Raw genomic sequence first — 114450 nt, forward strand, 5'->3', positions numbered from 1 at the left:
CGACATCGCGGAACGGCAGCCCGAGCCGGCGCACCACGTACGCGTCGAGCCCTTCGCCGTGCAGGACCTTGGGGATGTCGTAGATCGACGGCGCGTCCACGGCCGCCACGACGGCCTCGGTGTCGACGTCGCACATGAGGCCGATCTTGCGCTTCAACGCATCCGGAATCTCCCGGTCCGCCCGACACACGATCGCGTCGGGCTGGATGCCGATGTTGCGGAGCGCGGCGACGGAGTGCTGCGTGGGCTTGGTCTTGAGCTCACCGGACGGGGCGAGGTAGGGCACCAGCGAGACGTGCAGGAAGAACACGTTGTCGCGGCCGACGTCGTGCCGAACCTGCCGCGCCGCCTCCAGGAACGGCAGCGACTCGATGTCGCCGACGGTCCCGCCGACCTCGGTGATCACGACATCCGGCACGACCCCGTCGGCGCCGGGCTCGGCCATCGCCCGAATCCGCCGCTTGATCTCGTCGGTGATGTGGGGGATGACCTGGACGGTGTCCCCGAGGTACTCCCCACGCCGCTCCTTGGCGATGACCTCGGAGTACACCTGCCCGGTGGTGACGTTGGCATCCCCGGAAAGATCCCGAGCCAGGAACCGCTCGTAGTGCCCGATGTCGAGATCGGTCTCCGCGCCGTCGTCGGTGACGAACACCTCGCCGTGCTGGAACGGGTTCATCGTGCCCGGGTCGACGTTGAGGTACGGGTCCAGCTTCTGCATGGTCACCCGCAGACCACGGGCGGTCAGTAGCTGACCGAGACTGGAGGCGGTGAGTCCCTTGCCCAGGGAGGAGGCCACGCCCCCGGTGACGAAAACGTGCTTGGTCGTACGTGCCTGAAGCACCAACGAGGCTCCCCGTGGTCTGAAGTTCCGCAGGGCAACCGGCCCTGTCCACGGGCCCTAACGCTAACACGCCACCGGTCACCCAGCGCGCTGGTGGTCGGGTGTCACGTCACTCAGATGGCCTAGCCCCCAGTCGATCAACCGATGCCGGTCACACCGACCAACCACCAACCACGCTCCGCTCGACACCGGGACCGTCGGCGACACCGCTTCGCTGCCGTGAACCCGGCCGACGCCCGCCGGCAGTCCGGCCGGCAGTCCGGTCCGGCCGACAGCGGGATCATCGGCACCGGCGAGCGGCGGTTCGCACGGCAAGCGGCGGTTCGGTGGTCGTCCGTGGTCAGGCCGGGCCATCCGTACCGAGGTATCCGTGGTTGGGGCCATCCGTGGTCAAGCCGAGGCGGGTGCGCCGTGGTGGCGTCCGTTTGTTTACGGCAACGAACGCCAGCCCCAGGAAGTGCCAGTTCCGAGCCGGATTAACGAAATCGAGTGAATCCGCGGAACCAGGTAAACCTTCCACAACCCCAACGTTCAGACAAACACCCGAGGAGACAAACACCCAAGCCCTCACCCCACGATACCCGGCACAGCCCCCTCCGCATTGCCCGCCACGCCATACCGCCCGGACTTCCCCTCCAACTGCTCCCGCAACGCCAACACCGCCACCACCTGCCCAGCAGCGGCACCAACGTGGTCCACGGTCGACAACACCGAAGTAGCCGCCGTATCCGCCCGCACCACCCCGACCGCCCCGGTCCCGTCGGCCGACCCCTCACCACCCGCCAGCACAGCCCCCGCCCCCGACCGGTCCAACTGCGTGGCGAACCGCGCGACCATGGCCGCACGGTCGCCGGCCGAATCCCCGTCCACAGCCCCACCGGTCAGCACGACAGCCAACTGCGCAGGCTGCAAAGGCGCCTGGGAACGAATGAACCCAGCGGAAGTCAACCCCGTCAGCGCCGCCGCCGTCTCGTCCGCCGAAGCCTGCGCCTGGTTGTTCTCCTTGTTCAACAACAGCAGCGCACCCAACAACCCACCGGCACGCGTGCCGGGATCGGCCCCGGTGGGCAACTGCGTCCCGGCGGGCTGCAACCGCGCCACCAGACCACGCAACTGATCAGCCTTGCGCGGATCGGCGAAAGAATCCGTCAACTGCAATTCACCGGTGACCGTGGCGCCCGAGGCCGCCAGAAGCGAGACCAGAGCATCACGGTCATTCGGCCGCGCATCGGCCGTCGTCACCAGAACCACGGTCCGCTCGGCCAACAATCCCCGCACCGCCAACGGACCCACGGAAGTCGCGAACCGGTCCGCCTCCGCCAGTTTCGCGTGCAACCCGTTCTGCCCGGTCTGCAATTCCGCGACTTTCGTGCCCAGCGCCGACTTGTCGTCCGTCAACCCGGACAGCAGCCGGCCGCTGATCGCCGTCGAACCGAGCACCACGCCCACGGCCAACGCCAGGAACACGGCGGTGATCGAGACGATGTGGTAGCGCATCGAGATCATGAGAAGAACCCCTTGAGCCAGTCGACGACGGACCGGAACGCGTCCACCGCCACATCGACGTACACCTGTCCAACCCCGGACACCGCCAGCGCCGCCACCATCGCCACCACGGCCGCGAGCACCAACAGCGAGATCGCCCCGAACGACACCCTGCTGCGGTGCAGGGTGGCGACCGCCTCGCCGTCCACCAGCTTGCTGCCCAGTTTCAGCCGGGTCAGGAAGGTGGACGGGTTGGAGCCCGAGTGGCCCCGGTCCAGGAACTCGCGCAGGCCCGCCTGCAGGCCCACCGTCACGACCAGGGACGCGCCGTGCGCCTCGGCGAGCAGCAGGGCCAGGTCCTCCGCGTTGCCGGTCGCCGGGAACGTCACCGCGCCGATGCCCAGGTCCTGGATGCGTTCCAGGCCGGGCGCGTGGCCGTCGGTCTGGGCAGGCACCACGACCTCCGAGCCGGCTTTCAGCGTCGCGGTGCCGATGCCGTCCGGGTCGCCGACGATGATGTCCGGCCGGTACTTGGCGTCGTGCAGGGTGTCCGCTCCCGCGTCGACGCCGATCAGCACCGGCCGGTACTCGCGGATGTACTTGCGGAGCCTGCGCAGTTCCTCGGCGTGCCGGGGGCCGCCCGCGACGATCAGCACCTGTCGGTCGCGGATCGGGACGTACACCTCGGGCACGCCGACCCCGTCGAGGAGCAGCGCGCGTTCCCGGCGCAGGAACTCGATGGTGTTCGCGGAGAACGCTTCCAGTTGCGCCGCCATGCCCGCCTTGGCCTCGATCATCGCGTCGGCGATCGACTCGACGCTCTGCTCGACGCCCCGCGCGACCTCCCGGTCGCCGACGAACACCGCGCCTTCGTGCAGCCGCAGCCTGGCGCCGTCCTTCACCTCGCGCAGCACGCCCGTGCCGACGCCGTCGACGAGCGGCACGCCCGCCTCGATCAGCAGTTCGGGGCCGAGGTTGGGGAAGCGCCCCGAGATGGACGGCGACGCGTTGACCACGCCCACCACCTCGGCGCTGACCAGCGCTTCGGCGGTGCGGCGGTCGATGTCGACGTGGTCCAGGACGGCGATGTCACCGGGGCTGAGCCGCCTCAGCAGGTCGCTCGTGCGGCGGTCGACCCGCGCGACGCCGGTGACGCCGGGCAGTTCGCGGTTCGTGCGGCTGAGCAACCCGGAGAGCTTCATGAGCCGATGGTGACTCACCCGGCCGCCGGTTCGTGGCTAACACGCCGAGCGGATCCGGGCAGGTCAACCAGGTCAGCGCTCCACAGTGGACGGATTACCCCCGGTCGGGGGACGTTCTTCGCCCGTGCGATCGACTGCTCCGGGCACGGGCGAGTCGGTTGCCCCGGGCACGGGCACGTCGGTTGCCCTGGGCACGGGCAGGTCGGTTGCTTCGGGCACGGCCAACTCGGCCGTCGGGATCGGGATGCCGAACGGCGGGGTGTCGTCGTCGCCGTCCACCCGGTACACCGCCACCCCGGTCGGCTTCGGCGCGCGGCGCGGCCAGTCCTGTGCCAGCACCGCACCGACCAGGAGCACCAGGCACGCGCCGGCCAGCGACCACAGGCCCGCCCCGACGACGGTGGCGAACCCGTAGGGCACGGTCTCGGGGTTCACGAACAGGTTCCTGATCGTCGTGTGGACGGACCAGGCGGTGCCCCCCAGCAGGCCGGTGGCGATCACGGCCGTGAACCGGCCCACCGCGGCGAGCGGCGCCGGCCGGAACAGCAGCACGGCCGCGACCAGGGCCAGCGCGCTCGCCGTCACCAGCGGGTAGCCCCATTGCGGGCCGTCCATGACGTCCTCGGTGGTGGGCTGGTTGTAGAACACGATCCGCCACGCCGTGAGCGTGAAGCCGCCGACGCCGCGCGGGGGCGGGGCGTCGACCCGGTACAGCTCCAGCAGCGCGCCGCCGAACCCCAGCAGCGCGCCGGCGGACAGCGTGCCGGCCGCGATCATCCGTCGGTTCACGGTCCGACCTTCCCCTCGGCTCCGGCGTCGGGTGGCAGCGGGATGCCGAACGGCGGCGTGTCGTCGTCGTTGCCCTCGACCTGGTACACGACCGGTCCGGCGGGCCGGGGCGCGCGTGGCGGCCAGTCCTGCACCGCGAGGGCGCCGCCCACGGCGAGCGCGCAGGCCAGGCCGAGCAGCGGCAGCGCGAGGCCGAACGTCGTGATGATGACCAACCCGCCGCGGTCCTGCTCTGCCAGGTAGATGGCGAGCACGAACTGCCAGACCGCCCAGGCGCCGCCGAGCAGCAGCATCGCGCCGCCGGCCGCCACGAGTCGGCCCCACATCCGGCCGACCCGCGCCGCGCCGAGCACCAGCAGCAGGGCCGCCACCACCATCGGCAGCCCGAACAGGGCGTCCCGGCCGAAGTCGCCTCCGTCGCTGGTCACCTGCCACCCGGTCTGCGCGACCGCCATCCGTTGGCTGTCCGGGAACTCCCAGGACTGCTCGTACAGCGGCAGGAACGTGCCGACCAGCGCCAGCGGCGCGGCGAGGAGCAGCGCGACGACCCCGGCGACACGTCGGGTCACCGCGTCCTCACCTCGGGACCGGCGGGCGGCTCCGGGTGGTCGTCCGGCAGCACGGCCACCTGGATGCCCAGCGGAGGCGTGTCCAGGTCGGCGTCCTTGTCGTCCAGGCGGTGCACGACCACCCCCTCGGGCCGGGGAGGCGGAGGTTCGGCGTGCAGGAACACCGTGCCCACGACGGCGACGGCCACGGCGGCGACCAGCAGCCACAGCCCCGCGCCGTACTCGCGGTCGATGGAGGCGCGCCCGTCGCGGGTGAAGAGCTCCAGCGACGCCTGGACCGTCATGAACGTCGCCCACACCGACCCGACGAGCACCCCGGTGGCGGCGATCGCCGTGCGGCGGGACGCCTGCCGCTGGTGCGCCGGCAGGAACACCAGCGCCGCCGCGATCAGCAGCACCACGGCCGCGACCACGATCGGCACGCCCACCTGCGGGGTCGCGCGGAACTCGCCCAGCTCGACGGGCTCGACGACGGTGGTCCAGCTCGTGGTGGTGAACCCGAACCGGACCTGGCCCTGCCCGGTGCCGACCCAGCTCAACGGCAGGAACGTCGCCGCGATCGCCGCCACCGCCGCCGCGACCGCCAGGACGACACCCGCCGTCCGTCGGCTCACCTCTTCTTCTTCCGCCGCACCACCGGCGCGCTGTCCTTGTCCGCCTTGGCCGCCGCCAACAGCTCCTCGGCGTGCGCGCGGCCGGTGTCCGTGGAGTCCATACCCGCCAGCATCCTCGCCAGTTCGACCACGCGCTGCGATTCGTCCAGCACCCGCACACCGCTGCGGGTCAGCACCCCGTCGGCGGTCTTGTCCACCACGAGGTGCCGGTCGGCGAACGCGGCGACCTGCGGCAGGTGCGTGACCACGATGACCTGGTGGCTGCGCGCGAGCCGGGCCAGCCGCCGGCCGACCTCGACCGCCGCCCGCCCGCCGACACCGGCGTCGACCTCGTCGAACACCAGCGTGGGCACCGGGTCGGAGTGCGACAGCACGACCTCCAGCGCCAGCATCACGCGGGACAGCTCGCCGCCGGACGCGCCCTTGTGCACGGGCAGCGCGGGCGCGCCGGGGTGCGCGACCAGCCGCAGCTCCACCTCGTCCACGCCGGACGCGCCCGCGTGCAGCACCCGCCCGCCGACCTCCAGCGCCTGCGGGTCGCCGGCTTCGGCGAGCCGGGGCCGGACCGCGACCTCCACGGTGGCGTGCGGCATGGCCAGGCCGGTCAGCTCCTCGGACACCGCCTTGCCCAGCTCCTCGGCGGCCGTGCCGCGTTCGGCGGTGACCTGCTCGGCGTACCCGGCGAGCTGCCCGGCCAGCTCGTCCCGGCGCGCGGCCAGCGCGGCCAGCGCCTCGTCGGACGTGTCCAGGCCGGCCAGCCGGGACGACGCGTCGGCCGCCCACGCGATCACGCCGTCCACGTCGGCGGCGTACTTGCGGGTCAGCGCCTTCAGCTCGGCCTGGCGGGCGAGCACCTGCTCCAGCCGCGCCGGGTCCGCGTCCAGGTGCTCCAGGTAGGTCGCGATCTCCGCGCCCACGTCGGCCAGCAGCGTCTCCGCCTCCACCAGCCGGGGCTCCAGGTCGCGCAGCTTCGGGTCCTCGGACGTGGCCAGCCGCCGGCGGGCCTCGCCGATCAGGCCGAGCGCGCCGGGGTTGTCCGGGTCGCCGTCGGGCGAGCCGCTGACCGCGTACTGCGCGCCGGACGCGGTCTCCCGGAGCTGGTCGGCGTCGGCCAGCCGGCGGGCCTCGTCGTGCAGCTCGACGTCCTCGCCGGACTTCGGGTCGACGTCGGTGATCTCGGCCAGGCCGTGCCGCAGCAGCTCGGCTTCGCGGGCCAGCTCGCGGGCCCGCTCGGTGCGCTCGGTCAACTCGGTGGCGACCCGCAGCCACTCGTCGCGGATCTTCCGGTACTTGCGCAGCGGCGCGCCCACGTCGTCGCCCGCGAACCGGTCCAGCACCGCGCGCTGCTCGGTGGGCCTCAGCAGCCGTAGCTGGTCGTTCTGCCCGTGCACCGCGAGGAGCTGCTCGGCCAGCTCGGACAGCACGCCCACCGGCACGGAACGGCCGCCCAGGTGGGCGCGGGACCGGCCGTCGGACCCGACCGTGCGGATGGCGATGACGCTGCCGTCCTCGTCCGCCTCGCCGCCGACCTCCTCGGCGACCTTCGCGGCCGGGCTGCCGGGTGGCGCCTGGAACCGCCCTTCGACCACCGCCTTGTCCGCGCCGTTGCGCACGCGGGACGCCTCGGCCCGGCCGCCACCCAGCAGGTGGAGGCCCGTGACGACCATCGTCTTGCCGGCGCCGGTCTCCCCCGTCACGACGGTGAAGCCCTCGGCGAGTTCAAGGGTGGCCTCGTCGATCACACCGAGGCCCTGGATGCGCATCTCGGCCAGCACAGCGCGCACACTACTGGGCGACGACCGCGGGAGGTGAGTTCGGGTGGGAGTGTCGGGCGAACAAATGTTCTAACCGGCCGACGGACCCCGCCACCCCTGGACCGGCAGCGAGAACTTCTCCACCAGCCGATCGGTGAACGGACCCTCCCGCAACCGCACCAGCCGCAGCGGCGTCGAACCGCCCACGACCTCCACCCGCGCGCCCGCCGGCAGCTCCACCATCCGCCTGCCGTCCGCGCACAGCACCGCCGGGTGCCCGCCCGGGTCGACCTCCAGCGCCACCACGGACGCGGGCGACACCACCAGCGGGCGGGCGAACAACGCGTGCGCGTTCGACGGCACCACCAGCAGCGCCTGCACGTCCGGCCACACCACCGGCCCGCCGGCGGAGAACGCGTACGCCGTGGACCCGGTCGGGGTCGCCACCAGCACGCCGTCGCAGCCGAACGCCGACACCGGCCGGCCGTCGACCTCCACCACCACGTCCAGGATGCGTTCCCGCGAACTCTTCTCGACGCTGGCCTCGTTCAGCGCCCAGGTGCTCTCCAACACCTCGCCGTCCACGGACGCGGTGATGTCCACCGTCATCCGCTCCTCGACCTCGTAGCTGCGGGCGATGACCCGGTTGATGGCCTCGGACAGCTTGTCCGAGTCGGCCTCGGCCAGGAAACCGACCCGGCCCAGGTTCACGCCCAGCACCGGGACGCCCGCCGCGCGGGCCAGCTCCGCCGCGCGCAGCAGCGTCCCGTCGCCGCCGAGCACGAACACCAGCTCGGTGCCCTCGGCGGCGTTGTCGTCGGCGGTCACGACCTGCGCGTAACACGACGGGTCGAGGTCCGGCGCCTCGTCCTTCAGCACCCGCAGCCGCACACCCGCCGCGGCGAAGCGCCGCGCCACCTCCTGGGCGACGCGCACGTTGCTGCGCCGCCCGGTGTGGACGACGAGCAGGATCTCCCTTGTCACATCGTCCCCGGTCACTGGGGTCCTTCCGCTACGGCGGCGCGCACGAGCGCGGCGGCGGTGTCCGCGGCCAGGGGCTCGCCCCGGCGCAGCCAGGCGAAGAACTCGACGTTGCCCGACGGTCCGGGCAGGGGGCTGGCGGTGACGCCGTGCAGCCGCAGGCCGATCCCGGCGGCGGCGGCCACGACGTCCAGCACGGCTTCGGCGCGCAGCCCGGGATCCCGGACGACACCGCCGGAACCCAAACGCTCCTTGCCGACTTCGAACTGCGGCTTCACCATCGGCAGCAGATCGCCCTCCTCGTCGAGGCACGCGGCGAGTGCGGGGAGCACCAGCCTCAACGAGATGAACGAGAGATCGGCCACTACCAGTTCAACCGGACCGCCGATGTCCTCCGGCGTCAACGACCGCACGTTCGTCTTGTCCTTGACCACGACCCGGTCGTCGGTGCGCAGCCGCCAGTCCAGCAGACCCCGCCCGACATCGGCCGCGACCACCTGACGTGCGCCGTTGCGCAGCAGCACGTCGGTGAAACCACCGGTGGACGCGCCCGCGTCCAGGCAGCGCCTGCCGTCGACCTTGACCGCGGGGAACTTCTCCAGCGCGCCGACCAGCTTGTGCGCGCCGCGCGACGCCCAGTTCGGGTCGTCGGTGTCGCGCACCACCAGCGCGGTGTCCAGCTCGACGGCGGTGGCGGGTTTCGTCGCGACCGTGCCGCGGATCGTCACCCGGCCTTCGGCGACAAGCTGGCTGGCGTGCTCCCGGGACCGGGCCAGCCCGCGCCGGACCAGTTCGGCGTCCAGCCGAGCCCTGCGTGGCACCGCGTCACACCTTGTCGATGCTCGACAGCGCGACGGTCAGCGCCGTGTGCGCGTCGTCGTACCGGGCGACGTGCTCGGCGACGTCGAGCTGCTCCAGCCCGTCGAGCCCGGCCAGCGCATCGTCGATCCCGGCCACCGGATCACGCGGCGGGCCGGGGAGGGGAACCTCGAAGCTCACGGTTTCACGGTAGCCGATCGAGCACCGACAGGTCCTCCGCGATGTAGGTGGGCCGCCGGTCCGCCGGCAGTTCGTCGACTTCGGCCCGGGTCGACACCCCGGTGAGCACGAGCAGCGAGTCCATGCCCGCGTTCACCGCGCCCAGGACGTCGGTGTCCAGCCGGTCCCCGACGACCAGCGGGCGCTGCGCGCCCAAGGACTTCGCGGCCTGCTCCAGCAACGGGGTGGCGGGTTTCCCGGCGACCAGCGGCTCGGCCCCGGTGGCGGTCCGGAGAGCGGCGACCAGCGCGCCGTTGCCGGGCAGCAGACCACGTTCGGTCGGCAGGGTCGCGTCGACGTTGCACGCCACCCACCGCGCACCCGCCCGGATCGCGACGGCGGCCTCGGCCAGCTCGCGCCAGCCCAGGTCCTGGGACAGCCCCTGGACCACCGCCGCGACGCCCGCGGCCCGGGTGACGGGCGTGAACCCGCGCAGCCGCACTTCCTCGGCCAGGGCATCGGTGCCCAGCACCAGGACTTCCGCCTGCTGCGGCACCAGGTCGAGCAGCATCGCGGCAGCCGCCTGGGCGCTCGTGCTCACCTCGTCCAGCGCGGCGCGGAAACCGAGTTCGGTGAGGTGGTCCGCGACGTCCCGCGGCGACCGCGTGGCGTTGTTCGTGACGAACCGGATGCCGGTGCCGTGCCCACGGGCGGAGGCGACCGCCTCCACCGCGCCGGGCACGGCCTCCCGGCCCCGGTACACCGTGCCGTCGAGGTCCAACAGCAGCGCGTCGTAACGGTCCAGCAGCACAGGCCCTCGCTCAGGTCACTCCTGCGGGCTCAGGTCGAACGCCCGCTCGGCGGCATCAGTCTCGTTGTCGTCATCGGCCTGGGCGGCGTTCAGGAACCACTTGACGGCCTCGTCGGTGCGCCCGGCGGCGGCCAGGTTGTCGGCGTAGGCGTAGAACAGCCGGGCACTCCACGGATCGCGCCGCTTGGCGTCGAGATCGGTCCCCTGCAACGCGACGACCGCCGCGTCGAACTGCCCCATGTCCCGCCGAGCGCCGGCCGCGACGATCCGCAACTCGACCGCCTCATCAGGCTCCAGCCGCAACGCTTGAGCCTCGCGGGCCAGCTCGATCGCCCGCTCCGGCCGCCCCAACGCGCGCTCGCAGTCCGCCATGACCGCGACATGCCCCGCACCGTGCGACATCCGCCGAGCCGCCCGCAGCTCCGACAGCGCCTCCGCCCACTCACCGGCGTGGTAGGCGGCCAGTCCGGCGGCCTCCCGCACCACACCGACCCGGGCCGCCTTCGTCCGGGCGTAGCGGGCGTGCTCCAGGGCCAGCTCGGGCTCGGCGTCGATCAGCATGCCGGCGGCGGCCAGGTGTCGGCCGACGATCTCGGCCAGCCCCTTCGGCAGGCCACGCAGCTCCTGCTTCACCTCGGCGTCGAGGATCGAGAGGTCCGCTTCCTCGGGCAGTTCGGGCGCCCGAGCCCGGGTGAACTCGCCCTCGTCCCGCCGGGCTTCGGCCACCGGAGCGTCCGCGACGTCTCCACCTTCGTCTTCGGCTTTGTCTTCGTCTTCGGCCTTGTCTTCATCTTCGGCCTTGTCGGAATCGCCCTCAACGCCACCGGCAACCTCGCCCTCGGCCGCCGCAGGCTCGACTTCAGAGGCAGTCACGGCAACTTCAGGTTCAGCCACGGCAACTTCAGGGGCCGCGGCGATCTCGACACCGACGGCCTCCGGCGTCACCGACTCGACGACGCCACCCGAACCGGTGCTCTCCTCAACCGACTCCTCGACCGACACCGGGTCGCTCTCGACAGCCCGCCCCTGGAACCGAGCAGCCCGATCACGAGACCGCGCATCACGCCGATCATCACGCTTGTCGTCACGCTTGTCGTCACGCCGGTCATCGCGACGCGGGTAACCACCACGGTCATCCCGAGCCTTGAACTCCCGCCGCTCGCCACTACGCCCTTCACGGGGCTTGAACTCCCGCCGCTCACCGCCACGATCGTCGCGCGGCTTGAACTCACGGCGCTCACCGCTGCGACCTTCGCGAGACTGGTAACCCCCGCGATCATCCCGAGCCCTGAAGTCACGGCGCTCGCCACCACGGTCGTCACGGGGCCGGTACTCACGACGTTCGCCACCACGGTCATCACGGGGGCGGTACTCACGGCGCTCGCCGGCACGGTCATCGCGGCGGTCATCGCGCGGCCGGAACTCACGGCGCTCTCCACGATGATCGTCACGGGGGCGGAAGTCACGGCGTTCACCGCCACGATCGTCACGGGGCCGGTACTCACGGCGCTCCCCGCCACGGTCATCACGGGGCCGGAAGTCACGGCGCTCGCCGCCGCGATCGTCGCGAGGCTTGTACTCGCGGCGTCCACCGCTGCGGTCGTCACGGGGCTTGAATTCGCGACGGTCGCCGCCACGGTCATCGCGGGGGCGGTACTCGCGGCGTTCGCCGCCACGGTCGTCGCGGGGCTTGTACTCACGGCGTTCGCCGCTGCGGCCTTCGCGGGGCTGGTAGCCACCACGGTCGTCGCGCGGGCGGAATTCGCGGCGTTCGCCGCTGCGCGAGCCGGTACCGCGATCGTCGCGGTTGTAGCCGCCACGATCGTCACGGGACTGGCTGCCGCCGCGGTCATCGCGCCGTTGGTACCCACCACGGTCGTCACGGGGCTGGTAGCCGCCGCGGTCATCGCGGCGCTGGTACCCACCACGGTCATCGCGCCGTTGGTAGCCACCACGATCATCGCGGCGCTGGTAACCGCCGCGGTCGTCACGGCGCTGGTAACCGCCGCGGTCGTCACGGCGCTGGTAGCCGCCGCGGTCATCGCGCGGCTTGTCGTAGCGGGGACGGTCCGCGCGGCTGTCGTCCTTGCGGTAGCCGCCGCGGTCGTCGCGGCTGCTGCTGCGGTCGTCACGGCCACGGTCATCACGGCCGCGGTCGGTCGCCGGCCGGTCGTCCCTGCGCGGATAGCCGCCGCGGTCGTCCCGGCCGCCACTGCCTTGCTTGCGGACTCCATCGGCGCGGCCACCGTCGGATCGGCGCGGTCGGTCTCCCTGGCCACGCTGACGGTCGCCCGGGCGGTCTCCGAACCTCGACACCTGTACTCCTCCTACTGTGGACACGCACGCCGAAAGGGCCTGTGATTTGAGCACATCTCGATGTGCCCCCACCACAAGCCCTTTCAGGGAAAGAATGTTCGGCGGCGTCCTACTCTCCCACACCCTCACGAGTGCAGTACCATCGGCGCTGGAAGGCTTAACTACCGGGTTCGGAATGGGACCGGGTGTTCCCCCTCCGCCATGACCACCGAAACACTATGAAATTACCAACCACAGACACCCCGCGCCCCCGAAAGGTCGCCTGGTGTGCCCGGTTGGTTCTTTCAGAACCGCACAGTGGATGCGTAGCATTTTCGTGACAAGTCCTCGGCCTATTAGTACCGGTCAACTCCAGCCGTTACCGACCTTCCATCTCCGGCCTATCAACCCAATAGTCTCTTGGGGGCCTTACCCCACGAATGGGTGGGATACCTCATCTAGGAACAGGCTTCCCGCTTAGATGCTTTCAGCGGTTATCCCTTCCGAACGTAGCCAACCAGCAATGCCCTTGGCAGGACAACTGGCACACCAGAGGTCCGTCCGTCCCGGTCCTCTCGTACTAGGGACAGCCTTCCGCAAGTATCCTACGCGCGCGGCGGATAGGGACCGAACTGTCTCACGACGTTCTAAACCCAGCTCGCGTACCGCTTTAATGGGCGAACAGCCCAACCCTTGGGACCTACTCCAGCCCCAGGATGCGACGAGCCGACATCGAGGTGCCAAACCATGCCGTCGATATGGACTCTTGGGCAAGATCAGCCTGTTATCCCCGGGGTACCTTTTATCCGTTGAGCGACCACGCTTCCACAAGCCATGGCCGGATCACTAGTTCCGACTTTCGTCCCTGCTCGACCCGTCGGTCTCACAGTCAAGCCCCCTTGTGCACTTGCACTCGACACCTGATTGCCAACCAGGCTGAGGGAACCTTTGAGCGCCTCCGTTACCCTTTGGGAGGCAACCGCCCCAGTTAAACTACCCACCAGGCACTGTCCCTGATCCGGATCACGGACCGAGGTTAGACATCCAGTACGACCAGAGTGGTATTTCAACGACGACTCCACAACCACTGGCGTGGCCGCTTCACAGTCTCCCACCTATCCTACACAAGCCGAACCGAACACCAATACCAAGCTATAGTAAAGGTCCCGGGGTCTTTCCGTCCTGCCGCGCGTAACGAGCATCTTTACTCGTAATGCAATTTCGCCGGGCCTGTGGTTGAGACAGTCGAGAAGTCGTTACGCCATTCGTGCAGGTCGGAACTTACCCGACAAGGAATTTCGCTACCTTAGGATGGTTATAGTTACCACCGCCGTTTACTGGCGCTTAAGTTCTCAGCCTCGCCCCGAAGGACTAACCGGTCCCCTTAACGTTCCAGCACCGGGCAGGCGTCAGTCCGTATACATCGTCTTGCGACTTCGCACGGACCTGTGTTTTTAGTAAACAGTCGCTTCTCGCTGGTCTCTGCGGCCGAAAAATCCTAGCCCGCATGGGGCTTCAAATCCCTCGGCCCCCCTTCTCCCGAAGTTACGGGGGCATTTTGCCGAGTTCCTTAACCACAGTTCGCCCGATCGCCTCGGTATTCTCTACCTGACCACCTGTGTCGGTTTGGGGTACGGGCCGCATGAACACTCACTAGAGGCTTTTCTCGACAGCATGGGATCACCCTACTTCGCCTCAATCGGCTATGCATCACGTCTCAGCCTTCATGCAACACGGATTTGCCTATGCTGCGGCCTACACGCTTACACCAGTACTACCACTCACTGGCGGAGCTACCCTCCTGCGTCACCCCATCGCTTGACTACTACAAGTTCAGGTCCCGCGCTCCACAACCACAGTCGTCCGAAGACTTCCATGGCGCTTCGGGCGGTTAGTATCACAAGGTTCGCCATGGGCGCGTTCACACGGGTACGGGAATATCAACCCGTTGTCCATCGACTACGCCTGTCGGCCTCGCCTTAGGTCCCGACTTACCCTGGGCGGATTAGCCTGGCCCAGGAACCCTTGGTCATCCGGCGGCAGAGTTTCTCACTCTGCTTTCGCTACTCATGCCTGCATTCTCACTCGTCCAGCCTCCACACCTGGATCACTCCGGCGCTTCCATGGCTGAACGACGCTCCCCTACCCATCCCGACATAATCGGAATGACACGGCTTCGGCGGTGTGCTTGAGCCCCGCTACATTGTCGGCGCAGGACCACTTGACCAGTGAGCTATTACGCACTCTTTAAAGGGTGGCTGCTTCTAAGCCAACCTCCTGGTTGTCTGGGCGACCCCACATCCTTTCCCACTTAGCACACACTTAGGGGCCTTAGCCGGCGTTCTGGGCTGTTTCCCTCTCGACTACGAAGCTTATCCCCCGCAGTCTCACTGCCGCGCTCTCACGTACCGGCATTCGGAGTTTGGTTGATTTCGGTAAGCTTGTGGGCCCCCTAGACCATCCAGTGCTCTACCTCCGGCACGAAACACACGACGCTGCACCTAAATGCATTTCGGGGAGAACCAGCTATCACGGAGTTTGATTGGCCTTTCACCCCTAACCACAGCTCATCCCCCAGGTTTTCAACCCTGGTGGGTTCGGGCCTCCACGCAGTCTTACCCACGCTTCACCCTGGCCATGGCTAGATCACTCCGCTTCGGGTCTAGACCACGCGACTATGAACGCCCTATTCGGACTCGCTTTCGCTACGGCTACCCCACACGGGTTAACCTCGCCACGCAGCACTAACTCGCAGGCTCATTCTTCAAAAGGCACGCCGTCACCCCGAAAGGCTCCGACGGATTGTAGGCACACGGTTTCAGGTACTATTTCACTCCCCTCCCGGGGTACTTTTCACCTTTCCCTCACGGTACTAGTCCGCTATCGGTCACCAGGGAGTATTCAGGCTTAGCGGGTGGTCCCGCCAGATTCACAGCGAATTTCACGAGTACGCTGCTACTTGGGAACACCGTCAGGAGACACCGGGTTTTCACGTACGGGACTCTCACCCTCTACGGCCGCGCTTTCCAGACACGTTCCGCTAACCACAGTGCTTTATAACTCCTCGACCGTCCGGCAGAACGATCAGACAGGTCCCACGACCCCGCACACGCAACCCCTGCCGGGTATCACACGAATACGGTTTAGCCTCTTCCGCTTTCGCTCGCCACTACTCACGGAATCACGGTTGTTTTCTCTTCCTGCGGGTACTGAGATGTTTCACTTCCCCGCGTTCCCTCCACACACCCTATGTGTTCAGGCGTGGGTGACCCCACATGACTGGGGCCGGGTTTCCCCATTCGGAAATCCTTGGATCTCAGCTCGGTTGACAACTCCCCAAGGCTTATCGCAGTCTCCTACGTCCTTCATCGGCTCCTGGTGCCAAGGCATCCACCGTGTGCCCTTAATAACTTGCCACAAAGATGCTCGCATCCACTGTGCAGTTCTCAAAGAACAACCAGACACCATCCCACCCTGCCAACGCCTACCCCACCGAAGTGAAGCGGTACGACGACCGGGACAGCCTGTCGTTTCCTCGCTGAAAGGACACTCACGTGTTCCCTCAGGACCCAACAGCGTACCGAACACCGGACCAAGCCCCCACACGACCCTTCCACACCCCCGAAGGAGCAGTACTAACTCGTATGGCAACAAGACCGAATGCATTAGCCAGCATCCACATCATTGAGCAACCACCGGTCGATCATTCGCCGACCGCGTGGCCCTCCACCGCAATCCGAAGACCACGATGAGAGATGCTCCTTAGAAAGGAGGTGATCCAGCCGCACCTTCCGGTACGGCTACCTTGTTACGACTTCGTCCCAATCGCCAGTCCCACCTTCGACCGCTCCCCCCCTTACGGGTTGGGCCACGGGCTTCGGGTGTTACCGACTTTCGTGACGTGACGGGCGGTGTGTACAAGGCCCGGGAACGTATTCACCGCAGCGTTGCTGATCTGCGATTACTAGCGACTCCGACTTCACGGGGTCGAGTTGCAGACCCCGATCCGAACTGAGACCGGCTTTGTGGGATTCGCTCCACCTCACGGCTTAGCAGCCCTCTGTACCGGCCATTGTAGCATGTGTGAAGCCCTGGACATAAGGGGCATGATGACTTGACGTCATCCCCACCTTCCTCCGAGTTGACCCCGGCAGTCTCCCATGAGTCCCCACCATAACGTGCTGGCAACATGGAACGAGGGTTGCGCTCGTTGCGGGACTTAACCCAACATCTCACGACACGAGCTGACGACAGCCATGCACCACCTGTACACCAGTCCGAAGAGGCCCATATCTCTATGGGTTTCCGGTGCATGTCAAGCCCAGGTAAGGTTCTTCGCGTTGCATCGAATTAATCCACATGCTCCGCCGCTTGTGCGGGCCCCCGTCAATTCCTTTGAGTTTTAGCCTTGCGGCCGTACTCCCCAGGCGGGGTGCTTAATGCGTTAGCTGCGGCACGGAGGACGTGGAAGCCCCCCACACCTAGCACCCACCGTTTACGGCGTGGACTACCAGGGTATCTAATCCTGTTCGCTCCCCACGCTTTCGCTCCTCAGCGTCAGTATCGGCCCAGAGACCCGCCTTCGCCACCGGTGTTCCTCCTGATATCTGCGCATTTCACCGCTACACCAGGAATTCCAGTCTCCCCTGCCGAACTCAAGTCTGCCCGTATCGACCGCAGGCTCCACGTTAAGCGTGAAGTTTTCACGGCCGACGCAACAAACCGCCTACGAGCTCTTTACGCCCAATAATTCCGGACAACGCTCGCACCCTACGTATTACCGCGGCTGCTGGCACGTAGTTAGCCGGTGCTTCTTCTGTAGGTACCGTCACTCACGCTTCGTCCCTACTGAAAGAGGTTTACAACCCGAAGGCCGTCATCCCCCACGCGGCGTCGCTGCATCAGGCTTCCGCCCATTGTGCAATATTCCCCACTGCTGCCTCCCGTAGGAGTCTGGGCCGTGTCTCAGTCCCAGTGTGGCCGGTCACCCTCTCAGGCCGGCTACCCGTCGTCGCCTTGGTAGGCCATCACCCCACCAACAAGCTGATAGGCCGCGGGTCCATCCCATACCGCCGGAACTTTCCACCCACCACCATGCGGTGACAGGTCGTATCCGGTATTAGACCTAGTTTCCCAGGCTTATCCCAGAGTACAGGGCAGGTTACCCACGTGTTACTCACCCGTTCGCCGCTCGTGTACCCCGAAGGGCCTTACCGCTCGACTTGCATGTGTTAAGCACGCCGCCAGCGTTCGTCCTGAGCCAGGATCAAACTCTCCAATAAGGAATATGTTTGATCGCTCGGACAACACTGACAACACGAACCGGAATAAGGTCCATGCATATTGCCAGTTGTCCAGTCAATCTCAAAGGAAACCTCTTGACGAGGTTCATAAATTTACTGGCTATTCGGCACGCTGTTGAGTTCTCAAAGAACACGCGCTCATCGTCACGCACCGTTCGCACGGCTTGATCAGAGGCTTGTGCATCCAGAAAGCTTGTAGTGAAACTTGACGCCCTGGTCGCAACGGCTACCTAGCAGCCTCGACTGGGTCTTCCCGTTTCGCGGTCACCCACTCTACCACACTGCGTGGGAGCTTGGTTCGTGACCTGCCGCGCTCCGTTCCGGCTTCACCGGCCCGTTCCGCGCTGACAGAGAGAAAGTTACACGCAGCCGACGCGGAGGTCAAATCGGGGGCGCGGCATGGCCACACGGGCTGAAACCGCAGGTCAGCAGCCCGTGCAGCACTCGCCACCACGCTATCCGACCCGGTCTGCGGACAACAGTGTGACCGCGATCACAGGTGGATCCGCACGCCGGCCGTGTTCCGCTTGCCGCGGCGCACCACCAGCCAAGACCCGTGCAGCAGGTCCTCCTTGGCGGGCACCCACTCCTCGTCGGAGACCTTCTGGTTGTTCACGTACGCGCCGCCCTCCTTCACGGTGCGCCGCGCGGCGCCCTTGCTGTCCGCCAGCCCGGAGGTCACCAGCAGGTCGACGATGGTCGGCGCGTCCGCCAGCCGCGCCTCGCCGGTCGGCGCTTCGGCCATCGCGGCCTCCAGCGTCGACAGGTCCAGCTCGCGCAGCTCGCCCCGGCCGAACAGCGCCTGGCTCGCCGCCATCACCTGCCGGGTCTCGCGCTCGCCGTGTACGAGGTCGGTGAACTCCTGGGCCAGCTTCTTCTGCGCGGACCGCAGGTGCGGCGCCTCCGCCGTCTGCCGTTCCAGCTCGGCGATCTCCTCTTGCGACAGGAACGTGAACAGCCGCAGGTACCGGAGCACGTCGGCGTCGCCCACGTTCACGAAGTACTGGTACCAGGCGTACGGCGAGGTCATCAGCGGGTCGAGCCACACGTTGCCGCCGCCGGTGGACTTGCCGAACTTGCGCCCCTCGGCGTCGGTGACCAGCGGCGCGGTCAGGGCGTGCACGGGCTTCCCGTCGACCTTGCGGACCAGGTCGACGCCGCCGATGATGTTGCCCCACTGGTCGGAGCCGCCCACCTGGAGCCGCGTGCCGTACTTCCGGTTGAGCTGGAGGTAGTCGTGCGACTGGAGCAGCAGGTAGCTGAACTCCGTGTACGACATGCCGTCGCCTTCGAGGCGCCGCTTCACGGTCTCGCGCGCGAGCATCACGTTCACGGAGAAGTGCTTGCCGACGTCCCGGAGGAACTCCAGCACGGACACGTTGCCCGTCCAGTCCAGGTTGTTGACCACGATCGCCCCGGTGGGGCTGTCGTCGAACTCCACGAAGCGCTCTAGCTGACCGCGGATGCGGCCGGCCCACTCGGCGACGGTGTCCAGCGAGTTCAGCGAGCGCTCGGCGGTGTCGCGCGGGTCGCCGATCATGCCGGTCGCGCCGCCCGCGAGGACGATCGGCCGGTGCCCGGCGCGCTGGAAGCGGCGCAGCATGAGCAGCGGGACGAGGTTGCCGGCGTGCAGGCTGGGCGCGGTCGGGTCGAACCCGGCATAGAGGGTGAGCGGGCCCGCGTCGAGATCCTTCCGCAGGGCGTCGAGGTCGGTGGACTGCGCGATCAGGCCGCGCCAGGACAGCTCGTCGAGGATGTGCTCACTCACGGGGAGCCATTCTCCCCTACCTGGTCAAAGCGGTTTGAGCTGGTGTGGTCGAGGGGTAGCCGGGGCGTGCTCCGGTGACGGGGGGCTACCTAGCTTGAGAGGACTCGGCCGATGACGTACCCCGATCGAGATCGACGTCCCGCTGACCGGCCTACCGAGGCGTTACCCCCGACGCGCGAGCCGCTGCGGGAACCGGTGCGTGAGCCTGTTCGCGAGCCGGTGCGTGAGGAGGTCGTGGAGCGCGGGGACGGTCGTGTCCGCGCGGTGCGCGTGGTGTGTGCGGTGATCGACCTGATCTGCTGGTTGTTCGCCATCGTGTTGGCCGTGCACATCTTCCTGGTGATCGCGGGGGCCAACCCGGCGAACGGGTTCGCGCAGTTGATCACGTCGTGGTCGGCCGGGGTGTCGCTGGGGTTGCGAGACCTGTTCACGCCGGCGAACGACGGGCTGCGGACGTTGCTGAACGACGGGCTCGCGGCGGTGTTGTGGCTGGTGCTGGGCGCGGTGCTGACGAACGTGATCACGCGGGTCGCGCTGCCGGCCGGCGAACGGCGGCTCTGGTACCGCCGGACCGTGCGGTAGCGCTACCGAGGGTCACCGGGAGATTCACTCGGGTGAGCAAAATTCGCCCCGGTGGCCAATTGTCGTGCGGGCGTTCGGCCGCCAGGTTTGCCTGGTGGCCAGCGACTTGCAGAAGCGGAAGAGCGCCATCGTCTTCACCGCGATGGACGCCAACGACGACGGGTACCTGGAGCGGGCGGACTTCGAGGCCCTCACCGACCGGTGGGTGGCGATCCGGGGCGACAGCGGTGAAGAGCGGCTGCGCTCGCTGATGATGGGGTGGTGGGAGACGCTGCGAGCGGCTTCGGACGGAGACGAGGACCACAAGGTCACGTTCGAGGAGCTGCTGTCGGTGGTGGACAACCTCGGCACCATGCTGGACCTGGTGGTGGCTACGGCGGAGTCCATGTTCGAGGCGGTGGACGAGGATGGCGACGGCGAGATCTCCGCGGAGGAGTATAGCTGGATGATCCGTGCCTGGACCGGGGTGGAGACGTCCACGGATGCCGCCTTCGCCCGGTTGGACCTCAATGGGGACGGGCACATCTCCAAGGGGGAGTTCGCCCGGCACTGGGTCGAGTTCTGGGCCGGGGATGACGCGGAGGCGCCTGGCAGCTACGTGTTCGGTGAGGTTTGAGCGGGGACGTCACGCGGCCTGGCTCCGCGAGTTCGCGTGGCGTGGCGCGTGTTGCGTTCCGGCAGGCCCTGGCGGCTCCGGGGCTTGTCAGCTTGCGCGGGTGCGGCGGGTTCCTCGGCGGTAGGTGCTGACGGCCGGTGAGTCGATCCAGAAGCGCCACGGCACGTCCACCGCTACTGCCACGCCTACGCGGGGGCCGGTGCGGATGTCGGTTGCCGGGTCGCCGGCCAGCAGGCGCACTTCGGCGTGCTCGGCGGTGAGGTCGATGCCGTTGTGCGCCCGGTCCAGGCCCAGGACGCCGGTGAGGCGGGCCGGGCCCTTGGCCAGTTCCGCCCGGCTGCGGGCGGACGGGCGGCGCATCTGGGCCAGGTCTTCGCCGGTCAACACCTCGCCGGCGCGGAGCAGCACCGCGCCGGGCACGCCGTCGGTCAGCGACACCACGTTGGCGCAGAAGTGCATGCCGTACACGAAGTACACGTACAGCCTGCCCGCCGGGCCGAACATCACGTCGTTGCGCGGTGTGCGGCCCCGGTAGCAGTGGGACGCCGGGTCGTCGCCGCCCCGGTACGCCTCCACCTCCACGATCCGCACGCCCACCACGCCGTCCGGTGTGGTGCTCTCGATGGTCGAGCCGAGCAGGAGCCGGGCGGCGTCCACGGGGTCGACCGCCAGCTCCTGCTCGGTGAGCTGCCTACGCACGACGGGCCAGGCGGGCCTTGTCGCGCAAGCGCTTGAGCTGCTCGGCCACCCGGTCGGGTGCGGTGCCGCCGTGTGCGTCGCGGGACGCGATCGATCCTTCCACGGTCAACACGCTACGCACCTCGGGGGTGAGGTGCGGTGAGATGGTGGCGAACTCCTCGTCGGTCAGCTCGTCCAGGCCGGCGCCCCGTGCTTCGGCCACCCGCACGCACTCGCCCGCCGCCTCGTGCGCCACGCGGAACGGCACGCCCTGGCGGACCAGCCACTCCGCGATGTCGGTGGCCAGCGTGAAACCCGCCGGCGCGACCTCGGCCATGCGGGCGGTGTCGAAGCGCATGGTGGCGATCATCCCGGCCAGGGCGGGCAGCAGCAGTTCCAGTTGTTCCACGGAGTCGAACAGCGGCTCCTTGTCCTCCTGGAGGTCCCGGTTGTACGCCAGCGGCTGGGCCTTGAGCGTGGCCAGCAGGCCGGTCAGGTTGCCGATCAGCCGGCCGGACTTGCCGCGGGTCAGTTCGGCGACGTCCGGGTTCTTCTTCTGCGGCATGATCGAGCTGCCGGTGGCCCACGCGTCGTCCAGCACGGCGAAGTGGAACTCGGCGGTGGTCCAGAGGATCACTTCTTCGGCGATCCGGGACAGGTTGACGCCGATCATCGCCAGCACGAACGCGATCTCCGCCGCGAAGTCACGCGAGGCCGTGCCGTCGATGGAGTTCTCCACCGGGGCGTCGAAGCCGAGTTCCACGGCCACCGCCGCCGGGTCCAGCCCGAGTGACGAGCCCGCCAGGGCGCCCGAGCCGTACGGGGAGACGGCGGCCCGCTTGTCCCAGTCACGCAGGCGCGCGATGTCCCGCAGCAGCGCCTGGCCGTGTGCCAGGAGGTGGTGTCCGAGCAGCACGGGCTGCGCGGACTGGAGGTGCGTGCGGCCGGGCATGACGGCCGTGGGGTGTGCTTCGGCCTGGCCGGCGAGGGCGTCCACGACGTCCAGCACGCCTTCGGACACGCGGTGGGCGGCGTCGCGCAGCCACATCCGGAACAGGGTGGCGACCTGGTCGTTGCGGGACCGGCCGGCGCGCAGCTTGCCGCCCAGTTCGGGGCCGGCGCGTTCGATGAGGCCGCGTTCCAGGGCGGTGTGGACGTCCTCGTCGGCGAGGGTGGGGGTGAACGCCCCGGAGGCCACGTCGGCCTCCAGGGCGTCCAGCGCCGTGAGCATCCGGTCCAGTTCGTCCTGCGTGAGCAGGCCCGCGCGGTGCAGCACGCGGGCGTGTGCGCGGGAGCCCCTGATGTCGTAGGGGGCGAGTCGCCAGTCGAAGTGCGTGGACGCCGACAGCAGTGCCATCGCGTCCGCCGGACCGCTGGCGAACCGCCCGCCCCAGAGTGCACTCACCTGCCCAGGTCCCGCTTCGCCGCGATCTTGCTCGGCAGGCCCCACAACTGCACGAAGCCCTTGGCCAGCGTCTGGTCGAACGTGTCGCCCTCGTCGTAGGTGGCGAGGTTGAAGTCGTAGAGCGACTCGTCGCTGCGCCGGCCCGTGACGACCGCCCGACCGCCGTGCAGGACGAGCCGGATCTCGCCGGTCACGTGCTGCTGGGTGTTCTCGATGAAGCTGTCCAGGGCGTACTTCAGCGGCGAGAACCACAGGCCGTCGTACACCAGCTCGCCCCAGCGCTGCTCGACCTGCCGCTTGAACCGGGCCAGGTCGCGTTCCAGGGTGACGTTCTCCAGCTCCTGGTGCGCGGTGATCAGCGCGATCGCGCCCGGCGCCTCGTAGATCTCGCGGGACTTGATGCCGACCAGCCGGTCCTCGACGATGTCCAGCCGGCCCACGCCCTGCGCGCCCGCCCGGCGGTTCAGCTCCTGGATGGCCTGGAGCACGGTCACCGTCTCGCCGTCGATGGCGACCGGCACGCCCTTGTCGAAGGTGATGACCAGCTCGTCCGCGTCACGTGGTTCGGCCGGGTTCTGGGTGTAGGAGTAGACGTCCTCGATGGGCGCGTTCCAGATGTCCTCCAGGAACCCGGTCTCCACCGCGCGGCCCCACACGTTCTGGTCCACCGAGTACGGCGACTTCTTGCTCACGTCGATCGGCAGGTGCCGGTCCTCGGCCCACGCGATGGCCTTCTCGCGGGTCCACGCGTAGTCGCGGACCGGTGCGATCACCTTCAGGTCGGGCGCGAGCGCGCCGATGCCGACCTCGAAGCGGACCTGGTCGTTGCCCTTGCCGGTGCAGCCGTGGGCGACGGTCGTCGCGCCGTGGTACTTGGCGGCCTCGGCCAGGTGCTTGACGATCACCGGCCGGGACAGCGCGGACACCAGCGGGTAGCGCTCCATGTAGAGGGCGTTGGCCTGGAGCGCCGGCAGGCAGTACTGGTCGGCGAACTCGTCGCGCGCGTCGGCGACGACGGCTTCGACCGCGCCGCAGTCGAGCGCCCGCTTGCGGATGGTGTCCAGGTCCTCGCCGCCCTGCCCGAGGTCGACGGCCACGGCCACGACCTCCGCGCCGGTCTCCTCGGCGATCCAGCCGATGGCCACCGACGTGTCCAGCCCACCGGAGTACGCGAGAACTACCCGCTCACTCATGACTTTCTCCTTGCTGTGCTTGGTCCTGACCTGCGGCGAGCGCGCTCACGCGCGCCGCCAGATCCGCTCCGGTGAGCGGTTCCCTCGCCACGGCGAGGATGGTGTCGTCGCCGGCGATGGTGCCGACGATGTCGTTGAGCGCGGCCCGGTCCAGGGCGCTGGCCAGGAACTGCGCCGCGCCGGGCGGGGTGCGCAGGACGGCCAGGTTGCCCGACGAGTCGACCGAGACGAGCAGTTCGCCGAGGACGCGGACCAGCCGGGACGTGCCGCCCTGCACGCCGCGCACGGGGCTGCCGTCCTCGGGGATGACGTAGACCGGCGCGCCGCCGTCGGCTCCGCGCAGCTTCACCGCGCCGAGTTCGTCCAGGTCGCGGGACAGGGTGGCCTGGGTGACCTCGATGCCCTCGACGGCCAGCGTCTTCGCGAGTTCCGACTGGCTGCGGATGGCGCGCTGGCTGACCAGTTCGACGATGCGGGCCTGCCGCGCGGTGCGGGTCACGGGGCGGCCCCGCGAGGGGTGCGCGAGTTCTCCAGCAGCCAGACGAGGAGCGCCTTCTGGGCGTGCAGGCGGTTCTCCGCCTCGTCCCACACGGCGCTGTCCGGGCCGTCGAGCACCTCGTCGGTGATCTCCCAGCCCCGGTGCGCGGGCAGGCAGTGCAGCACGGTGGTCTTGACGCCGGTCGCGGCGACCAGCCCGGCGTTGACCTGGTAGGGCCGGAACGGGCCGACGCGGTCGCGGCCGTCGTTCTCCTGGCCCATGGACGTCCAGGTGTCGGTGACCAGCACGTCCGACCCGTCGACGGCCTGGCGCGGGTCGGTGACGACGTCGACGGAGCCGCCGGTCTCGACGGCGCGCTTGCGGGCGTCGTCCAGCACCCACTGGGCGGGCCGGAAGTGCGCGGGCGCGGCGATCCGGACGTGCATGCCGGCGGTCGCGCCGCCGAGCAGCAGCGAGTTGGCCATGTTGTTCGCGCCGTCGCCGAGGTAGGTCACGGTCAGGCCGGCGAGCCTGCCGTGGACGCGGCGGATGGTCTGCAGGTCCGCCAGCACCTGGCACGGGTGGAACTCGTCGGTCAGCGCGTTGATCACCGGGACGCGGGACACCGAGGCCATGGCCTCGATGCGCTTCTGCGCGAAGGTCCGCCAGACCACCGCGTCCACGTACCCGGAGAGGATGCGGGCGGTGTCCTCGATGGTCTCCTCGCGGCCGAGCTGCATCGAGCGGCCGTCGATGATCACCGGGTTGCCGCCGAGCTGCGCGATGCCGACCTCGAACGACAGCCGGGTGCGGGTCGAGTTCTTCTCGAAGATCACCGCGACGGACTTGGGGCCCGCCAACGGCTTCGCGCTCAGCCGGTCGGCCTTGAAGGTGTCCGCCAGGTCGAGCACGGCGGCCTGCTCGGCCGGGCTCAGGTCGTCGTCGCGCAGGAAGTGCCGGACCATCAGGACTCCTCGGCGGGCGGGAGGAACGACGGCAGGTCGGCCACCAGGCGCTGGGCGTCGGCCTCGGCCAGCACCAGCGGCGGGGCCAGCCGCAGCACGTCGGGCTGGATGGGGTTGATCAGATAGCCGGCCTGCTGCGCGGCTGCCGCGGCCTTCGCCGAGACCGCCTCGCGCAGCGTGATCCCGAGCAGCAGGCCGGCGCCCCGCACACCGGAGATGAGCGGGTGGCCCAGCGCCTCGACCCCGGCCGCGATCTCCTTGCCCACCGCGGCGGTGTGCTCCAGCAGGCCGTCCGCGGCGATGGTGTCCAGCACGGCCAGCGCCGCCGCGCAGCACACCGGGTTGCCGCCGAACGTGGTGCCGTGGTGGCCGGGCTCGAACAGGTCCTTGGCCGCGCCGAACGCGAGGCACGCGCCCAGCGGCAGGCCGCCGCCCAGGCCCTTGGCGAGCGTGATCACGTCCGGCAGCACGCCGAACCGCTGGAACGCGAACCACGTGCCGACCCGGCCGACGCCGGTCTGCACCTCGTCCAGCACCAGCAGCGCGCCGTGCCGCGCGGTGATCTCGCGGGCGGCCTGGAGGTAGCCCTCCGGCGGCACCACGACGCCCTGCTCGCCCTGGATGGGCTCCACGACGAACGCGGCCGTGTCGTCGTCGACCGCCGCCTCCAGCGCGGCCACGTCGCCGAACGGGACGTGCGTCACGCCGGGCACCAGCGGCTCGAACGGCGTGCGCTTGCCGGGCTGGCCGGTCAGCGCCAGCGCGCCCATGGTGCGGCCGTGGAAACCGCCCTCGGTGGCGACGACCTTGGTGCGGCCGGTGCGGCGGCTGAGCTTGAACGCGGCCTCGTTGGCCTCCGCGCCGGAGTTGCAGAACAGCACGCGGCCGTCGCCGTCCACACCGGACAGGTCCAGCAGGCGTTCGGCGAGCTTGAGCGCGGGCTCGTTGATGTACAGGTTGGAGGTGTGGGTGATCCTGCCGATCTGCTCGGTGACCGCCGCGACGACCGCCGGGTGGGCGTGGCCCAGCGCGTTGACCGCGATGCCGGCCAGCAGGTCCAGGTAGCGGTTGCCCTCGGTGTCCCAGACGTAGGCGCCCTCGCCGCGTGCCAGGGTCAGGCCGGGGGTGCCGTAGTTGTCCATCATCGCGGCTTGCCACCGCTGCTGGTCGCTCATCCCTGTTCCCCCATCCGACTACCGGCTTCACCGGTCGTCACCATCGTCCCGACACCTTCGGAGGTGAAGACCTCCAGCAGCACCGAGTGCGCGAGCCGACCGTCGATCACGTGTGCTTCGGGCACTCCGCCGCGCACCGCGCGCAGGCAGGCCTCCATCTTCGGTACCATGCCGCTGTCCAGGCGCGGCAACAGCTCCTCCAGCCGGTCGGCGTGCACCTGGTGCAGCAGCGAGCCCTTGTCCGGCCAGTCCGCGTACAGGCCCTCCACGTCGGTGAGGACCACGAGCTTCTCCGCCTTGAGCGCCACCGCGACCGCGCCGGCGGCCGTGTCGGCGTTGACGTTGTGCACGACGCCGTCCGCGTCCGGCGCGACCGTGGACACGACCGGGATGCGGCCCGCCTTCACGATGTCCAGCACTGCCTCCGGGTTCACGCCCACGATGTCGCCGACCAGGCCGATGTCGACCGGCTCGCCGTCCACGATGGCCGGCCGCCGGACGGCGGTGAGCAGGTGCGCGTCCTCGCCGGACAGCCCGACCGCGAACGGGCCGTGCTCGTTGATCAGGCCGACCAGTTCCCGCTGGACCTGGCCGACCAGCACCATGCGGACCACGTCCATCGCCTCGGGCGTGGTGACCCGCAGGCCGCCCCGGAACTCGCTCTCGATGCCGAGCTTCGCCAGCATGGCCCCGATCTGCGGGCCGCCGCCGTGCACCACCACCGGGTGCAGGCCGGCGAGCTTGAGGAACACCATGTCCTGCGCGAACGCCCGCTTCAGCCGGTCGTCCACCATGGCGTTGCCGCCGTACTTGACGACCACGGTCGCGCCCCGGAAGCGCTGCAGCCAGGGCAGCGCCTCGATCAGGACCTCGGCCTTCTGCTGGGCGGTCATGAGCTGTAGGCGCTGTTCTCTTCGACGTAGCCGTGCGAGAGGTCGGTGGTGAGCACGGTCGCCTCGCCGTCGCCCAGGTTCAGGTCGATCACTATCTCGACGTCCCGGCCGGACAGGTCGGCCTCGGCGCGGTCGGCGGCCTGGTGGCCGTCCGCGAACAGCGTGACGCCGTTGATGGCGATGCCCAGTTTGTGCTGGTCCACGGTGGCCTGGGCACGGCCGACGGCCATCGCGACGCGGCCCCAGTTGGGGTCCGAGCCGAACAGGGCGGTCTTGACCAGGTTGTCCTCGGCGACGGTCTTCGCGACCGTGACCGCGTCCGCTTCGGACAGCGCGCCGTTGACCGTGATGCTGATCTCCTTGGTCACGCCCTCCGCGTCGCCCTGGAGCTGTTTGACCAGGTCCGCGGCCACGGCGGTGAGCACGCCCGCGAAGTCCTCGGGGCTCGGCGCGACGCCGGACGCGCCGGAGGCCAGCACGAGGACGGTGTCGTTGGTGGACGTGCCGCCGTCCACGTCCAGCCGGTCGTAGGTCTTGGCGGTGGTGGCGCGCAGGGCCGCGTCGAGCGCGTCGCCGTCGACCACCGCGTCGGTGGTGATGACGCTGAGCATGGTGGCCATGTTCGGGGCCAGCATCCCGGCGCCCTTGACGAACCCGCCGACCGACCAGCCGTCCGGGTGCCGCGCCCAGGACTGCTTGGGACGGGTGTCGGTGGTCATCACGGCGGTGGCGGCGTGGAGGCCGGCCTCGTCGGAGCTGTCGAGTTCCTTCGCCGCGACCTCGACGCCCGCGGTGAGGCTGGCCATCGGCAGGCGTTCGCCGATCAGGCCGGTGGAGCAGACGGCGATCTCGATCGCGCCGACGTGGAGCACCTCGGCCACCTTCTCGGCGGTGGCGTGGGTGTCCTGGAAGCCCTCGGGGCCGGTGCACGCGTTCGCGCCGCCGGAGTTGAGGACGACCGCCTTGAGCCTGCGCTCGCGGAGGACCTGCTGCGACCACAGGACGGGCGCGGCCTTCACCTGGTTGGTGGTGAACACGCCGGCGGCGGCCTGGCCCGGACCCTCGTTGACGACCAGCGCCAGGTCCAGCGCGCCGGACTCCTTGATGCCGGCGGCGACGCCCGCGGCCCGGAAGCCCTTCGGTCCGGTGACGCCGCGGTCGCGGGACGGTGCGGTTCCTGGGGTGGTCACGGGGCGACTCCAACGGTGGACAGGCCGGTGGTCTCCGGCAGGCCGAGTGCGAGGTTCATGCACTGCACCGCGGCGCCCGCGGTGCCCTTCGCCAGGTTGTCCACCGCCGCGACGACCACCAGCCGGTTCAGGTCGGCGTCGACGGTGACCTGGAGCTGCACCGCGTTCGAGCCCAGCACCGCGCCCGTGGTCGGCCAGTGGCCTTCCGGCAGCAGGTGCACGAACGGCTCGTCGGCGTACGCCTTCTCGTAGACCGCGCGGACGTCGTCGGCGGTCCGGTCGGGCCTGAGGGTGGCCGAGCAGGTGGCGAGGATGCCGCGCGGCAGCGGCGCGAGGACCGGCGTGAACGAGACCTTGATGTGCTCGCCGGCGACCGCGGACAGGTTCTGGGTGATCTCGGGGGTGTGCCGGTGCGCGCCGCCGACGCCGTACGCGCTGAGCGAGCCCATCACCTCCGAGCCGAGCAGGTTGGGCTTGAGCGACCTGCCCGCGCCCGAGGCGCCGGACACGGCGACCACCGTGACCTCGGGCTCCACCAGGCCTATGGCGGGGGCGAGCGCGAGGGAGGACACGGTCGGGTAGCAGCCGGGGACGGCGACCCGCTTGGCGGTCCGGAGGGGCTCGCGCAGACCGGGGAGTTCCGGCAGGCCGTAGGGCCAACTGCCCGCGTGCGTGCCGCCGTACCAGCGGTCCCAGGCCCCGGCGTCGGTGAGCCGGTGGTCCGCGCCGCAGTCGATGACGAGGGTGTCCGGGCCGAGTTCCGCGGCGATCACGGCGGAGTGGCCGTGCGGCAGGGCGAGGAAGACGACGTCGTGGCCGGCGAGGGTGTCGGCCGTGGTCTCGGCGAGGGTCCGGTCGGCGAGCGGCAGCAGGTGCGGCTGGTGGGCGAGCAGCGGCGTGCCCGCGTTGCCGCCCGCCGTGAGCGCGCCGATCTCCACGTCCGGGTGGCCCAGCAGGAGCCGCAGCAACTCGCCACCGGCGTAGCCACTCGCACCCGCGACCGCGATCCGCACCGTCATGCGGATAAGTATGCACGCTGATGCAAACTCACTCAAATAGCTTTATCGGATGGGTGACGGCACGGCGGTCGTGATGATCTCCGGGCAGGCCTCGGCCAATGGACTGCGATCCCAGTCGCCGAACTGCTCCGCCACCCGCAGGTGCGCTTCGGACAGGAACGCTGCCAGAGCGGACCCGTTCAGGAACCGCAGGGTGCTCCAACTCACCTCGGGACGGGACCAACCGGGGCTCGTGTAGGTCTGGGTGAACCGCACCAGGTCGCCGTCGACCTCCTTCACGTCGTGCTCGACCCGGACCTGCGCACCGGAGGCGTCGGTGACCTCGACGGCGTTCCCGGGCGTCCACCGCTCCCAGGCGCGGGCCGCCGGGTTGCGGGTCTCGAACGCGAAGCGGCCGTCGTCGGTGAGCGCGGCGCGGATGGCGCGCAGCGCGCTGCGCAGTTCGTCGTCGGTCACGAACACCTGGAACGCGTGCCCGGTCATGACGATCAAGTCGAACTCCCGGCGCCAGGACACCGACGCGAGGTCGCCGTGCACCCAGTCGACATCGGAGCGCCGACGCGCCTGCGCCAACATCCCGGCGGCCGGGTCGAGACCGCACAGCCGTCCGGTGTGGCCGGCGGCGCGGGCGAGGCGCAGCAGCTCGCCGGTGCCGCAGCCGACGTCCAGCACGGAGTCGGCGGACATGACCAGCGGCAGGTAGTAGGCGAAGTCGGCGCGGCCCGCGCAGAGGTCGTCGTACAGGGCGGCCAGGCGGGCGTCGGCGAAGAGGTGGTCGACCATCTCGCGAGCCTGGCAAACCGGGGTGTCCGGCGGCGACCGGTATTAGCTTGGCCGGTATGAGGGCAGTGGTCTTCGACTGGCGGGGCACGCCGGTGCTCGCGCCCACGTTCCGGGGCTGGGTCGCCGAGGCGCTGAAGCGAGTGGGGCGCGACACGTCCACCGCCGGCGACATCGTGGCGCTGCTGGCCGAAAACCGCTTGGACGTGCCCGGCGTCGACGCGGACGCCGCGCTGCACCGCGAGACGTGCTACCGGATGTTCGCCGACGCCGGACTGGACGCCGAGCTGGCCGACTCGCTCTACGCGGTGGAGTCCGACCCGGCGTTCAACCCGTTCGCCACGGACGCCGCGAGAACTCTGGCGACGTTGCGCGACAACGGGATTCGCATCGGGGTGTTGAGTGACATCCACTTCGACATCCGGCCGGCGTTCGACGGCCTGCCGGTGGACTCGTTCGTGCTCTCCTTCGAGCACGGCGTCGTGAAGCCGGACCTCACGATCTTCCGCATCGCGCTGGCCGAACTGGGCACGTCGCCCGAGGAGACGCTGATGGTGGGTGACCGCGCCACCCACGACGGGGCCGGTGTGGACGTGGGCATGCCGACCCTGCTCGTGCCGCCGCTGGCGGACGTCGCCGACACCCGCCTCCACCTCGTCACCAACCTAATGGATACGACGTCGGCTAACCGTTAGGTACGGACGAGGACCGCACGACCCGGCCTCGTTGTCCCCCGACGGCTGGACGCTGGACCAGCACTTCCTGGACCGCCTGCCGGTCTAACCGCCGAAGCGGTCCAGGGCGCGGATCTTGTTCGTCACGTCCAGGGCCGCCACCTTGTACGCCTCGGACAGCGTCGGGTAGTTGAAGACCGTGTCCACGAGGTAGTCCACGGTGCCGCCGCACGCCATCACGGCCTGTCCGATGTGGACCAGGTCGGTCGCGCCGGTGCCGAACAGGTGCACGCCCAGCAGCTTGCGGTCCACCGTGGACACCAGGAGCTTGAGCATCCCGTAGGCGTCGCCGATGATCTGGCCGCGCGCCAGCTCCCGGTACCGGGCCAGGCCCACCTCGTACGGCACCGCCGACGAGGTCAGCTCGGCCTCGGTCGCGCCGCAGTACGACACCTCCGGGATCGTGTAGATCCCGATCGGCTGCAACGCCGCCAGCTCGTTCGCCGTCTCGCCGAACGCGTGATACGCCGCCAGCCTGCCCTGGTCCATGGACGTCGCCGCCAGCGCCGGGAAGCCGATCACGTCGCCCACCGCGTAGATGTGCTCCACCGACGTGCGGTAGTGCTCGTCCACGGTCAGCCGGCCGCGCCGGTCGGCGGCCAGGCCGGCGGCGGCCAGGTCCAGCTCGTCGGTGGCGCCCTGCCGTCCGGCCGAGTACATGACGGCGGCGGCCGGGATGCGCTTGCCGCTGGCCAGCGTCGTCACCGTGCCGCTGTCCGACACCGCGACGTCGACCACCTTCTCGCCGAACCGGAACGTCACCGCCAGGTCCCGCAGGTGGAACTTGAGCGACTCCACGATCTCCGGATCGCAGAACTCCAGCATCCGGTCCCGCTGCTCCACCACCGTCACCCGGCTGCCGAGGGCGGCGAACATCGAGGCGTACTCGATGCCGATCACCCCGGCCCCGACCACGACCAGCGAGGACGGGATCTCCTCCAGCGCCAGCACCTCGTCGGAGTCCAGCACCCGCTGCTCGTCGAAGTCGACCTCCGCGGGCCGCGCCGGCCGGGTGCCGGTCGCGATCACGATGCTCTTCGCGCTGACCGTGTGGTGCTCCCCGCGGTGCGCGCCCCGCACCGCGACGGTGTGCGGGTCGACGAACCGCGCCGTGCCGGTGAGCAGGTCGACCTGGTTGCGGTGTAGCTGCGCCCGGACGACCTGGACCTCGCGCCCGATGACGTGCTGCGTCCGGGCGAGCAGGTCCGAGATGGTGATGTCCTTCTTGACCCGGTAGTCCGCGCCGTACAGCTCGCGCTGGCTCATGCCGGTGAGGAACATGACCGCTTCGCGCAACGTCTTCGACGGGATCGTGCCGGTGTTCACGCACACCCCGCCGACCATGTCCGCCTTGTCCACGATCGCGACCCGCTTGCCCAGCTTCGCGCCCGCGATGGCGGCCTTCTGCCCACCGGGGCCGGATCCGATGACGACCAGGTCGTAGTCGAAGTCGCTCATGCCCCGAAGCGTGTCACAAGCGGCCTACGGTGTCCCCGTGGACGGACTCGTGACAGCGGTTCGGCAGGGTTTGGCCGCCGCGGCCGACCCGGCGAAGGCGCCGGAGATGCAGCGGTACATGAAGTCGGAGATGCCGTTCCTGGGCGTGGCCAAACCGGAACGCGCCAAGCTGGCGCGCGCGGTGTTCGCCCGGCACCCGTGCACCTCGCGGGACGAGTGGGTGGCGACCGTGCTGACCCTGTGGCGCGAGGCCGAGTACCGCGAGGAGCGGTACGTGGCGCTGGACCTGACCGGCCGCTACCCGAAGTGGCAGGACCCCACCCTGCTGCCGGTGTACGACGAGTTGGTGGTCACCGGCGCGTGGTGGGACTACGTGGACGACATCGCGTCCCGCCGCATCGGCCCGCTGCTGCGCGCGTACCCGGAGGACGTCGAGCCGGTGATGCGCACGTGGTCGACCGACCCGGACCGCTGGCGGCGGCGGGTGTCGGTGATCTGCCAGCTCGGCGCCAAGACGGCGACCGACCTCGACCTGCTGGCCGACACGGTCGAGGCGAACATCACGGACCCGGACTTCTTCCTGCGCAAGGCCATCGGCTGGGCCCTGCGCCAGCACGCCCGCGTCGACCCCGGCTGGGTCCGCGCGTTCGTCGACGCGCATCCCGGACTGTCCCCGCTGTCGCGGAGCGAGGCGTTGAAGCACCTCTGAGCCCGGCGGGCGGCGCGGGCCCTAGCCGCGGGTGGCGCGGCCGGAGTAGGTGAGCGGGAAGACCGAGTCCTGGCACGCCTCGGGCACGTCGGGTGAGATCTGCACGACCATCTCCACCTCGACCGCACCGGCCGGCGGGATGCTCACCGGCTCCGCCATGGGCACCACGGTCAGCACGCCGGACGGGCAGTCCTGGACCCGGTTGTGCGCCGCGTCCAACGGCTGGCCGGGCACCGCCTGGAGGGTCATCACCACGATGCCGACGCTGTTCGGGTTGGACAGCCGCACCAGTCGCGAGCCCTCGCTGCCGGGGCTCAGCTCGACCGGCGCGCCGGAGATGTCGTTGATCTCGAACGGCTGGAGGTCGGCGACGCCCGCCTCGCCGTTGCTCACGGCGTAGGCCATGGCGGGCAGCTCGGGTTCCGGCCAGGTCAGGTGCATGGCCGCCACCACGGCGGCGCCGACGCCCAGGATGGTCATGGCGACGGCGACTTCCATCCGCGGTCCCAAGCTACGCATGAGGCAACCTCACTACGACTGCGCATCAGGCGGTGGGTTCGCCGCTAGCTCCCCGTCGGACCGGCGACCAGACTCGCCCGGCGGTTCATCGCTTCGCCCCTCGGCCCAGCGGGCCGCGGAACCAATCTTGGAGAACGTTCAACCTCGGCGCAAGAACAACCAGGCCCGGAAAGTCAGGTCCAAAGACCTCTTGACACGTCACGCTGGGTACCTTGAACTGCACGTTCTCACTCTGTCGGCCACCTAGTGGTTCACTCGGCCGGACTAGTTCCGGGCCCGCACCAGTGCGGGCCCGGAACTGTGCGTCAGCCTCTCAGCGCCGCGCCGAACCGGTCGGCGGCCTCGGCCACGGCCGTGTCCCGGGCCGCGGTCGCCTCCTCGACGGTCAGCGTCCGGTCGGGCGCGCGGAACCGCAGCGCGTAGGCCAGCGAACGCTTGCCCTCGCCCACCTGGCCGCCCGCGTAGACGTCGAACAGCCGCAGGTCCTCCAGCAGCTCGCCGCCGCCGGACCGGAGCGCGCGCGTCACCTGCTCGGCGGGCACCTCCGCGTCGACCACCACGGCCACGTCCAGCAGCACCGGCGGGTACGGCGACACGAACGGCGCAGGCCGGTGGTCCTCCAGCGGCAGCGCGTCCAGGTCCAGCTCGAACGCCACGGTCCGCTTCGGCAGGCCCAGCGCTTCCACGACCTTCGGGTGAAGTTCACCCGCGTGGCCCACCGGCCAGTCGCCCACCCGCAGCTCGGCGCACCGGCCGGGGTGCCACGGGGCCGGCGAGGACGCCACCACGGTCAGCTCGACGCCGTACGCCTCGCCGACCAGCCGCGCGGCCTGCACCGCGTCCGCCCAGTCCGCCGGACGTCCCTTGCCCCACCAGCCGGCCTGCTCGCGGTTGCCGGCCAGCACCGCCGCCACGTGCACGGGCTGCTGCGGCAGCGAGGCCACCAATGACGCCACCTGCTCGTCGGACGGCCGGACGCCCACGCCGACCTGCGGCACCGGCACCTGTTCGGCGCGCGGCAGCGTCACCTGCGCCATCGCGTACAGGGCCACGTCCTTCGCCCCACGCGCCAGGTTGCGCTGCAACGTCTCCAGCAGCCCCGGCACCAGCGTGGTCGCCAACGCGTGCTTGTCCGCCTCCAGCGGGTTCAGCACGCTGACCGTCTTACGGCGCACGTCGTCCGCCGACAGCCCGAAGGCGTCGAACACCGCCGGCGAGAGGAACGGGAACGGCTTGACCTCGACGAACCCGTTCTCCGCCAGCGCACGGGACACGGTCCGACGACGCCGCTGCTGCTCGGTCAGCCCCCGCCCGGCGGGTGCGGGCGGCATGGTGGACGGGATCGTGTCGTACCCCTCCAGCCGCAGCACCTCCTCCACCAGGTCGGCGGGCTGGGTCAGGTCCGCGCGCCACGACGGCGGCACGGCGGTGACCATGGTCGCGCCGTCGTCGCCCGTGGTGACCTCCACCAGGCACCCGATCTGGCCGAGCCGCCGCGCCGTCACACCCCGCGCGTACCGCACGCCGGCCACCCGGTCGGGCAGGTCGATCGGCATGGTCACCGGGACGGGCCGCGCGGGCGCGCCCACGTCCGTGCGACCGGGCTGGATGCTCCCCTCGCCGAACATGTGCAGCAGCCGCGCCGCGCGCTCCAGCGCCACCGGGGCCAGCGCCGGGTCCACCGTGCGCTCGAACCGCTTCGCCGCCTCGGACGGCAGCTTGTGCCTCCGCACGGTGCGCGCGATCGACGCCGGATCCCAGTTCGCGGCCTCCAGCAGGATGTCCGTGCTGGCGCCGCGGACCTCGGTGGACGCGCCGCCCATCACGCCGGCCAGCGAGATCACGCCGCTGTCGTCGGCGATCACGATGTCGTCCGGGTCCAGCGCCCGCACCGACTCGTCCAGCGTGGTCAGCTTCTCGCCCGCCGCGGCGCGCCGCACCACCAGACCGCCGCGGACGGCGGACGCGTCGAACGCGTGCAGCGGCTGGCCCAGCTCCAGCATCACGTAGTTGGTCACGTCGACCGGCAGCGAGATCGACCGGATGCCCGCCAGCATCAGCCGCCGGCGCATCCACCACGGCGTGGGCGCGGTCGGGTCGACACCGGTCACCCGGCGCGCCACGAACCGCGGGCACGCCGACGGGTCCTCCACCCGCACGGGCAGCACTTCGCCCTCGCCCTCGGGCACCTCGGCCAGGCCGGGGTCGCCGAACGGCACGTCGAACGCGCAGGCGATCTCCCGCGCCAGACCGCGCACGGAGAACGCGTAGCCCCGGTCCGGGGTGGGCGCGACCTCGATGACCGTGTCGTCGAGGCCGAGCAGCTCCAGCGCGTCGTCGCCGGGCTGCGCGGTGCCGCTGGGCAGCACCAGGATGCCCGCGTGGTCGTCGCCGAGGCCGAGTTCGCGGGCCGAGCAGATCATGCCCTGGCTGACGTGGCCGTACGTCTTGCGCTCGGCGATGGTGAAGTCACCGGGCAGCACCGCGCCGGGCAGCGCCACCACGACGGTGTCGCCCTCGGCGAAGTTCGTCGCGCCGCAGATGACGCCGTTGACCTGGTCGGGGCCGACCTCGACCCGGCAGTACCGGATGGGCTTCTTGAAGCCGGACAGCTCCTCGATCGCCATGACGCGGCCCGCGACCAGCGGTCCGGTGACGGAGCCGAGCCGGTGGACGTCCTCCACCTCCAGGCCGATCCGCACGAACGCCTCGGCGATCCGCTCGGGCGTCGGGAGCTCGGGGAACTCCAGGTGCTCGACCAGCCAGGTAACCGGGATACGCACCGGTCATGCCTCCGTTCCGAATGGCTGGGTGAAGCGGACATCGCCTTCGACCATGTCCCGCATGTCCGGCAGGCCGTTGCGGAACTGGAGGGTGCGCTCCAGGCCCATGCCGAACGCGAACCCGGAGTACACGTCCGGGTCGATGCCGCAGTTGCGCAGGACGTTGGGGTTCACCATGCCGCAGCCGCCCCACTCGACCCAGCCCGCGCCGCCCTTCTTCTCCGGGAACCACACGTCCACCTCGGCGGACGGTTCCGTGAACGGGAAGAAGCTGGGCCGCAGCCGGGTCCGGGAGCCCTCGCCGAACATCGCGCGGGCGAACGCGTCGAGCGTGCCCTTCAGGTGCCCCATGGTCAGGCCCTTGTCCACGGCCAGGCCTTCGACCTGGTGGAACACCGGGGTGTGGGTGGCGTCCAGCTCGTCGGTGCGGAACGTGCGGCCGGGGCACACCACGTACACGGGCAGCTCGCGCGCCAGCAGCGTCCGCGCCTGCACGGGGCTGGTGTGCGTGCGCAGCACGAGGCCCGAGTCCTGCGGCGCCACGTAGAACGTGTCCTGCATGGTGCGCGCGGGGTGGTCCTTGCCGAAGTTCAACGCGTCGAAGTTGAACCACTCGGTCTCCACCTCGGGGCCTTCGGCGACCTCGTAGCCCATGGCCACGAACACGTCGGCGATGCGCTCGGCGAGCGTGGTGATCGGGTGGCGCGCGCCACGCGGGACGCGGTCCCACGGCAGCGTGACGTCGACGGACTCCTCGCGCAGCACGCGCTCGTCGCGCTCGGCCTGGAGCACGCCACGCCGCTCCTCGAACGCGAGCTTGACCGCGTTCTGCGCCTCGTTCACCCGCTTGCCCGCCTCGGCCTTCGCGGCCGGCGGCAGCGCGCCGATCTCGCGGCGGGCCAGCAGGACCGGCGCGCGGTCACCCAGGTGGCCCGGCTTCACGGCGGCCAGCTCGTCGAGGTCGGCCGCCTTCGCGAAGGCCTCCCGCGCCTGCTCCACCGCCGTGTCGAGCGCTTCCGGTGAGAGCGCCGCGACCTGCTTGGGGTCGTACGGGTCGTTGGCTCCGGACATGGTTGGTGGACAGCTCCCGTCACGTGCCGTGGTGATGGCCGCCCCGTCAAGGGCACGGAGCGGCGGCTCGATCCTAGGTGATCGGCCCGCGCAGGGGTCCACCGCGGCCGTGACAGGGCCGTTATCGGTGATCCTCCGTGAGGTCCAGCCCGCCCCGCCGAACGCGCCCCCGCCGCTGCGCCGACTGTTTTCCCTGGTCACGACGCCGGGTGACGGAAATTGTCGGTGGTAGCCGGCACAGTGGTCCCCATGAGCCGCCGGCCCGGCGGGCGAACCGCCGAAAACCGGGTCCGCCGCCCTCCACGCGAGCCTATTATCGACCGTCCCACCTGACCTTGACCCGAGGTGAATTCCACTCCCATGGCACACACCTTCGGTGTCGACCTGCGCGGGATCATCGATCTGCTCAGCCACCACCTCTACAGCAGTCCCCGCGTCTACGCGCGTGAGCTGCTGCAGAACGCGGTGGACGCGATCACCGCCCGCCGCGCGCTCCAGCCGGACGCGCCCGGCGAGGTGGCGATCGAGCCGATCGACTCCACCGCGGGCGGCACCCTGCGCATCACCGACACCGGCATCGGCCTGACCGAGCGGGAGGTCCACGACCTGCTCTCCACGCTCGGCCGCACGTCCAAGCGGGACGAGCTGGGGTTCGCCCGGCAGGGCTTCCTCGGCCAGTTCGGCGTGGGCCTGCTGTCCGCGTTCCTGGTCGCGGAGCGCATCCGGCTCGTGTCGCGGTCCGCGAAGGGCGGCCCGGCCGTGCGGTGGACGGCGGACGCGGCCGGCAACTACGAGGTGGAGGTCCTCGGCGACGACCCGGACGTCCCCGTCGGCACCACCATCGAACTGGTGCCCAACCCCGACTCGGAGCACTGGCTGGAGCGCGACGTGGTGCGCGCGCTGGTGGTCGAGTACGGCGAGCTGCTGCCGGTCCGGGTGGCGGTGGCCGGCGAGGTGGTCACCGGCGAGACCCTGCCGTGGGCGGAGGACGCCCTCGGCTACGGGGCGCGGGTGCTCGGCGTGCAGCCGTTCGACGCGATCCCGGTCGAGGTGCCGACGGTGGGCCTGACGGGCGTCGCGTACGTGCTGCCGCGCGGCGTGCACCCCGGCGCGCGGCAGTCGCACCGCGTGTACCTGAAGCGGATGCTGGTCGGCGACGCCATCGAGGGGCTGCTGCCGGAGTGGGCGTACTTCATCCGGTGCGTGGTCGACTCGTCGGCGCTGCGGCCGACCGCGAGCCGGGAGTCGCTGTACCAGGACGAGACGCTGCTCGCGGTGCGCGAGGAGCTGGGCAGGCAGGTGCGGGACTGGCTGGTGCGGCTGGACGCGACCGACCCGGACCGCACCGCGGCCCTGCTGGACGCGCACCACCTGGGCATCAAGTCGCTGGCCAGGGTGGACGACGAGATGCTGCGGCTGGTGGAGCGGTGGCTGCCGTTCGAGACCACCGACGGCGGGCAGTCGCTGCGCCAGTTCAAGCGCAGGCACGGCGCGATCGCGTACGTGCCGGACGTGGACGAGTTCCGCCAGCTCGCGCCGGTCGCGCACGCGCAGGGCATGGGCCTGCTCAACGCGGGCTACGCCTACGACGTGGAGATCATGGACCGGCTGGTCGCGCTGGACGGCCCCGCGGCGGCCCGGCGGGTCGCGCCGAACGAGGTGCTGGCCGCGCTCGGCGAGCCCGAGCCGGAGGTGGAGCGGGCGCTGCGCGACCGGCTGGCGCTGGCCAAGGACGTGCTGGAGCGGCACGACTGCGAGGCCGTGCCGCGCGACTTCGACCCCGGCTCGCTGCCCGCGCTGCTGGTGACCAACGTGGAGGGCGAGCGCAAGCGGGACGTCGAGCAGGTCGGCGAGCAGGCCGACCCGCTGTGGGCGGAGCTGCTGGGCAGCCTGGTGTCGGCCGAGTCGGACGCCTCGCAGCGGCTGGTGCTCAACTGCCGCAACCCGCTGGTGCGGCGGCTGGCCGGGCTGGACGACTCGGCGCTGGTGGAGCTGACCGTGGAGTCCCTGTACGTGCACGCCCTGTTGCAGGCGCGGCGGCCGATGCGCCCGAAGGACACCGCCGCGCTGAACCGCTCGTTCCTGGAACTGCTGGACCGCGCCGTCGGAGGGCACGCGTGAGCGAGGAGAAGAACGCCGCCGAACAGCAGTTCGTGGAGGCGTACCACCTGCCCGAGGGCATGGCGCGGCACGAGGCGCTGGAGCGCGCGGCGCGGGCCGCCGACGCGGTGGACCACCTGCCGCTGGCGGTGAGCTGCCGGATCGCGCTGCTCCGGTCCGCCTACGACCTGGGCCGCTACGACCTGATGCTGGCGCCGTTCGCCTGGTGCGGCGCGGCGGAGAAGCGCGACCCGACGGCGTTCGACGAGTGGGAGACGCACAGCTTCGACTGGGCGCACAAGTGGATCGTCAGCGGCCTGATCGCCGACCCGCGCTTCTCGCTGGCGCAGGTCGAGTCGGTCCTGGAACAGCTCGCGGCCCGCTACCAGCAGCACGGGTTCTCGCTCCAGCCGGTGCACGGCGCGCGCGCCGACCTCGCCGAGCACATCGGCGACGAGGCGGCCTACCGCGAGCACTTCGCGCGGTACCTGGCGATGGACCGGGGCCCGATGAGCGACTGTGAGGCGTGCGTCATCGAGGAGCAGGCGGGCCACCTGATCCGGCAGGGCAGGCCCGCCGAGGCCGTCGCGCACGCGGAGCACCAACTGGAGAAGGAGACCGGCTGCGCCACCCAGCCGCAGGGCATCCTGACGACGCTGGCGCCCGCGTTCGTGACCCTGGGCGAACTGGACCGGGCGCGGCAGGCCCACACCGTGGCGTACCGGCTGGTCCGCGACGACCGGTACGGCGGCTACCTGGACGACCACCTGGTGTTCTGCGCGACCTCCGGGAACGTGCAGCGGGGCGTCGAGCTGCTGCGCCGGCAGCTTCACCGGGTGCACCACTCCCCCTCGCCGGCGCAGGCCATGCACTTCGCGGCGGGCGGCGCGCTGCTGCTGAGCCGGGTCGACGAGCCGATCGAGTTCGCCGTGCCGCGGGACGGGCAGACCGAGGTGCTGGCCGCGGCCGAGCTGCGGCGGCTGCTGGAGAGCCGGGCGCTGGAGATCGCCGCCCGGTTCGACGAGCGCAACGGCACCGACGCGGTGAGCCGCCGGATCCGGGCGAAGCTGGCGCTGGAGGACACCGCGCACGTGCCGCTGGCCGTGCCGGTCGCCGCCGCGCCGCCGCCCGAGCCGGAGGAGGAGCCGGTGGTGGTGGCCGACCCGGTGGAGCTGGCGCGGGAGCTGGGCGAGGCGTTCGACCGGGGCGACTTCATCACCGGCATCCGGCTGCTGCGGTCGCTGCCCGCCGACCTCGACCCGCTGCTGCCGGAAGGCCTGGCGGCGGTGGTCGCGGCCCGGCGGGCGCTGGTCGGGCGGCAGGCGCGGCCGTTGGACGAGGTGCTGGCCGAGCTGGACATCGCGGTGCTGCGGCTGGCGGCGGCGGGCGAGACCGACCTCGCCAACCGGTACCGCTGCCGGGGCGCCGTGATGCGGGCCGAGAGCACCGGCCCGGTCGTGGCGATGGTGGAGGCGCGCGAGTGCGTCGCCGAGGCCGACCGGTCCGGCGCCCCGTACACGCGGGTGCTGACCAGGCTGCTGCTGGCGGACCTGCTGGCCGACGTGGACGAGTTCGACGAACAGGGTGAGCTGGTCACGTCGGCGCTGGCGCTGGCCGAGGCCGAGGTGCCGGATCTGGTGTCGCGGGCGCGGTGCGACCTGGCGCAGCACCTGGCCACCGTCGGGGAGCTGGACGAGGCGACCGCGCTGATCGCCGAGGTCCTGGCGGCGTCGCCGCCGCCGGCCGTGCGGTTCGACGCGCTGCGGCTGCGGCTGAAGGTCGAGACCGTGCAGGGCTCGTCGGCGGCGGTGGAGACGGCGGCCGAGTTCGTGGCGGGCTTCAGCACGCCGCGCGGCCCGTGGACCGCCGAGACCCATCGGCAGCGGGTGGTGTCCCTGGAGCGGCTCGGGGTGGAGGAGCACCACCTGGAGGAGCTGCGCACGGCGATCGCGGTCGGGCACGACCTGGGCGTGCCCGAGGACGTGGCGAAGGCGTGCCACGCGCTGGCCGGCGGATACCTGAAGTCGGGGCGGCTCGTGGAGGCGGCCGAGGCGCTGGAGGAAGCCGTCCGCGTCATCGAGGGCCAGGACGTGTCCTACGACATCGTGGTGCCGGTGCGGTACCGGCTGGCGCAGGTCTGCTCGCGGCTGGACGAGAACGAGGCCGCCCGGCGGCACCTCGACGTGGCGTTGCCGCTGGTGCCCGAGGACGAGCCGTGGCGGCGGGCGCTGGTGCTCGACGTGCTGGGCGGCGTGCTGCGGCGGCTCGACGAGCCGCTGGACGGGGCGCGCGCCTACGCGGAGGCCGCGCGGTCGTGGCAGGAGGTGCCGGACGCGACCGAGGCGGCCGGGTCGTGGGTCGAAGCGGCGGCGGCACTGCCCAAGGAGGAGCACGCCGAGTGCGTCGCGGCCCTGGCGTCGGCCGAGGAGCTGCTGCCGTCGGTGGAGGACGAGGAACACCGCGCCCACCTCGCGGCCCGGATCGCGGCCATCCGGGCGTTCCTGCACTTCCAGGCGGGTGAGCACGCGGAGGCCCTGGAGCAGAACGGGATCGCCGAGGAACTCGCGGCGCGGCTGGGCGACGTGGACTGGCAGATGTTCCTGGCGCAGCGCGGCGCGCGGTTCCTGCTGGAGTCCGGTGACGCGGTGAACGCGGAGGCCGAGGCGCGACGGGCGGCGGGCATGGTGACCGACACCTCGCCGCCGCAGATCATCGGCGACACGGCGAACGTGTTGGAGGAGTCGCTGCGCGCCCAGGACAAGCCCACGGCCGGCGACCGGGTGCTGCGGGCACTGACCTCACGGCTGGAGGACTGATCCTGGAGGACCGACCCCCGGAGGACTGACCGGAGGCCCACCCGAGAGTGGGCCAGGGCGGTGACGAGGATGCTCCTATAGAAGTCAAGTTGCGATGGCTGGACTTGGTGTGCTGGTCAGGGCGCGGTAGACCTCGCGGGCGATGAAGCGTTTGAGGCAGCGGATGATGTCTTTGCCGGACAGTCCTTGCCTGGTGCGGCGTTGGACGTAGGTGCGGGTGCGTTGGGTCGTGACGCATGCGGACCAGGGCGATGGTGTGCAAGGCGTTGTTGGCGGCCCGGTCGCCGCCGCGGTTGAGCCGGTGGCGGTGGACGCGTCCGGAGGACGCAGGGATCGGGGCGACCCCGGCCAGGTGTGCGAACGCGGCTTCGGGCCGCACCCGTTCCGGGTTGTCCCCGGCGGAGGCGAGCAGTTGGCCGGCGGTCTCCGGGCCGACGCCGAACAGCTCGAGCAAGGCCGGGGCGGCCTGGGTGACCAGCGGTCCGATCTGCGCGTCGAGTTCGGAGATCTCGGTGTCCAGGGGCTTGGTGGCGGCGGGCCAGGCGGCGCAGGGCGGCCCGGGTCGCGGTGGCCGGGTCGGTCAGGTCGTGGTCGGGGCTCAGTCGGGCCAGGGTCGTGATCAGCGCGGCCCGGTCCAGGCCGGTGAACCGCTCGCGCAGCGGCGCGGGCGCGGCGACGAGCAGGCCGCGGATCTGGTTGACAGTCTGGGTGCGGGCCTTGACCGCGCTGCGGCGTGCGATGCGCAGGTCGCGGACGGCTTCGACCACGCCGTCGCGGCTCTTGGGGTGCCGGTGGCGAGTCCGGAGAGCACGGCGGTGGCGGCGGCGTAGGCGTCGATCGTCGGACTTGCCTTTGCTCCACCTGGTCCTGCGGTCGGGGCGGCCGACCTCGACGACGGTGATCCCGGCGGCGGTGAGCATGCGGGCGGGCTCGGCGCCGTAGGCGCCGGTGCCCTCGACTCCGACCGCCGTCACCGGGCCGTGTGAGTGCATCCAGTCCAGCAGCGCTCGGTAGCCGGCGATGATGGCGGGGAATTCCCGGTCGGCCAGGTGCCTGCCGACCGGGTCGACCACGGCGGCGTGGTGGGTGTGGCTGTGGGTGTCGACTCCGCCGGTAACCGGTGGGCCGTCGTGCGTCATGCTGGTCATGTCCGTCCCTTGCAGCGTGTGTTCACCAGGGGCGGCACGCGCCGGTCGGGCGGGTGGACAGGACAGTGACGGGGCCTCCGGCCAGGCTCCTATGAAGTCACAAGCGCCCGTCCGGCCGCGTACGCGGTGACGCAGTCAACGGGCCAACAAATCCCTAACAGGACAGTCGAGACGTCAGTCAGCCGATGGGTCAGACCCACCAACGACGTCACCACACACATCATCACTGTCAGCCGACGATGCCTCGAAGGCTGATCCGCTCACCAGCTACGCCTTCTTCCGCAGGGCGAGCCCTGAACAAGGTTCGCGGTGGCCGCGAGGCCCTTGCTCAGGTCCGCTGCGCCCGCGCGGAGGCGTAGAGGCAGACCGCGGCGGCCGTGGCGAGGTTCAGGCTTTCCGCGCCGCCGTAGATCGGGACCTTGAGGGCGGTGTCCAGGGTCGCCACCACCTCGTCCGGCAGGCCGTGGGCCTCGCTGCCGAAGACCCAGGCGGTGGGGCGTTCGAGGTCGCCTCGCAGGTCGGCGGTGACGAGGTCTTCCTCGGCGTAGCCGTCGGCGGCCACCAGGCGCAGGCCGGCGGCGCGGCAGGCGGCGAACACCTCGTCCGCGTCGCGACAGCGGGAGATCGGCAGGTGGAAGACGCTGCCGGTGGACGACCGCACGCACTTGCCGTTGTGCGGGTCCACCGTGTCGCCGGCGAAGATCACCGCGTCGGCTCCCGCGGCGTCCGCGACGCGGACCACGGTGCCGGCGTTGCCCGGGTCGGCCACCCCGTGCAGCACGGCGACGAGTCGGGCGCCCGTGAGCGAGAGCGGCACGTCGACCAGGTCGCAGACGGCGACGACGCCCTGCGGGGTCACGGTCTCCGACAGGGCGGCGGCGGCCTTGTCGGTGACGCCGCTCACCGGCACGCCCGCGTCGACCGCGTCCCGCACCAGGTCGGGGTTGCGGGTGGCGGCGACGGCCGTGACGAACAGCTCGTGCACCCGGCCTCGGCCGGCGGCGGACCAGGACAGTGCTTCCCGCACCGCCTGCGCGCCCTCGGCCAGGAACTGCCCGGCCCGGTCCCGGCCGGAACGCCTCGTCAGGCGCCGAGCGGCAACGACCCGAGGAGTCCGTTCGGTGAACGGAGCATCCTCGGGTCGTGGTGCGACGCTCAGGCCTTGTCCTCGACCGGCGCGTTCACGTCGGCGGGGAGCGCGGCCTTCGCCAGCTCGACCAGCGCGGTGAAGGCGGTGGGGTCGCTGACGGCCAGCTCGGCCAGGATCTTGCGGTCCACCTCGATCTCGGCGAGGCGCATGCCCTGGATGAAGCGGTTGTACGTCATGCCGTTGGCGCGGACACCGGCGTTGATGCGCTGGATCCACAGCTTCCGGAAGTCGCCCTTGCGCGCCCGGCGGTCGCGGTACGCGTAGTTGAGCGAGTGGAGCACCTGCTCCTTGGCCTTGCGGTACAGCCTCGAACGCTGGCCGCGGTAGCCGCTGGCGAGTTCAAGGGTGGTACGGCGCTTCTTCTGGGCGTTCACTGCCCTTTTGACGCGTGCCACGGGTCCGTCCTGTCGATCTCGTGGGGCTGGTCAAGGCCCCGGTGTTCATGGGGGAGTGAAAGCTCAGAGCCCGAGCAGCTTCTTCAACCGCGGCACGTCGTTCTTCGCGACCTCGGTGGCTCCGGAGAGACGACGGGTCAGCTTGCTGGACTTCTTCTCCAGCAGGTGGCGCTTGCCTGCCTTCTCGCGCATGAGCTTGCCGCTGCCGGTGACCTTCACTCGCTTGGAGGTCCCGCTGTGGCTCTTGTTCTTGGGCATTTCCGTCCTCGTCTCGTGCAGCCACCGGGATGGGGCGGCCATGCTTGCTCCCGGCCCGGGGGCCGGGAGGTCACTCCTCGACAGACCCCGGGTCCGCCGCGCCTTCGGCGCCGTCCTGCTCGTGCTTCACCGGACGGGTCTTCGTGGTCTTGTGCGGCGCCAACACCATGATCATGTTGCGGCCGTCCTGCTTCGGGTTCGACTCGACGAAGCCCAGCTCCGCGACGTCCTCCGCCAGCCTCTGCAGCAGCCGGTAACCCAGTTCCGGCCGGGACTGCTCGCGGCCACGGAACATGATGGTCACCTTGACCTTGTTCCCGTGCGACAGGAAGCGGGCCACGTGACCCTTCTTCGTCAGGTAGTCGTGCGGGTCGATCTTCGGCCGGAGCTTCTGCTCCTTGATGACCGTCAGCTGCTGGTTGCGACGCGACTCGCGGGCCTTCTGCGCGCTCTCGTACTTGAACTTGCCGTAGTCCATGAGCTTGCAGACCGGCGGCCGAGCCTGCGCGGCGACCTCGACGAGGTCGAGATCCGATTCCTGCGCGAGTCGGAGCGCGTCCTCGATGCGAACGATCCCGACCTGCTCGCCGTTAGGCCCGACCAGGCGAACCTCGGGCACGCGGATGCGGTCGTTGATGCGCAGATCGGTGCTGACGGGGGCACCTCGGTTCGAGGGACTTGTCATTCACGTCCTTTGTGACTCGTTGTGCGCCAAAGACAAGAGGCCCCACACCTGCCCGGTGTGAGGCCCGCTTCCGACCGATCGCACAACGAAGGGCGCAGTCCACCCATCGAGGTGACCGGACCCGGCCACCTGACAGCGGTGGAACGCGGGTGGGAGCGGGGCTCCACTTGCCGTCCCCACACGTGTGGGGACTGGTCGCGCGGAGAATACTAGCAGACGGCCTTGTCAACCCCCGAACCGGCGACCCGTTCGGGGAGGTTGCGAGAATGCCTCCCGTGACCGACCTGCCTACGAACAACGTCCGCGACCTGTCCGATGTTCCCAGCATCGAGGTGATCAGCAAAGCGGCCGTCATGCTGCTCTCCGCGGCAGCCGAGCGCCTCGGCCTGGCCGACGAGGACCCGGACACCAGCCCGCGCCGCGACCTCGACGAGGCCCGCCGCCTGATCACCGCGCTGGCCGGCCTGGTCACCGCGTCGGCGGAGTACCTCGGCCCGCACGCGGGGCCGTTGCGGGACGGCTTGCAGTCCGTCCAGCGCGCGTTCCGCGAAGCTTCCGCGGTGCCGGACGAGCCCGGCCAGGGACCGGGCGAGAAGTTCACCGGTCCGGTCTACTGACCCGATCGGGCCCACCCCCGACCGGGGACGGCCACCCTCATGTCGCGTTCCCTCTTGATCGAAGGTGGACCTGCCCGAGCCGACGCGAGCCATCCACAGGCCGTGGCGAGTCATCCACAGGGCCTCGCCACACGCCCCCGACCTGTCGTACCCCTGTGGTTAGGTATGTGCGAGGGGTGCTCCCATTCGGGGGACCTCTTTCGAGTCTTACCTTTCACCCGATGGTGATTGTGATCGCGGGCGGGGCTGCCTAGGCTTCTCGGCGGTTCGCGCGAACTTTCTCTGCCGCCCAGTACCTGTTATCGAGGGAGACCCGTCATGGGAGAGTTCGGCGCGTCCTGGAGACGGTGGGCCGGTGTCGGAGCCGGGTCGGCTCTGGTCGTGGCGCTCGCCGCCGCCCCGGCTTCGGCGCAGCCCGCGATCGTCGGCGCGCACAGCGCCGACGCCGTCACCGGCCGCTACATCGTGGTGTTGAAGGATTCCGGCGAGGTCGACACCGTCGCGAAGAAGGTCGGGGCCCGGGTCGCCCACCGGTACCACGCCACCCTGCGCGGGTTCTCCGCCGCGATGCCCGAGTCGGCCGCGCGTCGGCTCGCCGCCGACCCGGACGTCGCCTACGTGGCGCAGGACCAGGTGGTCCGGATCGCGGGCACGGCGTCGTGGGGCCTGGACCGGGTCGACCAGCGCGACCTGCCGCTCGACAAGACGTACAACTACGCGAAGTCCGGGCAGGGCGTGCACGTCTACGTCCTCGACACCGGCATCCGCACCTCGCACGCCGACTTCGGTGGCCGGGCGTCGTTCGACTTCAACGCGATCGACTCGGACGACACCGACTGCAACGGCCACGGCACGCATGTCGCGGGCACGGTCGGCGGCGCGACGTTCGGCGTGGCCAGGGAAGTGCGGCTGCACGCGGTGAAGGTGTTGTCCTGCAACGGCACCGGCACGGTGTCCGAGGTCGTCGCCGGCGTGGACTGGGTGACCGCCAACCAGGTCCGGCCCGCGGTCGCGAACATGAGCCTGAGCAGCGGTGTCAGCGACCTGATCGACTCGGCCGTGCGGCGGTCGATCGACTCCGGCGTCACCTACGTCCTGGCGGCGGGCAACGGCGGCGAGGACGCGTGCCTCCGCTCCCCCGCCCGTGTTCCCGAGGCGATCACCGTGGCCGCGTCCAACAGCGGCGACGCGCGGGCGTCGTTCTCGAACTTCGGCACGTGCGCCGACCTGTTCGCGCCGGGCGCGGACATCCCGTCCGCCTGGCACACGGGCGACACCGCGTCGATGCGCATGGACGGCACGTCCATGGCGGCGCCGCACGTCGCGGGCGCGGCGGCGCTGCACCTGGCCGCGCGGCCGGGTGACTCGCCGCAGCAGGTCCAGTACGCGCTCACCTACGCCGCCACGCGCGGGCGGATCGCGGCGGCCGGGGCCGGCACGCCGAACCTGCTGCTCTACACCGGGCCGCCCACGAACGCCACGCCGGGCGCGGACCGGCTGACGCGGGGTGAGTCGCTGACCGCCGGGCAGAGCAAGGTGTCGACGGACGGCGCGTACCGGTTGACCTTGCAGAGCGACGGCAACCTGGTGCTGTACACGGCGTACGGCGAGGCGTTGTGGCACACCGTCACGTGGGGCAGCGACGTGACCCGCGCGGTGCTCCAGCCGGACGGGAACTTCGTGCTCTACTCCGACGCGGGCGTGGCCCGGTGGCACACCTGGACCTTCGGCACGGCCGCGGACCGGCTGATCGTGCAGACCGACGCCAACCTGGTGCTCTACGGGCCCGGCGGTCAGGTGTTCTGGCACCGCCGGCAGTGAGCCGGGCTCAGGCCCGGGGCTTCTCGCGCAGGCCGCACACCGCCAACTGCCGGGCCGCCAGTCGCCCGATGACCTCCTCGTCACGGCTGCGCCACGCGTCCGCCGGGTCGGTGTCGAACCGGACGAGTTCCCGCAGCGGCAGGGTGTTCAGGGCTTGCAGCGCGAGCAGGTCGCGCCGGCCGGTGTCGCGCAGTCGTTGCGCGGCACCGGCTTTGCGGGCGTAGCGCAGGCGCAGCGGCAGCCAGGTGACCAGCAGGAACGCCACCGGCACGGTGATCAGGGCGACCATCAGCCACAGCGCCGCGCTCTCGACGGCCTCGACCTGGGTGTTGCCCGCGTCGACCAGCGTGCCGCCCGCGTCCCGGCCCCGGTCCAGGGCCTCCCCCAGCCGGCCGCCCACCAGCGGGACGTCGCGGGCTTTCCCCGCCGCGTCGGTGAACGTGTCGCGCAGGCCGTTGCCCGCCCGCGTCAGCCCGTCACCCGGAGCACGCAACGCGCGCACCGCTTCCTGCGTCGCCAGGGCCACGGTCGCCCAGACCCACACCCACGCCGCCGCCAGCAGGTCGGCCGCCACCTGTCGGCCCAGCCGGCCCGGTCGATCCGCGTACCACTTCATGCCGGAAGCAATACCAGCAATACCGGCGGGACGCCGCGTTCTCGCGGCGCAGTAGGGTCGGAGCAGTGGGGACGACGTTCGGCGATCTGCTGCGTGCCTACCGGCAGCGCGCGAGGCTGACCCAGGAGGAGCTGGCGAACGGTTCCGGGGTCAGCGTCCGTGCCATCAGCGACATGGAGCGCGGCCGGGCCCGGGGTCCGCAGCGGCGCACAGTGGAGGCGTTGGCCGGGGTGCTGGCCGTGTCGCCGGACGAGTTGCGGGCGTTGGCCGCCGCCGCCAAGGAGGGCCGGGCGCGGCGGCAGCCGATCGCCGTGGCGCCGTGCGCGCTGCCGCCGGACGTCGTGGACCTGACCGGCCGGGAGCCGGCGTTGCGGGCGCTCGCCGAGGCCGCGTCCGTCGCCGCGGGCACGTCGGTCGTCGTCGTCCACGGCCCGCCGGGGGCGGGGAAGACGAGCCTGGCCGTGCGGGCGGGCTACCGGTTCGGGCCGCGGTTCGCCGACGGGTGCTTCTTCTTCAACCTCAGGGGGATGGACGCCCGGCCGGCGCACCCGGCCGAGGTGGTGCACCGGATGCTGTTGGCGCTGGGCGTCGAGGACCCGCCGGCCAGCGAGGCCGAGCGGTCGGACCTGTACCGGGAGCGGCTGCGCGGGCGGTCGACGCTGCTCGTGCTGGACAACGCCGCCGACGAGGCGCAGGTGCGCCCGCTGCTGGCCACCGGCGACGGGTCGCTGGTGCTGGTCACGTCCCGGCAGGTGCTGGGCGGGCTGGAGGCCGTGACGCGGCTCGGGCTGGGCGTGCTCGGGCCGGCCGAGTCGGTGGACCTGCTGGGCGCGATCGCCGGCCGGTCGCGGGTGGCGGCCGAGCCGGTGGCGGCGCGGCAGGTGGCGACGCTGTGCGGGCACCTGCCGCTGGCGCTGCGGATCGCGGGCAACCGGCTGGCCGGCCGTCCTCAGTGGACGGTGGCGCACCTGGCCGGGCAGCTCGCGGACGAGCGGCGCAGGCTGTCCGCGCTGACGGCGGGCGACCTCCAGGTGCGGACGGCGTTCGAGATGTCGTACCGGCAGCTCGGCGGCAAGGCCGCGCTGCTGTTCCGGCGGCTGTCGCTCGCGCCCGGCGCGACGTTCACGCCGGACCTGGCGGCAGTGGCGGCGGACGTCGACCGGTTCGCCGCCGAGGACACGCTGGAGGAACTGGTCGACGTGAGTTTGTTGAACACGGCCGAGACGCCCGGCCGGTACGTGTTCCACGACCTGGTCCGGGTGTTCGCCGCGGAACGGCTCGCCGACGAGGAGCCCGACCACGAGGAGTCGCGGCGGCGGGTCGTCGGCCACCTGATCGACACGGCCGTCGAGGCGGCGGGGTTCTTCGGCCCGGACGCGCGGGACACGCCGACGGAGTCCCTGCAAGGGCAGGAGGACGCGGACGCGTGGCTGACCGCCGAGACGGCCAACTGGGTGGGCGCGGTGCGGTGGGCCGCCGCGCACGGGATGCACCGCGAGGTGCTGCGGCTGGCGACCGCCGTGCACTGGTACTCCGACCAGCGCGGGCACGGCGGGACGTGGGCGGAGGTGTTCACGGCGGGCGTCGCGGCGGCGCGGGCGGTGGGCAGCGTGCGCGACGAGGCCGTGCAGCTCAACTTCCTGACCTGGACGCTGTGCGTGCTGCTGCGCAAGCCGGGGGAAGCCCTTGCGCTGCACGGTGAAGCGTGGCGGGCCGCGATCGCGTCGGGTGACCTGAAGGAGCAGGGCTGGGCGATGCACTACCGCGCCGCGTCCGAGCTGCGGTCGGGTGAGCTGGCGTCCGCGAAGGAGAGCGCGGGCCGGGCGCGGGTGTTGTTCCGGCAGGCCGGGTACCTGCTGGGCGAGCAGATCTCGTTGTCCTGCCTGGGTTTGGTGCTGCACGGTCTGCGGCAGTACGAGCAGGCCGTCGACGTGCACCGGCAACTGCTGGCGAACGTCCGCTCCGGGGTGCTGGACCTGGCTCCGGTGATGGCCGTCGAGATGCAGGCGAGCCTGCTGGTGCGGGCCGCCGACAGCCTGGCGGAGCTGGCGCGGTGGCCGGAGGTGCTGGAGGCGGCGACCGAGGCGTTGCGACTCTCGATCGCCGCCACCGCCCCCAGCAGCACCTGTGACGCCCGGCACCTGCGCGGGTTGGCGCTGTGCCGGCTCGGCGACCTGGTCCAGGCGCGTGCCGAGCTGGTCGAAGCGGCCGAGATGCTCATCGAGCACCGCCACCACCGGTTGGGCGCGGTGCTCGACGTGCTGGCCGATGTGCATGACGACCTCGGTGACCCGGTCGCGGCCGGTCAATGCCGTTCGCGGGCCGCCGAGCTGCGGTCAGCCGATCGGTGATGCGTTCCTAGCCATCGCCGTCTGATCCTTCCGTGACTCGCTCGGGGGCCGGCTCCAGTCAACCGCCGCCGTCCGCGCGGTGCCACGCAGAACAACCGGCAGAAGTACCTGAGGATGCCTCACTTTCAGTCGACCACCGCGAGCGCGTCGATCTCGACCAGCAGGCCCTCGGGCAGGCCGACGTAGACCGTGGTGCGCGCGGGGAACGGCTGCTGCGTGACGATCTCGTTGTAGACCTCGTTCATCTCACCGAAGTGCGCGGTGTCGGTGAGGTAGACGCGCAGCATCAGCACGTCGTCCAGCGACGCGCCGCCCGCCGCCAGCACGGCCGCCACGTTGGCCAGCGCCTGCCGGGTCTGCTCGGCCACCGTGCTCCCGACGATGGCGTTGGTGGCGGGGTCGAACGCGACCTGGCCCGCGACCTGCAGCACGTTGCCCTTGCGGACGCCCTGCGAGAACGACGCCACGGGCTTGGGCGCGTTGGAAGTCGTGATCTCGGTCTTGGACATACGTCTGCTCCTGTGGTGATCGGTGTTGGGTTGCCTCGGCTCCGCTGACGCGGCGCGAGGTTGCCGGAAGGACCTGGCCGGTCTAGTCGCGGGGGGACCAGCCGCATTCGACGGAGGCCGTGCGTGCGGTGGCCAGGAGGTCGGGCAGGTGGCCGAGCAGGCCGTCGAAGTCCAGCATCACCTTCGGCACGGACATCGAGACGGCGGCCACCACCTCGCCGCGGGAGCCTCTGATCGGCACCGCGACGCAGTGGATGAAGTCCTCGTGCTCGGCGTTGTCCACGGCGTAGCCGCGGTCCCGCACGCGGTCCAGTTCGGCCAGGTACGCGGCGGGCGTGGTGATGGTGTTCGCGGTCAGCGGCACGTAGTCGATGGTGTCCGCGACCTCGCGGCGGCGGGCTTCGGGCAGGTCGGACAGCAGCACCTTCGCCACGGCCGTGCAGTGCAGCGGGGCGCGGCGGCCGATGCGCGAGTACATCCGCATCGGGTGGGTGCTGTCGTACTTGTCGATGTAGATGACCTCGCCGCCCTCGTAGGACGCCAGGTGGACGGTGTAGCCGAGGCGGGCGTTGAGGTCGCGGAGCGCGGGTTCGGCGGCGCGGCGCACGTCGCGTTCCTCCAGCGCGCGGTTGGCGAGGTCGAACAGCGCGGTGCCCAGGCGGTAGTGGTGCACGCCGTCGCGTCGCACGAACCGGTGCGACTCCAGGGTGCGCAGCAGCCGCAGCGTGGTGGACTTGTGCACCTCGATGACGGCGGACAGCTCGTCCAACGTCTTGGCGCCGGTCGCCAACTCCTCCATCAGGGTCAGCGCCCGGTCCAGGCTCTGGCTCATCCCACTCTCCTCAGGTGCGCGGCGGCCCACGTCGGCGGATCGGCGTCCAGCAGCGGACCGGTCACGTCGGGCGGCAGTGGTTCGCCCACATCTTCGCTGGTGAGCAGGGCGGCGGCGGCCTGGAGGTGCCCCGCGCGCAGTCGGCGTGTCGGCGGCAGGCCCGCCAGGTGCGCGGCGAGGTACCCGGCGGCGAACCCGTCACCGGCCCCGACGGGCTCCACGACGTCGACCTTCAGCGCTTCCTGGTAGGTGAACTCGCCGTCCTCCACCAAGGTCGCGCCCTGCTCGCCCTGCTTCACCACGATGCTCGACGGGCCGGGCAGCAGCGTGCGCAGCTTGGCCGGGTCGCCGGTGCCCCACACGGCTTCGGCCTCGTCCGCGCCGGTCAGCACGATGTCCGCCGCGTCGGCGAGTTCCAGCAGCACGGACGGGTCGCGGTCCGGCCACAGCGCGGGCCGCCAGTTGAGGTCGAACGACACCAGGTGCCGCCGGGGCCGGAACAGCACCTCGCGCAGCAGGTCCAAACAGCGGTCGGACAACGCGGCGGTGATGCCGCTGACGTGCAGCAGCCGCACGCCGTCGAGCGAGAGCCGGTCCAGGGTGTCCGGCCCGAGGGCCGAGGCCGCCGAACCGCGCCGGTAGTACCGGACGGGGCTGCCCGCCGCGTCCGCTTCCTTCACGTAGAGACCGGTGGGCCGGGTCGGGTCCACCCGCACGCCGGACACGTCCACGCCGGCGCCGCGCACGAAGTCGAGCACGGCCCCGCCGAACGCGTCGTCCCCCACCGCGCCCACCCACCGGCTGCGCAGCCCGAGCCGCGCCAGGTGGATGGCCACGTTGGACTCGGCGCCGCCGATGGCCCGCGTCCAGGTGCGCGCCGCGCGCACCGGACCGGGTTCGGCGGGCACCAGCACCACCATGGTCTCGCCCAGGCACACCACGCCGCCCGTTAGGTCGAACCGCATCCGCTCCTCCGAGCCCTTTGATTGACGAGGCGGCAGCCGAATGTTACACAGATCAGCATCACATCGCGCAATAGCCGTTGCGAGCTACGCAACGTGAGGAGCGAGACAGTGGACATCGACCGCGCCGCCGTGGCCGCGATCCGTGCCGAACGCCTTGACTGGCGGTTCAAGGGCCTGCCCGCGAGCACCTTCGGCTCGACGATCGGCGAGGTCGCCGACCGCCGGCTGGACCTGTTCGCCGACGGCTTCGTCGGACCGCTGGTGGTGCTGGACGCCGCCGCGCTGGAGCACAACCTGGCCACCATGTCGGCGTGGTGCGCCGCGCACGGCGTCCTGCTCGCCCCGCACGGCAAGACGACCATGGCACCCCAGTTGTTCACCCGCCAGCTCGACCACGGGGCGTGGGCGATCACCGCCGCGAACGTCAGCCAGCTCCGGGTGTACCGGGCGTTCGGCGTGCGGCGGGTGCTGCTGGCCAACCAGCTCGTGGACCCGGCCGGACTGGCGTGGGTCGCCGCGGAGCTGGCCGCCGATCCGGCGTTCGAGTTCACCTGTTGGGTGGACTCCGTGGCCGGGGTGCACCGCATGTCGGAAGCGCTCGGCTCGCCCGGGCGCCCGGTGGACGTGCTGGTGGAGCTGGGCGCTCCGGGCGGCCGGACCGGGGCCCGCGACCTGGAGACGGCGGTGCAGGTCGCGCGGGCCGCCGCGCAGAGCCCGGCGGTGCGGGTGGTCGGCGTCGCCGGGTACGAGGGCGCGTTGGCGCACGACGCCTCGCCGTCCGCACTGTCCACTGTGGACGAGTACCTGACGGACTTGCGCGAGCTCGCCGTGCGGATCAAGGATCTGTTCGAGGTGGCCGAGCCGATCGTCACGGGCGGCGGCAGCGCGTACTTCGACCAGGTGGCGGCGGCGCTGACCGGGCCGTGGCCGTTCCCGGTGCGGCCGGTGCTGCGCAGCGGCGCGTACGTGACCCACGACGACGGCTTCTACCGGGGCATCTCGCCGCTGGGGCGCGGAGCGGGCGAGCAGCCGTTCCGGTCGGCGCTGCGGGCGTGGGCGCAGGTGACGTCCAAGCCGGAGCCCGGACTGGCGCTGCTGACCATGGGCAAGCGGGACGCGTCGTTCGACGAGGGCCTGCCCGAGCCGCAGGTGGTGCGCGGCCGGGACGGCGTGGCCCGGCCGGTCGACGGTGTCGTGACCGCGCTGAACGACCAGCACACGTTCCTGGAACTGCCCGCCGGCTCGACGGTGGAGGTCGGCGACTGGGTGGGGTTCGGGCTGTCCCACCCCTGCACGGTGTTCGACAAGTGGCAACTGCTCCCGGTGGTCGACGGCACCACCGTCGTCGACCTGGTTCGCACGTACTTCTGAGAAAGGACGGCGGCGTGGACATCGTCTTCAAGGGCGCGCGGGTGGTGGACGGCACGGGCTCGCCCGGCTACCGGGCGGACGTGGGTGTGCGGGACGGCAGGATCGCCGGGATCGGCTCCGTGAGCGGGATGCGGACGGTCGACGCCGACGGGCTGGTGCTCGCGCCCGGCTTCATCGACATGCACTCCCACTCCGACCTCCAGGTGCTGGCGCGGCCGGACCACCTGGCCAAGGTCTCGCAGGGCGTGACGACCGAGGTCATCGGCCAGGACGGGCTGTCCTACGCGCCCGTGGACGACGACGTGCTGGCCGCGCTGCGCGCCCAACTCGCCGGCTGGAACGACGACCCGGCGGGGTTCGACTGGAACTGGCGGTCGGTCGGCGAGTACCTGGACCGGCTCGACCAGGGCATCGCGGTGAACGCCGCCTACCTCGTGCCGCAGGGCACGCTGCGGATGCTGTGCGTCGGCTGGGACGACCGGCCCGCGACCGAGGCGGAGCTGGACCGGATGCGGTCCGTGCTCGCGGAGTCGCTGGCGCAGGGCGCGGTCGGCATGTCGTCGGGCCTGACCTACACGCCGGGCATGTACGCGGGCGTGGACGAGCTGGTCGCGCTGTGCCGGGTGGTCGGCGAACTCGGCGGGTTCTACAGCCCGCACCACCGCAGCTACGGCGCGGGCGCGCTGGAGGCGTACGCCGAGATGGTCGACGTGTCGCGGGAGTCCGGCTGCCCGCTGCACCTGGCGCACGCCACGATGAACTTCGAGGTGAACCGGGGCCGCGCGGGCGAGCTGCTGTCGTTGCTGGACAACGCGATCGCGGCGGGCGCGGACATCACCCTGGACACCTACCCGTACCTGCCGGGCGCGACCTACCTGTCCGCCCTGCTGCCGAGCTGGAGCGGTGAGGGCGGCCCCGACGCGACCTTGGCGCGACTGTCCGATGTGGACACGCGGGAGCGGATCCGGGTCGAGATCGAGGAGACCGGCTCCGACGGGTGCCACGGCGTGCCGATCGACTGGGACGCCATCGAGATCAACGGCGTGCGCAAGGCCGAGCACGCGCACCTCGTCGGGCACAGCGTGGCGGCGTCCGCGCGGACCGCCGGGAAGTCGCCCGCCGACCTGTACTTCGACGTGCTGATCGCCGAACGGCTCGGCACGTCGTGCCTGATGCACGTGGGCCACGAGGAGAACGTCCAGGCGATCATGCGGCACCCGGCGCACACCGGCGGCAGCGACGGGCTGCTGGTCGGCGACCGGCCGCACCCGCGCGCGTGGGGCACGTTCCCCCGCTACCTGGCGCGGTACGTGCGCGACCTGGGCGTCCTGGGCCTGGAGGAGTGCGTCTCCCACCTGACCGGACGAGCCGCCAAACGCTTGCGCCTCACCGATCGCGGTCTGGTGAAGGAGGGCTACGCGGCGGACCTGGTGCTGTTCGACCCGCACGCGGTGGCCGACACCGCGACCTTCGACAACCCCCGGCAGGCCGCCGAGGGCATCCCGTACGTCATCGTGAACGGCGTTCCGGTGATCGACGACGGCAGGCGCACCGACGCCCTGCCCGGCCATTCCCTGCGAAACACCCGGAGCCGCGCGTGATCGACTGGTTGCAGCATTCCACCGGAGGGCTGCTGACGCTCTCCGGCCTCAGCATCGCCCTGCTGCTGGTGCTGATCATCAAGGTGAAGGTGGAGCCGTTCATCGCGCTCCTCGTGGTCGGCCTGCTGGTGGCGCTGGCCGCGGGCCTGCCGGTCGAGAAGCTGGTCGGCTCCGCGCAGAAGGCGTCCGGCTCGCTGCTGGAGGGCGGGTTCGGCGGCATCCTCGGGCACGTGGCCGCGATCATCGGCCTCGGCACGCTGCTCGGCGCCATCCTGGAGGCGTCCGGCGGCGCGGAGGTGCTGACTCGGTCGCTGCTGAAGGCGTTCGGGGAGAAGCGCGCGCCGCTCGCGATGGGCCTGGCGGGCCTGATCTTCGGCGTCCCGGTGTTCTTCGACATCGGCATCTTCGTGCTGGCGCCGCTGGTCTACGTGGCGGCGAAACGCAGCGGGCGGTCGATCGTGCTGTACGCGATGCCGCTGCTGGCCGGTCTGTCCGTGATGCACGCGTTCATGCCACCGCACCCAGGTCCGGTCGCCGCCGCGGGTCTGCTGCACGTGTCGCTGGGCTGGATCATCATCATGGCGCTGGCCGTCGCGATCCCGGCGTGGTTCATCGGCGGCGTGCTGTTCTCGGCGTGGGTCGGCAAGCGGATCGTCGTGCCGGTGCCGGAGGAGATGCTGGCGGCGGCGGAGAAGCTGCGGGCCGACGAGTCGCGCGGCGAGCCGCCGCTGTCGCTGGTGCTCGGGATCATCGCGGTGCCGCTGGCGCTGATCCTGTCCGGGACGTTCGGGAGCATCCTGCTGCCCAAGGGTTCCACGGTGCTCGGCGTGTTCACGTTCCTCGGCACGCCCGCCGTCGCGCTGACCATCGCGGTGCTGCTGGCGTTCTGGCTGCTGGGGTACCGGCGCGGCATGACGCGGGCGCAGGTCGGCGAGCTGTCGGCGGCGTCGCTGCGGCCGGTGGCGATGATCCTGCTCGTCGTCGGCGCGGGCGGGTTCTTCGGCGCGGTGCTGTCGGCGACGGGTGTGGGCAACGTGCTCGCGACCGAGCTGTCCGACCTCGGGCTGCCGGTGATCGCACTGTCCTATGTGATCAGTTGCGGCATGCGGATCGCACAGGGCTCGGCCACCGTGGCGATCGTGACCACGACCGGCATCGTCGCGCCCGTCGTGGCGGAACTCGGCTACTCGCAGCCGCAGCTTGCGCTGGTGGTCATGGCGATCGCGGCCGGCTCGATCATCGCCTCGCACGTCAACGACGGCGGGTTCTGGATCGTGTCGCGGTACTTCGGCCTGTCGGTCAAGGAAACCCTGCAAACGTGGACGGTGCTGGAGACCATCCTCTCCGTCGTGGGGTTCGCGGTCGCAGCGCTGCTCAGTCTCGTGGTGTGACCGCCGCGCGCCAGTGCCCGCCGGACGTGTTCCCGGCGGGCACTGGCTTTTTCGAGGGGTTATTCAGGTGGTCCTCACACACCGGCCTTCTTGCCGTCCGGCTTGGCCGCGAACCACACGCCACCCACGCCCTGGCCCTTGGCCTCACCGCACACCTTGTCGTCGGCGAACAGGTAGAGCGGCCGGCCCGCGACGGTGACCTGCTTCTTGCCGTCCTTGCGCTGCACGGTGCCGACGAGCGCCTTGTCCACGCCCTGCACCTCGAAGGTGTCCGACTCGACCAGCAGCGGCGGCCACTTCACGGCGCAGTCACCGTTGCAGTTGGACGCGGACGGGTCGGCGGTGTCCTTGTCGAAGCGGTACAGCGTCATGCCGTCCTTATCGGTCAACACGGTGCCCAGGTTGCCGACGGACGCGGTGGTCAACGTCAGCCCGGCGGCGGCCTGCGCGGCCTTCTTGCCGTCCGGCGCGGCGACGAACCACGTGCCGCCCACGCCCTGCCCCTTGGCTTCGCCGGGCGCGGCGTCCTGCGCGAAGCGGTACACCGGCCACCCGCCGACCGTGAGCTGCTTGGTGCCGTCCTCGCGCTCCACCGTGCCGACGAGACCCTGGTCCACGCCCTGGGCCTGCACCTCGCCGGCCGGTGCCAAGGCGGGCGGCCACTTCACGGCGCAGTCACCGTCGCAAGTGGACAGCGACGGGTTCGCGGTGTCCTGGTCGAACCGGTACAGCGTCAGGCCTTTGCCGTCGGTGAGCACCGTCCCCAGACCGGTCACGACCGCCGTGGCCAGCACCGGCCCATCCGCCGCGGCGGGGTCGGGGGTTGGCTGTTCCTGTTGCGCCAGCACGATTTCCTGCTGCTGGGCGGTGGGATGGGGCGCTCCAGCCTGCGTCGCCTGGCCGCACGCGCCGAGCAGCGTGACACCGATGAGGGCGGCCCCGAAAACGGCCGCACGAGTGCGGGTCATGGTGAACCTCCTGGGGTGATCGCCGGCATCCGCTGCGGCAACCGACTGCCACCAACACGGACGGTTCGCCGGGAGGGTTCACCGTTCTTCGGATTTTCCCGTCCCGGCCGGCGTCACCCGCGTCGAGCCGCCTGGAAACCTGCCAGGTAGGTGCGCAGGCCGCGTTGGCCGTTGCGCATCATCAGCTCGTGGTTGGCTTTGAGGAACGGGCGGCCGATGAGCGCGAGGGCGCGCAGGAGCGGCTTGCGGACCGTGACGTGCTGGTCGTAGACCAACCGCGAGCCCTCGCCGTCGGGCCGGACGCGCCAACTCGCCGTGCCGTCCAGGTCGCCGACCAGATCGGCCTTGAGCAGCCCGGACTCGGGCTCCTTCGCGTTGTGCCAGGTCTGGAAGACCAGGTCGTAGGGCAGCAGGGACCGGCAGCGCAGCTCGGCGGCGCGCTCGGCGATCTGCCGCGCCTCCCGGACCTCCGGCCACCAGTGCGGGTAGCTGCCCAGGTCGGCCAGCACGTCGAACGTCTCATCCGGTGGCGAGTCGACCTGCCAGACGCTGCGGAAGCGGTACGAGTTCAGCGGCACGGTCGTGAGCGGCATAGTCGAGATGGTCGCCTAGAGCGAACGGCCGCACCAGTGAGCCATTCGGGCGACATGACCAAGCCGCCCGCGGCCCGCGCTGCTCGGACACCGAGGGCTGACCCACACCGTCCGGTCACCCAGGGCGTGCCCACCGCAGCCCGGCCACCCACGACGGGGCCCAGCGCAGCCCGGTCACCCACGATGTGGCCCAGCGCAGCCCGGTCACCCACGATGTGGCCCAGCGCAGCCCGGTCACCCACGATGTGGCCCAGCGCAGCCCGGTCGCACAAGCATGGCCCGCCGAGCCGTCGACTCGGCGGGCCTCGCCTCGGTGCCGGTTCGGGGATCAGCCCGCTACCGCTGCCGCCGTCGTGCCCAGGACCTCGCGGAGGAACTGGCCGGTGTAGCTGTCCTCGTCGTCCGCGACCTCCTCGGGCGTGCCCTCGGCCACCACCATGCCGCCGCCGGACCCGCCCTCCGGGCCCATGTCGACCAGCCAGTCGGACGTCTTGATCACGTCCAGGTTGTGCTCGATCACGATCACCGTGTTGCCCTTGTCCACCAAGCCGTTGATCACGCCCAGCAGCTTGCGGATGTCCTCGAAGTGCAGGCCCGTGGTCGGCTCGTCCAGGATGTAGACCGTCTTGCCGGTCGAGCGCTTCTGCAGTTCGGACGCCAGCTTCACGCGCTGCGCCTCACCGCCGGACAGCGTCGGCGCGGGCTGGCCCAGGCGCACGTAGCCGAGGCCGACGTCCACCAGGGTGCGCAGGTGGCGGTGGATCGCGTTGATCGGCTCGAAGAACGCCGCCGCCTCCTCGATCGGCATGTCCAGCACCTCGGAGATGGTCTTCCCCTTGTAGTGCACCTCCAGCGTCTCCCGGTTGTACCGGGCGCCCTTGCACACCTCGCACGGGACGTAGACGTCCGGCAGGAAGTTCATCTCGATCTTGATGGTCCCGTCGCCCGCGCACGCCTCGCAGCGCCCGCCCTTGACGTTGAACGAGAACCGGCCCGGCTGGTAGCCGCGCACCTTCGCCTCGGTGGTCGCCGCGAACAGCTTGCGGATGTGGTCGAACACACCGGTGTACGTCGCCGGGTTCGACCGGGGGGTGCGGCCGATCGGCGACTGGTCGACCTGCACGAGCTTGTCGACCTGGTCCAGGCCCCGGATGCGGGTGTGGCGGCCGGGCACCTGGCGCGCCCCGTTGAGCTTGTTCGCGAGGACCGTCGCCAGGATGTCGTTGACCAGCGTCGACTTGCCCGAGCCGGACACGCCGGTCACCGAGACCAGGCAGCCCAGCGGGAACGACACGTCGATGCCGCGCAGGTTGTGCTCGCGCGCGCCCACGACCGTGAGCTGGCGCTTCTTGTCGACCTTGCGGCGCGTCGACGGCATCGGGATCTGCTTGCGGCCCGCCAGGTACGCCCCGGTGATCGAGTTCTTGTTCTTCAGCAGCTCCTGGTACGGGCCGCTGTGCACGACCTCGCCGCCGTGCTCGCCCGCGCCCGGACCGATGTCGACCACCCAGTCCGACGTGCGGATGGTGTCCTCGTCGTGCTCCACCACGATCAGCGTGTTGCCCAGGTCGCGCAGCCTGGTCAAGGTCTCGATCAGGCGGTGGTTGTCGCGCTGGTGCAGGCCGATCGACGGCTCGTCCAGCACGTACAGCACGCCCACCAGGCCCGAGCCGATCTGCGTGGCCAGCCGGATGCGCTGCGCCTCGCCGCCCGAGAGCGTGCCGGACGCCCGGTCGAGCGACAGGTAGTTCAGGCCCACGTCCAGCAGGAAGTGCAGCCGGGCCTGGATCTCCTTCAGCACCGCGCCGGCGATCATCGCCTCGCGCTTGGCCAGCTTGAGGCCGTCCAGGAACTCCGAGCACTCCGCCACCGACATGGCGCACACCTCGGCGATGGACTTGTCGCCCTTGCGCCCGTGGTGCAGCGTGACGGCCAGGATCTCCGGCTTGAGGCGCGTGCCCTGGCACACCGGGCACGGCACCTCCCGCATGTAGCCCTCGTACTTCTCCCGCATGTACTCGGACTCGGTCTGCTCCTGCCGGCGCTCCAGGAACGGGATGACGCCCTCGTAGTTCGCGTAGTACGAGCGCTCGCGGCCGTACCGGTTCTTGTACCGGACGTTCACCTGCTCCGGCACGCCGTGCAGGACCGCCTTCTGCGCCTTCGCGGGGAGCTGCCGCCACGGCGTGTCCATGCGGAACCCGATGGTCAGGCCCAGCGCCTCCAGCAGCCGGGTGAAGTACTCGGCGGTCTGGCCGCTGGCCCACGGCGCGATCGCCCCGTCGGCCAGCGACAGCTCGTCGTCCGGCACGACCAGCTCCGGGTCGACCTCCTTGCGCACGCCGATGCCGGTGCAGGTCGGGCACGCGCCGTACGGCGAGTTGAACGAGAACGACCGGGGCTCCAGGTCCTCGATCGCGAGCGGGTGGCCGTTCGGGCAGGCCAGGTTCTCCGAGAAGCCCCGCACGCGGCCGGGGTCGTTCTCCGGCACGTCCACGAACTCCAGCTCGACCAGGCCGTCGGCCAGCCGCAGCGCCGTCTCCACCGAGTCGGTCAGCCGCTGCTTCGCGCTCGCCTTCACGCTCAGCCGGTCGATGACCACCGCGATGTGGTGCTTCTCCTGCTTCTTCAGCTTGGGCACCTCGCCCAGCGCGTAGACGACGCCGTCGACCTTCGCGCGCGAGTAGCCCTGCGACTGGAGCGTGGAGAACAGGTCGACGTACTCGCCCTTGCGGCCCCGGATGACCGGCGCGAGCACCTGGAACTTGGTGCCGGACGCCATCGCCAGCACCTGGTCCACGATCTGCTGCGGGGTCTGCTTGGAGATCGCCTCGCCGCAGGTCGGGCAGTGCGGCTTGCCCGCGCGGGCGTAGAGCAGCCGCAGGTAGTCGTAGACCTCCGTGATGGTGCCCACGGTCGAGCGCGGGTTGCGGCTGGTCGACTTCTGGTCGATGGAGACGGCGGGCGACAGGCCCTCGATGAAGTCGACGTCCGGCTTGTCCATCTGGCCGAGGAACTGCCGCGCGTACGCGGACAGCGACTCGACGTACCGCCGCTGCCCCTCGGCGAAGATCGTGTCGAACGCGAGGCTGGACTTGCCCGAGCCGGACAGCCCGGTGAACACGATGAGGCTGTCCCTCGGCAGGTCGAGGTCCACGCCCCGCAGGTTGTGCTCGCGCGCGCCGCGAACGACAAGGCGGTCAGCCACAACGGTTCCCTTCGGTATTCGGCCATCCCCGAACAGATGTTCGAAAAAGCGTACTGGACCACCACGACAGACCTGTCGGGCAGGGGCGGGCTCCATGCTAAGGGCGACCCCCGACAAAAACGGGCGGGCCCGTCCGCGATCGTGCGCCAACGGCTCTACCGGTCGGTAGCGAACGCCCCTACGCTGGGACGATAGGCCATTCGGCCGTAGATGTCGGGGATGAGGTGCCCATGAGCTTCGCTGATGCCGCCCAGGTCCGGTCCTCCGGAACGAGCGTACCCGCGCCGCGCGAGCAGTCCGCGGCGGTCCAGGACGCCGTCGCCGGTCTAGCCGAGGTGGAACGGGCGACACAGGCGCTGTACGACGTGGTCGCGGGCCTGGACCAGGTCGCGGTGCGTGGACCGAGCCTGCTGCCCGGCTGGAGCCGGGCCCACGTCGTGACCCATCTCGCCCGCAACGCCGACGCCCTGGTCAACCTCCTGACCTGGGCGAAGACCGGCGTCGAACACCAGATGTACCCGAGCCCGGCGGACCGGGACGCGGACATCGCCGAGGGCGCGGGAAGGCTGCCGCAACTGTTGCGGGCCGACCTGGACGCGGCGAGCCAGCGGTTCGCGACGGCCGGGCGCGACCTGCCGCCGACCGCGTGGGAGGCGGAAGTCACGTACCCGCACAGCGGGCCGTTCCTGGCGCACCGCATCCCGTGGCTGAGGCTGCGCGAGGTGTGGGTCCACCTGGTGGACCTGGACTCGGGGGTCGATTTCGACGACATCCCGGCGCACCTGGTGGAGGATTTCGTGGACGAGGCCGTGGGCCGGTTCGCCGACCGCGCGGACGTGCCGGCCGTACGGCTGGACGTGACGCTGCCGGACGGCCGCCACCGCGGCTGGGAGCTGACGGCGGCAGGCGACCCGGTGACCGTCGGCGGCCCGGCGGCGGCCGTGCTCGGCTGGCTGACCGGGCGCCGGAGCGGCGCGCGGCTGGACGGGCCCGTGCCGACGCTGCCCAGGTGGCTCTGAGCGGTGTGCGCGTCGTCGGGCGCCGGGCCGGTGCCTAACGACGCTCGGAGCTGGGAGTTGTGAAGGCCGTCATAACTCGATCGAATGAACTTGTGGCGATCCCTTGAGGTTGCCGTTTCGACTACCGTCGGCGCTCGTGGACGTACTTGAGGACTACACGGGCCACGTCGGGCCCGACGGCCCGGCCACCCGCCGCACGCTGGACGAACTGACCATCACGAAGATCTCGGTGGGCCCGATGGACAACAACGCCTACCTGCTCGTGTGCCGTGCGACGAACGAGGCCCTGCTGATCGACGCGGCAGCCGACCCGTCCCGCCTCTCGGACCTGGTGGGCCACTCCCTGGAACGCCCGCGCCTGAAGACCGTGGTCACGACCCACCGGCATGCCGATCACTGGGGGGCGTTGGGCGCGGTGGCGGGAGCGAACGGCTCCAACACCGTGGCCCACCCGCTGGACGCCTCGGTGCTGCCCATTCCGCCGGATCAGTTGGTCGAGCACGGGGACACCGTGCCGGTGGGCCGGGTGCCGCTGACCGTGATCCACCTGAGGGGCCACACGCCCGGGTCGATCGCGCTGCTGTACCGGGAGCCGGGTGGGCGTGCGCACCTGTTCACGGGCGACTCGTTGTTCCCGGGTGGTCCTGGACGGACGACGAGCCCGGAGGACTTCACGAGTCTGATGGACGACCTGGAGGCCCGGGTCTTCGGCGAACTGCCCGATGACACCTGGTTCTACCCCGGTCACGGGGACGACTCCACGATCGGAGCAGAGCGTCCCAAGCTCGGTGAGTGGCGGGAACGCGGTTGGTGACTCGCAGATCCCGGAAAGCCGTTGCGAGAGGATCCGCGATCTCCTCGACGCCATCTGATCCGGCGCGGGTGACCGACCGCGGTTCACCCGCCCAGCGAACACTGTCGACACGCTCCACGACCCCTTGGGCGTGGTACGGCTCAACATGCCCGTCCGACCATGACAACGACCATGCCGTCGAGCACTGTCGGACTGTTGCTGACACCGCCCGGATCCTCAGGTGGGGGAAGGCCGGACAACGACCGCGGAGGACTGGCCCACCTGGAGGCGTGGCGCTCGCACGGTTGGTGGTCGATCGCCAGGGGCACAGCCGGCCAACCCCGCCGGGTGACGCACCGACGGGGTCGGCTGAGGGGGCCGCCACCGCGGTCAGGTGTCCGACCGCCACAGAGCGGAAACCGGAACGGCCCAGATCCGGTCGCCCAGCGGCAGCACTTGCGATCCGGCGTGGAGCACCAGACCCGTCGTGAACCGGCTTCCCAGCCTGTCCCGCAACATCACCAGGTGCTTGGCATGCCGGGCAGTCGGCGTGCTGGTCAGCTTGATCTCCAAGCCGGCCAGCTCACCAGACCTGCGGTCCTCCACGATGAGATCCACCTCGGCCCCGTCACGGTCGCGGAAGTACGACAGGTCCACGCTCCGCTCGCTCCACGTGGCCTGCTTGAAGACCTCGGTGATCACGAACGTCTCGAACAGCGCACCTGCCGCAGTCCCATCCGCGGTCAGTGAGAACGCCCGCTCGCCGAGACCGCAGAGATCCGCCGCGAGACCAGTGTCCACGACCACGACCTTCGGGCGACGCTTCGCCCTGTTCGTGATGTTGGTCGACCACGCGGGCAGCAAGGTCACCAGGTGGAGGGCCTCCAGCAGGGTCACGTAGTTCGACGCCGTCTCACGGCCGACGTCGGCGTCCCCGGCGACTCCGGCGACGACCAGCTCCTGACCGGTACGAGCGGCCAGGAGGCGCAGCAGCTTCCGCAGCTCGGCCTCCAACCGGACCTCGGCGATCGGGCGAAGCGCCTCCCTCGACACGACGTCGTGCACGTACGCCTCGAACCAGTTCCGGCGCTGACGTCCGGCAAGTCCCTCGGTGACGATCTCGGGGTACCCGCCCTCCAACAGCGTGCTGATCAACTCCGCACGCGGCAACGGCTCGAACCGAGCCGGCCATCGGGCCGGCTCGAACAGCAAGTCCAGGAAGGTTTCCCGCACGCCGAGCCGCTCCCCCATCGACAATGGCCAGAGCAGCAGCCTCCCGGCACGACCCGCCAAGGTCTCCGAGAGGCCCTTGTCGGCCAGGTAGTTGGTCGACCCCGTCAACAGCATCTGACCTCGCGCGCGGTCACGGTCGGCCGCCTGCTTCACCGCGAGCAGAAAACCACGTCCGGCACGCTGGAACTCGTCGACCGCCGCCGGTCGCGGCAAGGCGTCCACGAAACCGACCGGATCGTCCGCCGCACGGGCGAGCACGGCCTCGTCATCGAAGCTGAACCACGCGTGGTCGGGCAGGTCGAGCAACTCGCGCACCAGCGTCGTCTTCCCGGTCTGCCGCGCGCCACCGAGCAGGACCACGCGGAACGAAGCCAGCAGCTCGGTCACCCTCGGAGCTGCGTTGCGCTGTACGAGAGTACTCACAAGTCGATCCTAACCGACAGAACGCGGTTCCCCTAAGCGACAGAACGCGCCAAGCCTGGGCCACACTCTGCCGAACCGCTGCCCAGCAGTGGTACCGCTGACAGCGATCCAAATGACCTGTTCACCGGTGACTCGCTGTTCCCGGGCGGTCCTGGACGGACGACGAGCCCGGAGGACTTCACGAGTCTGATGGACGACCTGGAGGCCCGGGTCTTCGGCGAACTGCCCGATGACACCTGGTTCTACCCCGGTCACGGGGACGACTCCACGATCGGAGCAGAGCGTCCCAAGCTCGGCAAGTGGCGTTCGCGCGGCTGGTGAGCTGAAGGACCTCCCGGACGGGGCCGCCTGACTGTCAGACGGGCCCCGTTTCGCTGTAGGGGAGCTAACCGGGGAATGCGCCGAGGCGCGGTCCGGTGGACGCTTTCCGGACGAACAACTCCTCCGGCCAGAAGGTGTCTCCCAGCGATAGCTGATCGAAAAGCACGCAGACGGCTCCGGGTGTGTCTTCGGAATCCCAGACGGCCGAAACATCCCGGCCGCGTTCGTTCCCGTGCCGACTCAGCCAGTAGATCCTGTCGCCCGGCCTGAGCTGGAAAGCCGATACGATCTCCCGGTTCGACGACATGCGAGTGCTCGGCTGTCCGACCCGCGCGCCGAAATCGTATTCCGCAGCCGGCCGGGGGCATCGCCAGACGATCCGGAACTGCTCGTCGATCGGCAACGCGGGCGGACCCACGTGCACTTCTTCGACCAGGTAGAACGTGACGAGCCGACGCGCCTTGTCCGACATCTCACGCCACGGTGTCGAGAGCGCTTCGGCACCTGCCTCGGCATCCGACTCCAACTCCGCGGCGATGGTGGCCAGCTCGTGGTCGATCGCGGTCTCGGCGCGGAGTTCCTGGATCGACCGGGTCAACGCGTCGGGATCGATCCGAAGACGGCGTTCGACTCTTTTGGCCACGTAGTTGTCACGTGCGTCGATGTTGGTGTGGAGCGGCGGATCGTCGACGGCGGGTTTGCGAGCCCACTGGGCCGCGTCGAAGCAGGCCGCCAGCCACTGTGCCTCGGCCGTGCTCAGGATCGTTTCCGCCACTACGGGTATGCCGGGAAGCATGCCTGGTCGACCGTTGGGGTGGAAGTGCTCAGGGCCGATGTGCTCCGGATGCCAGTCGAGGTCGCTGTGGAGCAGGGTGGCGAATCCCTCACCCCGGCGCTGCCAGAAGATCAGATCCTCGCCGAACACGTTCACATGGTGCTGCACGATGTCCGATGGACCGAAGTCGACGCCCGCCATCTCGCCCAACTGGGCCTGGATGATCCGGTTGCCCCGAATAACGGCTCAGCTAGCGTCTGGCCTCGGCGACGAAGTCCGCAATGGATTCATCGTCCAACTTCCGGTCCGGGCTCATGGTGATCGTCTTGAGCACCTCGCCGTTGCGCCGCGCCGACAGCAGCTCCTTGGTGGCATTGGCCCGATAGAGACCGTCGGTGTCCGGGTCGTGCACAACGCAGAGCACCGGGATGTTGCCATCGGCCCAGGTGCCGCCGTGGTCACCGATCGGCACGGCGTACCCGTCGGCCCTGCGCCACGAACGGCCGCCCTTGACCTGGATCTTGACCAGGTCGCCGGTGACCTCGCCGTCCTCGGTGAACGTGACGTGTTGGTCCTCGCCGAAGTCGTTCTGGCCGTCCACCTCCTGGACTATGTGATTGTGTCGCTCCAGAAGCGTCCGCAGTGCGTTGACCGCCGCACGGCTGGGTCTGCGAGCGTCAGGCACTTTCGGCAACGGAACCTCCGGATCATGGTGCGCGGCGACCGGGCAGATGGTCCGCGACAGGTTGAGGTGCGGTCGGAGGATAGTGGCTCATTGCAGTACGTCGATCCGACGTGTTCATCCGGGCATGGATCCACTAGGAGATGAAGCATCGGTTGCAGACGGGACGCACCTGCCGCCCGCCGCACCTTGGAGGTGGTCGTGATGGCTATGCCTGTGTACCGCGTGATCGATGTGATCCCTGAGCCTATCGGCACTGGTGGTGCACAATTGAACTCGCCACACCCGGTCGAGCGCCATGTCGACCCATTCGGACGTGTCGCGATGTCGACTCCGGTGACTAGTTTCGAGCCAATGGGGAGAACGAAGAGTCGGACCAAGAAGGTAATCTGGCGCTTTTGGGGGTACTTGGTTCTGGCAGCCGCCGTCTACGTGTGGTTCGGCAACGACACCAACATCATTCTCGTCCTGGCGCTCTCCGCATTGTCGCTGCTGTACATGCTGTTCGCCGCGCCCATGTGGTGCATGGCGCCCAACACCACGAACGGAAAGCCGTGCAGCAACAACGCGCACGGGCTGCTGATCGGGTGCTGGATCAGGAAGCACAAGTGGGAGAAGGTGAAGATGGTCGTCAGGCGCCAACGGTGGGCGGAGTTGTGCCGGAGGTCGTGGTCGACCATCGGCGCGCAGGCCGCGACTGTCGGTGCGGTGGGCAGCTTCGCCTCCGCTGTCGCCGCGACCATCACTTTGATCATCAAAGTGTGATCACCTCGACACTGCCTTACCGGCCCTCCTCGGGTCTCATCGGCCTGCGTCGAAACGCATCCGGCCGACTACCCACCGTGCTACGGTCCGGCCATGGGGCGGGTCGACGTACGGCCGGAGAGCATCCACTCGGCGGCGCAGGCGGTCGATGGGGCGGGGCAGGACTGGGGCGAGTCGGTGAGCCGGCTGTCCGCCGAGATGGACGCGGTCGGGTCGCCGTACGGCTCGGACGAACTCGGCGCCGCGCTCGCCGAGATGTACGCGATCATCGGCCCGACGGCGTTGGAGTACTTCAACGAGACCGGGTTCTGCTTGGTCGAGACGGCCGCCGCGATGAACGACATGGCCACCGAGTACACGGTGGTCGAACAGGACAACACCGGGCAGATGCGCCGGGTCCAGGACATCGTCGCGAGCCTCGGCGAGGTGTGAATGGGACTCCAGCTACCACCCGAGTTGATCGAGGCGCTGTCCTGGATCGGGTGCACGTGGCCGGAGGCCGACGAGACCAAGCTGTTCGAGTGCGGTGAGTACTGGGGTGGGTTCGCCCAGCACGCCGCCGAGCACGCGGAAGCGGCGTCCGCCGCCGTGCAGACCATGCTCGCCGAGAACAGCAGCCCGGGGCTCGACGCGTTCCGCGGGTACTGGGAGAAGCTGTCCGGTCAGGACGGGTACCTGGTGGACTGCGGCATCGTGGCCGGTGCGGTCTCGATCGCGTTCTACTCCGCGGGCGGCCTGGTGCTGACGCTGAAGATCCTGGTGATCGCGCAGCTCGTGGCGTTCGCGGTGATCCTGGCCGCCGCCATCGCGGCTGCGTTCTTCACCCTCGGCGCGTCGCTGGCCGCGGCGGCGGAGGCCGCGGTCGTGGTCAACCGGACGATCGTCGCGCTGGTGACGGCCACCATCACCGCGGTGCGCGCGCTGGGCGCGCCGCTGTCCGAGCTGGTGCGCGAGCACCTGGGCAAGGAGATCGACCGGCTCAGCTCGCGGCCCATCCACTCCTCCGAGGACGGCGTCGACGAGTTCGACACCCCCGCGGAACGGGAAGCGGAGCGCCAGGAGTACGAACGCCGCAAGGAGGAGCTGGCCAAGGACCCGGACAACGGCGGGAAGGTCACGGACGCGACCCGGCGGGAAGCGGACGTCGCGCTGGGCCTGGAGAAGATGGGCGCGGTGACGCCGCCGGTCGAGCGCGGCAGTCCGGGCGCGGACTTCAAGGACGGCAACGGCCAGGACTGGGACGTGAAGGGCTTCCACACCCGGCCCGGTCGTGGCGGCTACACCAGGGACGCCGCCGAGAAGTCGATCCTGCGGGAGATCGCGGCCGGTGAGCACGTCGCGCTGGACACGGCGAAACTGTCCGCGGCGGACCGGGAGAACCTGAAGGAACTCGTCGCGTCCCACCCGGAGTGGGCGGGTCAGGTGGTGATCTACTGATGAGCGCGACACCGACGCAGGCGGAGTTCGAGGCGCTGCTGCGCGACCACCACGCCTGGAACGACCACGGCACGGGCCGGCAGCTCGTGCTCACCGGCCGGGCGCTGACCGGGCTGCGACTGGCCGGGCTGCGGCTGGACGGCGCGGTGCTGGACGAGACCGACCTGTCCGGCTGCGACCTCACCGGCACGGACTTCAGCCACGCGGACCTGGTCGGCGCGGACTTCCGCAACGCCCGGCTCACCGACGCCGACCTGTACAAGGCGAACCTGACCGGCGCCGACCTCGCCGGCGCGGACCTCACCGGCGCACGGCTGCTGCGGACGGACCTGACCGACGCCGTGCTCATCCACGCCACCCTCGACCGCGCGGACCTGACCAAGACGTACTTCTGCCGCACCGACCTGCGCGGGGCGAAGCTGCGCGGCGCCCGGTTCGAGCGCACCGGCTTCGACGCCGACCTCGTCACCGGCTGGGACGCGTCGGACGCGACGGGGACGGTCCTGCCGGGCAGCCTCGTCGTAGGTCCGGGCGGACCGGTCGACGCGATCGACGCCCTGCGCGAGGCAGGCGCCCTGGTGCGGCCGTTCACCGGAAAGGCGCAGCCATGACCGACCCCTGGGACGCCTCCAGGAACATCGTGCACCGTATGCAGGACCAGCTCGCGCAGGTGCGCGCCGACACCGGCGCACCACCCTCCGCACCCTCCGAACCCGTTGTGGGGACGGGCGAGGCGCTCGACGGCATGGTCCGCGTGGAAGCCACCCTGGGCCGCGTCAGCTCTCTGCGCGTCGACCCGTCGGCGCTGCGCACCCGGCTGCCAGACCTGGTGGCGGCGATCGTGGAAGCCACCAACACCGCTCTTGACGCCGCCCGGACGGCCACGGCGGAGTCCCTGCCGACCCCGCCGTCACTGGACCAGATGACCCGCACCTTGAACGAGTTGTCCGCCGACTCGCTGCGTGCCGCCGACCGGGCCGCCGAAGGTGTCCGCCAGTCGATGGCGGCTATCCAGCGCATCTCGGAACTGCACCGCAAACGCCAGTGAGGAGACCACGGCCTTCATCAGCCTCGACTCTCCACGCTCGACGCGGAACGCCCTCTCGTCAGCCGGTCCCGGTGCGGGCGACGGCGTCCAAGATGTCGAGGTAGCCGTCACTGGCCCGCCACAGATCGTCGGCGACGGGCGTGAGCTTGCCGGGATGCCAGCGCCGTTCCTCGTAGACGCGCGTGCGACCACGCAGCGCGCGGAGGCTCACCGCCAACTCGTCGGAGAGGCGCTTGCGCAGGTCGTCCGCGCTCGGTGCGGGCGGTCGGACTTGATCACCGCGTCCCTCCGCCAACGCCGTCAAGGTCTCTTCCGCCGTCCCGCTCTCCGCCTCCCACACCAGAGCCGGTCGGTCGATGTGGTGGTTCCAGACGGGACCGTGCGCTGATCGCCACAGCGGCACGATCGGGTTCTTGGCCAGGCGAGTCGCGTTGGCCCAGTGCTCGGCGCCGATCGGCTCGCCGCGCCACGGCACCTCGTCCACCGGGAGGTCGACGGCCAACGCCACGGTGACCTGCTCCAGATCGCGAGTCGGACCGAGGATGTCACCGACTGCCCACAACCGGACGACCCGCAACCGGTAGATCGACACACCGTCCAACTCCGCGCACTTCGCCGCCAAATCCCGCAGGTGCTGCACCGCACGCGTCCACTTCACGGTGCCATCTTCCCTCACCTGCCGGGCACATCGAACGGTGACGCGGACTCGGCGCCGTCGAGCCACACCAGGTGCAACCGACTCACGCCGGTCGCACCCGTGCTGTGCCCGAACACAGCCAATGCGCTCTGCGGATTCTGCGAGCGCAGGCGGAAGTCACCCTCGACGGACTTGACGTCGGTGTGGTCGCCGAAGTCCAGGCCGTAAGCGGCGACCTCGGCGTCCTCCCGTTCGCCGTACTCCTCCACGATGGCGAACAGCCGTGGCGCGTCATCTCGTACCAGGCCCGCCACAAACCTGGCGAACTCCTCATCCGTCCGGTGCCCGACCCCGGTCACGCCGTTCACGCACACTCCTTCACGAGGCCGACGACATCATCGTGGTGCTCGACACGGGCGTGGGTCTGGTGATGAACCGTGACCGCGCAGGCCGGACGAAGCCAGGCACGGCTCCACGCGGCACCGGCCGCCCCATCTCCACGTACTCCAGCGCCTTCAGCAACTTCTCGGACTGCCCGACACATACTGACCAGCACGGCAACACCTCTCTACCTGGAGTACTCCTGATCACGACACCTATTCGCAGGTCACACGGACGACTTCGAACAGGTCCTCGAACTGCATAGGTGCAAGCGCGATCAGCGCACCCCCAATGAAGGCCGGCCCCGGTCGAAGGTCACCGCTGACGACCCGCGCCACCGTCGACCTGTTGACCTCCATCGCCTTGGCCAGCGCGTAGTCCGAGCGGAACCCGCCAAGTTGAGCCGCCCTGGAGAATGCCCTCGTCCGCAACCGAACCGTGTGCGGCACCGATCCCGCCTCACCCGGCCGATGCCGGGAACGGCTGCGCCGCAGCCTTGGTCATCACAACCACCCGCCCTACACCTACGCCGCTCGAAGTCGAATCGCTCTGGCCAACGTAGGGACTACTGAGCATGACAAGTTGTACAAAATGTGTGACCACCCGGAAGCTACCCTTGCCGTACGCGCACCAGCCATCCGCTGGAGAGGAGGGCGATGCAGGACACCCTCGATCACATCGGCAAGCGCGTCCGCTACTGGCGCCTACGCCGCAACCTGGGCCGCAAGCAGTTCGCTGACATGATCGGCCGCTCCACCTCCTGGCTCGACAAGATTGAAACCGGCGAACGTGGACTGGTCCTCATCCCCGCCATCGAACTGGTCGCCGAAGCTCTCTCCATCGACCCCGGCGTCCTCACCGACGCCCCGGCCGCAGCTCGCGCGGCGGACTGTGTCGACCCCGCTGAAGTCGCCGCCATCCGCGCCGTACTGGGCCGCTACCCGGGCTTGGCCGCCTCGCCCCAGGAGACGCCGGCGGTAGCCAGGCTCGCCCGCCAAGCGGAGTACCTGGACCACGCCTGGACCTCGTCTCACTTCACGACGATCGCCCAACAGCTCCCAAAGCTGCTGGAAGCCGCACAGGCCGCCGCTCTCACGGCCTCGCCGTCGGAGGAGGTCGAGGTCCACCGCGTCCTGGTCATGTCCTACCGCTTGGCGTCGTCGATGCTGCTCAAGTTCGAGAGCCACGACCTGGCCTGGCTGGCCGCGGACCGTGCCATGCACACCGCCCTGGCAGTGGACGACACCTGGTCACAAGCGCGCGCGACCCGCAGCGTCGCCCGAGCCATGACCGCTGCCCGTCAGCGCGCTGAAGCCGTGGACGCCCTCATAAGCATGACCGACCGGATGCGCCCCGAGGTCCCCGGCGAATCCGGCACCCTGCTCTCCCTCTTCGGGATGCTCTACCTGGCCGCCGCCATCTCCGCAGCAGAGCAGGAGGACGCCGCACTGGCGTTGTCGATGCATGAGGAAGCCTTCCAAGCCGCCGAACGCATGGAACCCCACTACGACACCCATCACACACACTTCGGCCGCACCAACGTGGCGATCCACCGAGTATCCGCCCTCGTTCGCCTCCACGAGGCCGACGTGGCCCTTCGCTTCGCGAGCACCATTCCGCCGGGTGCTCTCAACGCCCTGCCACCGGAACGCCGAGCCAACTTCCTGCTCGACCTGACCCAGGCCAACACCCACCGCGGCAACTACACCGACGCCACTCGCAACCTCGCCCAAGCCGAACGCATCGCCCCACAGGAAGTCCGCTGCCGTCCGGTAGCCCACAGCCTGCTGCGGGCCCTGCTGTCCACCACCACCGGCGAACCTGCCCGCCAGATCCGTCAGATCGCCCACCGAGCCGGAGTCCCCGCATGACTACCCGAGTCCTCTATCTCATGATCTGCGGGGCCGGTCCGGCCGACCATGTCGACGTCGTGATCGACTTGGCCCAGGACAGAGGTTGGTCGGTCCACTGCGTCGCCACACCGGCCGCCGTCGATCACTTTCTCGACCTTGACAAACTCGAACACCTCACCGGCCACCCCGTCCGCACCGACTACCAACGTCAAGGCCAACCCGCTTTGCCCAAAGCCGACGCCGTCATCGTGGCCCCTGCCACCTACAACACCATCAACAAATGGGCAGCAGGCATCGCCGACACCTACGTCCTCACCCAACTCGCGGAATTGACCGGCCTCGGCGTCCCGATCGCAGTCCTGCCATTCGTGAATACCGCTCTTGCTGCGAACAAGGTGCTCCGCCGCAGTATCGACGCGCTGCGGGCAGCAGGTGTGAGAGTGCTCTTCGGCGAAGATGGCTTCCAGCCGCACCCGCCCAGGCACGGAGACCGTGTCATGGCCGAGTACCCGTGGCAGCTAGCTCTTGATGCGGTGGAGTAGGTCCTGCCAGTAGCCGTACATCGGCGCTCTCCATTTGCCGCCGAGGGCGACTCCCACCGCCTCGCCCGAGCCATAGCCGGCGTCGGAGGTGGTCGAGTGACTTAAGGGCTGTGATCAGGACGAACAGTGGCGAAACCCTCGGCCCACTGGTCCACGTCGACAACATACCTGTCGAGTAGGAAGCAGTTCGGCTCGTCGGAGAAACCGGGCATGCTCCTCGCGTGCTCGATTCGCTCGCGGGCACGGCGCTCCGTCGAGTACACGCCCAGGATCTTCAGATCGTCGCCGGCTTCCTCCGACCAGACCAGCTCACCGTCCTGACCGACATGCTCGACCGGACCGTCGGGGTTCGCGGCATGCCGAACGTGCCAGAGAAGGAAGACCTCCACCCACACGACTCTAGGACGTCGAGGGAGACCTCACTGGCACGCCACAGGTCGTCCGTGCTCGGCGCGGGTGGGCGGACCCGATCGCCGAGTCCCGCAGATGCTGCACCGCACGCGTCCACTTCACCCGGCCATCCTCGCTCACGCGGGCCGGAACCCGCTGCCGAACAGGCAGTCGGTTAGCCTTTGCGGGTGCCCGCCTCGGACAGGGTGCGCCGCCCCTAGCGGCGGCGCGAAACCCCAGCACATAGCTTCGCGCTCCGCCGCATCAGCGAGTCCTCGCCGGTGTGGCTGTTCGGGCTGCCCGGCTCCGCCCATGCGTTCCGGAGCCTTTCATGCACAACTCTCCCCTTCCTGACGCCGGTCGCCCGGATCGGGTGAACCGCCGCGTCCTCGTCCCGATGGCTGTCCTGCTGTCCTCGTTGTCCTTCCCGCTCACCATCACCGGCGCCTCGGTGGCGCTGCCGGGGCTCGCCGACGACCTGAACGCGTCGCCGACCGGCGCGCAATGGGTCGTCACCGGCTACAACCTGTGCTTCGCCGCGTTCCTCGCCTTCGGCGGTTCGCTCGCGGACCTGTTCGGCAAGCGGCGGCTGTACGTCGTGGGGGTTTCGGCGTTCCTCGTCGGGAGTGTGTTGTGCTCCTTCGCGGGGGACGTCGGGGTCCTGGTTGCGGCTCGGCTGCTGGCCGGGGTCGGCGCCGCGGTCGCCACGGCGGCCGGGCAGTCCCTGCTCGCCGCGACGTTCGACGGCCCGGCCCGCGCCCGCGTGTTCGGGGCGTTGGGCACCGTCCTCGGCATCGGGCTGACCTTCGGGCCGACGGTTTCCGGCTTCCTCGTCGACGCGGTCGGGTGGCGGGCCGTGTTCGGGGTTCCCGCGGTGCTCGCCGGTCTCGTGCTCTTGTTGTGTCCCTTCCTGCCCGCTGTGCCGGGTATCGGCGGCAAGCAGGTCGACTGGGCCGGTGGATTTCTGTTCACGGTCGGGCTTGGGGCGCTCATCTCGGTGTCCGTCGAAGGCCCTGTGCTCGGTCTGGCGCATCCGGTGGTGCTCGGCGCGGTGGTTCTGGTGGTCGTCAGCGCGGTCGGGTTTGTGCGGGTCGAGCGTCGTCGGTGTGCGCCGATGTTCGACCTCGCGCTCCTCGGCGATCGGTCGTTCCTCGGGTACTCGCTGGTCGCGGCCACGATGATGGGGCTGCTCGTCCCGCTGCTCGTCTACCTGCCGTCGTACTTCATCGACGTCGTCGGTCTCGACCCGGCTCAGGCCGGGCTGTGGATGCTGATGCTCACCCTGCCGTCCGTCCTGCTCCCCGCTCTCGGGGCGGCGATCGCCCGCCGGTCGCCGCGGCTGCTGTCGGTCGGCGCGATCCTGGTGACCACGGCCGGTGTGGCAGGGCTTGTCACGATCGGCCCGGAGGCCACACCGTGGACGCTCCTGGCACCGCTGCTGCTGACCGGCACGGGGATCGGTGTCACCACCGGCGTCATCGACGGGTTGGCGATCTCCAGTGCGCCCACCGCCCAAGCGGGCACGGCCGCGGGTCTGTTCAACACCGCACGTCTCGCCACGGAGACCGTCACGCTGGCGGCGGTCGGGTCCGCGTTGGCGTTCCTCGGCGGCGGTCACCTCGCTGGAGGGGGCTTCACCGACGCGCTGCGGACCGTGGTCATCGCGTTGGGCTGCTTCGGTCTGCTCACCGCGGCCGGTGCGCACGTGCTGTTGCGGCGGGAGGTCGTCGCGGCGCGGTGACGTCCTACAGCCGGCCGGTCCGCAGCCGGCCGCCTACAGCCAGCCGTTGTCGTGGGCGGTCAGGTAGGCCTCGCTGCGGCCGGCCGCGCCCAGCTTCGCCACGGCCGCCGACAGGTAGTTGCGCACGGTGCCCGCAGACAGGTGGGTTTTGCGGGCGATGACGGCGACCGGGGTGTCGTACTCGGACAGTCTGAGCACTTCCAGCTCCCGGGGCGTCAACGGGCACGGCGGCGTGGTCAGGGCGTCCGCCGCCAGCGCCGGGTCCACGTAGCGACCGCCCGCGTGGACCCGGCGGATCACGTCGGCCAAGGTGCCGCCGGGCGAGCCCTTCGGCAGGAACCCCTTGGCGCCGGTGGACAGCGCGCGTTGCAGGTGTGGCGGTTTGCCGCGACCCGTCAGGATCACCACCGCGCACGTCGGCAGGGACCTGGCCAGCTCCGCCGTCACCTCGAAGCCGTCCAGCAGCGGCATCTGGAGGTCCACCACCGCCACGTCCGGCTGGTGGGCCAGCGCCTCCGACACCGCCGCGCGGCCGTCCGCCGCCTGGGCCACGACCTCCAGGTCGGGTTCCAGGCCGAGCAGCGCGGCCACCGCGACGCGGATCAGCTCCTCGTCGTCGGCCAGCAGCACGCGTATCACGTCCGCACGGTCGCCACCAGCGTGAACACCCCGCCCTCCTCCCCTGTGCGCAGCGTCCCTCCCGCACCGACCAGTCGCTCGGCGAGGCCGTCCAACCCGGACCCCCGGCCGGCGACGCCCGGCGCGCCGTCGTTGGCCACGGTCAGGCGGACCAGGTCCGGTTCGAGTGCCACGTCGATCGTGCACCACCGGGCCCGGCTGTGTCGCAGCACGTTCGTGCCCGCCTCCCGCAACGCCCACGACAGCTCACGCGCCGCCGTCGGCAATGACGGTGGGACCGACACCGTGCACCGGACGCCCGACGACGTCAACACCTGCTCGATCGCGGAGGCCTGCTCCGCCAAGTCCACCGCTCGATAACCGTGCACCGCCTCCCTCAGATCCGCCAACGCCGACGCCGCCAACACCCGCACCTCGCCAGCCTCCTCGCCGGCCCGCGCACCGTCCAGTGTGGCCAGTCGCTCGGCGAGTTCAGCTTTCAGCGCGATCACCGTCAGCCGGTGCCCCAGCAGGTCGTGCACGTCGCGCGCGAACCTCAGCCGCTCCTCGATCACGGCCAGCCGCGCCCGCGCCTCACGTCCGTCCTGCACCTGCACCAGCAGGTCCCACAGCCACACCGGCAGCACGTGCACCAGCGCCAAACCGACCCCGACACCACCGGTGATCAGCAAGGCGCGCAACGGATCGCCCGCCAGCACCACGGCCACCGCCACGACGCCCAGCACGACCGCCCACCACCGCCGCACCAGCACGGGCGCGGTGCCGACCAGCGACGCCCCGACCCACGCCCACGTCTCCCACCGGCCGGCCGCGACCGGCGCGAGCAGCGGCACGGTCAGCAGCGACGCCACCGCGAACGCCACCAGCCACGGCCCACGCGCGACCGGCGACACGGCCGCGTACAGGACGCCGGCGTGCGCCGCGGCGAACAGCACCACGCCGATCGCGCCCAGCACCACCCACTCGGTCCGGGACTCCAGCAGCACGCCGATCCCCGGCCCGACCAGGCTGGTCGACCACGCCATGCCCACGGACGCCAACGTGAGCAGCCGCGCCCGCCGCATCATGCGCGGTGCCGCCACATCACCAGGGCCATGCACGGCAGCATCAGCAGGTGGCCGGCGGCCATCAGGAACGAGCCGGACACCCACCCGGCCCAGAACGGGCCGAGGAGCACCAGGAACGGCACGTACATCGCCGCGCCCATCTCCACCACCTCCCGCCACGGGTGGCGGCGGAACCACATCCACAGCGACATCCCGATGGTCATGTTCGTGGCCATCACCAGCGCACCGACGTCCGCCCGGTCCGGCAGGTCCACCGCGAGCCCCCACACCGGGTCGAGCGCGACCATGCCGACGACCATCGCGACCAGCATCCCCAAGAAGTGCCTCACCATGCGAGCGACACCCCCACGAACGTGTCGACCACGACGCAGCCGAGCGCGTACCAGGGCGGCACGACCAGCCGTGCGCGATAGTGGAAGAGGTCCCACGCGGCGTGCGCCAGCCAACCCGCCGCCACCACGTACCGGCCGACGTCGGGGGCGAGCAGCAACGCGCCGACCGCCACCGAGCCGAACACGACCACGCCGACGGCCTGGGCCGCCAGCACGCGCGGCCGTCGTGCGAAGCCGCGCACGAGGCCGATCACCAGGTATGCCAACGCGCACGCGGGCAGGCCCCACGTGCCGAAACCGGTCCAGTCGCCGTTGTCGTCGGCGACGATCAGGAATCCCAGCGCGGCCGACACCGGCAGGGAGATGAGTGCGGAACGTGTCATGGGACCAAACTGCGGCCCGCGACGCGCAACTCCCACCTGCGCGGTGTCACGGAAAACCCGTGCGGATCGCATGGCCGGCTCGGGACGACGGTGCGCTATGCGCCTGGCCGGCATCCGGGTGATCGGCGTTTGATCACTCGCAACGCGACCGCATCACGTCCTACCGTCGCCACAAGAAGTGACGGGGAGGGCGGATGGCGCTCAGCGCGCACTCGTGGCGGCAGGTCCAGCGGCTCGCCGGGGAGTCCGTGGCCCGGAGGTTGCCGGGCGCGGAGCCGGGCCGGCGGCGGGTGCTGAGCGCGCTGGCGTCGCACACGGCCGTCGGGTGGCGGTTGTTCGTGCACCGCGACCAGGGCCGCCGCGATCGGGCGGACGCCGTCCTGGTCGGGTCCGGTGGCGTGTTCGCGGTCGTCGTCGGGGAGTCGGTGGACGGTCCGGCGGTCGTCCGGCACGTCGAGGGCCGGCTCGCCGGCGTCCGGGGGCCGAAGGGGCAGGTGTTGGCGCGCAGCGCGATCCACTACGTCCTCGTGGGCTCGACGCGGGCCGCCGAGCCGTTCCTCACCTTGGCCGAGGGCGAGGTGGAACGCCTGTTCCGCCGCGACCCCCACCTGGACCGCCGGCACGTCGACGCCGTCGCGCAGCAGGTCGCCGCACGGCTCGCCGACTACCCCGAGCTACGGGTCTCCGCGCCGGAACGGTCCCCGGAGCCCGTCGGTCTGCTGGCCGCGGAGGATGTGGCCGGCGACCAGCTCGCGGCGGCCCAGGAACGGCCGTTCGAGACGTGGCTGACGTTCCTGCACCCGCACCAGCAGGCCGTGGCGACCCGCCGGTACGGCGGTCCGGCGCGGATCAGCGGGCCGGCCGGGACCGGCAAGACGGTGGTCGCGCTGCACCGGCTGCGCAACCTCGCCCGGCGGTCGACCGGGCCGTTGCTGTTCACCACGTTCGTGCGGACGCTGCCGCGCGTGCACCAGGCGGCGTTCCACCGGCTCGCCCCGGAGTCGGCGCACCGGGTCGAGTTCACCAACCTGCACTCGTGGGTGCGGGACTTCCTGGCGGCTCGGGACCGGCGGGTCGTGGTGGACGCCCGTCAGGCGCGCACCCTGTTCAGCCGCGCCTGGCTGGCGCACCGGCCTGCGCTGGAGGAGCTGGAGCCCTCGCCGGGCTACTGGCAGACCGAGATCGACCGCGTGATCAAGGGCCGGGGGCTGCGGACCCTCCAGGAGTACTTGGCGGTGGTCCGGCGGGGACGCCGGGTGCGGCTGGACGCCGGCCAGAAGGAGAAGGTCTGGCGGCTGTACGAGACCTACGAGCGGTTCCTGCGCGACAAGGGCGTGCGCGACCACAACGACCTGATCACCGTCGCGCTGGAGGAAATCCGCCGGGAACGGCCGGAGCCCCGGTACGAGGCCGTCGTGGTGGACGAGGTGCAGGACATCACGCTGACCGGGCTGCGGCTGCTGCGCGAGCTGGCGGGCGACGAGGCGGACCGGCTGCTGCTGGTCGGCGACGGCCAGCAGCAGGTGTACGCGGGCGGCTGGCGGCTGTCCGACGCGGGCATCCCGATCCAGGGGCGCGGCGAGGTGCTGCGGGTGAACTACCGCAACCGGGAACGGGTGCTCGACTTCGCCCGGCGGTTCGACGCCAACAACACCGTGGACGACCTCGACGGCGCGGCCGGTGTCACGCTGCGGCAGGCCGAGACGGTCGCGACCGGCGGCCGGACGCACACCTGGACCGGTCCGGGACGGGACCTGCCGGCGGCGTTGGCGGCGGCCGTGCGCGGGCTGCCGGTGCCGGCCGGGCAGGCGGCGGTGATCACGTTCACCAAGCCCGAGGCCCAGCGCTGCGCCTCGGCGCTGACCGACGCGGGCATCCCGATCCAACGGCTGGAGGACTTCACCGGCGAGGCGGACGACCGCCTCAAGATCGGCACCGTGCACCGGGCGAAGGGGCTGGACTTCCAGGGCGTGCTGGTCGTCGAGACGCCGGCGCCCGGCGTGGAGCCGGACGAGCTGCGGGTCCGGCAGCGCCTGGTCGCGGCCACCCGTGCGCGGGACTACCTGTGGTGGGCCGAGGTGCGGGACTGAGCGGTCGGTAGGTTGCGCGGTGTGGCGGGTGACGTGGTGGTGGAGATCTACACCGACGGGGCGTGCAGCGGGAACCCCGGTCCGGGCGGGTGGGGGGCCGTGCTGCGGTACGGGAAGCACGAGAAGGACCTGTACGGGGGCGATGCCGGCCCCACCACCAACAACCGGATGGAGCTGATGGCGCCCATCCAGGCGTTGGAGAGCCTCACCCGGCCGTCCGTGGTGCGGATCTACACGGACAGCACGTACGTCCGCAACGGGATCATGTCGTGGCTCGCGCGGTGGAAGGCCAACGGGTGGCTGACCAGCGCCAAGCAGCCGGTGAAGAACGCAGACCTGTGGCGGCGGCTGGACGAGGCCGCCGCGCCGCACCAGGTGGAGTGGCACTGGGTCAAGGGGCACGCCGGGCACGTGGACAACGAGCGGGCCGACCAGCTCGCGGTCCGGGGCGTCAGGGAAGTCGCCGGCCGCTGACCCGCCTGGGCGCAACGCCGAGTGGCGGCCCGCACCGGGGCCGCCACTCGAAACCGGACGTTCACCGCACCGCGAGCCGATCTCCGGCCCGACCGGCTACCTGATCCGCTCGCAGTCGTCTCCCCGCACCCACAGGGAACCCTCCGCCCATCCCTCCCCGCAGCGGAACTGCCGGCCGCCGCTGCCGGCGAGGGTGAAGCCCTCCAGCACGCCCCACTGCTCGGTGCCGCAGTCGTACCCGAACACCGTGGTGCCGTCCACCTCCAACGAGTGACACTTGATCGTGTCGGAACGGTCGGCGCTCGCCGTCGGCGCGGCCGTGGCCACCCCCGGCAGCAGGGCGACGAGCACCGCCCCGATCCCGACCGCCCAGGCCCACCCGATGCGTCCCCTCGTGTTCCCCATGGTTCCTCCCCGTTTCTCCGCCGGGCACTCGAACGGCGCCCGGACGCGACGCCCGCCCGACGGGCAGGACCACCCCGCACCCCGGCCGGTCCCGGAATCGGTTCCGGGCCCCCGCTGCCGGCGGATCGGGGATTCGTCCACGTCGCCACCACAGGGCAACACGGCGTGCCCGCCGCGGAAAGGCGTCCGCGACGGGATCGACCCGACGGGGCAGTCGAACCGCCCGACCGCGCACGCCTTTGACACGTGGGCAGTTCCGGGTCCGGGGTCGCTACAGCCAGCCGTTGTCCTGCGCGGTCGTGAAGGCGTCGGAGCGGCCGGACGCGCCGAGTTTCGTCACGGCCGCCGACAGGTAGTTGCGCACGGTGCCGCCGGCCAATCCCATCCGGCGGGCGATCTCGGCCACCGGCGTGTCGTGCTGGGCCTGCCGCAGCACCTCCAGCTCCCGCGGCGTGAGCGGGCAGGTGGGCGGCAGGAGCGCGGTCGCCGACACCGCCGGGTCGAGGTACCGGCCGCCCGCGTGCACCCGCCGGATCACGTCGGCCAGCGCCCCGGCCGGCGATCCCTTGGGCAGCAGGCCCTTCACCCCGGTCGCCAGCGCGCGGTACGGGTGGGGCGCCTTGCCGTGGCCGGTCAGCACCACCACCGCGCACGACGGCAGCACGCGACCCAGCTCGGCGGTCACCGCGAAGCCGTCCAGGCCGGGCATCACCAGGTCCACGACCGCCACGTCCGGCCGGTGGGCCAGCGCGGCGGCCACCGCGGACGGCCCGTCCGCGGCCAGCACGACGACCTCCAGGTCCAGTTCCAGGCCCAGCAGCGACGCCAGCGCCACCCGCACGAGGTCCTCGTCGTCGGCCACCAGCACCCGGATCACGCCGGCCTCCTCCCGGGCCGGGAGGGACCGGACCGGGTCGATGGTGCATCACCAGGCGCGGGAAGCGAACCGCTAACTCATGACGGTTGCCAGCCGGCGCATGCCCTCGGCGATCTCGGCGACGGTGTTCGTGGTGAACGACAGCCGCAGGGTGGCCCGGTTGGGGGTGGTGGCGTAGAACGGCGCGCCGGGCACGAACGCCACGTCCTCCGCGAGCGCCTTGGGCAGCACCTCGGCGGTGTCGACGCCGTCGGGCAGGGTCAGCCACACGAACATCCCGCCGTCCGGGTCGCTCCACCGCGTGCCGTCCGGGACGGTCGCGGGCAGCGCGGCGATCATCGCGTCCCGGCGTTCCCGGTAGGCCTCGCGCAGCGAGTGGACGTGCGCGGACAGGTCGTGCGAGGACAGGTACGCGGCGGCTGCCGCCTGGTCGATCGTGGACGTGTGCAGGTCCGCCGCCTGCTTGACGATCACCAGCGTGCGCAGCAGCCCGGCGGGCGCGCGCAGCCAGCCCAGCCGCAGGCCGGGCGCGCCGATCTTGGAGAAGCTGCCCAGGTGCAGCACCTTCGGGCTCATCGACGCCAGCGCGGGCAGCTCGTCGCCCCGGTAGCGCAGCTCGCTGTACGGGTCGTCCTCCACCACCCACAGGTCGTGCCGGTCGGCGAGCGCGGCGATCTCGGCCCGCCGCGCCGCGGCCAGCGTGCGGCCGGTGGGGTTGGCGAACGTCGGCACGAGGTAGAGCAGTTCGGGCCGCTCGCGGGTGATCACGTCGGCCAGCGCGGCGGGGTCCATGCCGTGCTCGTCGCCCGCCACCGGCACGATCCGCGCGCCCGCGAGCCGGAACGCCTGCAACGCCGCCAGGTAGGTCGGCTCCTCCACGGCCACCACGGAACCGGGCTCCAGCAGGGCCGTCACGACGAGCGTCAGCGCCTGCTGCGAGCCGGTGGTGACGAGCAGGTCGGCCGCCGCGGTGGGCAGACCGCGCGCGGTCATCCGGCCCGCCACGTGCGCGCGCAGGTCCGGGTCGCCCTCGGTGGGCGCGTACTGGAGGGACCGCCGGGACAGCGCCCGGTCGAACGCGGCGCGCAGGCCGTCGAGGTCGAACAGCTCGGGCGCGGGCAGGCCGCCGGCGAACGAGATGACCTCGGGACGGGCGGTGAGGGCGAGCAGGTCGCGCACGGGCGAGCTGCCGACGTCGCTGATGCGGGGCATGGGATTCCTCGGGTCGCTCAGGAGCGGACTGCACGCGGTCGTGCCACGCGGGAAGCGGGTCGCACTGGGGTCGAGGCGCCGAAATACACCCTACCGGGTGACATCGCAGCGCCGTTGACAGCGTTTATTCCGACCCGGCTATATTGCCGGTATGACATCTACGTTCGCGGTGCTCGCCGATCCGCACCGGAGGGAGATCCTCGACGTGCTGCGCGCGGGCGAGCGGCCGGTCAACGACCTGGTGGACTGGCTGGCGCTGACCCAGCCGACGGTGTCCAAGCACCTCAAGGTGCTGCGCGAAGCCGGGCTGGTGGAGGTGCGGCGGGACGCGCAGCGGCGCTGGTACCGGCTGCGGACGGAGCCGCTGGCCGAGGTCGACGCCTGGCTCGCGCCCTACCGGCGGATGTGGGAACGCAGCCTGGACGCCCTGGAACAGCGACTGGACGGGATGGACGGATGAGCGCCGAACTGCGACGGATCGACGGCAGGCCCGTGCTGCGCTTCGAGCGGCTGCTGCGGCACTCCCCCGCCAAGGTGTGGCGGGCGGTGACCGAGCCGGCGGAGCTGAAGCACTGGTTCCCGGCCGAGGTGGAGATCGACGGCAAGGCCATGCGGTTCGCCTTCCCGGACTCCGCGAGCGACGGCGAGGTGCTGGAGCTGGACCCGCCCAGGGTGTTCGCGTTCCGCTGGAACACCGACGTGCTCCGGTTCGAACTCCTGCCGCACGACGAGGGCTGCCTGCTGGTCTTCACGCACGTGCTGGGCGCGGAGCACTCGGCGGGCCGCACGGCGGCGGGCTGGGACACCTGCCTCGCCGCGCTGGAGGCGAGGCTCGCGGACCGCCCGTTCGAGCAGCCCACCGCGTGGCTGGGTCCGATGGAGCGCTACGTCCGCCGGTTCGGCCTGGACGAGGGCCGCGTCGACGGCCGTGACGTGCGGTTCGTGCGCGACCTGGTGTGGAAGCCCCTGGACGAGGTGTGGGAACTGTTCACCGGAGGCGCGGCCGGCCTGCCCGCCAGGGCGGCGAACCCGCACGTCCCGCCGGGCCCCGTGACGGCGGTCGAGCCGCCCCGGCTGCTGGAGTTCGACTCACCGACCGGCCGGGTGCGCTGGGAGTTCCGGCACGACCCCGAGCAGGGCACCACGGTGGAACTCACGCACACCGTCGAGGACCCGGCGTTCGTCCCGACCGCGCTGGCCGCGTGGCACGTGCACCTGGAGCGGTTCTTCGCGGCCACGTTCGGCGAGACCGACCGCCCGTGGCCGGCGGAACGGGTGGCGGAGCTGACCGAGCGCTACGGTAGCTGAGCGTCCAGCCGGGCCAGGTGGTCGCGGCCGTACGCGCCGTTCTCCAAGTCGTCGAGCAGCACGCCGGGCAGGTCGGCGGTGATCCGCGTGGACGTGGACGCGGCGGCCAGCGCGACGGTAGCGACCGTGTCCACGTCGCCGGTGAACGCGACGCAGGCGCGCAGGATCGCGCTCAGCGAGTCGTGCGCCGCCAACGCGGTCAGCGCGGCCCGCACGCTCATCACGCCCTTCGAGCCGACCTTGCCCTCCCACGGCCGCGACCACACCGCCGATCCGAGCCGGTCCGCGAGCCACCCGCCGATCTCGGCGACCGGGCCGAGCGAGAAGCGGCAGTAGTGCACGGCGAGCGCGGCGGCCGACGCCGAGGCGACGCCGTCCGGCGTGTCGTGCGTGACGCGGGCCTGGACCGCCGTGTGGTGCAGCACCTCGTCCACGGTCGGCAGCAGCCCGAGCGGCGCCGCGCGCATCGCCGCGCCGCTCTTGTCGCTGTCCGGCCGGATGCGGGCCAGGAACTCCTCTCCCGTGCGGACCTCCCGGAGGAACGCCTGGAAGCCCCGCGCGTACCCGTCGCGCGGGTCGCGGTGGAACGCGTCCACGAACCGGTCGGCGATCGCTTCCGGCGTCCACGGGCCGCCGTCGACCATCAACTCGGCCAGCGCCAGCGTCATCTGCGTGTCGTCGGTGTACGCACCGGGCACGATGCCCGAGTGCGTAGGGTGGCGGACGTAGCCCTGAAGCGTGTTGTGTGCCGCGACGAAGCGGCGTTCGGCGTATTCGAAGCCCGCTCCGTACGCGTCCCCGACCGCGAGTTCGACCAACATGGACGACATCATCGCCGCACGCCCGGCCATCCGCGCCGGCGGGCATTGATTCGGATGGCCGAATCAATGCCTCCGGCAGGCTCCCGGCCATTCACGCGCACTACTTCGGTCAACGACCGATTCCGCTGGCAGCGGGTGTCCCACCAGGACCGGAACCCACTCTAACGTGGCACTATAACCAGTTCGGTATATCCCATTTAACACATTTGGGTGGTACGACTTTTCGTGACCAAAGACACCCTGTGCGCGAGTAATCGCGTGTCTTTCGGAAACGAGGAACCTTGCGAATCACCAGGTTGATCCCTGCGCTCGCAGCCGCACTGCTCTCGATGATCGCCCTCGTCCCGTCCGCGTCGGCCGCACCGGCCGCGGACGGCGGCGTGACGCCGTACATCATCGGCGGCGGCTACGCGTCGAACGCCCCCTGGGCGGCTCGACTGTTCTCCAACGGCCGGCAGACGTGCTCGGCGACCATCATCGCCCCCACGTGGATCCTGACCGCCCGGCACTGCGTCAGCGGCGGCGGGCTGTCGTTCCGGATCGGCAGCCTCGACCAGACCACCGGCGGCACGATGGCCAACGGCACGCGGACCGTGACCCACTCGTCCGACCTCGCCCTGGTCCAGCTCGACAAGTCGGTCTCCGGCACCTACGCCCAGCTCGCCTCCACCTCGCCCGGCGCGGGCACCTCCGTGCAGGTCTACGGCTGGGGCGCCACGTCCCGCTGTGGTTCGGAGATCAACTGCCAGTCGCGCCTGCTGAAGGTCGCGAACGTCACGGTGTCCGGCTCGTGCACCGACGCCTACGGCGGCAGCGCGATCTGCGCCCGTCGCGGCAACGGCATCACGGCCGGCGGCGACTCGGGCGGCCCGATGATGTCGGGCGGCCTGCAGATCGGCGTCGCGTCCACCAGTGACCGGCAGACCACCACCGCGTACACCAACGTGACGCGGTACCGCTCCTGGATCCAGTCCGTCGCCGGGGTCTGATCCCCCACCCGGACGGCCTGCCCGCGCGACCTCGGCGGCGAATCCCGGTCGCGCGGGCAGGCTTTTTTCGTGCGTCCCGCCGGTGTCAGGTGCGGCGACGGCGGCTCACCAGCACGAGCAGCGAGGTGCCCGCCACCAGGAGCAGGCCGCCGATCACGACCACCCAGCCGACGTTCGCGCCGGTCTCGGCGAGGTCGCCGCTGCCGCCGTCCACGTGGCTGGTCGTGGTCGGGGCGGTGCCGGAGGTCGCGGAGCCGGTCGACTCGCTCGTCGTCGTCGGCTGAGTCGGCTCCGTCGTCGTCCCGGTCGTCGGGCCCGTCGTGGTCGGTTCCGACGTCGTGGTGGTGGTCGTGGTGGTCGTCGTGGGAGCGGCGCAGCCCGGCAGGTCGCCGTTGAACGGGTAGGCGTGGATCTCCTGGCCGTTGTTGGCCGGGCCGCCGTGGGTCAGCGAGCCGGTCGTGAAGAAGCGGCCGTTGGTGCCCGGCACGGTCACCGTGGTCATGCTCGACGGGTTGCCCACCAGCACGCTGCCCTGGAACTGGGCGGTGCCGCCGAGCGTCACCGCGGTCGCGTCCGGGAAGTTCCACAGCAGGCGCTCGCGCAACTGGTTGAGCGGGCCCTCGTCGGTCAGCTCACCGGTGTAGGTGATGATCTGCCGCGCCGCGCCGACCAGGTTGACCAGCACCGTCGCGCCGGCCGGGATACCCGCGAACTCGATGCCCTGCTGCGCGCCGTTCGGCCCGGCGATGTCGAAGTCCACGGTGAACACCTGGATCGCCGACGTGCCGTCACCGGTGAACAGCGTCCGATGCCCCTCGTTGACGGCCGTGCCGGTCGCGACCGCCGCTTGGTAGCACCGGCTCGCGGTGGTCAACTGCGGCGCCAGCCCGGCGTACGGGTCGAACGCGTCCGGGTCCGGGCGGTCGGTCCCGGTGATGTTGCCGGTCAGAGGTCCGGCGTGGTGCACGGCGCCGCCCTCGGCGAGCAGGGTCTGCTGCGGCGCGATGGTCACCGCGCCGCCCGTGACGAGGAAGTCCGACCCGGCCGGCGGCGGCACCCGCGAGCCCACGCCGACGATGCCGATGTTGTAGGTGGACGCCACGCCGGCCGCTTTGTTCTGGTCGAACGACCCGCCCACGACCACCCGCCCCTCGGCCTCCACCGCCGCGTGGCGGACCAGGTAGTCGCCGCCGACGAAGATGTTGACCGCGTCGTCCCGCCCCGCGAAGTCGCCGTTGTGCACGGGCGGGAACTTGCCGGGGCACTGCGGGCCGACGCACGGACCGAGACCGCCGGGCAGCGGGTCGGCCACGCCGATCCCCTGGAGCGCGACGGCAGCGACCAGCGCCGCCGCGCCGACGACACCGAGCAGGTGTGTGCGGGACATGCGGTCGATGCTGTGTGCGGCGATCGACCCGCGCGCGGGGAAACGCCGCCGGCTACCCCCACGGGGAAGCAGAACCGCTCGACGGGGTGAAGCACCGGCTCACCGCCGGCGCGAGGCCGTCCGACGTGCCCCGGACCGGCCAACCCGCCGGCCGGTCCGCAGATCCCGTTCCGGTCACCCGCTCCCCGCCGGCGGCTCGCCGAACTCCGCCCGCACCCCGAGCAGCCGCACGGCCCGCGTCAGCTCGAACTTCGCCAGCGCCGCCAGCGCGCCGCGCTCGATCGCGTCGACCTCACCGCTCGGCTCGGGCAGCGTCACGCTCCGCGTGTAGGTGAAGAACGGCACGAACCGCACCTTCACCGCCACCCGCACGGCGGCCCGCCCCTCCGCCCGCACGTCCTCCGCCACCCGCCGGGCCAGCACCAGCACCTGCTCCCGGATCTCGTCGGGCGAAGCCAGGTCCTGCTGGAACGTCGTCTCCCGCCCCCGCGACCGCGCCACCCACGGCGTCGCGCTGACCTCGGTGTCCCCCGCGCCCAGCGCGAGCCGGTGGAAGTACGGCCCGGTCGCGGGGCCGAAGCGCTTCGCCAGCTCCGCCGGGTCGGACCGCGCCAGGTCCGCCACCGTGCGGATGCCCAGGTCGGCGAGCTTCGCCGAAGTCCGGCTCCCGATCCCCCACAGCGCGTCCACCGGCCTGCCGGCCATCACCTCGACCCAGTTGTCCCTGGTCAGACGGTAGATCCCGGCGGGCTTGGCGAAGCCGGTGGCGAGTTTCGCGCGCAGCTTGTTGTCCCCGATCCCGACCGAGCACGACAGCCCGGTCTGCTCCTGGACGGTCGAGCGCACCAGCGCCGCCAACGCCTCCGGGTCGTCGGTCCGCGCGCCGAGGAACGCCTCGTCCCACCCGATCACCTCGACCACCACGGGCAGCCCGCGCAGCACCGCCATCACGTGCTCGGACACCGCCTCGTACGCGGGCCCGTCGGACGGCAGGAACACCGCGTCCGGGCACCGCCGGGCCGCCACCCGCAACGGCATCCCGGAGTGCACGCCGAACTCGCGGGCCTCGTAGGACGCCGTCGCCACCACGGCACGCCGCGTCGGGTCGCCGTTCCCGCCGACGACCACCGGCCTGCCCCGCAACTCGGGCCGGCGCGCGATCTCGACCGCCGCGATGAACTGGTCGAGGTCCACGTGCAGGACCCAGTCCTGTTCGGACACGTCCACCAGTATCCGCGTGCCATGCTGGCCGCGTGACGCCGGAAGAACTCGCCCACCTGCGGCGGGCCCGCGACCTGATGGACCGGGAGCACGCCGAGCCGCTGAACGTCCCGGCGATGGCACGCGCGGCGCTCATGTCGCCCTCGCACTTCGCCCGGCAGTTCAAGATCGCGTACGGCGAGACGCCCTACAACTACCTGATGACCCGCCGCGTCGAACGCGCCAAAGCGCTGCTGCGACGCGGCGACCTCAGCGTCACCGAGGTGTGCATGGCGGTCGGCTGCACCTCGCTCGGCTCGTTCAGCACCCGGTTCGCCGAACTGGTCGGCGAGTCGCCCAGCGCCTACCGGGCCCGCGACCACTCGGCGACCGCACCGGTGCCCGCGTGCTGGGCGAAGGCCGTGTCCCGACCGAGCAGATTTCGAGAAGCCCCGCTCTGACCAGCGCAGATAGGTTCCCCGTCATGACCATCAAGCTTTCCCACACGTTCATCCAGGTGCACGACCAGGACGAGGCGCTGAAGTTCTACCGGGACGTGGTCGGCCTGGAACCGCGCACCGACGCGCCCTTCGAGGAGTGGCGCTGGCTCACCGTCAGCCCGCCGGCCCAGCCGGAAGTCCAGATCGTGCTGTGCAACCCGATCATGGCCCGGTCGCCCGAGGACGCCGAGGTGGTGCGGGGCCTGCTCGCCAAGGGCGCGCTGGACGGCGTGATCTTCCAGGTGGACGACCTCGACGGCACGTTCGAGCGGATTCGCGCGGCCGGCGCCGAGGTCGTCCAGGAGCCCGTGGACCAGCCCTACGGCGTGCGGGACTGCGGGTTCCGCGACCCGTCGGGCAACCAGATCAGGTTCTCGTCGGTCAAGGCCTGACGGATGCGCGGGGGCTGCCTCCCGTGCCACGATCAAGAACGTGGAAGGCAGCCCCCGCGACCGCGACGACACCGGCCGAGCCCGCAACGCCCGCCCGCGCGACGGCTTGGGCCGTCCGCTGCCTTACGGCGCGCCGGGCGTCGAACGCCAACCCGAGGGTGTGCCGCGCACCCCCGCCGAGTCGTTGGCCGAGGCACAGCGCCTGTTGGACGACGGCAAGCCGTTCCACGCGCACGAGGTGCTGGAAGACGCCTGGAAGACCGCGCCCGAGTCGGAACGCGAGCTGTGGCGGGGCTTGGCGCAACTCGCGGTGGGCTTGACCCACCTGGCACGCGGCAACGCGAGGGGCGCGAAGAGCCTGTTGGCCCGCGGGGCGCGCAACATCGAGCCGTACCGCGCCGCACGGCCGCACGGCGTGGACGTGGCCGGCCTGGTGGCGTGGGCGGGCACGGTGACCCCCGCTCCACCCCGGCTCACCGACGGCAAGTAGCACGAATTGGGCCGAATGCCTGCTTGGAGGCTGTGGCAGCGGGGTAGAGACAGGACACCTACTCCCTAGGAGGCTCCTGTGTTGGCGATCATCGCCGCGGTGATATTCGGGCTCGCCCTCCTGCTGGACCTGGCCAACGCGTCGCTGGGTTCCGTCATCGACGGAAGCACGCTTCTCCTGGCAGGTCTGCTGTGCGTGGCCCTGCACTTGGCGGGTGTCGGCGCCGGCGCACGCTCGTTCTCCTTCCGCCGCCGCCGGTAGTGCACCCGGATTCCTGAAGCAACGCGCCCACCGCAGCGGGTCCACCGCCGCGGTGGGCGCGTTGCCGGAAAAGCCCCGGACGCTCTCGGCTTCGCCGGCACCCGCCCGTTATGCTCCGCCGGTGATCAGGGTGCTGCGCGACTTCTCGACCGGTGTCGGCCTGCTGGCCAAGGGGTTCGGGCTGGTGTTCCGGTCGCCGAAGCTGCTGCTGATCGGCGCGATCCCGGCGCTCATCACGACCGTGCTGCTGATCGGCAGCCTGGTCGCGCTGGGTGTGTGGATCGACGACATCGCCGCCTGGGCCACGCCGTTCGCCGACGACTGGAACGAAACCCTCCGCACCACCACGAGGTTCGCCGCCGGTGTGTCGATCATCGGCGCGTACCTGGCCGTGGGGCTGCTGTTGTTCTCCGCCATCACGTTGGTCATCGGCGGGCCGTTCTACGAGCACATCGCGGAGACCATCGAGGACGAGCACCTCGGCGGTGTGCCGGAGGCCCAGCGGGTGAGCTGGGCGCGGTCGGCCGGAGTCGGTATCCGGGACGCGGTCCTGTTGGTGGGGTTGGCGATCCTGTGCGCGATCCCGCTGTTCCTCGCCGGGTTCATCCCCGTGGTGGGGCAGACGGTCGTGCCGGTGATCGCGGTCTGCGTCAACGCCACGCTGCTCGGCATCGAGTTGACCGGCATCCCGTTCACCCGGCGCGGGCTCAAGCTCGGGGTCCGGCGTCGGGTGCTGCGCAAGCGCCGGGCCGTGACGCTCGGGTTCGCCGTGCCGACCTACCTGCTGTGCCTCATCCCGTTGGCGGCGCTGGTGGTCTTCCCGGCGGCGATGGCAGGCGGCACGATCCTCGCGCACCGCCTGCTCCACGACGACATCAGGTGAACGGCACCCACGCCTGCTGTGCCAGGCCGTCGATCCGGGTCGCCTGAACGCCCGCCGCCGACACGGTCCACAGGTCGTCGCCGATGACGAGCGCCCGCCGCACGCCGGCGTCGTAGGCAGGCGCGGCGGTGTGCTGGACCGTGCCGAGTGACGTGAAAGTGTTGTCCCGCAAGCGGAGCACCAGCACCCCACCGGACGGGGGCGTGGTCGGCTTCTCCGCGGTCGGGTACGTCATCACGGGCAGCACCAACAGGTCGCGGGCCGGCCAGTACAGGAACGCGTGCGCGTCGTACTCGACCTCCGAGTTCCCGCCGGGGACGTGGTGACCGGCGATCCGGGTCGGCGCGGCGGGGTCGGCGACGTCGAACAGCGACACCTGCGTGCCCAGCGCCCGGCCCTGGTCGGTGGCCTCCTGGCCGACGCCGATCAGCTTCCGGTCGCCCGCCGGGTGCAGGTACGCCGAGTACCCGGTGATCTTCAGCTCGCCGACCTTGCGCGGCTTCGCCGGGTCGGACAAGTCCAAGGTGTACAAGGGATCCGTCTGCCGGAACGTCACCACGTAACCGAGCGGCCCGACGAACCGCACGCTGTAGATCCGCTCGCCGACACCCAACCCGTCGATCCTGCCGACCTCCACCAGCTTGGCGCCGTCGCGCTTGAGCACCGTGACCGCGCTCTGCGACGCGGGCGGCTGCTCCGGGATGCCCGGCGCGTTGAACGCGGTCGTCGCGATCCGCAGGTGGCCCTGGTGCTCCGACAGCGAGTACTGGTTCAGCGGTGTGCCCGTGACCTGGCCGGACGCCACGTGCTTCGGCGGGCCGGGCTGGGAGATGTCGAACTGGTGGATCGCGGTGGTGGTCGGCGGCGCGGGCATCCGGCGCAGGTTCGGCACCAGGTGGTGGTCGTCGGCGATGTAGAGCGAGGTCTCCGTGCCGTAGACGGTGTCGCCGTCCGCGACGATCGACACCGCGTCACCCGTGCCGAGGTCGCCGGGGAAGTCGAAGGTCAGCACGGACAGCATGGACGTCGCCGAGTGCTGCTCGGGGTGGCTGACCCGGTCGCACGCCACCAGCGTGCCGTCCGTCCGCGACCCGTCCTCACCGGTCAGCTCGTAGTGCGGCAGCCACGACTCGATGGGCGCGGTGGCGACGAGTTCGCGGTTGTGGATCAGGGATTCCGCCTCGGACCGGCCGTCCGCCGGGTACACCCACGGCAGCCGTGGCCCGGAGTGCACGACGACGCGCACCACGCCGCCGATCTGCCGCGCGTCGACGTACCGGCCGTCGACCTTCAGCGAGCCGACCACCTTCGGCGTGTCCTTCAGGTCGACCAGGGTCAGCGTCGCGCCGCTCTCGGGTGCGAACTCACCGGGCAGGAAGCCCCGGTCCTCCAGGATCATGTTCGACCCGGCGATGACCAGCGCGCGGTCCTCGTGCAGCAGCAACTGGGACGCGAACCCGGCGGGCATGTCGAGCGTGCCGGTGAGCTTGCGCGACGCGACGTCCACCACGCGCAGCTTGCCGTCGGCGACCGTCACGATCCGCTTGCCGTCGGTCTTCACCAGGTCGGGCTCGTCCACACCGGCCTCGTGCACGTTGGTCTTGGAGTGCTCCGGCGCGGCCTGGTCGAAGGCTGCCGACGGAGCGGATTTGGGCACGGCGGCCGTGGCCTCCCGCCCGTCCGCCTCGGCCATCATCGTGATGTTCCCGCGGCCCAGCCCGTACACGCCGACGTGCGGCGCCACCGCCGCACGCAACTCCGCCAGCGCGGCATCACACGTGTCGAAGGCGACCAGTTCCACCGGCACGTTCTGCGCCGGCGGGAGGGCACGCACGTCGAACACCGCCGGCACCGCCGAGGCCGCGCTCACCACTGCCACCAGGGCGGCCCCGCCGAGCAGCGCCGCCCGCCTACCCCAGGTCCATCGCGTCATGCCCCCAGGACGGACCCGACCGGGTGACGCGTTGCGTGCGGCGACGAATCAGTGGCCCCCGTAGGCCGATCGGACGCTCTCCCGAGGACGTGATTGACTCGTTCCCGGACTGCTACCGATCGCTAGGAGACTGAAGATGACCAAGCCCGTGGTCGAACCGCACAACGGTCCGGCGCCCGCGGACCTGCTGGTCGAGGACATCACCGTCGGCGACGGCCCCGAGGCCCAGAACGGTCAGACGGTGCACGTGCACTACGTCGGCGTGGGGCACTCCACCGGCGAGCAGTTCGACGCCTCCTGGGACCGGGGCGAGGCGTTCAGCTTCCCGCTCGGCGGCGGCCGGGTCATCGCGGGCTGGGACCGCGGCGTGGCGGGCATGAAGGTCGGCGGCCGGCGCAGGCTGGTCATCCCGCCGCACCTGGGCTACGGCGACCGCGGCGCGGGCGGCGTGATCAAGCCCGGCGAGACGCTGATCTTCGTGGTGGACCTGCTGGACGTGAACTAGCCCACTCGCGCCCGGTTCCGGCCGCTGCTCCGTTCAGAGCATTTGACGGCCGGCCGGAACCGGGCCGTTCACCACTGCGTCATCCTGGAGTGGACCACCGACCGGCGTGATCAAGGGGGAAGTCGCCGTGCCCGAGGACATCGGCTCGTCCGAGCGGATGCTCGAACAGTGGCAGACGAACATCGAGCAGAAGGCCGAGCGCTACCAGCAGATGGCCGAGCGCGTGCAGGGCCTGTCCATCACCGAGGCGTCGAAGGACGGCCTGGTCCGGCTCACCATCGGCTCGAACGGCATCCTCACCAACCTGGAGATCGCGGAAGCGGCCGGCGGCAAGCGGATGGCCGAGGTGTCGGCCGAGGTGATGCGCACCCTGCAACGAGCGCAGTCCCGCATCCCGGAACTGCTGCAACAGGCCATGACCGAGACCATCGGCACCCAGGACGAGACGGCCAACGTCCTGTTCAACGAGGCCAAGAAGAACTTCCCCGCGCCGCCGCAGGACGACCCGCCGGCACCGCCGGTGAACCGCGAGATCCGCTTCGGCATCGAGGACGACCACCAGCCACCACCGCCGCCCCCTCCGCCGCCGACCACGCGCAGGCCACCCGCCCGCAGGCCGGATGACGAGGACGACTTCGGCGGGCAGTCCTTCCTGTCGTGACCGGGTCCGGCGGGACGACCCGCCGGTGGTCGAGTCCTGCTCCACGACCTGGGCCGACGGCGACCCCGCGCATCCCGGTGTCCACCCCGGACCGGGCGCAGCTCGCCGACCTGCGCAGTCGTCCAACCGAACCACGGGCGGACGGCGTGGCCGTTAAGATCAGCCACGCCGTGTTGGGGGGAGCCGAAGGGGTGTTCGACGCATGAGTCAGCCAGCCACACCGCTGTCCGAGCAGGAGCAGCAGCAGCTCGTCCGGCAGATCGGGCGGGCCATGCTCCCCGCGCTGCCGCAGGGGTGGCAGCGGGTGCGGGCCGAGTACCGGGCGGCCGGGCGGCACCTTGAGGTGGACCTGGCGTTCGCCGGGCCGGACGGGCAGTGGCGTCCGGTGCGACCACCGATGGACATGGTCCAGCTATTCGGGCAGCTACGCACGGGCATGTACACGCCGGACCGCGGCACGTGGCTGAGCGCGGTCTACGAGATCGAGGCGCCGAGCCAGTTCTCCGTCGACTTCAACGCCGAGGACGAGCCGCGCTGGCGCAACGCGCCGCCGGTGATCGGCTTCCAGGACGAGCTGCGCAACTTCCCCCGCGCCGACGACCGCATCCCGGACTGGCTGCGCCAGCGCGTCGGCCTGCCGCCACGCGTCGAGCCGGTGCCGCCGGGCGAGCTGCGCACCGCGCACGTGTACGACGGACGCGACGAGGCGGGCCGCCCGGTGGTCAACCGGCCTACCGTCGAGCCCCCGCTGCGCGAGGCGCTGCTGACCTACCTGGAGTCCGCGCCGGTCGTGCTGGCCGCCCGGAACCTGGACGTGGACGAGTTCGCGCCCGGCGAGCAGGACGTGCCGCTGAACTTCCGCACCGACGGCACCTGGATCTGGGCCGGCGCCGTGCCGCACTACCTGCGCAAGCACGGCCTGCCGCCGGAGGCGGCGCTGATCCAGCACATCCTGGGCCGCAACTTCGAGGTGTCCGACGTGGACGACGCCACCAAGGACCGCGCGGTCAGCCTGATCACCGGTTCCTGATCGAATATCGCGGGAGAACCGCCGGGCCGTGCGCATTCGTGCGCACGGCCTTTGCGTTAGTACGGAAAGCTTTTCGGAATCGATTTTTACCGTAAATACACTGCGTCACGGGGTCGAACGACTCGGCGCGCTGTGCTCGATGTTGGCGGTCGCGGGCACGTTGACCGTCATCAGCAGCATCGTGACCGGCACTCGGATGAGGCGGAGGTCACTGTGCTCCACCTCGTTCGTTTACGTAGAGTGGCGAAGTGTGCGCACACCGTCGAAGGCCTGGGACATTCGGGGCATCTATGCGCACAAGGGCGCACGCACGGGATACCCTGTGCGCATGAGTCCCGCGCTGGAGACCGTCTTGGCCAAGGCCGGCCTACAGGTCACCCCCGATGAGTTCCTGTCACTCGTCGCGGACGCGGCCAAACGACTCGCCCCGCCACACCCCGACCCGGCCGGCTACTTCACCCCCGACCAGCAGGACGCCCTGACCGACGTGGGCCTGGACCTGAGCCGGCACCGCACGCTGGACGACCAGCCCCGCGCCCGCACCGTCGTGGCCCACGCGGTGCTCCGCGACTCGGCGATGACCGTCGCCGAAGCCGCTCGCCAACTGGGCGTGGACACCAGCCGCATCCGCCACCGCCTTGGCGTGGGCAGGCTGGTCGGCTGGAAGGACCGGGGCTCCTGGCGACTGCCCGCGTGGCAGTTCGCGGGCGGCGGCGTGCTACCCGGCCTGGAGACCGTGCTGGCCGCCGTGCCCACCGACCAGCCCGCGCTGGTGGTCGCCGGCTTCATGACCACCGAGCAGGAAGACCTGCTGGTGGAAGGCAAGCGCATGTCGCCACGCGACTGGCTGCTGGCCGGCGGCGACCCACGCCGAGTAGCCGACCTCGTCACCCAACTGGGCACGCCGGCCTGACGCCCACACCGACAGGATCCGAATGTCACGGCTCCCCCAGCCGCCCGCTCCTGCCGTGCTGCAGGCGAACCTGCGCCGGACCGAGGACGTCGTGGCGGTCCACCGGGCAACCCGCCTGGTCCGCATCTTCACGGCGAAGGGCCTGCACCCCCAACGCTGGAACAGCTTCCGCTACACCGGCCCCCTGCCACACGCCCGTTTCGACACCCAACCCCCCGCGCCGGACGGTGCACCGACCCACGCACACGACCAGGGCGTCCTGTACTTCGGCCTGACGGTGCGCACCAGCATCGCCGAGGTCTTCCAGGCAACCTCGGTAGTGGACCGCCGCACCCGAAGCCCGTTCCTGGTGGTCCTGCGCCCCCGACGAACCTTGCGCCTACTGGACCTGGCGGGCCTGTGGCCGACCAGGGTAGGAGCCTCCCAGGAAATCAGCGCAGGCCCGAAACACCTGACCCAACAATGGGCAAGGGCAATCCGAGCGGCCTACCCGGAACTGGACGGCCTGTGGTATCGCTCGTCAATGGACTCGGGCGACCCGGCCGTCTGCCTGTGGGATCCACCAGGAGGCTCGGGATTACCGCCGGCCCCGGACGTCCTACTCCCACTGGAACACCCAGGCCTGGACCTACCTCTGGCACGAGTCTGCGAGGAACTGAACTACACCCTCCTCGGCTAGCCGACCCAAAGCCTGCGCGAGCACACCGACTCGAAGCCTGCGCGAGCACAAAGAAGGGGCCTCGTGTTCTCCCCGTATGGCCTGCCCGCAGGGCAACCGCGCTTGTCAAGGAGGTGCAAGCACGCTCTTCGCTTGCACCTCCTTGACAAGGGTGGTGGTCTTTGACCAGGCCATACGGGGAGAACACGACGCCTTGCCCTTCCTCCCCGGAGGCCTGCCCAGCGGCGAGCGTCGCTTTTAATCTTTGGACAAAAAGCTAAAAGAGTCCTCGCCGGACAGGCAGGCCGCCAAGGATGATCACAAAAGCAAGACTCGGGCGTCGTGTCATCCCCGCATAACCTGGTCAAAGACAACCACCCTTTCCCTGGGAGTGCAAGCGAAAAGCGTGCTTGCACTCCCAGGAAAAGCGCGGTTCCCTGCGGGCAGGCCATACGGGGATGACACGCAGCCCACCGGGAGGTGTGCGCTGCGCGCGCCAAGGAGCCGGGAGGAGAGTGCGCCAGGTAGTGGGAGCGGCAAAGGGCGTTCACCGAGTCCAATTGCAGCAGGCCTGTCGCAACCGTTGACGCTGGTGCAGCACTAGACGCGGCTTGCCGCCGTGCGTTTACGTGGTGCCGAGAGGAAGCGTCCATACCGGACTTCCGGCAGTTCCTGCTCCCCCAGTTCATACCGGTGCACGAGTCCGTCATGCCGCCACCCGTGAGCCTCGTAGAACTCCCGGCTGCGGGCGTTGTCCTGGAACACCCACAGGACGGCGTACCGGAACCCCTGCTCCACGAGGTGGCGCACGCCGGCCTCGTGGACCTCGTGCCCCGCCCCGGTTCCCCGGTACCGGGGGTCCGCGTAGATCGCGACCAGTTCCCCGGTGTGCAGATCGGGATGGGCGTCCTTCGATTCGCGGACCGCGTCGACCGCGCAGTAGGCCCCGATCCGGCCGCTCTCCTCCACCGCGACGAACACCCGGCTGGGTTCGGGCAGTCGGAGTACCCGTGCCCAGGCCGGCAGGCGGCTCTCGGGGAGCATCCGGTCCAGTACCGGGTCGTCCACGATCCCCCGGTACGAGTGCTGCCAGGCGTCCACGTTGATCCTGGCGATCTCGGGCGCGTCGTCGGGCCGTCCGGGCCGCACGGTCCACTGCATCCGGTGAGCGTGCCGCACCGGCCGCGCGGCTCGCTAGCTTTCCACCAACTCGGCCCGGGGGGCGCCGGCGCACAGGTAGCCCGCGTAGCCCACCCCTTTGACGGAGAACCGGGTGGCCCGGAAACGGGTCGGGTCCAGTTCGTGGAACCTCGTCCGAACCACGTCGTCGAACAGGCGTCCCGAGATCACCAGCACCAGGTCGCCGTCGCCGGTGGCGAGCGCTTTCCGCACCACCTTGGAGTCCAGCAGCCGGCACGTCACGATCGGCGCGTGGCCGACCAGGCCGAACTGGCCGGTGGTCAGGGCGCCGCAGTGCATGGCCAGTCTCATCCGCATCGGGGTGCCCGCGCGCCGCAGGTCCCGCAGCGCTCGGGCCACCTCCTCGGTGAAGTGCGCGATCACGGACGCGGTGTCGGCGTCGGCGGGCAGCACGGCCAGTTCCCCGTCGCCGCGCACCTGGCGGTACCACTGGGAACGGTCCAGTCCGGCGTTGTGGGCGGCTACGTCGAGCACCTCGCCCAGTCTCGACTGCACCAAGGACTGGTCCAGCGCGTCGAGCTTGCTGTAGCCCTCGACGTCCACGGCGACCACGAGCCGGTAGACCAGTCCGTCGAGCGGTGTCACGGTATCCAGCTTCACCACCACAGCATCCGGCCGACGCCCCGGCGGAAGTAGCGGTATCACCGGGTTTCCGACCAGTCGTACGCGATGCTGCTCAGTACCTCGCGATCCACGATCGTGATCGTTCGGTACCCCATCCGTATGACACCACGATCACGCAGCGACCGGAGTTCCTTCCGTGCGGTGTCCTCTTCGGCGCCGACCAGCGCGCCCAGTTCCCGTTGCGTCAACCCGAGATCCAGTGTCACGCCCTCGGGCACCGCGCGCCCGTACCCGTCCGCCAACTCGTCCAGGACGCGCGCCAGCCGCACGAACGCCGGGTAGCCGTTGAAGTCGATGCGCCGCTTGTCCGCCCACCGCAACGTCTGCATGATCATCCGGGTCAACGCGAGCCCCGCTTCGGGGAACCGGCCGAGGTACTCCCGGAACGTCCCGGACGAGATCACCCGGACGTGGGCGTCACCGCACACGGTGACGGTCGCCGAGCGCGGTTCACCGCTCAGCGCGGCCATCTCGCCGACGACGTCGCCGCCGACCTTGATGCTCAGCAACGCGACCCTGCCGTTCTCCAGCGTGACGGTCGCCTTCACCACCGCCCGCACCAGCAGCACCACGTGGTCCGAGTGCTCGGACTCGCGCAGCATCACGTCACCGCGCCGGTACACCTTGGGCACGCCCAGGTCCAGCAACGCGGCCTGCCCCTCGGGCGACAGCATGTCCAGGAAAGTCCCCGCGGGCCACTTGCCGGCACGGGGTGGTGGGATCGCGCTCATGCTCGACCTCCTCGCAGGCGACAAGTGTGCCGCGAATCGGGGAGGCCAATCAGTGATTCGACCGCATTTCAGCTCATTCGGGCCTCGGCGGACACCTGGGCCGAACGCTGACGGGGGAAGGGGTGAGCCCCAGCGGACGCCGGGGCCGAACCGCTCAGGACAGGTGCCGCTCCCACCACCGCAGGACGGCGTCGAACCGCTGTGCGCGGTGCCGGGGCTTGCCGGACCGGGTCAGCTCGTGGCCCTCACCGGGGAACAGCAGCATCTCCGCCTCGACCCCGTTGCGCCGCAACGCGACGAACATCCGCTGCGCCTGCTCCACCGGGCAGCGCCAGTCGTGCTCGGAGTGCGCGATCATGAACGGGATCGACACCTTCTCCGCGTAGGTCAGCGGGGACATCGCCCGCTGCGCCTCCAGGCCCGGCCCGCAGTACGCGTCGGTGAAGAACCAGCCGATGTCCGACGACCCGGAGAACGAGTCCCACGCGTTGACCGCGCGCTCGCTCCACGCCGCCCGGAACCGCTCGCCGTGGTGCGCGGCCAGCCACGACGTCATGAACCCGCCGTAGGAGCCACCCATCACGCCGACCCGGTCGGCATCCAGGTCCGGCCGCTCCAACGCCACGTCGAGCACCGACAGCACGTCGTCCACGTCGACGGTCCCGAACCCGCCGACCACGGCCTGCCCGTGCGCCTGCCCGTACCCGGCCGAACCGCGCGGGTTGGGCAGCACGACCGCGTAGCCCGCGCCCGCGTACACCTGGGCCTCGTCGAAGAACCCCCACCCGTGGTACATGAACGGCCCGCCGTGCACCGCCAGCACGACCGGGTGCGGCCCCTCGCCCTCGGGCAGCACCAGCCACCCGTGCACCGGGTACCCGTCCGACGCGGAGCCGGTCAGCTCGATCGCCGGCCGCAGCGGCACGGCCGAGCCGAACGACGTCAGCACGTCCCCGCCGACCCGCACGACCTCGCCGGTGTTGTCGTTGCGCGTCACGACCGCCACCACCGTGTCACCGTCGGCCGCGAACGACTTCACCTCGGCCTTGTCGCCCGCCAGCAGCTCCGACGACGACAGCGGCAGCTCGACACCGTCCACGGGCACGCGCCGCAACTCCACCGCGCCCCGGTTCCGCACGGCCACGAGCACGCGGTCGCCGACGACGACCGGTGCGCCGGCGGCCTTCTCGCAGTCGACGCTCTCCATCTCGGTGACCCGCGTCAGCATCCCGCCGGAGAACCGCCACAGGCTCATGTTGCGCGCGACGCTGTGCACACCGCTGAACTCGGTGCCGTAGAACAACACGCCGCCGTCGGGCAACGCGACCGGGCACGCCGCCGACCCGCGCGTCTGCACCAGCAGCTCGGGCTCACCGCCGCCGGCGGGCACCGTGTAGAGGTCGTTGTGCAGCGTCTCCACCGCGCCCAGGTCGCGGTCGGCGGCGAACACCAGCGCCGAGCCGTCGGCCGTCCAGGCCGGGTCCGCCACGTCGAACCCGCCGTCGGTCAGCTCCACCGGCTGCGCGCCCTCGGCGACGTCCACGACGAACAGCCGGGAGTTGCGGTCCGCGGTGAACCCGATGTCGTCCAGCCGGTAGTCCATCCGCTGGATGTGCCGGGGCGCCTCGGCGTCCGGCGTCGGCGCGTCCTCGCCCTCGGCCGGGGCCGCCCCGTAACGCCCGGCCTCGGGCACGCGGGAGGTGAACGCGAGCCGCCGGGAGTCGGGCGACCACGCGGGCGCGCCCGCGCCGAGCTTCAGGTCGGTGAGCCGCCGCGCGTCACCGCCGGTCGCCGGCATGACGTGGAGCTGGGGTGGTTTGCCCGGTTCGCTGACGCGGAGGAACGCGACCCACTGCCCGTCCGGCGAGATCCGGGGGTTGAGGTCGCGTTCCGCCCACGTCCAGCGCCGCGCGCCGCTGCCGTCCAGGGGCACGGCGTGCAGCCCGCTCCGGTAGGCGTTCGCGGCGACGTCCGGAGTGAAGACGTTCACCAGGACGAGGTCCCCCCGCACCGACACGGAGCCGGTCAGGGTCAACGACTGCAAGTCATCGGGGCGCACGAATGGGCACGTTACCGCAGAACTCTTTAGCAAGGCTCACAAGATTTTGACGCTCACAGTTTCGTCATGAAACGACGCAGCGCAACCGGTCCGCCACTCGGCGGAGCGGGTCACTCGACGGGCAGCTTCTCGGCCTCCGCGTCGCGCTTGACCTTGATCAGGGACGCGACCGTGGTGATGGCCAGGACACCCACGATCACCGACAGCGACAGCTCGATCCCGATCACCGGCACCGGCAGCGGCGCGCCGTCGTTGAGGAACGGCAGCGAGTTCGAGTGCAGCGCCTCCAGGATCAGCTTCACGCCGATGAAGCCGAGGATCACCGACAAGCCGATCGACAGGTACACCAGCTTGTTCAGCAGGCCGCCGAGCAGGAAGTAGAGCTGCCGCAGGCCCATCAGCGCGAACGCGTTGGCCGTGAAGACCAGGAACGGCTCCTTGGTCAGGCCGAAGATCGCCGGGATGGAGTCGAGCGCGAACAGCAGGTCCGTGGTGCCGATGGCGACGATGACGATGAACATCGGCGTGGCGAACCGCTTGCCGTTGACCTTCAGGAACGACTTGGCGCCGTGGTACTCGTCGGTCACCGGGAAGATCCTGCGCACTGCCCGCAGCGCCGCGTTCTCCTGGTAGTCCTCTTCCTCCTGGTTGTGGTCGGTCCGCGCCAGCTTGTAGCCGGTGTAGATCAGGAACACGCCGAAGAGGTAGAAGACCCAGCTAAACTGCGCGATGACCGCCGCGCCGACCGCGATGAAGATGCCGCGCATCACCAGCGCCATCAGGATGCCGATCAGCAGCACCTTGTGCTGGTGGATCGCCGGCACCTTGAAGGTCGTCATGATGATCAGGAAGATGAACAGGTTGTCGACGCTGAGCGAGTACTCCGTGATGTACCCGGCGAAGAACTCGCCCGCGTACACGCCGCCGGAGAAGAACCAGAGGCCCAAGCCGAACGCGATCGCGACCGCCACGTAGAAGGTGACCCACCGACCGGCTTCTCCGATGGTGACCTCGTGCGGTTTGCGGTCGACGATGAACAGGTCGATCGCAAGCAGGGCCACCAGGCCTGCGATCGTCGCGATCCACAACCACACGGGAACAGCCATCGAAACACCTCCGGTACATCGCGCGCACGCCAATGACCGGAGGTCTCCTCCATCGGCTCGAAAGCCGACCGGCGGCACCGGGCTCCCAACGATGGGCTCCGTGCTGACGACACCGCCGCTCAGGGAGTACTCCCCTCCACGCACCGCCCAGTCTCACGCATGATTGCGGGTTCGCGCCAGTCGGGGTGATCAGACCCACCCGCCTGGGGGCCTACAAGCTGAGAACGACGAACAGCCCTCACGCCCTGTTCTCAGCTAAACCGGCCGCGGCGCCGAACTCCGCCTAAGGTCAACAAGGTGGCCCTCTCCTCCCGCTTCCGCGGCAGGTGGTCGCTCCCCGCGCTGGTCGTGCTGGTCGCCCTGGTGGGCGCCGTCGTGGTCTGGACGCGGCAGGGCGACGACCCGCCCCCGGTGAGCACGCGCGACGCGGTGATCGACGTCCCGGAGAGCCCGGACAGCGACCGGGCGATCCAACTCGACACCACGCTCTACCTGCCGGAACGCACCCCGGCCCCGGCCGTCCTGCTGCCGCACGGCTTCGGCGGCAGCAAGGACGGCGTCGCCTCCCAGGCGACCGAGCTGGCCCAGCGCGGCTTCGTCGTGCTGGCGTACTCGGCGCGCGGCTTCGGCCGCAGCACCGGGCAGATCGCGCTGAACTCGCTGGACCACGAGGTGCGTGACGCGCAGAAGCTGCTGGACTGGCTGGCCACCCGCGAGGAGGTGCGCACCGACGCGGCGGGCGACCCGCGGGTCGGCGTGACCGGCGGGTCCTACGGCGGCGCGCTGGCGCTGTCGCTGGCGGGCGTGGACCGGCGGGTGGACACCATCGCCCCGGTGATCACGTTCAACGACCTGGGCCAGGCGCTGCTGCCGAACTCCGCCCGGACGGACGCCGTGGACACGAACTCGGCCGCGCCGGGCGCGTTCGGCGAGGACGGCGTGTTCAAGCGGTCGTGGGCGGGCATCTTCTTCTCCGCCGGGCTGTCCGGCGGAGACCTGGCCGGCCCCGGCCAGGAGGCGGCGGAGCCGGGCCAGGACGACGGCGGCCAGACCGCGACCGACGCGGCGGCGGCAGCGACCGGGCAGCAGCAACAGCCGGGCACGCCGGCCGGCCCGGTGAACGGCGCGTGCGGCCGGTTCCAGGCCGATGTGTGCGCCGCGTACACCGACGTCGCGACCACCGGCCGGGCCAGCGCGCGCACCCTGGAGGTGCTGCGCCGCTCCTCGCCCGCGACGGTGACCGGCCGGATCACCCAGCCGACGATGATCGTGCAGGGCGAGCAGGACACGCTGTTCGGGCTGGACCAGGCGGACGCGAACGCCCGCCAGATCGCCGCGAACGGCGCGAAGGTCAAGGTCGTCTGGTACTCCGGCGGCCACGACGGCGGCTCGCCCGGCCCGGAGCTGCGCGGGCAGATCGCCGACTGGATGGCGTTCCACCTCGACGGCAAGGGCGCCGATCCGGGCGTCGGCTTCGAGTACACGGTCGTGGGCGCGTTCCGCAGCAGCGGGGCGCCGTCGCTGCGCAACGTGATCGCGCCGCACTACCCCGGCCTGCCGGGCGCCGACCCGGTGGAGCGCAAGGCGGTGCCGCTGACCGGCCGCGACCAGACGGTGATCAACCCGGCGGGCGGCAACCCGGCGGCGGTGAGCAGCCTGCCCGGCCTGGGCTCGGCGCTGGCGCGGTCCAGTTCGATCTCCTCGCGGCTGTCCGTCGACCTGCCGGGGCAGGCGGCGGTGTTCACCAGCGAGCCGTTCACCTCGCAGATGCTGCTGACCGGCGCGTCCACCGTGCGGCTGCGGGTGGCGGCGGTGCCGGGGCAGCCGGTGCCCGCCGAGGGCGCGGTGCTGTTCGCGAAGCTCTACGACGCGGACGCGAACGGCGTGCGCACGCTGCCCGGCTCGGCCGTCGCGCCGATCCGGATCCGGGATTTGCCCGCCGACGGCACGCCGGTCGACGTGACGGTGACGCTGCCGGGCGCGGTGCGCCCGGTGGAGAGCGACCACCGGCTGCAACTGGTGGTGTCCACGACGGACCAGGCGTACGCCAACGCCGCGGAGCCCGCCGCGTACCGGATCTCGCTGGCGTCGCCGGACCTGTCGGTGCCGGTGGTGCCGGGCGTGAACGCGACCAGCGGCGTGCCGACGCAGGCGCTGTGGGGCATCGCGATCGTGCTGATCGCGAGCCTGCTGGTGGCGGTGGTGGCGTGGTTCCGCCGCCGGCTGACCGCCGACGTCGACCCCGAACTGACCGGTGTGCCGCTGGTGATCTCGGACCTGACCAAGTCCTACCCCGGCGGGCTGACGGCCGTGAAGGACCTGTCGTTCCGGGTGGAGCACGGGCAGGTGCTGGGGCTGCTCGGCCCCAACGGCGCGGGCAAGACCACGACCCTGCGCATGCTGATGGGCCTGATCACGCCCACGGAGGGCGAGATCAGGGTGTTCGGCCACCGGATCAGTTCCGGCGCGCCCGTGCTGTCCCGGATCGGGTCGTTCGTGGAGGGCTCGGGCTTCCTGCCGCACCTGTCCGGCCGGGCGAACCTGCGGCTGTACTGGGCGGCGACCGGCCGTCCGGAGGAGCAGGCGCACTTCGAGGAGGCGCTGGAGATCGCGGGCCTGGGCGACGCGGTGCACCGCCGGGTGCGCACGTACAGCCAGGGCATGCGGCAGCGGCTGGCGATCGCGCAGGCCATGCTCGGCCTGCCGGACCTGCTGGTGCTCGACGAGCCGACCAACGGCCTCGACCCGCCCCAGATCCACCAGATGCGCGAGGTCCTGCGGCGGTATGCGGCGGCCGGGCGCACGGTGCTGGTGTCCTCGCACCTGCTCGCCGAGGTCGAGCAGACGTGCAGCCACGTCGTGGTGATGCACAAGGGCACCCTGGTCGCGGCCGGTCCGGTCGAGGAGATCGCGACGGGCAGCGGCGAGGCCACCTTCCGGGTCGACCAGCCCGAGGAGGCGGCGGGCGTGCTGCGCGGGCTGACCGGCGTGCAGGGGGTGTCGGTGGACGGCGAGCACGTGCACGCCGCCCTCAACGGCACGCCGCGCGCGGAGGCGTTGCAGGCGTTGGTGAAGGCGGGGGTGGCGGTCGACCAGGCCGGTCCGCGCCGCCGACTGGAGGACGCGTTCCTGGAATTGGTGGGCGAATGAAGCAGCATGGCGTGCACACCGACCCGTCGGCGATCTCCGACCTGACCGACGCGGCCGAGCAGGAGCACTCGGCGGTCGCGCCGGACGGCTCCAAGGTCGGCTACCGGGCGAGGCGGACGCTGCCGATCCGGGTCGAGCTGGCGCGGCAGCTCCGCCGGCGGCGGACCCAGCTCGTGCTCGGCTTCCTGGTGCTGCTGCCGTTCATCCTGGTGGTGGCGTTCGAACTCGGGCAGTCGTCGCCGAACCGGCGGTCCGGCGGGTTCGTGGACCTGGCGACGGCCAGCGGCGTGAACTTCGTGATCCTCACGCTGTTCGTGAGCGGGAGCTTCCTGCTGCCGATGATCGTGGCGTTGTTCTTCGGCGACACGATCGCGTCCGAAGCGTCCTGGTCGAGCCTGAAGTACCTGCTCGCCGCACCCATCCCGCGGCACCGGCTGCTCCGGCAGAAGGCGCTGGCGTCAGGGCTGCTGTCGGTGTTCGCGCTGGTCCTGCTGCCCGCCGTGGCGCTGGCGGTCGGCGTGCTCTGGTACGGGGCGGGCGAGGCGGTCAGCCCCACCGGCGAGGCGGCGTCGTTCGGCTCGGGCGTGTACGGCGTGGCGCTGGCGGTCTGCTACATCTCCCTCCACCTGTTCTGGGTGGCGGGGCTGGCGCTGTACCTGTCGGTGTCGACGGACGCGCCGCTGGGTGCGGTCGGCGGGGCGGTGCTGGCGTCGATCCTGTCGCAGATCCTGGACCAGATCACCGCGCTGGAGGGCCTGCGGGACTACCTGCCGACGCACTACGCGCTGGCTTGGGCGGACCTGCTGTCGTCCGACGTGGACTGGTCGCAGATGGCTCGCGGGACGTTCTCCGCGCTCGCGTACGGGGCGTTCTTCACGCTGCTCGCGGCTCGGAAGTTCGCGCGCAAGGACATCACCAGCTAGGTTGCCCCACCCGGCTCCGGCCCACCGGGAGCGGCACGCTCCCGGTGGGCCACCTCCGGTTCCGCGGACACGATGTACTCGGCTCAAGGGCGTTTGGACTTCGGCAGCTTGGCGACAACCGCGTCATAGGACCGGTCGAGCAACTCCCGCACGTCGTCCTCGGGCACGCCGCCACCCAACCGGACCCGGTTCCAGCCGTAGCGGCCGACGTAGGCGCTGACCGCGATGTCGTCGGGGAAGCGCTCACGCCACTCGGCCGCGTCCTCGGCGTTCACGCCGCACTTCACGCCTACGGCGTTGCCGGCCAGCCCGATGAACGCGAACGCCTTGCCGCCGACCTTGCAGACCAGGTCCTCGTCACCCCAGGGGTAGCTCTCCTCCGCACCGGGCTTGGCCAGGCAGTGCGCGATCACCTCATCGAGCGTCATAGCCGCACACGCTAAGCCATCCCACCGACAATCTGCCGATGCCTGACCCGACCGATCCCGCGCCCGAGTGCCCGGTGCCGGCCGGCACCGGACCTGCGGCGGAAGCAGCGGCGGGACCGGCGGCGGTAGCGGCATCGGACCTGCGGCGAGAGCGGCACCGGGCTGCGGCGAGAGCGGCGGCGGGACCGGCACCGGACCTGTGGCGGGAGCGACGGAGAGCACGGGCCTTAGCCGGCTCCGCGCGCGTCGAGCTTGCGTGAAGCCTCAAGCGCCGCTTGCTGGAAGCCCGAGCCCGACACCTGGCACGACGCCCAGCGGTGCGCTCGGCCGGTAGCCCGAGAGCGAGGCCGCCGGGTGTGGGCTTACTTGACGCCTGCGGCGTCCATGCCTCGCAGCTCCTTCTTCAGGTCCTGGATCTCGTCGCGCAGCCGGGCCGCCAGTTCGAACTGGAGTTCGCGGGCCGCGTTCATCATCTGGTCGGTCAGTTGCTGGACCAGGTCCGCCAGCTCCGACCTCGCCATGGTGCCGGTGTCGCGGTCTACCAGGACGCCCGAGCTGCGGCCGTTCGCGCCGGGGTCGCCGGTCGGCTTCTTGCCGCGCGACGCGTTGCGGCCGGAGCCGCCCGGTTCGATGGCGTCTTCCGCCTCGGCGTAGACCTGTTCGAGGATGTCGGTGATCTTCTTGCGCAACGGCTGCGGGTCGAGGCCGCGTTCCTCGTTGTAGGCGATCTGCTTGGCCCGCCTGCGGTTGGTCTCCTCGATCGCGTGGCTCATCGAGTCGGTGATGCGGTCCGCGTACATGTGGACCTCGCCCGAGACGTTGCGGGCCGCGCGGCCGATGGTCTGGATGAGGCTCGTGCCGGACCTGAGGAAGCCTTCCTTGTCCGCGTCCAGGATCGACACCAACGACACTTCGGGCAGGTCCAGGCCCTCCCGCAGCAGGTTGATGCCGATGAGGACGTCGTACTCGCCCAGGCGGAGCTGGCGCAGGAGTTCCACCCGGCGCAGCGTGTCGACCTCGGAGTGGAGGTAGCGCACCCGGATGCCGAGTTCCAGCAGGTAGTCCGTCAGGTCCTCGGACATCTTCTTGGTCAGGGTGGTGACCAGGACGCGCTCGTCGCGCTCGGCCCTGGCCCTGATCTCGTGGACCAGGTCGTCGATCTGCCCCTCCGTCGGCTTCACGACCACCTGCGGGTCGACCAGGCCGGTCGGGCGGATGACCTGCTCCACGAACTCGCCGCCGGCCTGCCCCATCTCGTACGGGCCGGGCGTCGCCGACAGGTAGACCGTCTGGCCGATCCGGTCGGCGAACTCCTCCCAGGTCAGCGGCCGGTTGTCGAGCGCGCTGGGCAGCCGGAAGCCGTGCTCCACGAGGTTGCGCTTGCGGGACGCGTCGCCCTCGTACATGCCGCCGATCTGCGGCACCGTCACGTGGGACTCGTCGATGACCAGCAGGAAGTCGTCCGGGAAGTAGTCGATCAACGTCGCGGGCGCGGTCCCGGCGGCCCGGTCGTCGATGTGGCGCGAGTAGTTCTCGATGCCCGAGCAGAACCCGACCTGGCGCATCATCTCGATGTCGTACGAGGTGCGCATGCGCAGCCGCTGCGCCTCCAGCAGCTTGCCCTGCCGCTCCAGCCTGGCGAGCTGGTCGGCCAGCTCCGCCTCGATGTTGTGGATGGCCTTCTCCATCCGCTCCGGACCCGCCACGTAGTGCGTCGCCGGGAAGATGCGGAGGTCGTCCACTTCCTTGATCACGTCACCCGTCAGCGGGTGCAGGTAGTACAGCTTGTCGATCTCGTCGCCGAAGAACTCGACGCGCAGCGCCAGCTCCTCGTACGCCGGGATGATCTCCACCGTGTCGCCGCGCACCCGGAACGTGCCCCGGTTGAACGCCACGTCGTTGCGCGCGTACTGGATGTCGACCAGGGCGCGCAGCAGCAGGTCACGGTCGACCTCGCCGCCCACCTGGAGCTGGATCGAGCGGTCCAGGTACGACTGCGGCGTGCCGAGGCCGTAGATGCACGACACGGACGCCACCACGATCACGTCCCGCCTGGTCAGCAGGCTCATCGTGGCCGAGTGGCGCAGCCGCTCGACGTCCTCGTTGATCGAGGAGTCCTTCTCGATGTACGTGTCCGTCTGCGGGATGTACGCCTCGGGCTGGTAGTAGTCGTAGTAGCTGACGAAGTACTCCACCGCGTTGTCGGGGAAGAACTCCTTCAGCTCGTTGGCCAACTGCGCGGCCAGCGTCTTGTTCGGCGCCATCACCAGGGTGGGGCGTTGCAGCTTCTCCACCAGCCACGCCGTGGTGGCCGACTTGCCGGTGCCGGTCGCGCCGAGCAGCACGACGTCCTTCTCGCCCGTCGTGATGCGGCGTTCGAGGTCCGCGATCGCGGCCGGCTGGTCGCCCGCCGGCTGGTAGTCGCTGACCACGCGGAATTTCCCGTCGGTGCGGGGGATGTCGCCGACGGGACGGTGCGCCGAGTGCGCCTTGACCGGGAGCTCGGTTGGGAAAGCCACGGGAACGACGGTACGCCTCGGGTACGACAATTTTCGATCGGCCCAGGTCAGGGCTGGTCAGCAGTCGCAACCACAGCAGTCGCAGCCGCCGCCCCGGCCGCCGGAGCCGCCGCAGTCGCAGCCGGACCCGCAGTCGCAGTTCGCCGAGCGCCACTTGCCGCTGAACGGGCCGGGGAACGGGTCGCGGCAGCAGTACTGGCACGTCCCGCACTGGTAGAGCACGGCGAGGCAGCCGAGCAGCGCCCCGCGGCCCTGCGGCGGGTGGACCAGCTTCGGCCAGCACCACAGGCCGCCACCCGGACCGGGCTGCTTGCTCCCGCGATCCCAGTGGGTCGGCCGCGGAGGCGGCCCGTCGCCGCCGCCGTACGCCGCCGCGGGCGGGATCGGGCCGGGCGGCGGCACGCTGCCGTACGGGGCCTGTGGGGGCGGGTACATGCCCGGCGCGGGCCGCCAGCCGGGCGGCGTGCCCTGCGGGCCCTGAGGGCCGTGCGGGCCGTGCCCGGACGGCGGCTGCGGGCCGTGCGTGTGGGGCTCGCCGAACGTCCGGCGGATCGACTCCCGCACCTCGTGCACGAGCAGCGCGTGCACGAGGTGCCCGTCGGTGAACTTCACCTCCGCCAGCGCCAACTCGATCCCGAGCGCCGCGTCGCCGCACAGCCGCCGCGCCTCGGCCAACGACGTGCCGGTGGCCTCCAGCGGGTTCCACGCGCCCGAAGCGCGGTCGGCGTCCAGGTCCTCGACGGCGTCCAGCAGGTGTGCCAGGCGCCCGAACAACCGCCCGACCTCGCGCAGCGCGGCGGCGTTCCCCGGACGTCCGGCCAGCACGGCGGTCTGCGCGACGGCCTCGCCGCCGGCGGTCTCGGTCGGCTCGGTCACCGCGAGCACCGAACCGCCCGGCCCGGCCGCCGCCTCCACCTCGGACTGCCGCCGCACGGCCGCCACGAGGACACCCGTGTCGAACCCGAGATCCGCGCCCGTGGACGCGGCCTGGTCGGCCCACCGACGAGCCACCTGACGTCCCACCCCGCGCACCGGCGCCCGCGCGAACGCGCCGTCCCGGTCGTCGACGTGATCGCCGACCTTCGCCGACGCCAGCACCAGGGACACCGTCGCGGCCAACCGCGCGCCGGCGCCCACGGCCACGTCGGCGGACCTCATCCCGCGCAGCGCACACGGCCCCGCAGCGCGCCGCGAACGCCCCGTCTGGGCCTCCACCAACGCGGAGATGACCAGACCGTCGTAGTTGGTGACCACCCGGGCCATGTGCCCGTGGTCGTCACGTAGCGCGAGGCACAACCCGCACAGGTGCGCCAGCCACGATTGGCGCAGGTCCGCACCCAGTCGGTGGCGGCAGGGCCGGATGATCCCGAACATGGCCGGAAGACTAAACGATCATCATACTTTCGGGTGACAGAAACGGGTGTTCGGCGGGCATTGGTGCATAGGGTGCGGATCGTGACGCTGAGCGCGGCAGGGACGTCCCAGATGCACATCCACCCGCCGAAGATCGAGTACTTCGATCTGGACGCGAAGAGCAACACGGACCCCAAGGGTCACCTGCGCGGGGTCGAGGAGTACCGGCTGACCCAGCACGGCCTCTACATGTTCCGACCGGTGACCGGACACTCGCAGCTTTCCCACTTCGAGTCGTGGCTGCTGCCCGCGCACGGCCTGCGCGTCACCCGGCAGTCGTGGCACCCGGGCCATGAACGCGACTACGACTTGTACGTGGATGTCGTGGAGATCACCTCCAGCGGCTCGGTGTGGAAGACCGTCGACCTGTACCTGGACCTGATCGTGCGCACCGGCCGCAGCGTGACCGTCCTCGACACCGACGAACTGCTGGCGGCCCTGCAACGGGGTCTCATTCAGCCGCACAGGGCCCAATGGGCGCTGGAGACCAGTTACCGCGCGCTGGCCGGAATCGCCGCCCACGGGCACGACGCGGTGCGTTGGCTGGCCTCGCAGGGAACGGTCACCACCTGGCGTCGGCGGTAATACAGACGGTGAGATGCGCTGGTCAAGGACCATCCTGGTCCGTCACCGGAAAGAGACCGACCTCACCACAGACCGTGATGTAACAAATCGAACCGGAGTGTTACCGGCCGCATACTTACGGCTACTCTCGGGTCGCGTGGGAGCGGTTATCACACCTCAGCTCGTCGACGTGGTCGACACCGTAAGCGCAGTTCGGAGCTATTCCTCGGGCATGTCCCGACACCTGACGACATGCCGTGTGGAGAGCTGGGGACTCCGGCTCGAATGCCCCACACCCGAAGACCCGTTCTCCGATTCCGAGGTCACCTGGTTGATGCCGGATCTCGGTCTCCGCCTCACCCACCAGCGTCCCCGGTCACGGCACGCACGCAGCGGCCCGAGCGTGCTCAGCGCCGTGCGCGTGCGGCGCGACGGGCGGTCGTGGCGCACCACCGACCTGCTCCTCGGCCTGGCGGTGCCCGGCGGGACGACCGCCCGCATCGTGCGTTCGGAGGAGTTCGCCGCGGCCGTGGCCGGGCGCGTGCTCGGCCCCGGCGATGCCGACCAGGCCCTGCGGACCGTGCACCGAACGCTGGAGGAGGTCAGCCTGCACCGCCACGACCTGGGCGCATGGCTGACGCACCGGGGCATCTACGACGTCTGGCCGTCCTTGTAGAAGGCGGCCATCCGCTCCACGGCGGCGGACATCCAGGGCTCTTTGGCGTCGCCGTACGCGAACCCGTCCACGTCCGCGGCGTGCCGCTCGGACAGTTCGAGCTTCACCGCCTCGTACTCCCGCCGCGCCCCGTCGTCGGCCCGCAGCCAGTCCCGGAACCGGATCGCCCAGTCCCACGCCGGCCCGTCCTCCACCCGAACGTGCAAGTTCACCCGGCGCTTCGGGTCCGCACCCGCGTGCAGCCGCTTCTTCCAGCCCTCGGGATCGCCGTACTTGACGCTGTCCTCGCCGGGCCCGATCAACGGGAACCCGGCCTGCGTCAAGGCCTCGGCGATCTCGTCGGCCTCGTCCAGCGACGCGACGCCGAGCTGGAAGTCGAGCACGTCCTTCGCCGAAAGGCCGGGCACGGACGTGGACCCGATGTGCTCGACCCGCCGCTGCCCACCGGCCGCCTCGATCCGCTTGGCAATGCGGGCCGCCTGCTCCGGCCAGGTCGGGTCGTAGGGGACGAGCTTCGGCGCGCCGGAGGCGTACCGGCGGAGCCGGACATTCGCCTCGTACGGGACGAGAC

General features: G+C 70.8%; 107 protein-coding genes, 3 rRNA genes and 2 pseudogenes (2 of these 112 only partly in view). 43 read left to right on the forward strand and 69 right to left on the reverse strand.

Features of this window, described 5'->3' with window-relative positions:
- The 12 genes from ACQPZF_RS31245 to ACQPZF_RS31300 form a co-directional block, all read right to left on the reverse strand.
- Positions 1–847, reverse strand: partial view of a CTP synthase gene (locus ACQPZF_RS31245; protein WP_433263094.1) — the 5' portion only. It extends 845 nt beyond the left edge of the window; 847 of the gene's 1692 nt are visible here — the first part of the coding sequence; the start codon lies at positions 845–847; its stop codon lies beyond the left edge, outside the window.
- Between the two features lie 564 nt (positions 848–1411).
- Complete coding sequence (locus ACQPZF_RS31250; RefSeq protein ID WP_433263096.1) at positions 1412–2350, reverse strand: copper transporter; 939 nt, start codon at positions 2348–2350, stop codon at positions 1412–1414.
- Positions 2347–3531, reverse strand: coding sequence for a putative cytokinetic ring protein SteA (steA, locus tag ACQPZF_RS31255; protein WP_433263098.1), 1185 nt, complete (start codon positions 3529–3531; stop codon positions 2347–2349). The genes ACQPZF_RS31250 and steA overlap by 4 nt, the downstream gene beginning before the upstream one ends.
- A 72-nt stretch (positions 3532–3603) precedes the next feature.
- Positions 3604–4320 carry a hypothetical protein gene (locus ACQPZF_RS31260; RefSeq protein WP_433263100.1) on the reverse strand — a complete coding sequence of 239 codons (717 nt, stop codon included), beginning with the start codon at positions 4318–4320 and terminating at the stop codon, positions 3604–3606.
- Positions 4317–4889, reverse strand: coding sequence for a hypothetical protein (locus tag ACQPZF_RS31265; protein ID WP_433263102.1), 573 nt, complete (start codon positions 4887–4889; stop codon positions 4317–4319). The genes ACQPZF_RS31260 and ACQPZF_RS31265 overlap by 4 nt, the downstream gene beginning before the upstream one ends.
- Complete coding sequence (locus ACQPZF_RS31270; protein ID WP_433263104.1) at positions 4886–5503, reverse strand: hypothetical protein; 618 nt, start codon at positions 5501–5503, stop codon at positions 4886–4888. The genes ACQPZF_RS31265 and ACQPZF_RS31270 overlap by 4 nt, the downstream gene beginning before the upstream one ends.
- Positions 5500–7278, reverse strand: a complete 1779-nt coding sequence (gene recN / locus ACQPZF_RS31275; RefSeq protein WP_433263106.1) for a DNA repair protein RecN — start codon at positions 7276–7278, stop codon at positions 5500–5502. Before recN ends, ACQPZF_RS31270 begins: the two co-directional genes overlap by 4 nt.
- Positions 7279–7347: 69 nt before the next feature.
- The gene (locus ACQPZF_RS31280; RefSeq protein ID WP_433263107.1) at positions 7348–8256 is read right to left on the reverse strand and encodes an NAD kinase; all 909 of its coding nucleotides are present in this window, start codon (positions 8254–8256) and stop codon (positions 7348–7350) included.
- Complete coding sequence (locus ACQPZF_RS31285) at positions 8253–9059, reverse strand: TlyA family RNA methyltransferase (RefSeq protein ID WP_433263109.1); 807 nt, start codon at positions 9057–9059, stop codon at positions 8253–8255. Before ACQPZF_RS31285 ends, ACQPZF_RS31280 begins: the two co-directional genes overlap by 4 nt.
- A gap of 4 nt (positions 9060–9063) precedes the next feature.
- A complete protein-coding gene (locus ACQPZF_RS31290; protein WP_433263111.1) occupies positions 9064–9237 on the reverse strand; it encodes a hypothetical protein in 174 nt (57 codons plus the stop codon).
- 4 nt (positions 9238–9241) lie between these two features.
- A complete protein-coding gene (locus ACQPZF_RS31295) occupies positions 9242–10027 on the reverse strand; it encodes an HAD-IIA family hydrolase (RefSeq protein ID WP_433263113.1) in 786 nt (261 codons plus the stop codon).
- Between the two features lie 15 nt (positions 10028–10042).
- Complete coding sequence (locus ACQPZF_RS31300) at positions 10043–10660, reverse strand: hypothetical protein (protein WP_433263116.1); 618 nt, start codon at positions 10658–10660, stop codon at positions 10043–10045.
- Between ACQPZF_RS31300 and ACQPZF_RS31305 the strand changes: the two genes are divergently transcribed.
- Entirely contained in the window at positions 10604–12388 is a 1785-nt protein-coding gene (locus ACQPZF_RS31305) for a hypothetical protein (RefSeq protein ID WP_433263118.1), read from the forward strand. The two genes, ACQPZF_RS31300 and ACQPZF_RS31305, sit on opposite strands and share 57 nt — an antisense overlap.
- Positions 12389–12439: 51 nt before the next feature.
- Here ACQPZF_RS31305 and rrf read toward each other — a convergent pair.
- From rrf to tyrS, 4 genes are all read right to left on the reverse strand, one after another.
- A 5S ribosomal RNA gene (gene rrf / locus ACQPZF_RS31310) occupies positions 12440–12556 on the reverse strand.
- Positions 12557–12658: 102 nt separating this feature from the next.
- A 23S ribosomal RNA gene (locus ACQPZF_RS31315) occupies positions 12659–15739 on the reverse strand.
- A gap of 349 nt (positions 15740–16088) precedes the next feature.
- A 16S ribosomal RNA gene (locus tag ACQPZF_RS31320) occupies positions 16089–17604 on the reverse strand.
- Together the 16S, 23S and 5S rRNA genes form the textbook arrangement of a ribosomal RNA operon.
- A gap of 514 nt (positions 17605–18118) precedes the next feature.
- Positions 18119–19393, reverse strand: a complete 1275-nt coding sequence (tyrS, locus tag ACQPZF_RS31325; protein WP_433263120.1) for a tyrosine--tRNA ligase — start codon at positions 19391–19393, stop codon at positions 18119–18121.
- Between the two features lie 195 nt (positions 19394–19588).
- Here tyrS and ACQPZF_RS31330 point away from each other — a divergent pair, with 195 nt between their 5' ends.
- Entirely contained in the window at positions 19589–19975 is a 387-nt protein-coding gene (locus ACQPZF_RS31330; protein WP_433263122.1) for a hypothetical protein, read from the forward strand.
- A gap of 94 nt (positions 19976–20069) precedes the next feature.
- Positions 20070–20591, forward strand: coding sequence for an EF-hand domain-containing protein (locus ACQPZF_RS31335; RefSeq protein ID WP_433263123.1), 522 nt, complete (start codon positions 20070–20072; stop codon positions 20589–20591).
- Positions 20592–20678: 87 nt separating this feature from the next.
- Here the strand turns inward: ACQPZF_RS31335 and ACQPZF_RS31340 are convergent, their stop codons facing one another.
- The 10 genes from ACQPZF_RS31340 to ACQPZF_RS31385 are packed head-to-tail and all read right to left on the reverse strand — an operon-like array spanning position 20679 to position 30370.
- Positions 20679–21290, reverse strand: coding sequence for a DNA-3-methyladenine glycosylase (locus ACQPZF_RS31340; protein ID WP_433263125.1), 612 nt, complete (start codon positions 21288–21290; stop codon positions 20679–20681).
- Complete coding sequence (gene argH, locus ACQPZF_RS31345; protein WP_433274771.1) at positions 21283–22626, reverse strand: argininosuccinate lyase; 1344 nt, start codon at positions 22624–22626, stop codon at positions 21283–21285. Before argH ends, ACQPZF_RS31340 begins: the two co-directional genes overlap by 8 nt.
- A 44-nt stretch (positions 22627–22670) precedes the next feature.
- On the reverse strand, positions 22671–23867 hold the full coding sequence (locus ACQPZF_RS31350; protein ID WP_433263127.1) for an argininosuccinate synthase: 1197 nt from the start codon (positions 23865–23867) through the stop codon (positions 22671–22673).
- The gene (locus ACQPZF_RS31355) at positions 23860–24366 is read right to left on the reverse strand and encodes an arginine repressor (RefSeq protein ID WP_433263129.1); all 507 of its coding nucleotides are present in this window, start codon (positions 24364–24366) and stop codon (positions 23860–23862) included. Before ACQPZF_RS31355 ends, ACQPZF_RS31350 begins: the two co-directional genes overlap by 8 nt.
- Positions 24363–25310 carry an ornithine carbamoyltransferase gene (gene argF, locus ACQPZF_RS31360; RefSeq protein ID WP_433263131.1) on the reverse strand — a complete coding sequence of 316 codons (948 nt, stop codon included), beginning with the start codon at positions 25308–25310 and terminating at the stop codon, positions 24363–24365. The genes ACQPZF_RS31355 and argF overlap by 4 nt, the downstream gene beginning before the upstream one ends.
- Positions 25310–26485: an acetylornithine transaminase gene (locus ACQPZF_RS31365; protein WP_433263133.1), complete on the reverse strand. Its 1176-nt coding sequence runs from the start codon at positions 26483–26485 to the stop codon at positions 25310–25312. Before ACQPZF_RS31365 ends, argF begins: the two co-directional genes overlap by 1 nt.
- Positions 26482–27378, reverse strand: a complete 897-nt coding sequence (gene argB, locus ACQPZF_RS31370; RefSeq protein ID WP_433263135.1) for an acetylglutamate kinase — start codon at positions 27376–27378, stop codon at positions 26482–26484. The genes ACQPZF_RS31365 and argB overlap by 4 nt, the downstream gene beginning before the upstream one ends.
- On the reverse strand, positions 27375–28568 hold the full coding sequence (gene argJ / locus ACQPZF_RS31375) for a bifunctional glutamate N-acetyltransferase/amino-acid acetyltransferase ArgJ (protein ID WP_433263137.1): 1194 nt from the start codon (positions 28566–28568) through the stop codon (positions 27375–27377). Before argJ ends, argB begins: the two co-directional genes overlap by 4 nt.
- Positions 28565–29587, reverse strand: coding sequence for an N-acetyl-gamma-glutamyl-phosphate reductase (argC, locus tag ACQPZF_RS31380; RefSeq protein WP_433263138.1), 1023 nt, complete (start codon positions 29585–29587; stop codon positions 28565–28567). The genes argJ and argC overlap by 4 nt, the downstream gene beginning before the upstream one ends.
- A 42-nt stretch (positions 29588–29629) precedes the next feature.
- Positions 29630–30370: a class I SAM-dependent methyltransferase gene (locus tag ACQPZF_RS31385; RefSeq protein WP_433263140.1), complete on the reverse strand. Its 741-nt coding sequence runs from the start codon at positions 30368–30370 to the stop codon at positions 29630–29632.
- Positions 30371–30426: 56 nt separating this feature from the next.
- Between ACQPZF_RS31385 and ACQPZF_RS31390 the strand changes: the two genes are divergently transcribed.
- Positions 30427–31062 (forward strand): HAD family hydrolase, encoded by a 636-nt coding sequence (locus tag ACQPZF_RS31390; RefSeq protein WP_433263142.1) that lies wholly within the window; start codon positions 30427–30429, stop codon positions 31060–31062.
- An 84-nt stretch (positions 31063–31146) separates the two neighbouring features.
- Here ACQPZF_RS31390 and sthA read toward each other — a convergent pair whose 3' ends face one another.
- Entirely contained in the window at positions 31147–32559 is a 1413-nt protein-coding gene (sthA, locus tag ACQPZF_RS31395) for a Si-specific NAD(P)(+) transhydrogenase (RefSeq protein ID WP_433263144.1), read from the reverse strand.
- Here sthA and ACQPZF_RS31400 point away from each other — a divergent pair.
- Positions 32558–33268, forward strand: coding sequence for a DNA alkylation repair protein (locus tag ACQPZF_RS31400; RefSeq protein ID WP_433263146.1), 711 nt, complete (start codon positions 32558–32560; stop codon positions 33266–33268). The two genes, sthA and ACQPZF_RS31400, sit on opposite strands and share 2 nt — an antisense overlap.
- A gap of 21 nt (positions 33269–33289) precedes the next feature.
- Here ACQPZF_RS31400 and ACQPZF_RS31405 read toward each other — a convergent pair whose 3' ends face one another.
- The 3 genes from ACQPZF_RS31405 to pheS all read right to left on the reverse strand — a co-directional run bounded on the left by ACQPZF_RS31405 (position 33290) and on the right by pheS (position 37641).
- The gene (locus ACQPZF_RS31405) at positions 33290–33787 is read right to left on the reverse strand and encodes a hypothetical protein (protein WP_433263148.1); all 498 of its coding nucleotides are present in this window, start codon (positions 33785–33787) and stop codon (positions 33290–33292) included.
- A 305-nt stretch (positions 33788–34092) separates the two neighbouring features.
- On the reverse strand, positions 34093–36570 hold the full coding sequence (pheT, locus tag ACQPZF_RS31410; RefSeq protein ID WP_433263150.1) for a phenylalanine--tRNA ligase subunit beta: 2478 nt from the start codon (positions 36568–36570) through the stop codon (positions 34093–34095).
- A 3-nt stretch (positions 36571–36573) separates the two neighbouring features.
- Positions 36574–37641 (reverse strand): phenylalanine--tRNA ligase subunit alpha, encoded by a 1068-nt coding sequence (gene pheS, locus ACQPZF_RS31415; RefSeq protein WP_433263152.1) that lies wholly within the window; start codon positions 37639–37641, stop codon positions 36574–36576.
- Between the two features lie 360 nt (positions 37642–38001).
- On the opposite strand from pheS, the gene ACQPZF_RS31420 reads away from it, so the two are divergent.
- Together ACQPZF_RS31420 and ACQPZF_RS31425 are read left to right on the forward strand one after the other, a co-directional pair.
- Positions 38002–39762, forward strand: coding sequence for an HSP90 family protein (locus ACQPZF_RS31420; RefSeq protein WP_433263154.1), 1761 nt, complete (start codon positions 38002–38004; stop codon positions 39760–39762).
- On the forward strand, positions 39759–42557 hold the full coding sequence (locus ACQPZF_RS31425) for a hypothetical protein (RefSeq protein ID WP_433263156.1): 2799 nt from the start codon (positions 39759–39761) through the stop codon (positions 42555–42557). The genes ACQPZF_RS31420 and ACQPZF_RS31425 overlap by 4 nt, the downstream gene beginning before the upstream one ends.
- Here the strand turns inward: ACQPZF_RS31425 and ACQPZF_RS31430 are convergent.
- From ACQPZF_RS31430 to infC, 6 genes and pseudogenes are all read right to left on the reverse strand, one after another.
- Entirely contained in the window at positions 42451–43011 is a 561-nt protein-coding gene (locus ACQPZF_RS31430; protein WP_433274773.1) for a transposase, read from the reverse strand. The two genes, ACQPZF_RS31425 and ACQPZF_RS31430, sit on opposite strands and share 107 nt — an antisense overlap.
- A 280-nt stretch (positions 43012–43291) precedes the next feature.
- Positions 43292–43705: pseudogene (locus ACQPZF_RS31435) on the reverse strand (IS110 family transposase); the annotation flags it as partial.
- Positions 43706–44033: 328 nt separating this feature from the next.
- Positions 44034–44864: a TrmH family RNA methyltransferase gene (locus tag ACQPZF_RS31440; RefSeq protein ID WP_433274775.1), complete on the reverse strand. Its 831-nt coding sequence runs from the start codon at positions 44862–44864 to the stop codon at positions 44034–44036.
- Complete coding sequence (gene rplT / locus ACQPZF_RS31445; RefSeq protein WP_433263158.1) at positions 44861–45250, reverse strand: 50S ribosomal protein L20; 390 nt, start codon at positions 45248–45250, stop codon at positions 44861–44863. Before rplT ends, ACQPZF_RS31440 begins: the two co-directional genes overlap by 4 nt.
- Before the next feature lie 63 nt (positions 45251–45313).
- On the reverse strand, positions 45314–45508 hold the full coding sequence (gene rpmI, locus ACQPZF_RS31450; protein WP_015804175.1) for a 50S ribosomal protein L35: 195 nt from the start codon (positions 45506–45508) through the stop codon (positions 45314–45316).
- Between the two features lie 70 nt (positions 45509–45578).
- Positions 45579–46193: a translation initiation factor IF-3 gene (infC, locus tag ACQPZF_RS31455; protein ID WP_433263159.1), complete on the reverse strand. Its 615-nt coding sequence runs from the start codon at positions 46191–46193 to the stop codon at positions 45579–45581.
- 266 nt (positions 46194–46459) lie between these two features.
- Here infC and ACQPZF_RS31460 point away from each other — a divergent pair, with 266 nt between their 5' ends.
- Positions 46460–46810 carry a DUF1844 domain-containing protein gene (locus ACQPZF_RS31460; RefSeq protein WP_433263161.1) on the forward strand — a complete coding sequence of 117 codons (351 nt, stop codon included), beginning with the start codon at positions 46460–46462 and terminating at the stop codon, positions 46808–46810.
- Between the two features lie 318 nt (positions 46811–47128).
- On the forward strand, positions 47129–48631 hold the full coding sequence (locus ACQPZF_RS31465; protein ID WP_433263162.1) for a S8 family serine peptidase: 1503 nt from the start codon (positions 47129–47131) through the stop codon (positions 48629–48631).
- 7 nt (positions 48632–48638) lie between these two features.
- On the opposite strand, the gene ACQPZF_RS31470 is transcribed toward ACQPZF_RS31465, so the two are convergent.
- Entirely contained in the window at positions 48639–49247 is a 609-nt protein-coding gene (locus ACQPZF_RS31470; RefSeq protein ID WP_433263164.1) for a hypothetical protein, read from the reverse strand.
- A gap of 65 nt (positions 49248–49312) precedes the next feature.
- Between ACQPZF_RS31470 and ACQPZF_RS31475 the strand changes: the two genes are divergently transcribed.
- Entirely contained in the window at positions 49313–51598 is a 2286-nt protein-coding gene (locus ACQPZF_RS31475) for an ATP-binding protein (protein ID WP_433263166.1), read from the forward strand.
- Positions 51599–51723: 125 nt separating this feature from the next.
- On the opposite strand, the gene ACQPZF_RS31480 is transcribed toward ACQPZF_RS31475, so the two are convergent.
- The 3 genes from ACQPZF_RS31480 to ACQPZF_RS31490 form a co-directional block, all read right to left on the reverse strand.
- Positions 51724–52107: a RidA family protein gene (locus tag ACQPZF_RS31480; protein ID WP_433263168.1), complete on the reverse strand. Its 384-nt coding sequence runs from the start codon at positions 52105–52107 to the stop codon at positions 51724–51726.
- Between the two features lie 82 nt (positions 52108–52189).
- Positions 52190–52939 (reverse strand): IclR family transcriptional regulator, encoded by a 750-nt coding sequence (locus ACQPZF_RS31485; RefSeq protein ID WP_433263170.1) that lies wholly within the window; start codon positions 52937–52939, stop codon positions 52190–52192.
- Positions 52936–53904, reverse strand: coding sequence for a sugar kinase (locus ACQPZF_RS31490; RefSeq protein ID WP_433263172.1), 969 nt, complete (start codon positions 53902–53904; stop codon positions 52936–52938). The genes ACQPZF_RS31485 and ACQPZF_RS31490 overlap by 4 nt, the downstream gene beginning before the upstream one ends.
- Positions 53905–54012: 108 nt before the next feature.
- Between ACQPZF_RS31490 and ACQPZF_RS31495 the strand changes: the two genes are divergently transcribed.
- The 3 genes from ACQPZF_RS31495 to ACQPZF_RS31505 are packed head-to-tail and all read left to right on the forward strand — an operon-like array spanning position 54013 to position 58267.
- Positions 54013–55275: an amino acid deaminase gene (locus tag ACQPZF_RS31495; RefSeq protein WP_433263174.1), complete on the forward strand. Its 1263-nt coding sequence runs from the start codon at positions 54013–54015 to the stop codon at positions 55273–55275.
- A 14-nt stretch (positions 55276–55289) separates the two neighbouring features.
- A complete protein-coding gene (locus ACQPZF_RS31500) occupies positions 55290–56876 on the forward strand; it encodes an N-acyl-D-amino-acid deacylase family protein (protein ID WP_433263176.1) in 1587 nt (528 codons plus the stop codon).
- Positions 56873–58267: a GntP family permease gene (locus tag ACQPZF_RS31505; protein ID WP_433263178.1), complete on the forward strand. Its 1395-nt coding sequence runs from the start codon at positions 56873–56875 to the stop codon at positions 58265–58267. The genes ACQPZF_RS31500 and ACQPZF_RS31505 overlap by 4 nt, the downstream gene beginning before the upstream one ends.
- Before the next feature lie 74 nt (positions 58268–58341).
- Here the strand turns inward: ACQPZF_RS31505 and ACQPZF_RS31510 are convergent, their stop codons facing one another.
- The 3 genes from ACQPZF_RS31510 to uvrA form a co-directional block, all read right to left on the reverse strand.
- On the reverse strand, positions 58342–59235 hold the full coding sequence (locus ACQPZF_RS31510; protein ID WP_433263180.1) for a hypothetical protein: 894 nt from the start codon (positions 59233–59235) through the stop codon (positions 58342–58344).
- A 113-nt stretch (positions 59236–59348) separates the two neighbouring features.
- Entirely contained in the window at positions 59349–59828 is a 480-nt protein-coding gene (locus ACQPZF_RS31515) for an SRPBCC family protein (RefSeq protein ID WP_433263182.1), read from the reverse strand.
- A 328-nt stretch (positions 59829–60156) separates the two neighbouring features.
- Positions 60157–63036: an excinuclease ABC subunit UvrA gene (gene uvrA / locus ACQPZF_RS31520; protein ID WP_433263184.1), complete on the reverse strand. Its 2880-nt coding sequence runs from the start codon at positions 63034–63036 to the stop codon at positions 60157–60159.
- Positions 63037–63266: 230 nt separating this feature from the next.
- Between uvrA and ACQPZF_RS31525 the strand changes: the two genes are divergently transcribed.
- Positions 63267–64055, forward strand: a complete 789-nt coding sequence (locus ACQPZF_RS31525) for a maleylpyruvate isomerase family mycothiol-dependent enzyme (RefSeq protein WP_433263187.1) — start codon at positions 63267–63269, stop codon at positions 64053–64055.
- Positions 64056–64191: 136 nt separating this feature from the next.
- Positions 64192–64869, forward strand: a complete 678-nt coding sequence (locus ACQPZF_RS31530) for an MBL fold metallo-hydrolase (RefSeq protein ID WP_433263188.1) — start codon at positions 64192–64194, stop codon at positions 64867–64869.
- A gap of 369 nt (positions 64870–65238) precedes the next feature.
- Here ACQPZF_RS31530 and ACQPZF_RS31535 read toward each other — a convergent pair whose 3' ends face one another.
- Positions 65239–66504, reverse strand: a complete 1266-nt coding sequence (locus ACQPZF_RS31535) for an ATP-binding protein (protein WP_433263190.1) — start codon at positions 66502–66504, stop codon at positions 65239–65241.
- A 117-nt stretch (positions 66505–66621) separates the two neighbouring features.
- Here ACQPZF_RS31535 and ACQPZF_RS31540 point away from each other — a divergent pair.
- Positions 66622–66825, forward strand: a pseudogene (locus ACQPZF_RS31540) (MBL fold metallo-hydrolase); the annotation flags it as partial.
- 64 nt (positions 66826–66889) lie between these two features.
- Here the strand turns inward: ACQPZF_RS31540 and ACQPZF_RS31545 are convergent.
- Together ACQPZF_RS31545 and ACQPZF_RS31550 are read right to left on the reverse strand one after the other, a co-directional pair.
- Positions 66890–67810 carry a hypothetical protein gene (locus tag ACQPZF_RS31545; RefSeq protein WP_433263192.1) on the reverse strand — a complete coding sequence of 307 codons (921 nt, stop codon included), beginning with the start codon at positions 67808–67810 and terminating at the stop codon, positions 66890–66892.
- 40 nt (positions 67811–67850) lie between these two features.
- On the reverse strand, positions 67851–68285 hold the full coding sequence (locus tag ACQPZF_RS31550) for a DUF4365 domain-containing protein (RefSeq protein WP_433263194.1): 435 nt from the start codon (positions 68283–68285) through the stop codon (positions 67851–67853).
- Between the two features lie 201 nt (positions 68286–68486).
- On the opposite strand from ACQPZF_RS31550, the gene ACQPZF_RS31555 reads away from it, so the two are divergent.
- The 5 genes from ACQPZF_RS31555 to ACQPZF_RS31575 all read left to right on the forward strand — a co-directional run bounded on the left by ACQPZF_RS31555 (position 68487) and on the right by ACQPZF_RS31575 (position 71532).
- Positions 68487–69047, forward strand: coding sequence for a hypothetical protein (locus ACQPZF_RS31555; RefSeq protein ID WP_433263196.1), 561 nt, complete (start codon positions 68487–68489; stop codon positions 69045–69047).
- Between the two features lie 93 nt (positions 69048–69140).
- Positions 69141–69479 carry a hypothetical protein gene (locus ACQPZF_RS31560; RefSeq protein WP_433263198.1) on the forward strand — a complete coding sequence of 113 codons (339 nt, stop codon included), beginning with the start codon at positions 69141–69143 and terminating at the stop codon, positions 69477–69479.
- Positions 69480–70484 carry a hypothetical protein gene (locus ACQPZF_RS31565; protein ID WP_433263200.1) on the forward strand — a complete coding sequence of 335 codons (1005 nt, stop codon included), beginning with the start codon at positions 69480–69482 and terminating at the stop codon, positions 70482–70484.
- Positions 70484–71095 (forward strand): pentapeptide repeat-containing protein, encoded by a 612-nt coding sequence (locus tag ACQPZF_RS31570; protein ID WP_433263202.1) that lies wholly within the window; start codon positions 70484–70486, stop codon positions 71093–71095. Before ACQPZF_RS31565 ends, ACQPZF_RS31570 begins: the two co-directional genes overlap by 1 nt.
- Positions 71092–71532 (forward strand): YbaB/EbfC family nucleoid-associated protein, encoded by a 441-nt coding sequence (locus ACQPZF_RS31575; RefSeq protein WP_433263204.1) that lies wholly within the window; start codon positions 71092–71094, stop codon positions 71530–71532. The genes ACQPZF_RS31570 and ACQPZF_RS31575 overlap by 4 nt, the downstream gene beginning before the upstream one ends.
- Before the next feature lie 58 nt (positions 71533–71590).
- Here the strand turns inward: ACQPZF_RS31575 and ACQPZF_RS31580 are convergent, their stop codons facing one another.
- Entirely contained in the window at positions 71591–72190 is a 600-nt protein-coding gene (locus tag ACQPZF_RS31580; protein ID WP_433263206.1) for a DUF7711 family protein, read from the reverse strand.
- A 14-nt stretch (positions 72191–72204) separates the two neighbouring features.
- Positions 72205–72537 (reverse strand): hypothetical protein, encoded by a 333-nt coding sequence (locus ACQPZF_RS31585; RefSeq protein ID WP_433263208.1) that lies wholly within the window; start codon positions 72535–72537, stop codon positions 72205–72207.
- Positions 72538–73206: 669 nt separating this feature from the next.
- On the opposite strand from ACQPZF_RS31585, the gene ACQPZF_RS31590 reads away from it, so the two are divergent.
- Both ACQPZF_RS31590 and ACQPZF_RS31595 read left to right on the forward strand, forming a co-directional pair.
- The gene (locus tag ACQPZF_RS31590) at positions 73207–74421 is read left to right on the forward strand and encodes a helix-turn-helix domain-containing protein (RefSeq protein ID WP_433263210.1); all 1215 of its coding nucleotides are present in this window, start codon (positions 73207–73209) and stop codon (positions 74419–74421) included.
- Positions 74418–74945 (forward strand): flavoprotein, encoded by a 528-nt coding sequence (locus ACQPZF_RS31595; RefSeq protein WP_433263212.1) that lies wholly within the window; start codon positions 74418–74420, stop codon positions 74943–74945. The genes ACQPZF_RS31590 and ACQPZF_RS31595 overlap by 4 nt, the downstream gene beginning before the upstream one ends.
- Positions 74946–75046: 101 nt before the next feature.
- Here ACQPZF_RS31595 and ACQPZF_RS31600 read toward each other — a convergent pair whose 3' ends face one another.
- Positions 75047–75334: a hypothetical protein gene (locus tag ACQPZF_RS31600; RefSeq protein WP_433263214.1), complete on the reverse strand. Its 288-nt coding sequence runs from the start codon at positions 75332–75334 to the stop codon at positions 75047–75049.
- 398 nt (positions 75335–75732) lie between these two features.
- Between ACQPZF_RS31600 and ACQPZF_RS31605 the strand changes: the two genes are divergently transcribed.
- Entirely contained in the window at positions 75733–77076 is a 1344-nt protein-coding gene (locus ACQPZF_RS31605) for an MFS transporter (protein ID WP_433263216.1), read from the forward strand.
- A gap of 33 nt (positions 77077–77109) precedes the next feature.
- Here the strand turns inward: ACQPZF_RS31605 and ACQPZF_RS31610 are convergent, their stop codons facing one another.
- From ACQPZF_RS31610 to ACQPZF_RS31625, 4 genes are read right to left on the reverse strand one after another with little or no spacing between them, the layout of a single operon-like run.
- Entirely contained in the window at positions 77110–77715 is a 606-nt protein-coding gene (locus ACQPZF_RS31610) for a response regulator transcription factor (protein ID WP_433263218.1), read from the reverse strand.
- Complete coding sequence (locus ACQPZF_RS31615) at positions 77712–78797, reverse strand: sensor histidine kinase (protein ID WP_433263220.1); 1086 nt, start codon at positions 78795–78797, stop codon at positions 77712–77714. The genes ACQPZF_RS31610 and ACQPZF_RS31615 overlap by 4 nt, the downstream gene beginning before the upstream one ends.
- Positions 78779–79114, reverse strand: a complete 336-nt coding sequence (locus tag ACQPZF_RS31620; RefSeq protein WP_433263222.1) for a hypothetical protein — start codon at positions 79112–79114, stop codon at positions 78779–78781. The genes ACQPZF_RS31615 and ACQPZF_RS31620 overlap by 19 nt, the downstream gene beginning before the upstream one ends.
- Positions 79108–79497: a hypothetical protein gene (locus ACQPZF_RS31625; protein WP_433263224.1), complete on the reverse strand. Its 390-nt coding sequence runs from the start codon at positions 79495–79497 to the stop codon at positions 79108–79110. Before ACQPZF_RS31625 ends, ACQPZF_RS31620 begins: the two co-directional genes overlap by 7 nt.
- A 194-nt stretch (positions 79498–79691) precedes the next feature.
- Between ACQPZF_RS31625 and ACQPZF_RS31630 the strand changes: the two genes are divergently transcribed.
- Together ACQPZF_RS31630 and rnhA are read left to right on the forward strand one after the other, a co-directional pair.
- The gene (locus tag ACQPZF_RS31630) at positions 79692–81587 is read left to right on the forward strand and encodes a UvrD-helicase domain-containing protein (protein ID WP_433263226.1); all 1896 of its coding nucleotides are present in this window, start codon (positions 79692–79694) and stop codon (positions 81585–81587) included.
- A gap of 33 nt (positions 81588–81620) precedes the next feature.
- A complete protein-coding gene (gene rnhA / locus ACQPZF_RS31635) occupies positions 81621–82061 on the forward strand; it encodes a ribonuclease HI (RefSeq protein WP_433274778.1) in 441 nt (146 codons plus the stop codon).
- 96 nt (positions 82062–82157) lie between these two features.
- On the opposite strand, the gene ACQPZF_RS31640 is transcribed toward rnhA, so the two are convergent.
- The 3 genes from ACQPZF_RS31640 to ACQPZF_RS31650 form a co-directional block, all read right to left on the reverse strand.
- Complete coding sequence (locus tag ACQPZF_RS31640; RefSeq protein ID WP_433263228.1) at positions 82158–82466, reverse strand: hypothetical protein; 309 nt, start codon at positions 82464–82466, stop codon at positions 82158–82160.
- Positions 82467–82737: 271 nt separating this feature from the next.
- Positions 82738–83343 (reverse strand): response regulator transcription factor, encoded by a 606-nt coding sequence (locus tag ACQPZF_RS31645; RefSeq protein ID WP_433263230.1) that lies wholly within the window; start codon positions 83341–83343, stop codon positions 82738–82740.
- Between the two features lie 72 nt (positions 83344–83415).
- On the reverse strand, positions 83416–84555 hold the full coding sequence (locus tag ACQPZF_RS31650) for a PLP-dependent aminotransferase family protein (protein ID WP_433263232.1): 1140 nt from the start codon (positions 84553–84555) through the stop codon (positions 83416–83418).
- Positions 84556–84706: 151 nt separating this feature from the next.
- Between ACQPZF_RS31650 and ACQPZF_RS31655 the strand changes: the two genes are divergently transcribed.
- Positions 84707–85015 (forward strand): ArsR/SmtB family transcription factor, encoded by a 309-nt coding sequence (locus tag ACQPZF_RS31655; protein WP_433263234.1) that lies wholly within the window; start codon positions 84707–84709, stop codon positions 85013–85015.
- Positions 85012–85863, forward strand: coding sequence for an SRPBCC family protein (locus ACQPZF_RS31660; protein ID WP_433263236.1), 852 nt, complete (start codon positions 85012–85014; stop codon positions 85861–85863). The genes ACQPZF_RS31655 and ACQPZF_RS31660 overlap by 4 nt, the downstream gene beginning before the upstream one ends.
- On the opposite strand, the gene ACQPZF_RS31665 is transcribed toward ACQPZF_RS31660, so the two are convergent.
- The gene (locus tag ACQPZF_RS31665) at positions 85851–86684 is read right to left on the reverse strand and encodes an ADP-ribosylglycohydrolase family protein (protein WP_433263238.1); all 834 of its coding nucleotides are present in this window, start codon (positions 86682–86684) and stop codon (positions 85851–85853) included. The genes ACQPZF_RS31660 and ACQPZF_RS31665 overlap by 13 nt on opposite strands.
- 281 nt (positions 86685–86965) lie before the next feature.
- On the opposite strand from ACQPZF_RS31665, the gene ACQPZF_RS31670 reads away from it, so the two are divergent.
- A complete protein-coding gene (locus ACQPZF_RS31670; RefSeq protein ID WP_433263240.1) occupies positions 86966–87673 on the forward strand; it encodes a S1 family peptidase in 708 nt (235 codons plus the stop codon).
- Between the two features lie 85 nt (positions 87674–87758).
- Here ACQPZF_RS31670 and ACQPZF_RS31675 read toward each other — a convergent pair whose 3' ends face one another.
- Complete coding sequence (locus tag ACQPZF_RS31675; protein ID WP_433263242.1) at positions 87759–89060, reverse strand: choice-of-anchor A family protein; 1302 nt, start codon at positions 89058–89060, stop codon at positions 87759–87761.
- 174 nt (positions 89061–89234) lie between these two features.
- On the reverse strand, positions 89235–90281 hold the full coding sequence (locus tag ACQPZF_RS31680; RefSeq protein ID WP_433263244.1) for a DNA polymerase IV: 1047 nt from the start codon (positions 90279–90281) through the stop codon (positions 89235–89237).
- A gap of 32 nt (positions 90282–90313) precedes the next feature.
- On the opposite strand from ACQPZF_RS31680, the gene ACQPZF_RS31685 reads away from it, so the two are divergent.
- From ACQPZF_RS31685 to ACQPZF_RS31705, 5 genes are all read left to right on the forward strand, one after another.
- Entirely contained in the window at positions 90314–90721 is a 408-nt protein-coding gene (locus ACQPZF_RS31685; protein WP_433263246.1) for a helix-turn-helix transcriptional regulator, read from the forward strand.
- Between the two features lie 23 nt (positions 90722–90744).
- Positions 90745–91152 (forward strand): VOC family protein, encoded by a 408-nt coding sequence (locus ACQPZF_RS31690; protein WP_433263248.1) that lies wholly within the window; start codon positions 90745–90747, stop codon positions 91150–91152.
- 40 nt (positions 91153–91192) lie between these two features.
- Positions 91193–91642, forward strand: coding sequence for a DUF309 domain-containing protein (locus tag ACQPZF_RS31695; protein WP_433263250.1), 450 nt, complete (start codon positions 91193–91195; stop codon positions 91640–91642).
- A gap of 78 nt (positions 91643–91720) precedes the next feature.
- Positions 91721–91903, forward strand: a complete 183-nt coding sequence (locus tag ACQPZF_RS31700) for a hypothetical protein (RefSeq protein ID WP_433263252.1) — start codon at positions 91721–91723, stop codon at positions 91901–91903.
- A 130-nt stretch (positions 91904–92033) separates the two neighbouring features.
- On the forward strand, positions 92034–92786 hold the full coding sequence (locus ACQPZF_RS31705) for an EI24 domain-containing protein (RefSeq protein ID WP_433274780.1): 753 nt from the start codon (positions 92034–92036) through the stop codon (positions 92784–92786).
- Here the strand turns inward: ACQPZF_RS31705 and ACQPZF_RS31710 are convergent.
- Positions 92779–94719: a beta-propeller domain-containing protein gene (locus ACQPZF_RS31710; RefSeq protein WP_433263254.1), complete on the reverse strand. Its 1941-nt coding sequence runs from the start codon at positions 94717–94719 to the stop codon at positions 92779–92781. The genes ACQPZF_RS31705 and ACQPZF_RS31710 overlap by 8 nt on opposite strands.
- 136 nt (positions 94720–94855) lie before the next feature.
- Here ACQPZF_RS31710 and ACQPZF_RS31715 point away from each other — a divergent pair, with 136 nt between their 5' ends.
- The 5 genes from ACQPZF_RS31715 (at position 94856) to ACQPZF_RS31735 (ending at position 98507) form a co-directional block, all read left to right on the forward strand.
- Entirely contained in the window at positions 94856–95224 is a 369-nt protein-coding gene (locus ACQPZF_RS31715; protein ID WP_433263257.1) for an FKBP-type peptidyl-prolyl cis-trans isomerase, read from the forward strand.
- Positions 95225–95351: 127 nt separating this feature from the next.
- Positions 95352–95885 carry a YbaB/EbfC family nucleoid-associated protein gene (locus ACQPZF_RS31720; RefSeq protein WP_433274782.1) on the forward strand — a complete coding sequence of 178 codons (534 nt, stop codon included), beginning with the start codon at positions 95352–95354 and terminating at the stop codon, positions 95883–95885.
- A gap of 202 nt (positions 95886–96087) precedes the next feature.
- Positions 96088–96915: a hypothetical protein gene (locus ACQPZF_RS31725; RefSeq protein WP_433263259.1), complete on the forward strand. Its 828-nt coding sequence runs from the start codon at positions 96088–96090 to the stop codon at positions 96913–96915.
- A gap of 328 nt (positions 96916–97243) precedes the next feature.
- Positions 97244–97828, forward strand: a complete 585-nt coding sequence (locus ACQPZF_RS31730) for a DNA-binding protein (protein WP_433263262.1) — start codon at positions 97244–97246, stop codon at positions 97826–97828.
- Between the two features lie 22 nt (positions 97829–97850).
- The gene (locus ACQPZF_RS31735) at positions 97851–98507 is read left to right on the forward strand and encodes an RES family NAD+ phosphorylase (RefSeq protein WP_433263265.1); all 657 of its coding nucleotides are present in this window, start codon (positions 97851–97853) and stop codon (positions 98505–98507) included.
- 579 nt (positions 98508–99086) lie between these two features.
- Here the strand turns inward: ACQPZF_RS31735 and ACQPZF_RS31740 are convergent.
- From ACQPZF_RS31740 to ACQPZF_RS31760, 5 genes are all read right to left on the reverse strand, one after another.
- Positions 99087–99647, reverse strand: a complete 561-nt coding sequence (locus ACQPZF_RS31740) for an N-acetyltransferase family protein (RefSeq protein ID WP_433263267.1) — start codon at positions 99645–99647, stop codon at positions 99087–99089.
- 33 nt (positions 99648–99680) lie between these two features.
- A complete protein-coding gene (locus ACQPZF_RS31745; RefSeq protein WP_433263269.1) occupies positions 99681–100286 on the reverse strand; it encodes a hypothetical protein in 606 nt (201 codons plus the stop codon).
- 41 nt (positions 100287–100327) lie between these two features.
- Positions 100328–101041 carry a Crp/Fnr family transcriptional regulator gene (locus tag ACQPZF_RS31750; protein WP_433263271.1) on the reverse strand — a complete coding sequence of 238 codons (714 nt, stop codon included), beginning with the start codon at positions 101039–101041 and terminating at the stop codon, positions 100328–100330.
- A 154-nt stretch (positions 101042–101195) separates the two neighbouring features.
- Complete coding sequence (locus tag ACQPZF_RS31755; RefSeq protein ID WP_433263273.1) at positions 101196–103100, reverse strand: S9 family peptidase; 1905 nt, start codon at positions 103098–103100, stop codon at positions 101196–101198.
- 110 nt (positions 103101–103210) lie between these two features.
- Positions 103211–104206, reverse strand: a complete 996-nt coding sequence (locus tag ACQPZF_RS31760; protein WP_433263275.1) for a TerC family protein — start codon at positions 104204–104206, stop codon at positions 103211–103213.
- Positions 104207–104503: 297 nt separating this feature from the next.
- On the opposite strand from ACQPZF_RS31760, the gene ACQPZF_RS31765 reads away from it, so the two are divergent.
- Together ACQPZF_RS31765 and ACQPZF_RS31770 are read left to right on the forward strand one after the other, a co-directional pair.
- Positions 104504–107356: an alpha/beta fold hydrolase gene (locus ACQPZF_RS31765; protein ID WP_433263277.1), complete on the forward strand. Its 2853-nt coding sequence runs from the start codon at positions 104504–104506 to the stop codon at positions 107354–107356.
- Entirely contained in the window at positions 107353–108279 is a 927-nt protein-coding gene (locus ACQPZF_RS31770) for an ABC transporter permease (protein ID WP_433263279.1), read from the forward strand. The genes ACQPZF_RS31765 and ACQPZF_RS31770 overlap by 4 nt, the downstream gene beginning before the upstream one ends.
- 83 nt (positions 108280–108362) lie before the next feature.
- Here ACQPZF_RS31770 and ACQPZF_RS31775 read toward each other — a convergent pair whose 3' ends face one another.
- The 3 genes from ACQPZF_RS31775 to ACQPZF_RS31785 form a co-directional block, all read right to left on the reverse strand.
- Positions 108363–108707 (reverse strand): MmcQ/YjbR family DNA-binding protein, encoded by a 345-nt coding sequence (locus tag ACQPZF_RS31775; RefSeq protein ID WP_433263281.1) that lies wholly within the window; start codon positions 108705–108707, stop codon positions 108363–108365.
- Positions 108708–109069: 362 nt separating this feature from the next.
- The gene (gene uvrB / locus ACQPZF_RS31780; protein WP_433263283.1) at positions 109070–111226 is read right to left on the reverse strand and encodes an excinuclease ABC subunit UvrB; all 2157 of its coding nucleotides are present in this window, start codon (positions 111224–111226) and stop codon (positions 109070–109072) included.
- A 57-nt stretch (positions 111227–111283) separates the two neighbouring features.
- Entirely contained in the window at positions 111284–112600 is a 1317-nt protein-coding gene (locus ACQPZF_RS31785; RefSeq protein ID WP_433263285.1) for a DUF5685 family protein, read from the reverse strand.
- A 111-nt stretch (positions 112601–112711) separates the two neighbouring features.
- Here ACQPZF_RS31785 and ACQPZF_RS31790 point away from each other — a divergent pair, with 111 nt between their 5' ends.
- The gene (locus ACQPZF_RS31790; protein ID WP_433274784.1) at positions 112712–113224 is read left to right on the forward strand and encodes a DUF402 domain-containing protein; all 513 of its coding nucleotides are present in this window, start codon (positions 112712–112714) and stop codon (positions 113222–113224) included.
- Positions 113225–113435: 211 nt separating this feature from the next.
- Positions 113436–113879, forward strand: a complete 444-nt coding sequence (locus ACQPZF_RS31795) for a DUF402 domain-containing protein (RefSeq protein WP_433263287.1) — start codon at positions 113436–113438, stop codon at positions 113877–113879.
- Here ACQPZF_RS31795 and coaE read toward each other — a convergent pair.
- Positions 113855–114450: the 3' portion of a dephospho-CoA kinase gene (gene coaE, locus ACQPZF_RS31800; protein ID WP_433263289.1), read on the reverse strand. Its footprint extends 574 nt past the window's final position; only the last 596 of its 1170 coding nucleotides appear in the window; its start codon lies off the right edge, out of view; it ends in the stop codon at positions 113855–113857. The genes ACQPZF_RS31795 and coaE overlap by 25 nt on opposite strands.

It is taken from the genome of Actinosynnema sp. CS-041913 (assembly GCF_050942485.1).
GTDB lineage: Bacteria > Actinomycetota > Actinomycetes > Mycobacteriales > Pseudonocardiaceae > Actinosynnema.

Bases quoted from the DNA above. Each gene is read 5' to 3' on its own strand.
- ACQPZF_RS31250 (WP_433263096.1), bottom strand. From the start codon at position 2,350: ATGATCTCGATGCGCTACCACATCGTCTCGATCACCGCCGTGTTCCTG.
- steA (WP_433263098.1), bottom strand. From the start codon at position 3,531: ATGAAGCTCTCCGGGTTGCTCAGCCGCACGAACCGCGAACTGCCCGGC.
- argH (WP_433274771.1), bottom strand. From the start codon at position 22,626: ATGGCACTGCTGTCGGCGTCCACGCACTTCGACTGGCGACTCGCCCCC.
- ACQPZF_RS31350 (WP_433263127.1), bottom strand. From the start codon at position 23,867: ATGAGTGAGCGGGTAGTTCTCGCGTACTCCGGTGGGCTGGACACGTCG.
- argF (WP_433263131.1), bottom strand. From the start codon at position 25,310: ATGGTCCGGCACTTCCTGCGCGACGACGACCTGAGCCCGGCCGAGCAG.
- ACQPZF_RS31365 (WP_433263133.1), bottom strand. From the start codon at position 26,485: ATGAGCGACCAGCAGCGGTGGCAAGCCGCGATGATGGACAACTACGGC.
- argB (WP_433263135.1), bottom strand. From the start codon at position 27,378: ATGACCGCCCAGCAGAAGGCCGAGGTCCTGATCGAGGCGCTGCCCTGG.
- argC (WP_433263138.1), bottom strand. From the start codon at position 29,587: ATGACGGTGCGGATCGCGGTCGCGGGTGCGAGTGGCTACGCCGGTGGC.
- ACQPZF_RS31385 (WP_433263140.1), bottom strand. From the start codon at position 30,370: ATGGTCGACCACCTCTTCGCCGACGCCCGCCTGGCCGCCCTGTACGAC.
- ACQPZF_RS31390 (WP_433263142.1), top strand. From the start codon at position 30,427: ATGAGGGCAGTGGTCTTCGACTGGCGGGGCACGCCGGTGCTCGCGCCC.
- ACQPZF_RS31400 (WP_433263146.1), top strand. From the start codon at position 32,558: ATGCCCCGAAGCGTGTCACAAGCGGCCTACGGTGTCCCCGTGGACGGA.
- sthA (WP_433263144.1), bottom strand. From the start codon at position 32,559: ATGAGCGACTTCGACTACGACCTGGTCGTCATCGGATCCGGCCCCGGT.
- ACQPZF_RS31405 (WP_433263148.1), bottom strand. From the start codon at position 33,787: ATGCGTAGCTTGGGACCGCGGATGGAAGTCGCCGTCGCCATGACCATC.
- pheS (WP_433263152.1), bottom strand. From the start codon at position 37,641: ATGTCCGGAGCCAACGACCCGTACGACCCCAAGCAGGTCGCGGCGCTC.
- ACQPZF_RS31420 (WP_433263154.1), top strand. From the start codon at position 38,002: ATGGCACACACCTTCGGTGTCGACCTGCGCGGGATCATCGATCTGCTC.
- rpmI (WP_015804175.1), bottom strand. From the start codon at position 45,508: ATGCCCAAGAACAAGAGCCACAGCGGGACCTCCAAGCGAGTGAAGGTC.
- infC (WP_433263159.1), bottom strand. From the start codon at position 46,193: ATGACAAGTCCCTCGAACCGAGGTGCCCCCGTCAGCACCGATCTGCGC.
- ACQPZF_RS31460 (WP_433263161.1), top strand. From the start codon at position 46,460: ATGCCTCCCGTGACCGACCTGCCTACGAACAACGTCCGCGACCTGTCC.
- ACQPZF_RS31465 (WP_433263162.1), top strand. From the start codon at position 47,129: ATGGGAGAGTTCGGCGCGTCCTGGAGACGGTGGGCCGGTGTCGGAGCC.
- ACQPZF_RS31470 (WP_433263164.1), bottom strand. From the start codon at position 49,247: ATGAAGTGGTACGCGGATCGACCGGGCCGGCTGGGCCGACAGGTGGCG.
- ACQPZF_RS31480 (WP_433263168.1), bottom strand. From the start codon at position 52,107: ATGTCCAAGACCGAGATCACGACTTCCAACGCGCCCAAGCCCGTGGCG.
- ACQPZF_RS31485 (WP_433263170.1), bottom strand. From the start codon at position 52,939: ATGAGCCAGAGCCTGGACCGGGCGCTGACCCTGATGGAGGAGTTGGCG.
- ACQPZF_RS31490 (WP_433263172.1), bottom strand. From the start codon at position 53,904: ATGCGGTTCGACCTAACGGGCGGCGTGGTGTGCCTGGGCGAGACCATG.
- ACQPZF_RS31510 (WP_433263180.1), bottom strand. From the start codon at position 59,235: ATGACCCGCACTCGTGCGGCCGTTTTCGGGGCCGCCCTCATCGGTGTC.
- ACQPZF_RS31515 (WP_433263182.1), bottom strand. From the start codon at position 59,828: ATGCCGCTCACGACCGTGCCGCTGAACTCGTACCGCTTCCGCAGCGTC.
- ACQPZF_RS31525 (WP_433263187.1), top strand. From the start codon at position 63,267: ATGAGCTTCGCTGATGCCGCCCAGGTCCGGTCCTCCGGAACGAGCGTA.
- ACQPZF_RS31555 (WP_433263196.1), top strand. From the start codon at position 68,487: ATGGCTATGCCTGTGTACCGCGTGATCGATGTGATCCCTGAGCCTATC.
- ACQPZF_RS31560 (WP_433263198.1), top strand. From the start codon at position 69,141: ATGGGGCGGGTCGACGTACGGCCGGAGAGCATCCACTCGGCGGCGCAG.
- ACQPZF_RS31565 (WP_433263200.1), top strand. From the start codon at position 69,480: ATGGGACTCCAGCTACCACCCGAGTTGATCGAGGCGCTGTCCTGGATC.
- ACQPZF_RS31570 (WP_433263202.1), top strand. From the start codon at position 70,484: ATGAGCGCGACACCGACGCAGGCGGAGTTCGAGGCGCTGCTGCGCGAC.
- ACQPZF_RS31575 (WP_433263204.1), top strand. From the start codon at position 71,092: ATGACCGACCCCTGGGACGCCTCCAGGAACATCGTGCACCGTATGCAG.
- ACQPZF_RS31590 (WP_433263210.1), top strand. From the start codon at position 73,207: ATGCAGGACACCCTCGATCACATCGGCAAGCGCGTCCGCTACTGGCGC.
- ACQPZF_RS31595 (WP_433263212.1), top strand. From the start codon at position 74,418: ATGACTACCCGAGTCCTCTATCTCATGATCTGCGGGGCCGGTCCGGCC.
- ACQPZF_RS31605 (WP_433263216.1), top strand. From the start codon at position 75,733: ATGGCTGTCCTGCTGTCCTCGTTGTCCTTCCCGCTCACCATCACCGGC.
- ACQPZF_RS31620 (WP_433263222.1), bottom strand. From the start codon at position 79,114: ATGGTGAGGCACTTCTTGGGGATGCTGGTCGCGATGGTCGTCGGCATG.
- ACQPZF_RS31625 (WP_433263224.1), bottom strand. From the start codon at position 79,497: ATGACACGTTCCGCACTCATCTCCCTGCCGGTGTCGGCCGCGCTGGGA.
- ACQPZF_RS31630 (WP_433263226.1), top strand. From the start codon at position 79,692: ATGGCGCTCAGCGCGCACTCGTGGCGGCAGGTCCAGCGGCTCGCCGGG.
- ACQPZF_RS31640 (WP_433263228.1), bottom strand. From the start codon at position 82,466: ATGGGGAACACGAGGGGACGCATCGGGTGGGCCTGGGCGGTCGGGATC.
- ACQPZF_RS31650 (WP_433263232.1), bottom strand. From the start codon at position 84,555: ATGCCCCGCATCAGCGACGTCGGCAGCTCGCCCGTGCGCGACCTGCTC.
- ACQPZF_RS31655 (WP_433263234.1), top strand. From the start codon at position 84,707: ATGACATCTACGTTCGCGGTGCTCGCCGATCCGCACCGGAGGGAGATC.
- ACQPZF_RS31660 (WP_433263236.1), top strand. From the start codon at position 85,012: ATGAGCGCCGAACTGCGACGGATCGACGGCAGGCCCGTGCTGCGCTTC.
- ACQPZF_RS31665 (WP_433263238.1), bottom strand. From the start codon at position 86,684: ATGTTGGTCGAACTCGCGGTCGGGGACGCGTACGGAGCGGGCTTCGAA.
- ACQPZF_RS31675 (WP_433263242.1), bottom strand. From the start codon at position 89,060: ATGTCCCGCACACACCTGCTCGGTGTCGTCGGCGCGGCGGCGCTGGTC.
- ACQPZF_RS31690 (WP_433263248.1), top strand. From the start codon at position 90,745: ATGACCATCAAGCTTTCCCACACGTTCATCCAGGTGCACGACCAGGAC.
- ACQPZF_RS31710 (WP_433263254.1), bottom strand. From the start codon at position 94,719: ATGACGCGATGGACCTGGGGTAGGCGGGCGGCGCTGCTCGGCGGGGCC.
- ACQPZF_RS31715 (WP_433263257.1), top strand. From the start codon at position 94,856: ATGACCAAGCCCGTGGTCGAACCGCACAACGGTCCGGCGCCCGCGGAC.
- ACQPZF_RS31725 (WP_433263259.1), top strand. From the start codon at position 96,088: ATGAGTCAGCCAGCCACACCGCTGTCCGAGCAGGAGCAGCAGCAGCTC.
- ACQPZF_RS31730 (WP_433263262.1), top strand. From the start codon at position 97,244: ATGAGTCCCGCGCTGGAGACCGTCTTGGCCAAGGCCGGCCTACAGGTC.
- ACQPZF_RS31735 (WP_433263265.1), top strand. From the start codon at position 97,851: ATGTCACGGCTCCCCCAGCCGCCCGCTCCTGCCGTGCTGCAGGCGAAC.
- ACQPZF_RS31740 (WP_433263267.1), bottom strand. From the start codon at position 99,647: ATGCAGTGGACCGTGCGGCCCGGACGGCCCGACGACGCGCCCGAGATC.
- ACQPZF_RS31750 (WP_433263271.1), bottom strand. From the start codon at position 101,041: ATGAGCGCGATCCCACCACCCCGTGCCGGCAAGTGGCCCGCGGGGACT.
- ACQPZF_RS31760 (WP_433263275.1), bottom strand. From the start codon at position 104,206: ATGGCTGTTCCCGTGTGGTTGTGGATCGCGACGATCGCAGGCCTGGTG.
- ACQPZF_RS31770 (WP_433263279.1), top strand. From the start codon at position 107,353: ATGAAGCAGCATGGCGTGCACACCGACCCGTCGGCGATCTCCGACCTG.
- ACQPZF_RS31775 (WP_433263281.1), bottom strand. From the start codon at position 108,707: ATGACGCTCGATGAGGTGATCGCGCACTGCCTGGCCAAGCCCGGTGCG.
- ACQPZF_RS31785 (WP_433263285.1), bottom strand. From the start codon at position 112,600: ATGTTCGGGATCATCCGGCCCTGCCGCCACCGACTGGGTGCGGACCTG.
- ACQPZF_RS31790 (WP_433274784.1), top strand. From the start codon at position 112,712: ATGCACATCCACCCGCCGAAGATCGAGTACTTCGATCTGGACGCGAAG.
- ACQPZF_RS31795 (WP_433263287.1), top strand. From the start codon at position 113,436: ATGTCCCGACACCTGACGACATGCCGTGTGGAGAGCTGGGGACTCCGG.